Here is a 115,343-nt window from a genome sequence, read left to right on the forward strand (position 1 = left end):
GCTAGCCAGTAGTATGATTGAGATGGGGCTAGAAATCGGTGATCGCATCGGTATCTGGTCGCACAACAATGCTGAATGGTTGCTCATGCAATTAGCGACGGCAAAAGTCGGTGTTATCCTCGTCAATATCAATCCCGCTTATCGTACTTTTGAGCTGCAATATGCCTTGAATAAATTGGGTTGCTCAGCGCTTGTGCTCATGCGTCATTTCAAAACCAGCGATTATGCCAGTCTCATCAGTGAACTGTGTCCTGAAATTTATCATAAAGACTACACTCAGCTTGATTTGGTCGAAATTCCGACGATTGAGCGTATCATTTGGATTGATGAGCCAGCATCTGAGGAAACCTTTGGCTTTATGCAGAAATTCTCTGCATGGATGGTGGAAGGCGATGCCAATGACCCACGGGTTGCAGAGCGTCAAGCCCAGCTAAACAATACCGATGCTATCAATGTGCAGTTCACCAGTGGTACGACTGGTACGCCAAAAGGGGCAACCTTAAGCCATCGCAATATTCTTAACAACGGCTATTTCATCGGTGAGGCCATGAACCTTACCGAAGAAGATAAGCTGTGCATTCCAGTGCCCTTGTATCATTGTTTTGGTATGGTGCTTGGCAATTTAGCGATTCTCACGCATGGCGGCTGTATCGTTTATCCAAATGATGGCTTTGAGCCATTAACCGTATTGCAAGCGGTCGAAGAAGAAAAATGTACAGGTCTGCACGGTGTGCCAACAATGTTTATCGCTGAGCTTGACCATCCGGAGTTTAAAAACTTTGATCTATCGACTTTGCGTACTGGCATCATGGCAGGCTCTAGTTGTCCGATTGAAGTCATGCGCCGTGTCATCGATGAAATGCACATGAGTGAGGTCACCATTGCGTATGGTATGACAGAGACCAGTCCAGTCTCTTGCCAGACCAATGAACATACGCCGCTTGATAAGCAAGTATCGACTGTTGGCCTAGTGCAGCCTGCGCTTGAGGTCAAAGTCGTCAATACGGAAACGGGTGAGACTGTCGCCTTGGGCGAGACCGGTGAGTTACTCACACGCGGTTATTCAGTGATGAAAGGCTATTGGGGCAGCCGTTTTAAAACCCGTGCGGCCATCCAAGATGGTTGGATGCATACGGGTGATTTGGCTACGATGGATGAGGACGGTTATGTCAAAATAGTTGGTCGTAGTAAAGACATGGTGATTCGCGGTGGCGAAAATATTTATCCTGTCGAAATCGAAAACTACCTTTATCGTCATCCAAAGATTCGTGATGTGCAAATCGTCGGTATTCCTGATAAAAAGTATGGTGAAGTACTCGCGGCTTGGATTATTCCTAAAGAAGCAGACAGCTTGACGGAAGAGGAAGTGCGTGAGTTCTGTAGCGAGCATATTGCCCATTATAAGGTGCCGACTTATTATCGCTTTGTCACTGAATATCCGATGACTATCACTGGAAAAATTCAGAAATATAAAATCATTGAACAAATGAAAGAAGAGTTAGGTTTGTAGAAATTTAACCACTCTTATCTGCTATTTTATGAATAAGATATATGAGTAAAAGCTAAAATAAAGCATAAAATAAAAAAGCCACTTGCATTTACGCACTAAAGAAAAGGGATGTCATGAGCGCTATCATAACCAGTAAACTGAGTCCAAACGCCGCTGAATTTCAGCAAAACAGTGCCGCAATGCAAGCGGTGGTCGATGACTTATATGGTCACCTGCGTAAAGTCGTGCAAGGCGGTTCAGAGCGTGCACGTGCCAAGCATTTAGCCCGTGGCAAACTCTTGCCCCGTGAGCGTGTTGAGCGTTTGCTCGATGTGGGTACGCCATTTTTAGAAGTGGCACCGATGGCAGCGCATGATATGTATGGCGAAGAGATTCCAGCCGCTGGCGTGATTGCGGGTATCGGTCGTATCAATGGTACCGAATGTATGATCGTTTGTAATGATGCCACGGTAAAGGGCGGTACTTACTATCCAATGACGGTCAAAAAACATCTGCGTGCGCAAGAAATCGCGCAAGAAAATAACTTGCCTTGTGTTTACTTAGTTGATTCAGGCGGTGCTAATTTACCCAATCAAGATGACGTATTCCCCGATAAAGAGCACTTTGGTCGCATCTTCTTTAATCAGGCAAATATGAGTGCGACGGGTATTCCGCAGATTGCTGTGGTCATGGGCAGCTGTACGGCTGGCGGGGCTTATGTGCCAGCGATGAGTGACGAGTCGATTATCGTCAAAGAACAAGGCACCATCTTTTTGGGTGGTCCACCGCTGGTAAAAGCAGCAACGGGTGAAGAGGTCACCGCAGAAGACTTGGGCGGCGGCGATGTGCATACCCGTCTGTCAGGGGTCGTCGATCACTTAGCACAGAGCGATACTCATGCGTTATCGATTGCACGCAACATCGTTAGCCATCTAAATCGTCCTGCGAAGCAAGTGCCCAATCAAATCAAACCACGTCCACCACGTTATGATGCCAAAGAACTATATGGCGTCATTCCAACCGATAAACGTAAGCCATTTGATATCAAAGAAATCATTGCTCGTATCGTCGATGATAGTGCTTTTGATGAATTTAAATCACGATTTGGCACGACGCTGGTTTGCGGATTCGCTCATATCGAAGGGATGCCAGTCGGTATCATCGCCAACAACGGTATTCTGTTCAGTGAGTCAGCGCAGAAAGGCACACACTTCATTGAGCTGTGTTGTAAGCGCAAAATTCCATTGATATTCCTCCAGAACATCACTGGTTTTATGGTCGGTCGCAAATATGAAAACGAAGGCATTGCCCGTCATGGTGCCAAAATGGTCATGGCAGTCGCCAATGCAAAAGTGCCAAAATTCACGGTCATTGTCGGTGGCTCATTCGGTGCTGGCAACTACGGTATGTGTGGCCGCGCTTATAGCCCGCGCTTCTTATGGATGTGGCCAAATGCGCGCATCTCGGTGATGGGTGGCGAGCAAGCAGCATCGGTCTTGGCAACGGTCAAGCGTGACAATTTTGATCGTAAAGGCGAGGCATGGAGCGATGATGATGAAGCCGCATTTAAAGCGCCGATTCTCGATATGTATGAAAAGCAAGGTCACCCATATTATGCCACCGCACGTCTATGGGATGACGGCGTGATTGACCCTGCTGATACGCGACATGTATTGGCATTAGGACTAAGCGCTGCCTATAACGCACCTATTGAAGAGACAACGTTTGGTGTTTTTAGAATGTAGTCAACAACCAGTTCTTAGTATTTAATGGTACTCAATAAATATATCCATTAGTAAAGATAGTGGATAGTGACTAAAAAAAGAGAAGACAATGCAACAAAATATAAATAACTATAAAAGCTTATTGGTCAAAGTCGAACAGCATGTGGCAACAGTGATGTTGAATCGTCCTGAAATACGTAATGCCTTTAACGATGAAATGATTGCTGAGCTAACCGATGCATTCAATACGCTTGGCGCTGATGATGAGGTACGTGTCATCGTACTAGCGGCTGCTGGCAAGGCATTCTGCGCAGGTGCCGATTTGAATTGGATGCGTGCCATGGCGGATTATAGCTATGAGGAAAACCTAGCAGATGCTGATAAATTAGCACAGATGCTCAAGACTATTTATGAGTGCCCGAAACCAACAGTTGCTGCTATTCAAGGTGATGTTTATGCCGGTGGCATGGGTCTAGTCGCTGTCTGTGATGTGGCCATCGCTGTTAAAATTGCAAACTTCTGCCTCAGTGAAGTACGTTTGGGCTTAGCCCCTGCAACGATTAGCCCTTATGTTATACGAGCATTGGGTGCTAGAGCATCGCAGCGTTATTTCTTAAGTGCTGAAGTGTTTGATGCCAAAAAAGCACGTCAGCTTGGCTTTATCCATGAGCGTGTTAGCGAAGAATGGCTGGCTGATGAGGTCGCTATATTTTGTAGAAAAGTCGTCAAAAATAGCCCTGATGCAGTCAAAACCTGCAAGCAGCTATTACACGACGTCGCTGGTGCGCCCATCACTGATAAGCTGATTGCGGACACGGTAAAAGGCATCGCTGATATTCGTTCATCAGAGCAAGGTAAAGAGGGCGTACAAGCCTTTTTACAAAAGCGTAAGCCCAATTGGTTGACGGCAGATTAATAATGCACAAAAGATAAATGAGTAAATAGACAAGACGTCAAATAAAAACGATAACACACAGGGATAGTTATGTTTTCTAAAATTCTAATTGCCAACCGTGGTGAAATTGCCTGCCGAGTAGCCGCGACTGCCAAGCGTCTGGGGGTCAGCACCGTCGCTGTTTATTCTGATGCGGATCGTGAAGCTAAGCATGTGGCTGTTTGTGATGAGGCTATTTATTTGGGTGGTTCGGCTCCTAAAGACAGCTATCTAAAAGGTGATGCGATTATCGCGATAGCGCTTGAGACTGGCGCACAAGCGATTCATCCGGGTTATGGGTTTTTGAGCGAAAATGCTGATTTTGCGCAAGCTTGTCAGGATGCAGGATTGGTCTTTATCGGTCCATCTGCTGATGCTATCCGTGCAATGGGCGGCAAATCTGAGTCCAAGCGATTGATGGAGATAGCGGGCGTGCCACTGATACCGGGCTATCATGGTGACAATCAAGATGCAGAATTTTTGCAGCAGCAAGCCGACGCTATTGGCTATCCTGTCTTGATTAAAGCCAGTGCGGGTGGCGGTGGTAAAGGTATGCGTATCGTTGAAAAAAGCAGCGATTTTGTGGATTTATTAGACTCATGTCGCCGTGAAGCCATTACCAGCTTTGGTGATGATAAAGTGTTGGTTGAAAAATACGCCTTAAAACCGCGCCATATCGAAATCCAAGTATTTGGTGATACGCAAGGCAACTATGTGCATTTGTTTGAGCGTGATTGTTCCGTACAGCGCCGTCACCAAAAAGTATTAGAAGAAGCGCCTGCACCGGGTGTTGATATTGCGATGCGTGAAGCGATGGGAACCGCTGCCATTGAAGCGGCTCGTGCGGTCGATTATGTCGGCGCAGGCACGGTCGAGTTTATCGTTGAGCAGCGTGAAGACGCTATGAATTTTTATTTCATGGAGATGAATACGCGGTTGCAGGTTGAGCATCCAGTCAGTGAAGCCATTACTGGTGTCGATTTGGTCGAGTGGCAGCTTTTAGTTGCGGCAGGTCAGCCATTGCCAAAAACCCAAGATGATCTGACTATCAACGGTCATGCAATTGAGGCACGTATCTGTGCCGAAAATCCTGACAATAGCTTCTTGCCAGCGACGGGTACGTTATTTACGTATCAAAAACCTGAACACAGCACCTTTATGATTGATAAAGACGGTACTGGCGTGCGTATCGATGATGGCGTGCGCGAAGGCGATGTGATTAGCCCGTTCTATGACTCTATGATTGCCAAGCTGATCGTTCATGCACCGACGCGAGAGCAAGCGTTAGCCAAGCTCGATCGAGCACTTGCCCAAACGCGTATCGTGGGTTTGCCGAATAACGCGGCATTTTTGCGCTATATTTTGAATACGGCGTCTTTTAGCAAAGCCAATCTCGATACGGCATTGATTGAGCACGAGCGTGATGCGATTTTTAATCAGCAGCCTTTAGCTTTATCGACGCTGGTTGTGACCGCCATTACTCGTCAGCTTGCGAGTGAGATGGCGACGCAAGAGTCAGATATCGATCCATTTAGCAAACCTACTGGCTTCCGTGCTTATAACGATTACACTCGCTCATTCAGCTTGGTTTATGATGAGAGTGCTTATACTGCCCGCCTGAGCAATTGGCATAATGCGAATTGTTCTGATAGTAAAAAGGGCGGCGATAATCTCAGCAGCTTTACGCTTGTTATTGAAAAAGAAGTCGCGAATACGCAGGATAATGGCAATGTTAACGTAGCTGCTCAGACCGAAACAGTTTATGAAGGTCAAGTGAGCTATGTTAGCAGTGACGAAAATAATCATACGTTATGGTTGGATGGTGCACGTACTAGTGCGCAAAGCTGGGTGCATAATGAGACCGTTTATGTGTTCACAGACAGTGGCCGTGACGAAATTACGCTTGTTGATATCATGGCGCACGTAGGCGAAGAGTCCGCAGCGGTCGGTAGTTTAAAGTCACCGATGCCAGGTCAAGTAGTGGCCTTTAAAGTGGCGGTTGGCGATACTGTGAAAAAAGGCGAGCCGTTAGCAGTCATCGAAGCGATGAAGATTGAGCATACTATTACTGCGCCGACGGATGGGGTTGTGGCAGAATTGCTATTTGCAGCAGGTGATTTGGTCGCTGATGGTGACGAGTTATTACGCATTGATACTGGTGAAAATACTGAGAGCGAATAGCTGACCAAGCCTAATAAAAAAGCCTCACAGAAAGGCGAGCATTAAAAAGGATGATAAGTATGAAAAATGCATACCCAAAACACGTCACCATCGTTGATGTCAGCCCGCGTGATGGACTTCAAAACGAGTCAACGACGGTACCGACTGAGGTTAAGCAAACGCTTATCAATGATCTGATTGCGGCAGGTGTCAAAAAGCTAGAAGCAACAAGCTTTGTCTCGCCAAAGTGGGTGCCACAAATGGGCGATAATAGCGAGCTACTTGACGCGCTAGCGCCGACACGGCAGAAAGATATTTGCTACTCAGTCCTAGTGCCCAATATGCGCGGTTTTGAAAATGCCATTTTGCACCGTCCTGACGAAATCGTTATTTTCGGCTCAGCCAGCGAAACCTTTAGTCAAAAAAATATCAATTGTAGTATCGATGAGAGTATCGAGCGTTTTGCACCAGTGGCAGCGGCTGCAAAAGCGCAAGGCATCAAAGTACGCGGCGTTATCTCTTGTACAGTCGGCTGTCCGTATGAAGGCGAGATTGATCCTAGCCAAGTGGCTTACGTCACCAAACGATTGGTTGAGATTGGTGCTGAGCAAATTGGCATTGCTGATACTATTGGTGTTGGTACGCCGATCAAAGTACAACGAGCCCTGCAGGCAGCTCTTGAATATGCTGATATCTCTATGCTATCGGGTCATTTTCATGACACTTATGGTCAAGCATTGAGCAATACGCTAGCCGCACTACAAATGGGTGTTAGTGAGTTTGATACCTCAGTGGCTGGTCTTGGCGGCTGTCCTTATGCTAAAGGCGCAACGGGTAATGTGGCAACCGAAGATGTGGTGTATATGCTGCATGGTATGGGTATCAGCACAGGTATTGATTTGGATAAATTGGTCGTGGCAGGTGAGCGTATCAGTGAGTTTTTAAAGCGTCCAAATGGCTCAAATGTGGCACGTGCCATTATCAATAAACGCCAGTCTTAATTAGTATCGTCAATCCACTATAAAAGCCTGATAGCGTTAACCTCGCTTGAAGTATTCAATATACATCGACACTCGGTTGCCTTGTCATACTTTCACATTGAATTGACTACGACTTCAAAAATGACATTATAAATACAGTTACAGTGGTTTTAAAAAACAGATTGAAATTCGAAATTTAAAAATATCAAAACACAAGGAATGGTTATGAGTTTACCTGGATTGAATTTTCAGCTTGGCGAAGATATTGATGCCCTACGCGATATGGTACAGCAGTTTGCAACCAATGAAATCGCCCCACGTGCTGCCGAGATTGATAGCAGCGATGAGTTCCCCATGGATCTGTGGCAGAAGATGGGTGATATTGGTCTACATGGTATTACCGTTCCTGAAGAGTACGGCGGCTCTAACATGGGCTACGTCGCACACATGGTCGCGATGGAAGAGATTAGCCGTGCTTCGGCATCGGTAGCATTGAGCTATGGTGCGCACTCTAATCTGTGCATCAACCAAATTAAACGTAATGGTAGTGAAGCACAAAAACAAAAGTACTTACCAAAGCTGGTCAGCGGGGAGTTCATCGGTGCACTGGCAATGAGTGAGACTGGTGCTGGCTCAGACGTTGTTAGCATGAAGCTCAGAGCCGAAGAGAAAGACGGCAGCTATGTGTTGAATGGCACTAAAATGTGGATTACCAATGGCCCAGATGCGGATGTGATGGTAGTCTACGCGAAGACCAATCCAGAGCTAGGCGGTAAAGGCATGACCGCTTTTATCGTTGAAAAAGGCATGGAAGGTTTCGGCACAGCGCAAAAACTCGATAAGCTCGGCATGCGTGGTAGTCATACGGGCGAGATGACCTTTAACAATGTGACCGTACCAAGTGAAAATATCTTGGGTGGTCTCAATGAAGGCGTTAAGGTATTGATGAGTGGCCTAGATTATGAGCGCGCCGTATTGGCTGCAGGTCCTATCGGTATCATGCAAGCCGTGATGGACAATGTCGTACCTTATATCCATGACCGTAAACAGTTTGGTCAAGCCATCGGTGAGTTCCAGCTTATCCAAGGTAAAGTGGCAGATATGTATACCATACTGCAAGCAGGTCGCAGCTTCTTATATACCGTCGGCAAAAACCTCGATATGTTGGACGCGCGTGGTGCCGGTCATAGTCGAGAAGTGCGTAAAGATTGCGCCAGTGTGATTCTATGGTGTGCCGAAAAAGCCACTTGGATGGCAGGCGAGGGCATTCAAATATTTGGCGGTAATGGCTACACCAACGAGTATCCACTTGGTCGCTACTGGCGCGATGCCAAGCTATACGAGATTGGCGCGGGTACCAGCGAAATTCGCCGTATGCTAGTCGGTCGTGAGTTGTTTAACGAGACCAAATAATCCTAATAGGTATAAATAATTAGTTAATTTTTATCGAATTATGTTCACTTTAAAACTAAAAATGTGCTACGTTATGTCTTTCATAGCGTGGCACTTTTTAATGACTGAAATAAAAGACTTTTATAATGATTCGTAAACGATATACCAAGTTCGCTCTTAATCACATAGCTTCCAACGATACAGCTTCTCTCTTTCTCAGTAATATAAAATCTATCGGTATTTATAGCCTATTAGTCACTATATTTGGATTGTTTACGATGACAGCAAGCATAACGACTGTACAGGCAGAGTTGGTTGATTTGTCTAGTCCTGAGCCTGTTATTAAGTTTGCTAATAGTGAAGCAAGTTGGCGAAGACCGCCGAAATTCGATCGTGCTATTCGTCATATTTCTATGGATAGATATTTAATTCATTGTTCCTATGACGAAAATGGGGCTGCTATAAAGCCTTGTGATAGAACGGATTTAAAAATGGTTTTGTCATTGCGCGTTGATAAGCAAGGCAGTATCAAAAATGTAAAAGTGATTGAGAGTAGTGGTGTAGAAAGGGTAGATAAAATGGCTATTAATGAACTGTACAAAGCTCGATTGAAGCCTTTTTTGAGAGAAGGAAAGGCTGTAGAAGGTAGGGTTGATATACCGATTGTATTTACAGCACCATAACCATTCTCTTTAAAGCAAAAAAAGCAGTACGCCTAAGACGTACTGCTTTTTCTATTCTAACTTTATAAAATACGACAACACACTTCAATTATTTACTATGATCAAAATATCGTGCCAGACCATTTAATAATAAATCATCACGCAGACGTACAGGGCGATTGACGTGCTGCGAGATAATGGCTGCATCACCACCCGTCATGATGACTTCAAAGTTGGGATGACGATGGCTAATCTCATTAATCGCACCGACGATTGATAATAGTATGCCGCGATGTACCGCATCTTGTGTGGTCACACCTTGGCCGACACTGTCGAAAGTACCATTAGAGATGGTGATTTGCTTGGTACCAGAAAACAATGACTCACGTTGCAGGTAGATACTGGGGAAAATATAACCACCCAAATGCTCAGCGTGATCGATCAAATCAATGGTCACTGCTGTACCGCAACCAATCACACATTGACGCTTTTTCTTATCGACTGCACCTAGCATTTGTAGCCAGCGATCACAGCCTAGCTGCTCATCGTTATAGTTACTTTTCATGAGTGTGTGAGCTGCGTCGACATGGACGAATTCAAACGGAATATTTAGACGGCTTAAGGTCTCTGATACCTTGGCATTCAGCTCGTTACCTAGTACAGATGAGATACCAATAAAGTCAGGAGCAAAACGCTCAAAGCGATCCGTCAGACCCATCAGCAATTCGGCTGGTGCTTGCAAATGTTGTTTGGCATCATGTGTGACTATCTGACCGATATCATCGGTGAGCCAGTATTTCAGGCGGGTATTTCCAAGATCAAGCCAGAGCATAAAATTCCCTTTATATACAGTGAAGCAATTATCAATATCCTATCCTGATAGTTACTGCACTTTAGTGCTCGTTGATTAAACGATTAAGTCGTTTGAATAACGTCAATGCGTCCGGTGAAAAGTGCAGAAATCTTACCGTTATCTTGGCGCAATTGCAAACATCCATGTGTATCGATACCACAAGCGTGGCCCGTGAGTATATTGGTTTGACCGTTATGCTCTTGGGTCACACGTAATCGCAGTTCGCTCAGTGCATCCATCGAATCAAACTGCTTCAAAAAGCTGTCCAGATAATAACGATGTCCCGTTGGTTTTTCTATACTTAGGTGCTCAAAGCGCGTCATCGCCGCCATCAATGCTTTACTCATTTGCTGATAAAGCACACGTAAGCTCGGTAGACTGGCAGCCTGCGCTTTTGGCTGTAGTGTCTCAGCAATATCTTGTAAGCTAATCGCTTGATAACTCATGCCTTCAGAGGTTTGCGCAGTTAGCGTGGGAGTGGCTTGGACATTGAGGCCGACACCTATGACCACGCCAACCAGTTTGCCTGCTTGCGATACGGGTTCAATCAGAATCCCAGCAAGTTTATTAAACGGCAGCGTCTGATGGTCTAATTCCGTATTATGCACATCAGTGCTATCTAAGGCAGATTGGTTTTGAGGCTGATTCTGGCTTTGATTTTGACTTTGGTAAAAGCCCAAATCATTTGCCCACTTCACGCCGATTGGCGTCAGTCCTTGCATTTGTAATTGCTCATTTAGCATTTGGATGACGGGCATTTTTGCCAGTTCAACACCGATGATTAGTGACAATAAGCCACTAACAGGTATGTGAACAGGATGATAGAGAGACAGGTAGACATTGCCACGCGGTGATTGCCATGAGCGCCCGTGTTGTCCGCGACCAGCGCTTTGGGTTTCAGCCGTTAGCAGGTGCATCTCGGCCGCATTCAATGTGCCGTTCTGTACATCCGCTATTAGTTCGCTATTCGTAGACGCGCTACTGGTAAGATGGCGATGATTCAGCTCAGGTAAATGCTCAAGTGTTAATGACTCAGGCGCAGAGTGAGATGATTGATTAAGTATCGGCATAAGTTTATTCTACTTGAGTAATGTCGCTGGGATAATCTTTGATATACTGGACGGTTTTCGCGAACAGACAGCATAAAGATTGGGGTGTGATTTGGCAAATGCAATTAAGAAGATGCCACTAAGTGCATAAACAGGCAAATCAGTAAGATAAAAATACCGTTCAAAATACAAGCAAGATAAAAGGCTAATTCGATGATGCTATATGTGTGGTTTGTGATTGCAGGGGCGTTCGCAGGTGTCAGCGCTGGATTGTTTGGCGTTGGCGGCGGCATGATTATCGTACCCGCATTGGTATGGATTTTTACCGCATATGATTTTTCGCCAGAAGTAGTGACACATTTGGCCATTGGTACGTCACTGGCGACCATCGTTGTGACCTCGATTAGCTCGCTTACTGCACATAATAAGCGCGGCGGTGTGCGCTGGGAAGTATGGCGAAAAATGGCATTGGGTTTGGTCGTCGGTAGTCTTGTGGGCGCGGGTGTTGCGGACATGATTGACGGCAAGGTACTACAAGCCATTATCGGTATCGGCGCGCTCTTAGTAGCGATAAAAATGCTATTTTTCTCTAACAAAGAACAGTTAGGCAAGCCATTACCCTCTGCTGGCATACAATTTGGTGCTGGTACAGGTATTGGTATGGCATCGTCTATCTTTGGAATTGGCGGTGGTAGTTTGACCGTGCCGTTTTTAAACTGGGCGGGGCTACCGATGAAACAATCGGTCGGCACCTCAGCGGCTTGCGGTCTACCGATTGCATTGGCTGGCGCGGCAGGATTTGCATGGTTCGGTCAAGATGTGGTCAACCTACCTGAGGGCACGATAGGGTTTGTCCATATCACGGGATTTTTATGCATCTCAGTCGCTAGCTTTGCGATGGCAAAAGTCGGTGCCAAGCTCGCTCATGTATTGCCTGCGTTGATGCTTAAACGTGCGTTTGGCGTGTTGTTAGTGTTTGCTGGCGGGCAGTTGTTGTTGAGTGGGATTGGGGTGTTGTAAGAAACCAATCGTTTTTAATTTTTATTATCATATAAGGAGTTAAAAATGTTTACAGTAATAGCTAGTCTCTTAGGTGTTCTTATTGGTGGATTACTTCCTTATATAACGAATAAACAAATACATAAGCATGATATTGATAAATTAAAGTTAGAGCATAATAAGGAAGTGAAAGTCTTCACACGTGAAAAGTATGAGCAATTAATTATTAAGCTGTATCGCCTAGCTTATATGGCTTATGAAGGCGTATATTATCGTTCAAGAAATGAAAGCCTAAATTTTACGATGGAGACATTCATGATGTTAATGGCTGAAGTTGATACTTTAGTCATGCTTCATTTTCCTTTGTTAGAAGAGGACTACGAAAAATTTTCTAAACAACTCGTTAAATTATATATCGAATTATTTTCTGGTAGTTCCGGACAGTGTGAGGTTATTAAAGAAGCATTTGATAGAGAAGCTGAAAACCTATTAAAAGTTGTTAAACGATATGCTGATGAATATACGCAAATAGTCACTTCTTAGAAATAGCCTTATTTCCTTTGCTATTCTCCATTGATTACTTTCGGAAGATTATGATCTTAGAGAGTTTCGGTATCGTCTATGATAGCCACAAATACCCCAATTTCAGGTAGAATAGCCGCCTATTTTTGCTACATTTATTGATCCTTTATACGCCTAAAACCCCTAAAGCTGACAGGCTTTAAATATCTTAGATAAACGTGACATGTTGTATAGTCGATTCAATTTAAAAGTAGTACAAGGCAACCGAGTGTAGACTTATATGTGATACTTCAAGCGAGGTTAACGCTGTCATACTTTATAGTGGAATGACTATAGCAATGACAAACCTTTATAAAGCTAGTATGTAAACCATGAGACATGATTAGTATGAAAGCTGCAGAAAAATACCGCCGTGTTTTCGGCTCAATGAGTCATCTAAAAGACCAGATATCATGGACGAATAGCCTCTCTAATATGGTAGAGTTTTTGGCGTGGGAGCCACAGCGCATTCTTGGGGTTAGTAAAAAGCAATATGTGCGCCAAATCATTGAATGGGCAACCCATCCTGAGCTTGCAGGTAAAAATGTAGAAGAAATTGAACAATCGGTTATCAAAAATCTCAATCTAAAAATGAGTGAATCTGAGCAGCTAGAGACTTACTCAACACAAACGACAGGCATCTGTAATGCGAGAGAGGCCGTTCGCCGAGTAACGTTTTTTTCTGAAGATTATCTAAACAAAGAATTCGATATCTTTTTAAGTTTATGTAGTGATGTTTATCTCGATTTATTTTATCAGCAGTTTATGAGCTTTGAGCCCAATAGATCATGGTCGACACACGGCAACAGCGGCATGTTTGAAAACAGTACAGAGCTAAAAGCGATGTATATGGATAACTTAGCCTATAACCATCAAGCGAACGTGCTGGTAGCAAATGAGTTAAAGCTCGCTGGTCAGAAAAACCCAGACCAAATCCTAAAGTACTGCCTAATGTATGAGCATTTATTAGAAAAAGGCTTTATTGAGCAGGGTACAAAGTTTCTACTATTATTTATCGGTGGTGACGCGCTAAAGCAAAACAAGCAAACGCTCGTAGACCGAGAGCTGGCGTTGTGTCATAAAAGACCGAGGAAGTATCAGCATCTACTAAGAACAGAGCTGTTAGAGATAGTCGAGCATTTAGAAGTGGCAAGTATCTCTTGGTCCGCTCTTATTGAGTTTAACAATCGATATTTAGCAGAAAATGACACCTGCCAAGTGGAGCAAAAACTGCTGCAGGGGTTCCACAAGAGCCTTGAATCAAAATCGTTTATGCAGTTAGCTGTTTAACCCTAAAAACCCACCACAATTTCAGGTAGAATAGCCGCCTGTTTTTGCTAAGTTTGCTGATTCTTCATGCGTCTAAAATCCCTAAAACTGGCAGGCTTCAAATCCTTTGCCAATCCAACGACTTTTACCTTCCGTCATGGTATCACTGCCATTGTCGGGCCGAACGGCTGTGGCAAATCCAATGTGATTGATGCCATTCGCTGGGTGCTGGGTGAGACCTCTGCCAAGCAGTTACGCGGCGGCGCGATGAGCGATGTCATTTTTGCTGGTACGCAAGACAAGGCTGCCAAAAGTGTCGCCAGTGTCGAACTGACATTTGAGCATACGCAAGATGCGCATACCGGCATTCGCCATGAGTTTAACCTGTACCAAGAGCTGTCCGTTCGTCGTCAGGTAAATAAGGATGGACGCTCGGATTACTTTATCAATGGTACACGTTGTCGTCGTCGTGATGTGGTCGATGTGTTTTTGGGCACAGGACTGGGAGCGCGTAGTTATGCGGTGATTGAGCAAGGTATGATTGGGCGTATTGTCGAATCTAGCCCCATGCAGCTGCGTGAGTTTATTGAAGAGGCCGCAGGGGTGTCTCGTTATCAAGCACGCCGCGAAGAAACGCAAAAGAAACTAGAGAAAACACAAGAAAATCTAGCACGTCTGCATGACATGCAAAGTGAGCTAGTCAGCCAACAAAAGCGCTTGTCGAAGCAAGCTGCCAGTGCGCAGCGTTATGAAGAGCTGGCCTTGACCCTTGCTGATATCAAGCAGCAACTGGCTATTCAGCAGTTGTATCAAGCCAAGCATACTCAGCAACAGCAAAAAATCGCCCATGAGCGCAGCACTGCCGAAGTTGCTACATTGCAAGCCGACTATGAGACGCTAAAAGCCCAACAAGATAAGCTCGCCACGCATATTAACCAAGAGCAATGGCTCAAGGATGATGCTCAAAGTGCTCATTATCAGCAGCAGCTCGGCTATCAACAAGCTGAGCACGCGCTGAGCGATGCCAAGTCACAATTGACTGTGATAGAGCAGCAACTCGCAAGCTTGGATCAGCAGCGCGCGCAAGCAGTGGGTGAGATTGATCGATTGAAAGCCGAGCAAGCCGAACAGCAGGCTATCTTGGCAGATTTGCGTCCACAGCTCAGTGAGTTGACGGGTAAACGTGACGCGCATAAACGCAATGAGCAACCGTTACAACGTGCATGGCATGACGCGCAGAACCAGCTATCACGCTTGCAAGATAATTCGCGAATGCTTGAACAGCAGCAAGCCATTAATAGCCAAGCGCATAAACGCCATCAACAGAACCATGACAAATGGCAGCGCCGCCAGCAAAACTGGCAAAATCTATGGCAGCAATTACAGCAGTCATTATCAGCCTCTAGCAATAATAAGGGTTTTGATAAAGAATTTGATAAACGCTCTGATGAACAAGCGCCAACGGATGCACAAAACCTACAGCAGACGTTAGAGACACAAGTTGCAGAGCTGAATAAACAGTTGCAGCAGATAGAGCGCCAACAAGACAGCGTCGATGAGCGTCTGTCGGAACTACAACCGCAAGCGCATGATTTACAGCAGCGCTTGAATACGCAGCAGCGTGAGTTGAGTGAGCATGAGAAGCGACACGCGGTATTGGCCAGTGAGTATGATACCCTGCATCAGATATTGCATCCAAAACCTACGCTGCAAAATCAACAGCAAGCCTCTGTCTCTACAGTGGGTAATCTAGAAGCTAGTTCGGAAAGCAATGTCGTCAATCGCTATAACGAATTGGCTATTACCACCTTACGTGAGCAGATTGAGCTGAGTGAAAAAGGGCAACAGCACGCCGCGCTACTCGATAGTGTCTTGGCATTATGGCTAGATAGTCATGTACTGTTCTCTAACCAATCTAATCAGCAAAACGTTGATGATGTGAGCAGTGATATTGAGAAAGCGAACAGCTTATGGCAAGTACTTGAGCATGACCTATCGGATATCATTACTTATCAAACAGCACAAAATGAGCAATCTAATACAGAAGCTCAGTCTTCAGTAGAGAACGGTCATAGCTTGTGGTTACCTGCTAAGAATCAAGGAACTACAAAGCCATTTATCAACCATTTTCCAGACAGCTTAATTGATAAAGTCTTGCCATTATCACAGCTGATTAAGCAGCCAGTATTGGCGCTTTGGCAGCAGTGCTACTTGTATATTGCTCAAACAGAAGCAACCAGTCAGCAGACTCTTGAAGACTTTGCTAGTATCTTAAAAGCGTTGCCATCGTCAGCTATTTTGTTAACAACTGACGGTTGGCTCATCAGTCGTCAGGGTACGATTAATCTGAGTAAGTTTACAGGTGAGCAAGATGGTCATGGTGAGAGTAATAGTCAGTTTTTAACACAGCGATTGCAGCAGCGTAGTCGTTTGCAAGCCCTAGAAGATTTGCTAGATGAGTTTGAAACCAAAATACAAGAAACGCAAAAGACCATTGCAAAGAATCAACGCGACTATGATGCGTTAACAGTCAATCTAGAAGAAACGCGTGCACAAGCGGATCAGCTCACCCGTGATAAACATAAATATCAGCAGCAGTTAACGACTCAGCGTGCCAATGCTGAGCGCTTACAAGCAGACAGCCAGCGTCTTATGGCGGACAAATCTGCCCTTGAGCGAGAGCAACAAGAGTTAGAACAAGAGGGACAAGCGCTCAGTGATGAGCAGCAAGATATTCAAAGTCAGATAGTAGCGCTAACGCCGAAAATATCTGATGCTCGTGCGACCAGTCAGCAGTTACAGGCTGAGCGCAGTGAGCTAAATCGCGCGCGTCAAGCCGATGATGATGCATGGCAAGCATTGCAGCTGCGTATCCAACAGAGCGAGATGCGTTTGGAACATAGTGTCAGTAGCCTTGCACGAGCAACTGCGCAATATGACCAATCGCTACAGAGCGAGCAGCAGCTAAAAGCGAGTCATCAGAAGCAGCAGGATAAGCTACCAAGCTTGCAAGCAGCATTACAGACGGCGCAAACAGCACGAGACAAGCAGCAGGTACTATTGACCGAGCGTGATACGGCATTGGCTGCGCTAAAGCAAGACTATGCTCAGCAGCAGACAGCGTTGGATAGCGTGCAAAATACGCTACAAGTTCAGCAGGGTAAGCTTGCAAATCATGCTACTGAGTTGGCACTAAGCATGGCACGTTTGGACGATGCGAGCACTCATACTCATGACGCTTTAGAAGCGTACTATAAGGTGAGCCATAAATATAAATCGGAGTCGCATTCAACACAGCACCCGCAGCATCAGCAACAAGTGATGAGCGTCTCAAACTTGCTCGCGGATTTTATCGCTCATGATCGCCGTGTGCGTCCAGATAAAATCGCTGAATTAGAGTCTGAACGCGCCACGCTTGAGCAGCAGCTTAGCAAAATCGGTCCAGTTAATCTCGCCGCAGTGGCAGAGTTGGCTGAGGTCAATGAACGTCTAGAGCCATTGGCGAAGCAGACAGCAGATATTGCGGCGAGTATGCAGACATTGACGGCAGCGATTGAGTCTATTGATGAGACCACCAAGACCCTGTTTATGCAGACGCTAGATGCCGTTAATACTGAGCTTGCCAATTTATTTGCCAAAGTATTCGGCGGTGGTCAAGCCAGTTTAACGCTCAATACTGACGATATGCCCGTTAATGCGCCAAAATCAGAGCAGTGGCGAGCAGGGCTTACCTTAATGGCACAGCCAAAGGGCAAGCGTAATAGTCGCCTAGCTGTACTGTCAGGTGGTGAAAAAACGCTCACCGCGCTGAGCTTGATTTTTGCGATATTTAAGCAGCATCCCGCACCGTTCTGTGTGCTCGATGAAGTGGATGCACCGCTTGATGATGCCAACGTCGAACGTTTTACCAGTTTGATTCATGAGCTCGCGGATGACTTACAGTTTATCTTTATCAGTCATAATAAACTGACGATGCAGATTGCCGATGAGTTAAAGGGCATTACGATGCCAAGTGCAGGGGTCTCTACATTAGTCAGTGTCTCGTTAGATGAAGCTGAGCGTTATATTACCGAGTAGCTCAAATTATTTAAATTCAACTATAACTGGCATGCCTCTGCTAGTGGTATAGTTGAAGTTGAGGTGGTAACGTTACGCAAGTATGTCGGGCTGACGGTAAACGATGACTATATGGTGACGAGCTTAATTAGCCATGCTAGACTATTGCCATTTGTCGCCTCTTGTGTATTCCCTTTTGTCATATATTAGGATGTATTTCTCATGACCGCTATTCAGTTTATATTGATCGCCATTGCCGCATTTATCATGCTTGCAGGGCTGTTTATGGTCATTCGTAGTTTTAAGCGCCGCAACAGCGCTGAAGCGATGGCGGTCAACTATGATAAAAACGGTATTCCCATCATACCGCGACATGAGCGTAATCTCGTGGATCAGCCAGATTTTGATGACACCGTCGCAGGTGAGACCAGTATTGCGCCGGATCGCAGCTATCTCAATGCGGTCGTCGAAGAAGAGACGTTGACTCAACCGCATGCCCATTTCGATGTGAATGTCGATGCACAGCTGACGGCTGGACACAACGATATCATCAGTGAGTTAAATGACGATCACAGAGACATGGTTGAAGATGACAGTTATGAACGCTGGCAGGATGAGCAGCAGAATACTGAATTTGCAGCAGCATCTGAGCAGATAAATGCCGAGCAAGAGCCTGATGCATTTTCTAGCTTGATGTCGGCGACAGACAGTCTGATGCCATCGATTGATACGGTAGAAGAGCCAAGTTTTGATAATAACAGCCCGATTCTCGATCAGCATTTATCAGAGCCTGTTGACGAAGCGCAAAATGGTCCATTGATTAATGCTAAAGACAATATCAACATCACCATCCTGCCGCACCAATATCGTGATCGTCCAACCGCGATTATCCGTGGTCGTGATTTATTGAAGCTAATTGATAAATACGGTCTACGCTATGGCGCGATGAATATGTTCCATCGCTATGAGAAAAAAGACGGCACAGGCATGCTCTGGTTTAGCATGATGGGCATCACCGATAGTGGTATCGCGCCTTTTGATCCGCATAGTGTGGCGACCAATACCTATCATGGCGTGGTGGTATTCTTATCTTTACCGCATCCGCAAGCCCTGCGTAGCTTCGATAGCATGATGAGCATTGCCTATATGATGGCCAGTGATTTGGACGCGATTATGCTGGATGAAGAGAACGAACCAATCACCTCTGAATACAAGCAGCAGCTACGTAATCAAGTACGCGATTATGAAGGTTAGAAGCTTGAAGGCTAAAGGTTACGGAAAGTAAGAGCTGGTTAATATTAGAAGTCATATAAAAGGCAAATAGCGATTGACGTTATTTGCCTTTTTTAATGTGCGTTCATTTCTGCAAAATGCTAGAGTCGGTTCAAGATATAGTTGATTCCAAATATTTTCGATACAAGGAAGCCGAGTGAAAGTACTACACCTAGTAGACTGAGCGAGCCTGACACAGTATCTGATTTATATGGGATTGACTATACCGAGTATCCTGCAAACTTGTTATCATATCGGCATCTTGAATGACAAAAAAAAGACACCGACTATGACTGATCCTATCTTATCGACCGCTGCTCAATCAGCAACCAATCAAAAAACAACTGCGCAAATCGTTGCCCAAATGCGCACACTTATCGACGCCATTAAAACACACAACTATGTTTATTATGTACTCGACAATCCTATCTTAGAAGACAGTGAATACGATCAGTTGCGTCGCTCATTAGTCGCGTTAGAAGAGTCACATCCAGAGCTGATACAGCCAGACAGCCCCATCAATCAAGTCGGTGATATGCCGTTATCTGCCTTTACCCAAGTCACGCATGATATTCCGATGCTGTCACTGGGCAACGTCTTTGACTATGACGAATTACATACGTTTATGCGCCGCGTCAACGACCGTCTAAATGATGCGCAAAAAAACCCTGAGTATGAGATGGAGTTAAAACTCGATGGATTGGCCGTGTCGCTAAAATATGAGCATGGCAAGTTTGTACAAGCTGTCACGCGCGGTGATGGGCAGACGGGTGAAGATATTACCCAAAATACCAAGACTATTCGCAACTTGCCACTTTGGCTTGCGGATGCTGCTGACATCGAGTTGCTAGAAGTGCGCGGTGAAGTACTGATGCCCAAGGCAGGTTTTGATCGTCTCAACCGCCTAGCAGAAGAGAGCGAAAACAAAACCTTTGCCAATCCACGTAACGCCGCTGCTGGTAGCCTGCGTCAGCTCGATCCCAGTGTGGCAGCCAGTCGTCCACTCGCATTCTATGCTTACTCTATCAATCAAGGACTGCCTGAGACCATCGAAACGCAGTCAGCAGGCTTGGCATGGCTAAAAACCATTGGCTTTACCGTCAGTGCGGTAGAAGTGGTCGCAAACCCACGCGCGGCACAGACTTACTATGAGTCTGTGATTGAAGCTCGTGCCGATTTGCCATTTGAAATCGATGGCATGGTAATTAAGGTAAATAATCTGTCATTGCAGCAGCAGCTAGGATTTTTATCACGTGAACCGCGCTGGGCGACTGCTTATAAATTCCCTGCCGAAACGGTCATGACACGTCTAAACGATATCGAATGGCAAGTTGGACGTACTGGACAAATCACACCAGTCGGTAAGCTCGAACCTGTCAAAGTCGGCGGCGTCACCGTCAGTAATGTCACTCTACATAACTTTGGTGAGATTCAGCGTTTAGATGTGCGTGCAGGCGACATGGTCAGCGTCCATCGTGCTGGCGATGTCATCCCCAAAGTCACACGCGTTTGGCACGACCAGCGCTCAGCAGATTCAACACCAGTGACGCTACCGTCTACCTGTCCTGTCTGCGACTCTCCTGTGGTGCTGCCGGAAGACGAAGCATTGGCACGCTGTACTGGTGGCCTATTTTGTCCCGCGCAGCAGCAAGAAGCGTTGATTCATTTTGTGTCGCGTCGTGCCATGGATATCGATGGGCTTGGTGCGAGTTGGCTCATTAGCTTCTTTGAGCATGGTTTAGTCAAAACTGTCGCTGATATCTATCAATTGCACAATCATACGGACGAGCTTGTCACGCTAGAAAAATTGGGTGAAAAGTCAGTACAAAACATCATTAGCGCTATCGAAGCCAGCAAACATACTACGCTCGCACGCTTTATTTATGCGCTTGGCATTCGCGGTGTGGGTGAGGGCACGGCGCAAAACTTTGCTCAGCAATTTAAGGATCTCGATAGCCTAATGGCAGCCAGTATCGAAACTCTAATTAAAACCCCTGACGTTGGCACTATTACTGCCGAACTGGCTTACGAGTTCTTCCGTGCGCCGCATAATATTGAAGTGATTAATTCATTGCTTGAAGCAGGTGTCTATTGGGATAAGGTCGAGCAAAAAGCGGCTGGAGACTTGCCACTTGATGGGCAGACGTGGGTGATTACGGGTGCGCTTGAAAAAATGGCACGTGATGAGGCCAAGGCCAAACTGCAAGCGTTAGGCGCAAAAGTCTCAGGAAGCATCTCAGCCAAAACGACTGCGCTACTAGCAGGGGATAAAGCTGGCTCTAAACTGGCCAAAGCGGAAAAGCTGGGCGTGAAAGTAGTGGGTGAGGACGAGTTTTTGGTGTTGGTTGGGGATGAGAACCGTTAAAAAATTGCACTGCTAACTGCGAGCATAGCTCTTGTCTTGCGTCGGGCAAAACAGTGTTTTGCTTATGCCTCCTCAGGTTCGCAAGTGAAAATCCCTTAGAGGGGATTTTCTGGTTAGGTTATACTTTAATAACATGCTCGTCCCTAGCGCAAGAACAAAAGATAAAGATTTAAAAGCATGGCCTCAGCATTGAGTTCTTTCAAAATGGGCAAATATGCGGGTCATGAGCCGTTATCCTTTAATGGTTCACTCGGCGCTCGTCCCTCGCGTACAGTTTTCGTCTTCAGCTTTAGTGGAGAGTTACGGTTGCTTTACTCATTCGCGCAAGAATAAGCATTTTGAACATTTTTGAGTAGGGTGCGCCCAGCGCACCCTACCACTAATTGAAATGGTGAAATAGATGAAAATTATAACCGTGTATATCAAAAACGAAAATTTTAATGCAGAGATAATTCAAGCATCAGGTGAATATGTACACGAATGTATTTATATTCCCAGTTCATACAAAGCTAATTTAATGATAAATGCATACGACGACTGGAACATCGAACTTGATGAAGATGAAATTGAATTCATAATTAACAAAATAGGAGATTTTCAAGCCTATTCTATAACTTGGAAATTAGATATAAATTTATATGAATATGTTATTGATTTAAGTGAAAAATTAGACTTTGTCATTGATAATGACAAAGGGTGGAAAAGTAGTAATACGGACATAGCAGAAATGGATTTCAACAAATTCTCAAATTGGATAAGCTAATTAAAAATCAGCTAAAATTTATTAGAATGGAAAACATTTTTCTTTCTACAGTAGCGTTGGTGCGCCCAGCGCACCCTACTGCGTGAAATGTAAAAAAATATACCATACGATAATTGCACTTTATTCGCAAAGCCTATTAATTATTTAAGGAAGCAATTATGTCCAATACTAAGACAGTATGGCTATGTAATTATAATAATTATGATGTGACAGAGACCTATGGTATCAAAGCGGCGTTGCCAGATACCATTAATATTATGGAGCTTTATAAGCTACAAAAGAAAAAAAGATCTGGAATGATAACCGAAGTGGAAGACAAAAAATATATAAGAAGTCTTAATGAAATTTTAGAGTTTCAAAACAAATGGAATAAGGGCGAATATATCAGTGAAGATAATATGCCCAGTAAAGTATTTATCAAGCCAAATGAGAAACTACCTAAAGCTGATGAATTAATGTTCAAAATTATAGATGGCTATTTATTATTTAACCAAAGTTGCTATGACGTTATCAGTCAGTTCACGCTAGGCGCTACGCATTTTAGTCAAGTATATATTTATGACATTGAGACAGAGGCGCTGATATCAGAGACACCTTATTACTTTATCAATATCGCAGAGACGCGTAACTATCTCAATATTGAAGACAGCAAAGGAATCAAAGCCTATGCTGGTGCTACAAAGCTACCTACGCATTTAATACGAGAACCAACTGATGATGATATCCAACTGAATATTACTGCACAAGAGTGCGACGTAGACCTATGGCATGACCCTGTCCTAGATAACTCTCTATTTTTCTCAGACGAGTTGGTCAGCGCCTTATTAGCCTCAGGAATCAAGCAACAAGCGCTAGCTTTGATTCGTTGCGTCGTCAAATAATTAGTTTTCATATTTAATTTACTATGAAGTACACTGGTCAGTTGGCATAAATTTTTAGGTAATTACCGCAATGCAAAAGATAGCTTTTTTGATAAAAAAAGTGGGCAATATGATTAAAAACCTGCTGCTTTATGCTGGAAGTATCATCACAATAGTTATGACTTGTGCTCTCTTATATTCTGCTTTTGCCTTTACGTATTATCCTAAAAAAATGCAGAATTTTTGTGATTCCATTAATAAAGGCGATTTAATACAACATATCAAACAACAAGCTGACGACAATAATTTTGAATATTCAGAAAACATTCAATCCAAAGTCTTAATATCTGATACTAAAACCATGGGGAAGTCGACCTGTTTTGTTAATTATGAAGAGAATGGACAAGTATCTGATACATCATATATGAATGATTAGTATCAATTTTAATCTCTACTCCGCCATCTCACTATGCGCCTTCACATCACCTTTCTTACCATCTGGCACAATCACGATAGGTAGCACCAGCCCTTTCGCAAAATCATCAGAAAATACATAATCATAGCTACTGGCAGCGATGTTGGGCGTGGTATGAATGATAAGCGTCATGTCTTCGCTATCAGTTAGCTCATGCGAAACATAGGTCTCACTCAGCTGATCCAAGGCTTTTGATAATGCTTCATTACTTGCCATGCTCACCGTCAGATTATGCTGCGCCGTGGCATTATCTACTTTAAAATAATCCGCATAGTCCTGCACATTTTGGCTATCGAGCGCAAACGGATATTGATAATTGGTGATATCAGCAGGTGCTTCACCGCTCGCGACTAGAGACCAGTCGACAGTATTTTCCGCTACTTCTGAACTTTCTGCGGTCGTGACAGCAGCTTCAGAGGTTTGGTCAGGCGTCTCAGTATTGTTGCCACAACCTGCTAACGCCCACACACTGGCCGTCGTAATTATCAATGTACTCATTAAGCGCTTAACCATCGACGTATCCTCTTGATTGATCATCATCATATTGTGTATATGCGCTATTTTGACAGCTTTCGTTATGGTTCTCTAGAGAAATGCAGTAAACAAACGATTGTTATACCAACATCCATGAGACAGGCAGGTTGTATAAAAATGCGCACAAAAAAACAGCCACCTTATGATGACTGTTTAATGTGTACTAGGGCGTGTCCTCATTTTAAAAATGGTAATAAAAATGAGATAAATTGCAGTCAAATAAGGAAAATAGTGCAGATAATATCGAGATATTAGTCAGCTATTTGACACCGTTTGGCAAGATTTAGCCATTTTTAACCCATTTAGATGACTATCGATTGAATTGAGAACACGCCCTAGCACTTTCTGCTTATGATTATTTTACTAGATTTGGCAGCTGACGTTATATTCTGTACCATCTGCCCATTTGATAGCGAAGATGCCTTTGTCTTCTTTCATATGCCATGCGTAGACCGCGTCTGGGCTTGAATCATTGACATAGCTTGCGACATGATCTTGCGCATCACCATTTAAGATAACTGGCTGTGATGCCCATTTTACTTTAGGTAATGTCACGTTTAGCATGACTTGTTTTTTATTAATAGATTGTTTTGCCGTGATGATGCTGTCATCCGTACAAGTATAAGGTGCGGGTGCCATACGATCGTACGCAGCACTAGGCATGGTCTCTGATGCCGATGTGTCTGACTCAGGCACGTCTGATGCATTTGGAGTAGTCGGAGCAGTGGTCGCACAAGCGCTTAATAAGGCGAGGGCAGGTAGAGCTGCGACAATTTTGGTAAGGGTGTTCATGGTTTTCTCCAAAGATATAGACGTTATCATGTAATTATATTTAAGTATGCGTTAAGCTTATAGTACCCAAAACGAACTCAGGTAAATGTTAGAAATTGTTTGTTACATGTTTGCTTTGTCACACAATTGCTGACTAATGTAATGCCTCATTGTGAGTGTTTTGGAAGACAATTAAAGTAGTGAATGATACTAGCTAAAACCAATCTCACACGCATAAAAAAGCGCCTATCAACAAGTGGTTGATAGACGCTTTTTTGTTTTACTTAACATGCTCTGAATTGAGCATGCATTTCTATATCATGAACGCTACTTGGTTTTGCGCGGTGGCAGACCCGTATGCTGGGTTTGGAAGTTACCCTTGCTGACACGCTTTTTGGTATTTTTGCTGGCTGTGTTTTTACCCGCAGCGCCTTGAGCTGATGAACCATTGGTCGAGGCGTTACTATTTGACGAGTTAGTGCTGCGCTTGACCGAATCATTACCAAGGCGGCTGTTCTTTTTACGCGCTGATTGATAGCTGTCTTGCGCGGCATCGCGACCTTCTAAACTGGCGTTAAACGGTGGAATCAAGCAACCACGATTTTTACCAATCAAGTCACTGCGTCCCATGTCTTGCAGGGCTTTACGCAACATTACCCAGTTTTTTGGATCATGATAGCGCAAGAACGCTTTATGCAATTTACGCTGCTTGCCAGATTTGACGATATCCATGTCACCTTCATCACGACTGACCTTATGTAGCGGATCTTTATGCGTGTGATACATGGTGGTCGCCGTCGCCATCGGGCTAGGGTAAAACGCCTGTACTTGGTCAGCACGGTAGCCATGACTCTTAAGCCAAATAGCAAGATTCATCATGTCTTCATCTTTGGTGCCTGGATGCGCCGCGATGAAATAAGGAATCAGATATTGCTCTTTGCCTGCTTCTTGGCTGTACTGTTCAAACATGGCTTTAAATTTATCGTAGCTGCCCATGCCCGGTTTCATCATTTTTGATAAGACGCCTTCTTCAGAATGCTCTGGCGCAATTTTCAGATAGCCACCGACATGATGACTGACCAATTCTTTGACGTATTCAGGGTCTTTAACGGCCAAGTCATAACGTAAACCAGATGCGATCAGAATCTTTTTAACGCCTTTAATGTCACGCGCTTTACGGTACAGTTTGGTCAGATTGCTGTGATCGGTGATTAGGTTTTCGCAGACGTCAGGGTATACACAAGACGGCTTACGGCAGTTCTTCTCAATCGTCTCATCTTTACAGCTAAGGCGGTACATGTTTGCCGTTGGGCCACCAAGATCCGATATCACACCCGTAAAGTTAGGCGCAGTATCACGAATAGCTTCTACTTCGCGCAAGATTGAATCTTCTGAACGGCTTTGAATAATGCGGCCTTCGTGCTCAGTGATCGAGCAGAACGTACAACCACCGAAACAGCCGCGCATGATATTGACCGAAAACTTAATCATGTCATAAGCAGGAATACGCGCATCGCCATAGCTTGGGTGTGGCAAGCGGGCATATGGCAAGTCAAAGACGTAATCCATTTCTTCGGTTGAAAGTGGCACTGGTGGCGGATTCAACCACACGTCGATAGAAGTATGCGAATTACCTGCACCGCTGCTGTGACGCTGTACTAGCGCACGGGCATTACCCGGATTGGTCTCAAGATGCAAGATACGGCTAGCATGCGCATAAAGCACTGGGTCAGATTTGACGTGCTCATAATCAGGCAGACGAATGACGGTCTTTTCACGTGGCGGCATTTTTAGCTTATGCTTGCGCGCCGTCATCGGCTTATTGTTTCTTCCCTCAGCAGTATCAAAGCCACGCATTTGTACCACTTGCGTCTCTTCATCCACTTGGTCAGCATTGATGATTTTATTGGTGACCGGTTCAGCGACGAAACCCTGATACTGCGATGACATTGAAGACATAGCTTGGCCAACCGGCGAGTCGCTCGGCTTTTCTTGCTCGATAGAGCATTGATCGACGTCTTCAGTCATGACGTAAGGGTTGATAATCGGATCAACACGGCCGACGGTATCGACATCGTTACTGGCGACTTCGGTCATATCGTCTTGCCAATGGCGGCGCGTTGGCGTCAATAGATATGACGTACCGCGCAGCTTGCTCATTTGCTCAAAGCTATAGCCTTTAGACAAACCATGTACTACATCGACGATGGCGCGCTCAGCATTACCGTACAATAAAACATCGGCACGGGCATCCATCAAGATACTACGACGGACTTTATCCGACCAGTAATCATAATGCGCGATGCGGCGTAGACTGCCTTCGATACCGCCCAAGATGATTGGCACGTCAGGATATGCTTCGCGGCAGCGCTGGCTGTAAACGATAGCGGCACGGTCAGGGCGCTTATTGGCCACGTTGCCTGGTGAGTAAGCGTCATCGCTACGGATTTTACGGTCAGCGGTATAGCGGTTAATCATGCTATCCATGTTGCCTGCGGTCACGCCATAAGCATAAACAGGTTTGCCCAGTTCCATAAAGGCGTCTTTGCTCTTCCAATCTGGCTGAGCAATGATACCCACGCGAAACCCTTGCGACTCTAATAGACGACCGATGATCGCCATACCAAAGCTTGGGTGATCGACATAAGCGTCACCTGAAATGATAATGACATCACAGGCATCCCAGCCCAAATCATCCATCTCTTTGCGACTCATAGGCAGATAGGGCGCAGGCTCGTAGCAGCTCGCCCAGTGTTTGTCGTAATCGAAAAGAGGTTTTGTGCCTTGTTTAAAGGCGGTGCGGGCGATGGTATCGGCAGACATGGGCGGACCTGTTGAATAGAAAAATGGCACTAAAAAAAGCCGTTATTTATTAAAAATATTAACGGCTCATTTAAAAGCGCTCATTTTAACATGAATCCAACTCACTATGCGACCTATTCTACGATGGGCGATTAATGATAAGTTATTGATAGTGTGGAATAATCTATAAGTAAAAAGGTTCCTAAATTGTTAGAAACCTTTTTGATTTAACCCTGTCATAAGTACAGAGAACTGACTACTCTAATAGTTGAAACGGAAAGGTAACCACGTCGAATGCTAGGGCAAAGGGCAGCAATACAAGCTTCTGCGCCGTATTCGCACCACTACTAGATACGTGGCTCTGCGTGGTTTTTGAATAAAAACTCACCATATAAGGCTTAGATAAAGGACGGTAATTTGACTGAATCATGCTTAGATTACTGACCTGCGGATAGATAGCGCCTTTAACCGGAACGCTAAAACAAAAGCGCTGGGCATTGATGCGCTGATCACTGGCTGAGGTACATTCTTTACCACTGTTTTGCAAAAAGAACTGATAGTCAGAGCGCTTAAATTCGTCTTTTAACTTGGCATAAGAAAGCTTCATATCTCCCTGAAAATAACCATCATTATTTGGCACATAAAAATTCATGTCGTTATCGACTTGGATATTTTTGGGCGTCAAGCTACCCAGCAAGCTGATCATCTCTGTCCCACCTTGGGTCAGCACGTAGCTGTTTTTTTCACCGACGATAACCATGGACGCGTTTGGCATTTTTGGCAATGCTTGAGCGGGACGACCAAAAGCAATGATTTGATCTTCAGACAACACATTCTTGGTAGTACTGGTGCTGGTATGACTGTCATTGTCTAGCAATGAGCTGGTAGCACAGCCTGAGGTCGCTAGCAACGCCGCCAGTGAGGCACCCATAATCACTGCTTTTGAGTTGAATTTGGCTGGTAGTGCAGTAGTACGCTTATGGTTATTACTGGTGCTTTCTAGTTTGTCTGCAGGTGTGCCTTTAAGCTGAGTCATGCTCTATTTCCTTGTCTATGATGATTGACTATCGACTATTGATATTGATTCTCTGTTTGATGATTATTATCAAACTTTCGTTGATATGGTACATGGTTTAGACATGCCTTATCTACTCATTATTCATATTCTATTGAACAAAATACTTTGGCTACTGCTAATGAAGTAGAACAGAAGCTAAGTATCAATTTCGTACTAGGCATCTTATTTTTATCAGTCCACATCTCGGCGTTTATTTGATGCTAGATGAACAATTACAGGTCTGTTTCGATTAAAGGGTGCTCTTTTTTTAGAGTAGCTATTTTATTTTCCCAATGCCTAAAGTACGTTTTGGCATGCGCTTTGCTTTCTCTTTCGTAGAGTCTATTGATTTAGATAGGCTCATAAAAACAATACATATATAAATACCATAAAATCGATAATTGTTTGGAGAAGTAAAGTGAAAGCATCCTATTTTAGCTTGGGCAAGGTATCTGTCTTATGTACCTCCTTCTGCTCTAAAGTACTGTTGATGAGTGCGGTACTGTTTGGGATTATGTCTAGCGCAATGGCTGCTGAAGAAGCGGCTCTGACAGTGGCACAGCTACTTGAGTATCAGAATATTGCATGGATTATTTGGGGCGGGGTGCTAGTGTTCTTTATGCAGGCAGGATTTGCATTGTTAGAGAGCGGATCGGTACGTGCGAAGAACACGGTCAATGTCATGATGAAAAACTATACCGATATGTGTATCGGTGGTTTGGCTTTTTATCTCGTTGGTTTTGGGTTGATGATGGGCACCAATGATTCGGGGTTCTTCGGTACGGATCACTTTATGCCAGTGAATTTGTCCAATATGGACTGGGCATTGATGTTTTTCCAAATGATGTTTGCTGCCACAGCTGTTACGGTAGCGAGTGGGGCGATGGCGGAGCGGGTATCCTTTGTAGGTTACGCGGTAGCGGCATGTCTCATTTGCTTGTTCATTTATCCTGTATTCGCCAGCTGGGTCTGGGGTGGTTATTTCGGTGGTACGGGCTGGCTAGCTGAGCTTGGGTTCATTGATTTTGCTGGCTCTACGGTTGTGCACTCTATCGGTGGGTGGCTAGCACTCGCGGGTATATTGGTCATTGGCCCAAGGTTGGGTCGTTTCGCACCTGATGGTACGCCAAGATTGATAGCGGGCCACAATATGACATTGGTTGCACTTGGTGGTTTTATCTTGTGGTTTGGCTGGTTTGGGTTCAATGCTGGTTCCACATTATCGATCACTGGCAATATCGGCCTAATTGCCGTCAATACATTCGTAGCAGCAATCAGTGCAGTAGTGAGTTATATGCTCATCTCAAAAGCGTTGAACAAAGCTATTTTGCTCAGTGACAGTGTCAATGCCAGTTTGATTGGTTTGGTGTCTATTACCGCAGGCTGTGCGACAACGACGCCTATCTTTGCCGTTATCATCGGTGCAGCTGCTTCCGTGATCTATATCTTATCAACACAAGCATTGTTGAAACTAAAAATCGATGATGTGGTATCAGCCGTTGCAGTTCATGGTTTTGGCGGTGCATGGGGCACGCTTGCGGCTGGATTGTTTTATTCAGGCGACTTATTTAATTTATCACGTGTGGGTGTGCAAGCGCTTGGTGTGGGCGTAGCGCTAGTCTGGGGATTGGGATTGGGACTCGTCATGTATAAGTTGATTGATGTCAGCTTTGGATTAAAAGCCAGTCGCTTGCATGAGCAGCGCGGTCTAGATTATACCGAGCATGCAGAGATTGGCTATCCAGAGTTTCAAAAGCAAATGTTCGATGCCAAAAACTTAACAGAGCGACATTTATAGGAGAAAACTGATGAATATCGACACTCAATCAGTAAATCAAACCGTGTCCGCGATGGCAGTTGTACTGGCAAAATACTTAAATCCTGAAGAGGTGCGACTGCTCACCACGCATTGGCAGCGGCATTCGACGGTATCTGTAAAAATGATGCAGCAGTGCGTTTTAGATGCGACGCGACGCTATCCTGAGCTACAAGAACACAAGTCTGATATTCGTAAAGGTTTTTGGAATACGATGCAGACAGACCATCAGCAGGTGGCCGAAGAGAGCGGTAGTAGTGTAGAAATTGATGAACAAAAATCTGTTTCTGAAATACTTCAAGCTTTTTATACGGTGATGGAAGCCATTGGTAGTCAGCTAACAGAATCAGACAAACGCAGTTTTTTTCATATCATGCACCAAACTGTCGCGAAAGAACGCACCTTTAAAGGGCATTCTATCGACATTAATCAGTTCTTGGAAGGTGCGCGGCCAATCGTACCTGACAATGAGTATCTCTTGAATAATTTGATTCAGCTTGCTTATATTTGCTTGTGCGATATTGCTGGCCCTGTAGAAGCAGATGAAATATTTTTTCGGGTTGCAGAGACTGCCAAGCAGAGCCATCCGAGGGCAGTGGTTGAAAAGCTTTTTTAATGTCTTTTTAATATGAATTTAATGCTTTTTCAATATGAGATTGGGGCGTGTCTTTAGTCACTTGATGTGATCTAAAATAATGACATCTATTTATTAATTATGACTGATTAACCATAATTAATAAGTCATGAGCAATCAGTGACACGCCTTGAAATTAATCTAACGTAATCTTCGTGCCACTCTTAGTGAAGTTCATCACAAACTGACTTTTAAAGTGGCGGACGTTATTTTCATAAGTTAGCAAGCCTGTGGTGAAACGATGATATTCGCTCATATTTTTAGCGTTGACCATCAACATAAAATCCGCATCACCTGATACCTCATAGCAGCTCATGACCTGTGGCTGCGAATGCATTAAGCGCTCAAATCGATGCTGCATCGACGTGTTGGAGCGCGCCATCTCAATCATTACGACCGCTGTCAGTCCATAGCCGACCTTATTAGGATCGACAATAGCGACCTGCTTGGTAATCACGCCATTGTTTGTTAACGCTTGGATACGGCGCTGCGCTGTAGCGATAGATACATGGACACGTTCTGCGACTATTTTTAAAGGCAACGTAGCATCCTCTTGTAGCAAATTCAAAATGGCTTTATCAATATCATCCAAAACGTGGCTCACGGTATTTACCTCCAAAAATGCTGCTAAGAACACTGCAAAGAACGCTGCTAAAAATTCTGTTATTAAACCTGTTATCACTATAATTCAAAAACTGATAAATAATTGAATTATTAATAAACTTTTAGATAATATTACTCACATAAAGATGGTTATAGAAATAATATCTCGTAAGGTATAAGTAAAATAGAACCTATCAACCAATCAGTAGTTAGCCACGAACCATCACCGTGCTGACCATTGATTTGTTTAACGACTACTATTTTACGGTGCTGCTCATGTCTATTTCTATATTATCTAATGCGTTCGCCAGTACATTGGCATCCACAGTGTCGCGCATACCTTTACCTGCGATTTGGACAGCGGGCAGCACGCAGCAACGTACGTTAATATTGGGTGTGGTGTTGGCCGTATTGTCCAATGTGTTATTCGGTATTCTTTACGCCTATAGTAGCTTTTTAGCGCCGTTATCAGGGACGCAAGTTTTTATCTGGCGGATGCTTGCGATGTGGGTGGCACTGGTTGGTTATTTGGTTATCAGTGGTCGTTTAGGGTTACACATTGATAAGTTAAAAGCATTACGTACGGCAAAGCAGTGGGCTTGGCTGTTATTACCGACGCCTATATTTCTGAGTCAATTTTGGCTATTTATGTGGGCACCAGTTAATGGTCAAGGCGTACAAACGGCCATGGGTTACTTCTTATTTCCGCTTACCATGGTACTGTTTGGTTGCCTATTATTTGGCGAAAAGTTAAGTCGTCTACAGTGGTTAGCAGTTGGCTTTGCAGCATTAGGAGTGGGTAGTGAGATTGTCCGTACCCAGAGTGTTTCTTGGGCGACGCTATGGGTTTGCGGGACTTATCCTGTGTATTACATTTTGCGACGGTTACAGGGTATCGGTGCGGTGACTGGATTGTTGGTAGATTTAAGCATTTGTGCGCCATTTGCGTTGGCTTACTTATTGCTTTTTGCACCGAGTAGTTTGGGGTTGGTGAGTGGTTCTGCCTTCTTTATAATGATGATTGCTGGACTAGGTGTACTGAGCGTGTGGGCGATGAAAACCAACGTTGATGCCAGTCAAATGCTACCTGTAAATGTTTATGGCATGATGAGTTATCTGGAGCCTGCGCTATTGTTTGTCTTAGCGATTACCGTATTGGGCAATCCATTTGAGTCAGCGATGATTTATAGCTATGGTTTGATTTGGGTCGGCATTGCTTGTTTGATTACACATGGCATTCGTCAATTGCGCCAAGCTCGTAGAAATATGCAATCTTTGGCAAAAGAGCCGATCCCGTAAGCAAGCGAGTCATTTGCTGACTAAATAAAGGTTAAATAAAAGATAAATAAAAAATGGACGATTCAACATAATGCTGAATCGTCCATTTTTGTATTAGATTAAACTGGCTTCGTTTAAGAGGCTATCGTTAGTTCAATGTAGAGGTGGTACAAGGCAACTGAGCGCAGATGTATATAACATACTTCAAGCGAAGTTAATGCTGTAACACCTCTATAGTGGATTTGACTGTATTAATCCAAATGTTGTTTAAAGCCACGTTGCTTATCACGTTCCCAATCACGATCTTTCAATGTTTTACGTTTGTCATGTTGCTTCTTACCGATGGCAAGACCAATCTGGCATTTCACCAGTGAGTTTTTCCAGTAGCAAGACAACGGTACGCAAGCATAACCTTTTTGGTTGATTGCCCCAGCTAGTTTTTCGATTTCACGACGATTGAGTAGCAGCTTACGAGTACGAATGCTATCTGGGCTAACGTGCGTTGAGCTCGATAGTAGCGGCTGAATGTGCGCACCAAACAAGAAAGCTTCGTTATTGCGAAATATCACATACGCTTCAGTAATGGTCATCTTACCTGCGCGAATGGCTTTGACTTCCCACCCTTGTAGGGCAAGACCCGCCTCAAACGATTCTTCAATAAAGTATTCATGGCGTGCCTTTTTATTGGCACAAATCTGATTCTCAGGTTTTTTTGATTTCTTTGACATGGTTTCCTCGTAAGGATTTCTAAGAACAACATCGTTGTCCTCACCTATAATTCCTCATCCTAATCCGCTTGTTTAGCGTGTTTTTTATTTAAAAAATAAGCAGGATGAGTCGAACCAACCATTGTAGCAAAGCCTCCGATAAAAATGTAAGTCAGCTGTTAGGACAAATGTAGCAGATAAGTATTAAGTTTGAGCAAAATTTGCTAGCATATAGTCCAATATTACCGACTATGTTAGCCATGCTATGAGCCTTCCTGATTCCCCCAATTCCTCAAAGTTACACACCAAAATTTTATATCCAGGTACTTTTGATCCTATTACTAATGGTCATGTGGATTTGGTCACACGTGCCACTAAGCTGTTTGACGAAGTCGTTATTGCAGTTGCTTCAGGACATCATAAAAAGCCATTATTCAACTTTGAAGAACGTGTCGCTTTGGTTGAGACCGTATTTGCTGACTTGCCACAAGTATCCGTGGTTGGCTTTGAGGGTTTGCTCGTCGACTTTATGCGTGTTCAAGGAGCTGCTGCTGTCTTGCGTGGTTTACGTGCCATGTCAGATTTTGAATACGAATTCCAGTTAGCCAATATGAACCGTGAGCTTGATGAAAATTTTGAAGCGGTATTTTTGACGCCAGCACCGAATTATTCCTTTATCTCATCGACCATGATTCGTGAAATTGCCAAACTTGGTGGCGACGTCACTAAATTCGTACCCACTTGTGTGTCTGATGCTTTTACAAAAAAACTGGTGATTCAAGACAGCTAGCCTTTTAATAGGCCGACAGCTGCAGCATATAGGCTAAAAACCAACCGTAAGGAGCCGTTCATGGCACTACTGATTACTGATGAGTGCATCAACTGTGATGTGTGCGAGCCTGCGTGCCCCAATGAGGCGATATCAGAAGGGGACGATATTTATGTTATCGACCCTGATCTATGTACCGAGTGCGTCGGGCATTTTGATGAACCACAGTGTGTGGTTATTTGTCCGGTTGACTGCATCCCTCATGATCCCAATCATGTCGAGACAGAAAGCGATTTATTGTCTAAATACAAACGTATTACTGGTCAATAAATAGCCCATACATTATTAATGATATTTGGGTTCGAAGCGCTTTAGGAACAATGTAATGACGATAAATGCAAACCAGATAACGAGCGATTTTGATCAACAACATCTCTGGCATCCATATGCTAGCCTGCCACCTACTTATCCAAATATTGTTATCGATCGTGCCGAAGGTATTTATATCGTTACCGAAGACGGCACGCGCCTTATCGATGGCATGTCGTCATGGTGGGCGAGCGTTCATGGCTATAATCATCCAAAATTGAACGCCGCTATTATCGAGCAATTGGGTAAAATGGCGCATGTGATGTTTGGCGGCTTGACCCATCAGCCAGCGATAGATTTGGGTCAGAAATTGCTCGACATTGTGCCTGCTGGACTTGATGCGATTTTCTATGCGGACAGTGGCAGTATCGCGGTAGAGGTGGCTTTAAAAATGGCGTTGCAATATCAAGTCGCCGTTAAGCGTCCGAACAAGCAACAGTTTGCCTCGACACATTCCGGCTACTATGGAGATACGTGGCATGCCATGAGTGTTTGTGACCCTATTAACGGCATGCATAGCCTATATGGCAAGCAATTACCAACGCAGCATTTTGTCGCAGCACCACCGTTGGGATTTGAGCGGGCTTTAACAGAATCTGATCGTGTTGCCCTTACAGCATTTTTTGATGAGCACAGCGATAAGCTAGCAGGTTTTATTATTGAGCCGATTATTCAGGGCGCAGGCGGAATGCGTTTTTATAGTCCTGAATATCTGCAATTGCTTCGTCAACTTTGTGACGAACATGATGTGCTATTGATTGCGGATGAAATTGCCACTGGTTTTGGTCGTAGTGGTAAGTTGTTTGCGTGTGAACATGCTGATATCAACCCTGATATCATGACCATTGGCAAGGCATTGACGGGCGGCTATATGACCTTTGCCGCGACATTATGTACCCGAAAAATTGCCGATACCATTCATAATAGCGACTATCCAGCCCTTATGCATGGTCCAACATTTATGGGCAACCCACTTGCTTGTGCGGTTGCGTGTGCATCGATTGATTTGATTATGTCTTATGATATTGAAGCACGTACCGCAAACATGCAGACTATTATGGAACAGCAGCTAGCACCAGCCGCGTTATTAGAAGGCGTGGCAGAAGTACGTTGTTTGGGTGCAGTCGCCGTCATTGAATTACATAACGCTGTTGATATGCCCATTTTTCAGGCTTTGTTGATTGAGAACGGTATCTGGGTCAGACCGTTTGGTAAATTGGTGTATATCATGCCGCCTTATGTGATTACTGATAATGAGCTTGTGACCTTATGCCAATCGTTACTACAGGTAGTGACAGTTTATCTGGCACAAGTTTCGAGTTCAGCTTCAAATATTGAAGTTTAGCAAAAACTCCCTGCATTATATGCCAGTCAATTTTTTATAAGGTGAGCTATGAGTGTTCTATTTGTTTCAGGTATCGATACCGATATCGGTAAAACTTATGCCACTGGCATCATTGCCAAATCGTTGATGCAGCAGGACGTCAACGTCATCACTCAGAAGCTGGTGCAAACTGGCGTGACAATGAATGCCAATACTGGCGAGATGGGCGTTGCTGACGATATCATTACCCATCGTCAACTAATGGATATTCCTCTACAGCCATGTGACCTTGATTTTACCACTTGCGCTCATCGCTATGAAAAGCCTGCATCACCGCACTTAGCCACTCGATTATCAGGGGAAGTGCTAGATCCTGAACTGATTACTAATGCCACCAAACGATTGCAAGCTGAGTACGACTTGGTATTACTAGAAGGCGCGGGTGGATTACTCGTACCAATAACGGAGCATTTATTAATTTTAGATTATATTGCTACTCAAGGTTATCCAATTATTTTGGTCACTTCAGGTCGTTTGGGCAGTATCAATCACACATTACTGAGTTTGGAAGCGATAAAAGCCCGTGGGTTATCTGTACATAGCGTTATTTATAATCATATCCATGACAATGCTGATAATACGGATACCGAGATTGCGAATAGCACGGTGGATTTTTTGCAAAATTATTTAGCTGCGAATTACCCCAAGGCTCATTGGCTACAGATACCAGCTCTAAAAAACCAAATGTCTGTTAATACAGAGATGCTTAATACTGAAATGCTTAATGCCGAAACGCTGTCAGAAAATTACTGTTTATCTTTGCCCGAAGGTTTTATTTGAGCTATTTATGCTGCTACTAAAAATAAATCCAAAAGACGTTCGCACTTTGCCATAAGTTTGTTATACTAGCGCGCTTGGTAGACTAGGCAATCGCCGCTGCACACTGGCAACAGACATGCAGGGGAGGAAAGTCCGGGCTACATAGGGCAGCGTGCCAGCTAACGGCTGGGCAGGGTAACTTGACGACCAGTGCAGCAGAGAGTAGACCGCCTTTGGCTTATATGAGTATCGCAAGATGTTCATGTCATCGGTAAGGGTGAAAGGGTGCGGTAAGAGCGCACCGCGTGGCTGGCAACAGTTCACGGCATGGTAAACTCCACGCGTAGCAAGACCAAATAGGCATCGGCATGGCGCGGCCCGCGTTCGATGCGGGTAGGTTGCTTGAGCGTACGAGCGATTGTACGCCTAGAGGAATGATTGTCCACGACAGAACCCGGCTTATCGGTTTACCAAACCTTTTTAATGGCCCAAATATTATTGAAAAGCTCGCTATTGATTGTTAATGATGGTTTCTCAATATTAGGTCAATTTTTTTGGAAAAAATGTTCATTAGGGGTTGACGACAGTCATCTGCTTAGGCATAATAGCCAACCTAAAATGGCGATGTAGCTCAGCTGGTTAGAGCGCATGACTCATAATCGTGAGGTCAAGAGTTCAAGTCTCTTCATCGCCACCATTTATAGATACTTTAATTAGTATCAACTAAAAAACCAATCTATCGAGATTGGTTTTTTTTTGCCTAAAATAAATGGTGGAAGTGTGTCGATAGTGAGGTGAATCGAGCATCTGGTTATTATTACTTACCCATTTCTTACTAAATCATAGGCTTATCTGTTTAGACACAGATTAATTGTTGTAACTTATGTCGCGCTTACTTATCATAGGGGCTGTTTTCGGTAAAGTCCTGTAACGCTATGTCTGTACAACTGCCCCCTTATCGTCCTATTAAGCATCGTAGTGGCCTCAAAGTCATGGGTGCTGCGTTTCATGCATTGCTCATGCGTGAGCTACAAACGCGCTTTGGTGGCTATCGCTTGGGATACCTTTGGGCACCGCTTGAAGTACTGTTTCAGGTGCTTATATTTTTAGTTATTTTTGGTGCTATTCGTGAGCGCTTAGTGCCAGGAATGGATTTCTCCCTGTTTTTAGTAGCGGGTATGGTTCCTTTCCGTATGTTCCAAAAAATAGCAACAAGAGCACTAGGGGCTGTTGATGCGAACAAAGGCTTATTGATGTACCGATCAATTAAGCATATTGATGTCATTATTGCCCGTTCATTTTTAGAGTTAGTCATTTATTTTTTTACTTCTATATTACTACTCGCAGGCCTAGCTTTCTTTGATATATATGCCAATTTAGAAAATTTGCACATTGTTTTGTTCTGTTGGATAACACTTTTTATATTTAGCTTTGGTGTTGCTCTAATCATGATGGTGATTGGTTACTATGGTGGTGAAATTAGTAAAGTGATTACAATATTCTTTACAATACTGTATTTCACCTCAGGGATTATTTATCCGATTCATATCATTCCCGAACCTTACTTTAGTTATTTGCTTTATAACCCCTTTATACATAATATTGAACTGATAAGACATGCGCTTGCGCCTAACTATCCAGTATCGCATATTGATATTGGCTACTTCTTGAAATGGATGTTTGCGGTTAATTTTTTAGGATTATTACTTTATAAGTATGCTGAACGCGATATGATTCGCTCTCGTTAGAAACAAGTATGCAAGCTATATAAAAAGGTAAGTAAATGATTGAAATTAGAAATGTTTCTAAGTCATTTATGACCAAGAAAGGTCGGCATTATCTGTTTAAAGATTTAAATCTGACCATTGGTGATAAACAGAGCGTTGGTTTGCTAGGTCGCAACGGTGCTGGTAAGTCAACCTTGCTCCGTATTATCTGTGGTCTTGATGAGCCAGATCACGGAGAGATTATTACTGACTCAACGATTTCATGGCCAGTCGGAGTGGCAGGTGGTTTCCAAGGTAGTTTGACAGGTCGTCAAAACGTACGATTTGTTTGTCGTCTATATTCAAGTGGTCCTTACATCGACGAAAAAATTCGGTTTGTCGAAGAGTTTGCAGACATTGGTAGTTATTTTGACATGCCAGTGAAAAGCTATTCGTCAGGGATGAAAGCACGCTTAACGTTTGGCTTAAGCTTGGCTTTTGATTTTGATTATTACATGCTTGATGAAGCAGGTGCCGTGGGTGACGCTGCTTTTCGAAAGCGTAGTGAAGAGATATTGGCTGCACGTCGTGAGCAAGCAGGATTTTTGATAGTGTCGCATAATATCGGTGATATTAAGCGAAACTGTGATATTGGTATTGTGTTAATGGACCAAACAGCACACGTCTTTGATGATACAACAGAAGCGATAGAAGTTTATGAAAAGCATATCCACAAAGCAAAAAAGTAAGATCGTTAGCTTCTCGCTGTTTATTGGCTTAGTGATTCTTCCTTGGGTGTTAGTGATCTTTTATGTCATGACGTTTGCCCATCCACGATTTACGTCGACGGCTAATGTAGTGGTCAAACAGGTCAGTGACACCAGTACGGCATCAGGTGGCGGCTTATCTGCGTTACTGGGTGTGAATAGTACGAGTAAAGAAGATGCGACTTATTTGACAGAGTACATTCTGTCCAATGATATGGTGAAGCGACTTGATAAAAAATTCAAGTTCCGTGAGGCTTATCATGTTGATGGTTCAGACCCGATCAATGAGCTTAAACCTGATGCCACGCAAGAAGAGTTGCTTGAGTACTTCAAACAACGGGTTCATATCAACCTGGATGAACAAAGCTCTATACTTTCAGTATCGACAGAAGCGTTTGATGCAAAGTATGCTTTTGAGCTCAACAAAACGATCTTGAGTGAGTCTGAGCAGTTTGTAAACCGTATTTCACAAGAAGTTGCTCGTGATCAATTGGTATTTGCAGAAACACAATTAAACGAGTCGCAAGATCGTTTAAATGAAACGAAAGAGCAGCTATTAAACTATCAAAATGACAATGAAATTTACGACCCACAAGCTAATGCACAAATTGTTAACCAGCTGATTGGTAGTCTACAAGGGCAGTTGAGTTCATTACGTACGGAAGAGCGTCAATTGCTTAGTTATTTGAACCCAGATGCACCGCAGGTCGTTTCATTAAGAAGTCAGATAAAAGCTGTCACAGAGCAGATTACTCAAGAGCAAACCAAATTAACGTCACCAAATACCACCAAGTTGAACCGCCAAGCCATACAGTTTGAAACTATCAAAGCTGATGTTGAGTTTGCGACTGAGCTATATAAATTATCGTTATCATCACTTGAAAAAGCGCGTTTAGAAGCCTTCAAAAAGATGAAAAATCTGATTGTGATTTCAACGCCATATGAAGCTGAAGAAGCATTGTATCCACGCCGTGGCTACATTATTTGGACATCACTAGCATTGCTATTGATATTCTATGGTTTCGTGCGCTTGGTAATGGCAGTTGTCCGTGACCATCGTAGCTAGATTTGTTCAAGGCAACTTTGACAAACCAGATATCAATAATGATCGATAGATCAGCAAAGGAATACAACGCATGAATACAAAACCACGTTCTATCGTGATGATGATTAGTTTGGCGATGGCCGCGACGAGCTTGCCAGCCATGGCAGCAGATAGCGCTGCTAATCAGATGGCTGGATCTAGCTTTGGTACAAGTAACAATACTAGCAACGCCTCAACGCAAGCATTCTCTGGTAGTGTTCCGGCTCAGGCAACGATGCAAGAAGCAGTGAATGCAGCGAGTTTGCCCAGTCAGTCGGTTATCAATACCACACGTCCGTATCAAGATATCAACACTCAAGATATGATGTTTGGTGAGCAGTTGTTTCGCGGTGCATTCTCGACCACTTCTGGCTCTACTTTTAATGACAGCTATGTGATAAACCCTGGTGACAACGTCCAAGTAAGGATGTGGGGTGCCTATCAATATGCAGCCACTACTACAGTTGATCCACAAGGTAATATATTCTTGCCCAATGTTGGTCCAGTACGCATCTCTGGTGTACAAAATGGTAATTTGCAAAACGTGGTCAAAAGCGCTGTCAGTCGTATTTACCGCTCTAATGTTGGTGTTTATGCTTCACTAGAGCAAGCACAACCAGTGAAAGTATTCGTTACTGGTTTTGTCAAACAACCTGGTTATTATGGTGGTTTGGCAGCAGATTCAGTATTGTCTTACTTAGACAGAGCAGGCGGTGTTGATCCAACTCGTGGTAGCTATATTGATATTCAAATAAAGCGTAATGGTCAGATGTTACAGCAAGTCAATTTATATGATTTCCTATTGGCCGGTAAACTACAGTCATTCTCATTTCGAGATGGTGATGTGATAACTGTCTCTCCGCAAAAGAAAACCTTTGCAGTTAGTGGCCAAGTTCAGAACGAATACACTTTTGAGTTTGATGTAAACGATTTGACCGTAGGTGATGTATTACAAGTGGCCAGTCCAGCAGCGAATGCGACCAATGTTAGTATTACCCGCAGTGCAGGCCGTGCGCAGACAGCAGAATATTACTCATTAGCTGATGCTCAAAACGTGCCTGTTTATAATGGGGATCAGATGGTAGTCACGTCAGATCGCTATGCGGGTACCATTGCTGTTCAAGTTAAGGGCGCGCATACGGGTAACGGTGCGATGATTGTACCTTACGGGGCTCGCCTGAAAGATATTATCCCGCAATTGCAACCGAGTCCACTTGCAAAGCTAACCAACTTGACCATTTATCGCGAATCTGTTGCTGAGCAACAAAAGCGTATGATTAATGAGTCGCTTGATCGCTTAGAAGAATTAACACTTGCGACGCAGTCGACGACCCGTGAAGAAGCAGCCCTGCGTCAAGATGATGCTACTTTAGTTAAAGAGTTTGTAGCTAAAGCTCGTAAAGTACAAACGGATGGTCGAATTGTTGTCGTACCGAACTCATGGCAGGACATCATTCTACAGCAAGGTGATATCATTGAGATACCTGCGCAAACCTCTATCATTACGGTAAATGGTCAAGTGCGTGCGCAAGGGGCACTGACATTTAATGCTGATTATACAGTTGGCGACTATATCGCTAGCTCCGGTGGTTTTGGTGATAATGCTGATACTAAAGAGATTCTTGTGATTCATCAAAACGGTACAAATGAAGTGGTTAACACTGCGTACCGTATTCAGCAAGGCGATGAAATTATGGTATTGCCAAAAATCAAAACTAAAAACGTAGAAATTGCCCGTGGTATATCACAAATCCTCTATCAATTGGCAATCGCTGCAAACGTCATATTTTGATCCTTGATTTGAAAGCTCAATGCATTGTTGAAGTTTGATAAATAACGCTCAATTAGTAAGGTATGAAATATGGCAGTAAGACAGGCAAATACTGATAACGACAAAGCTATGTCTTTGATGTCTGAGTCTGTCATTGCAGCACAGCCGTCATTACTATTTACTCAATTGGCCGTTGTGGGAAAAGGTATACGTCATAACAATGTGTTGTTGCCGCACATGCTACAAGCCGATATTCAGCGATGGTACCCGTGGTCAGGATTGGCCTATCGCTTGGTTGATGATAGTTCGTCCTTTTTACCGTTACCACATACTATAAAACAGAAAATTATGCATTCATCAAAACAGCAACCTGATGCATTTATTGGATGGGGTCACAAGAAAAGCTATCAACGAGCCAACAAGGTGGCTACACGGCAGCAGCTTTCAACCCTCAGTATTGAAGATGGCTTTTTACGCTCATTGGATTCGGGTATTAGTAGCCGTCATGGTTTGAGTGTGGTTGTTGATGATGTTGGTATCTACTTTGATCTGACACAGTGTTCACGCCTCGAGCAGCTGATAATTGAGCGTACTAAAAATGCTATTATCGATAAGAGTGGAACAGAGCAAGCACGTGCTCAGCAATTGATGGCACGTATCTGTGATGAACAGATTAGCAAGTATAACGCAGTCATCGACTGCCCTTCATTAAACGACTTGGTTAGTCAAGACAATATAAACACGCTCAAAATACCTCTAAAATCTCATGTTCTATTAATTGATCAAGTAGCTGGTGACTCTTCTGTTAGAGGTGCTGGTGCTAACAAACGTCAATTTAAGCGAATGCTGAAAGCCGCTTGCAGTAATCATCCAGACTCTCATATTTGGATAAAGGCTCATCCTGCATCAAAATCAGGATACCTGACCAGTCTTAGACCACCTAAAAATGTTCGACTATTAACGCAAGCGCTTAACCCAATTGCATTGCTTTCTCAAGTGGAGCATGTATATACAGTCAGCTCACATATGGGCTTTGAGGCATTGATGTTGGGTAAAAAGGTGCATTGTTTTGGTGTCAGCTGGTATAGCGGGTGGGGGCTCACCGACGATAGTGGCGCACCAAAACGTTTGCTTAAAGAAGTTCAGCATCGTCGTGAATTGTCTGCCAGAGCATCAGTGATTACTAAGAAAACATCAGGCTTGTCACTATTCTCTACAGCGTCTAGTAAGACAATAAATACCACGCTAGAAACACTGTTTTATAGCGCTTATATTGACTATAGCCATTACGTAGATCCCGCAACCAAAAAGGCTTGCGACATAGATACGGCTATTGAGTGGTTGGTGACCAATCGTCATTGGCAATCACGTTTGGAAGGCGATTTGACAGTATATGAGTTCAGCCGTTGGAAGTTGCCTTTTGTGAGAGATTTTATCAATCTGCCACGTACAACATTATTCGTTAAACCTAAGCCACGCTTAAAGAATCTACTGCATCCAGATCATTTTCGAGTCAACTATCAGCGGCCTTTACTTGTATGGGGCTTAGCCAAACGACAGCAAGTACAACAGAAGCGCCAGAAAAAACTAGTAATGCAGTTTTCTGAAAAGCCTTCTATTTACTGTATGGAAGATGGATTTATCCGCTCAAATGGTTTAGGTGCCACACTACTCGCACCATTGTCGGTGGTAATAGATAAGCAGGGCATCTATTATGATGCGACTCAGCCCTCAGATTTAGAAACATTGTTGTGCAACTGCGAAGCGCTAAATCCACACCAAAGTACACGAGTAAAACTGCTGCAAGAAAAGCTACTTACTCAGCGCGTGAGTAAATACAATGTGGGTGCTGATGTTAATAGTTCTGATAGCCAGCATAGCTCATGGATGCAGGAAGCAAAATTATCTGGCAAACGCCGAATTCTCATTATCGGTCAAGTAGAAGATGATTTGTCAGTTCAGTATTGTGGTTCGACCATCAAGACTAATCGTGGCTTGATTGATCGTGTATGCCAAGACAGCCCTGATGCTTACCTAATTTATAAGCCGCACCCTGACGTTGAGGCAGGGTTGCGAGCAGGCAAAGTAACGGCAGCAGGTTTACGTCAAGTAAATGCGGTCGCCTATGATACGGCCATGCCTGACTGCTTAGAATGTATCGATGAAGTGCACACTATTAGCTCGTTGACGGGTTTTGAGGCATTGCTGCGTGGTTTAAAGGTTACCTGTTATGGTTTGCCATTTTATGCAGGATGGGGGTTAACGACTGATATTGACGCAGAGTTATCACCCAAGTCTAAATATTTAGAAAGACGCAAAAGAGACACAGCGTTGACGCTCGAGCAATTACTGTATTGCGTGCTCATTCGCTATCCACTCTATCGTTTACCAAATGGCTATGGGCTTGCGCAAGTAGAACAGGTTATTGATTATCTGTATCCATCTATAAACGAATATATGCTTGAAGGTAATGGTAAAAAAGAATCTCAAACTAAAATGTTTAACAATACGCATCACTCGATGCAGACCTCTAAGTCAGCAGTATCGACTTTGACTACACAAATTAAGCGTCATGCCGCCACACGTTTTATGCAGCAGCGTCATCAATTTCAGCAGTTTTTGCGTAAAGTATCCCGTTGATGGGCTTCGGACTCGTGGCATAATTCCGCTGCGACAAGCAGATTGTTTTTCGGTATAATATTTTTTATTCTACGTGCCTTCACACGGTTTACCGACCACTCTCGTTTTTATTTATGACCCTTTCACTTAATGGTAGTCCAATACTATGGCAGCATCGATGTCTCACTTGCTTACTCATCGACACGTCTTGCTGTTACAAGGAAAGATGGGCGGATTCTTCAATCGCTTTTCGACATTTTTGCAAACCCAAGATATCAAAGTTAGCAAAATTAACTTTAATGCAGGTGATGCTTTTTTCTATCATCATGATAATACCTATGAATATACGGGAACATTAGCGCATTTTTCTTCTTGGTTGCAGGCATTCATTAAAGAAAATGCCATTGATGCGATTGTTTGTTTCGGCGATTGTCGCCCACATCATACGCAAGCTTCCTGTATCAGCGAGCAGTTAGAGACGTCATTTTTCGTATTTGAAGAAGGGTATTTGCGTCCTGACTATATCACCTTGCAAGAACATGGGATTAATGGCTATTCACGCTTAAATATAGAAGACATCAAAGCACTCAAAAAGGCCAATGATCAGCCGCTATATACACACAATCGTTTTTATCGGTTGAGTATTGCTGCTATTGTTTATTATATTATTGCTTGGATGTATAAAGGTCGCTATCCACACTATTCGCATTACCGTGGCATGACAGCATGGCAAGAAGCGATTGCTTGGCTGAGAGCACCATGGCGAAAATTGCGAGATTACATACCTGATAAACAACTGCAGAATAGACTGACTAAGAACGAAAGTAATAATTACTTCTTGATTAGTTTGCAAGTGCATAATGACTCACAGATTACCCATCACAGTGATTATCGAGATGTTGTACAGTTCATTGATGAGTCTATTGCAAGTTTTGCAACTTATGCTGATAAGCAGCAGTTGCTGGTACTGAAGCATCATCCGTTAGATCGTGGTCATCGAGACTATCGTGAGTTGGTATCTAGCTTGGCCGTGCGCTATGAAGTGGTTGACCGTGTTTTTTACGGTTGCGATATGCACTTGCCAACCTTGATGAAACATAGTATTGGTATGCTGACTATCAACAGTACCACGGGTCTGCAATCGGTATATCATAAAAAACCAACCAAGATCATGGGTCGTGCGATTTATAATACGCCTAAGCTGACCGATCAAAAACCACTTAGTGATTTTTGGCAACGGCCTAAAAGTCCCGATAATGAGTTTTATCTAAGATTTCGTGAATATTTGATAGAACAGACTCAGATAAACGGTGCTTTTTATGGTAAATCACCATGGATGTATAAATATTTGGGTCAAGCAGGAAGTAAGTCTGTAGAGAAGGGCATCTCTAAATCCAATATACCCCAGTAGCTTTTTCTACTGATTTATTGTGAGTCATTTTGATGGATTATTAGCACCACAGAAGACAATAAAGCCCTAATAAGCATCATACTTTCTCTCTGTATGGTTATCAGCTCGTAACTTCACTTGTAAATCATCTCTCTGCTCACAAAATCGCCTTACTTTGTAGTGGAAAACTGCTAGAATACTCTTTTACATCTGCACGTAAGTAATAGCCTATTCGGCGATTGATTTGAGATAGCAGTTTTAGTGTATAAGCTGATTTGAGCTATTTTCAGTAATACGCAATTATGATATCGCTTGCGTGTGACAGCATTTATTCTTTTAGTTTCACTATTCTATCACCCTTAATTTAGTAGGCGCTTTGTGACTGCATTAGCCAATATTCGTAACTTTTCAATCATTGCCCACATTGATCATGGCAAGTCGACACTTGCTGATCGTTTTATTCAGATGTGCGGTGCCTTGCAAGATCGCGAGATGCAGGCTCAAGTACTTGACTCCATGGATATTGAGCGTGAGCGCGGTATCACTATTAAGGCGCAGTCCGTAACCTTGTTCTACGATCATCCTAATGGTGAGCGTTATCAGCTCAACTTTATCGATACACCAGGACACGTCGACTTTTCTTATGAAGTGTCGCGTTCATTAGCCGCTTGTGAAGGTGCGCTTTTAGTCGTTGATGCCGCGCAAGGTGTCGAAGCGCAATCAGTAGCCAACTGCTATACCGCAGTTGATCAAGGCCTAGAAGTCATGGCTGTACTGAATAAAATTGATTTGCCACAAGTTGAGCCTGAACGCGTTATTCAAGAGATTGAAGACATCATTGGTATTGATGCAGTTGATGCACCGCGTGTATCAGCCAAGTCAGGTTTAGGCGTCGATAAACTGCTCGAAGCATTGGTTGCATTTATTCCAGCACCGACTGGTGACCGTGAAGCACCGCTACAAGCCTTAATCATTGATTCGTGGTTTGATAACTATTTGGGTGTGGTGTCATTGGTTCGTGTGCGCGAAGGAACTATACGCAAAGGTGATAAGCTCTATATTAAATCAACTCAAGAGGCGCATTTAGTGGGTTCTATTGGTGTGTTTACACCAAAGCCTGTAGATACGGGTATTTTAGAGGCGGGTGAAGTTGGTTTTATTATTGCTGGTATTAAAGACATTGCCGGCGCGCCTGTTGGTGATACGATTACTCACGCCAAAACGCCTGATGTCGATCGTATTCCGGGTTTTAAGCAAGTAACACCGCAAGTTTATGCAGGCATGTTCCCTGTAGAGTCTACTGACTTCGAAAAATTCCGTGAAGCCTTGCAAAAACTGCAGATCAATGATGCCTCACTATTTTTTGAGCCAGATACTTCAGATGCGCTTGGTTTTGGTTTCCGCTGTGGCTTCTTGGGTATGCTGCACATGGAGATTATCCAAGAGCGTCTAGAGCGTGAATACGATTTGGATTTGATTACGACAGCGCCCTCAGTTATCTATGAAATTGAGAAAAAGAATGGTGATGTTATCTATGTAGATAACCCTTCACATTTGCCTGAGCCAAACAACATTGAAGAGTTTCGTGAGCCAATTGCTCGCTGTCAGATCTTAGTACCGCAAGAGTACTTAGGTAATGTGATGACTTTGTGTATTGAACGTCGTGGCGTTCAGGTTGATATGCGCTTTATGGGTCGACAGGTACAGCTGATATTTGACATTCCAATGGGCGAAGTCGTCATGGATTTCTTTGATCGCCTGAAGTCGGTCTCACGCGGTTTTGCCTCGCTCGATTATAACTTTGAACGTTATCAAGCCGATAAACTGGTGAGAGTCGATGTGCTAATCAATGGCGATAAAGTCGATGCCTTAGCGATGATTGTGCACGAAACGCAATCACGTTATCGTGGTAACGCATTGGTTACTAAGATGAAAGAGTTGATTCCACGTCAGATGTTTGATGTGGCCATTCAAGCCGCTATTGGTAGCCAAATCATCGGGCGTAGTACTGTGAAAGCCATGCGTAAAGATGTACTAGCCAAATGTTATGGTGGCGATGTTTCGCGTAAGAAAAAGCTATTGTCTAAACAGAAAGCTGGTAAAAAACGCATGAAGCAAGTAGGTAATGTGGAAATTCCACAAGAAGCTTTCTTAGCTGTACTACAAGTAGAGTAAGTATTGAATATTCATTGTTAGTGTAAAACTGACAGTGATTAGTACAATTAATTGATAAATAGCAACCGTTAAAGCAGCAGCTCGTTAATAGGCAAACTAGTATGGATTTTGATTTTAATTTAATTTTAGTGCCATTAACCGTCGTTTTGGGTATTGTTTGGCTATTAGACAAATTGGCACTCAAACAACGTAAAACTCGTGGGCGTGGTCAAGAAGGCTTACTAGTACGCTGGGCTTATGATTTTTTCCCTGTATTGGCAGTGGTCTTGATTGTGCGCTCATTCTTGATTGAGCCTTTCAATATTCCATCATCTTCTATGGTACCGACGCTTTATACGGGCGATTTTATTGCTGTAAACAAGTATTCTTATGGCGTAAGACTACCGCTAACTTATAATAAAATATTGGATACCGGCTCGCCTGAACATGGTGATGTGGCTGTATTTCGCTACCCTGAAAATCCTAGTATTTATTATATTAAGCGTGTGATTGGCTTGCCTGGTGATACTGTCAGCTACGATCAAGGTGTACTTGCGATTAACGATGTTCCGATTGATACTCAGCCAGTAGATTTTTCGGCAAGTGCTGAATTGACTTCACAGCTTTATCTGCCGGGACAAATTGCTCCAGGGCAAGAGCTGACCGAAGAAAGTGCAGCTGCGATGGGTCAGCAAGAGGAAGGTGAGGCGCAGTACTTTGAAGAAACACCGGGTGAGAACAAGCATCTTGTTCGCTACTTGACTGGTATGAATAGTGCTCAGTACGCACCCTTCCTACAGCAGCAGTCACCAGAAGTGGTTAGCTCAGAAGGGACAGAATGGCGTATTAATGTTCCAGAAGGTCATTATTTTGTTATGGGTGATAACCGTGACCGTAGTGCTGATGGTCGGTTTTGGGGGTTTGTACCTGATGAGAACTTAGCGGGCAAAGCAGTTTATATTTGGATGCATAAGCCACCAGGACTTAATTTACCAACTTTCCAACGCAATGGAGCTATTAATTAAGATGGTAAGAATCTCTATTGGTTGATTTTTCGATAATAGTTTTGTGCTAATATTGTTGCTACCTAATTAACGGATACCTTATATTTAGGTATCTACCAAAAATAGCAACTTATCAGTAGAGGAATACCATAATGCAGCAACTATCTGGATTGGCCACTCAGCGCGGTGCTAGTGTGACAAGTATCGTATTCATCATTATGGTGTTGGGCATTGCTGCCAAGCTAGTAGTTGCTATCGTTCCAGCTCAGATTGGTGATTATCAATTGACTAAAACTTTGAGTACAGAACTTCTCGAGTCAAATAATAACAACGAAACGGCCAAGCAGTTTGTTGCACGTGTTAATAGGCAGTTATCTATCAATGCTGACTATAATACTACCGCAGAAGAAGTCTTTACTTTTACTAATAAGAAAACCGGCCAGTTGGCTATTTATAAGCAATATGCAGTAACCAATAATTTCTTTAGCAATATTGATATCGTCAATCGTTTTGAAGGTGATATTGATATGGCAGCAGCAGAGTAATTGAAAGAGGTGTCAATATCCTCTTAAATTTTCCTTATAACCTTAGTCGATAGATATTATGACTAAATCCGTAAAACAGAAGGGATAACCACAAGCCACGCATGAAACCAACTTCGCAGCATTCCCAAGCGGTTCCTACTCCTCAACAAAATGGCACGTCTGTCGACACGCTTGTTGTTAGCTCAGAATTTATTCAGCGGCTAGCGGTATTAACGCGTAAGTTGGGCTATGTGTTCAACGACTTGAGCCTTCCAAAACTTGCATTGACCCATCGCTCATTTGATAGCAAGAAAAACTATGAGCGTTTAGAGTTTTTAGGCGATGCCTTACTAGGTATGATTGTCGGTGAGGCTTTATATCATCGCTATCCTAGCCAAAATGAAGGTCGATTAACTCGTATGCGTGCAACGTTGGTACGCCAAGAGTCACTGGTCATCATTGCGCAAAACTTAGAGCTCTCTAATCACCTTATACTAGGAGTGGGCGAGAGGAAGGGCGGTGGTCGCAATCGTGCTTCTATACTGGCCGATGCAGTAGAGTCTCTGATAGGGGCTATATATTTAGACAGTCAAGATATGGGTATTACGCGAGATTGCGTGCTCTCTTGGTACGGAGATTTGATTGATAACGTCAATGATCGTAAAGCATTAAAAGATGCAAAAAGTCGTTTACAAGAGTGGCTTCAATCTAAGCAGTTTGACCTGCCACATTATGAGCTAATGGAAACACGTGGTAATGCACCGTATCAAATATTTGTTGTACGTTGCCATGTTAATATCATTAACTGCCCTGATATTACTGAATCTGGTGAGAGCCGCCGTATCGCTGAACAAAAAGCAGCAGAGCTTATGATCAACCAGTTGCATAAACTTCCAGGCTCAGCTAAAAAGCGTACATAACTAACATTTAGCGATTTACTACCAACGCAATTTTAAACTGACGACCCATATTAAGTGACGTTTTAAAAATTGCTTATTTGCTTTTTTTTAAACGTCACATACTTTCAAACCTCAAATATTTCCCAACCGACAACGGTTTCACTTTTTAGTGCTGATAAAACCAATTCATCATTAAATACCGTTTGACTGGTTATAAAACCTACAGGATTACCCTATGAGCAATCATACTGATTTGCCCTCAAATAATGAAGATAACGCCGAAAATATGACTGAAAAAAAAGATATCAACTTAAGCCAAGATAATACTGATATAACGAATGATGGTATCTCTCACTCAGAAGATGTGGCGTCAGAAAACGATATGGCGATTGAAGAGTTCTTTTCGCCTAGTCGTCATGAAGGCATAGCTGATAACTTTAAGACAGGTTATGTTGCTATTGTTGGACGTCCAAATGTCGGTAAATCGACACTAATGAATCACTTGTTGGGTCAAAAGCTGTCTATTACGTCACGTAAACCGCAAACGACTCGTCATCGTATTCACGGCATTCTGTCAAATCATGAGATGCAGGCCGTATTTGTAGATACACCAGGTATTCATCGTAATGAAGTGCGTGCTATCAATGAGCGTATGAACAAAGCCGCCGTATCTGCATTAGTAGATGTTGATTTGGTACTATTCGTTGTTGATTCAGACCAGTGGCGTGACGATGACTTGTTGACCTTGCAGAAGCTCGGTGAGACTGATTTAACTGTGGTATTGGTCATTAATAAATCAGATACCTTAAAAGATAAAGGCAGTGTATTGCCACTTATCGAGACTTTTAATGCCAGTTTTGATTTTGCTGACATCGTGCCTGTATCTGCTTTAAAAAATCAGAATCTAGACCGCTTAGAAGAAGTGATTGCGTCACATCTACCAGTTGCGGCACCTATTTATGATACTGAACAAATTACCGATCGATCAGAGCGTTTTTTAGCCAGTGAGATTATCCGCGAAAAAATCATGCGTAGTTCGGGCGACGAAGTACCATATGATTTAACGGTACAGATTGATGCATTTAAAGATGAGCCTGCACATACTGATCCAAAGACAGGTCGCCCACGTAAAGCTTGTACTTTTATCGATGCGACTATTTATGTTGAGCGTACTGGTCAAAAAGCGATTGTCATTGGTGACAAAGGACAACGTATCAAGCAAGTGGGTATGGATGCTCGCAAAGATATGGAACAGCTTTTCGACAAAAAAATTATGCTCACATTATGGGTGAAAGTGAAACGTGGTTGGTCTGATGATGAACGTGCATTAACCAGTTTGGGATATTGATTGAATACTAGCACTGTAAACATTTCTTTATGTGCTAGATGCTGAGGTAATAAAAAATGCGTAACGAAGCACTAGTTGGTTACTTATTACATCAGCGTCCCTATCAAGAAAAGCGCGCTTTATACTATTTGTTTTCTCAGCAGCATGGTGTGATACATGGTATTGGGAAAAAAGGCGCGCCATTATTTATGCCGCTACAACTTTTTGCTACCGGCAAACGTGACTTAAAGACTTTCAGTCAAATCAATATCACGTCACAAATTGCCATTCCAAAAAGTATAGAAGATAAGGCTAATATCGCTGCTACTCTAGAGTCAGTGCCTTATGGAAATATCACTGGCCAGCAGCAATACTCTGCATTGTACTTAAATGAAATATTGTGGCGGTTGTTACCCACTGAAGATCCTATGCCTATATTGTGGCAGCATTATCAAGACAGTTTACATCAGCTTAGACAGCCTTTAAGTACCGATGAATTACGATTGTGTCTGCGCCAATTTGAGTCTCACTTATTTAATGAGTTGGGTTTTAGCTTAATTTTGACCCACGATAGTGTCCAAGATATTATCGAACCGAATTGCTCTTATTGCTTTTTACCTGATGTGGGATTTATGCCTGTCTTACAGAATGAATCACAGTCTGAACATTTAGAAAGTACCTTAGAAAGCACCACGATGAAAACTGTATTCATAGGTGCTGAATTGATAAAAATGGCAGAGTTGGGTATTACTAAAACGACTTTGAATCATTGGTCGAAGTTATATCGACACCTCATCGATCACTTGCTCGATTATCAACCGTTGCAGAGTCGTTTGTTGTGGCAGCAGCAGCGACGTTATCAATAGTTAAGATGCTCGTTGCGTTATATTATCTATAAAAGTTGTTTCCCTCAAAACACAGGCTATCTCATATATTGTTTTAGAAATGTGATTAGGGAACGACTTACCCCTTGTTCTAAGTATATCTCTGTTGTCGATAGTATACTCTTTCTTTAAAAGTCTCTATTCAAGTCAATCATCCAATATCAAATTGTTGTAGGTGAACTATACGTCAAAATCACTAAAAGGCGTCGTATGCCAAGCTGACTAGCTATCGCATTTGGTAGGGTGATTTTCATTAAATTTTTGTCTAATGCGGCCTGCTTGACTAAACGATATGAGATACGTGGTCTTATTATAATCAACAGTGGGACAGTATTTTATATGGCCAAAGTGTCCTCGGGGCTTACCACTATCACCCCAAAATTTGGTGTAATGGCGTCTAGCGCCCACTCTTAAACTTAGCTTACTGTATTTAAGGTTTAAGGACTGCTGAGAGAGTAGGGAATCTATTTGAGTATCAAAATGCTTGTTATCATTTTTGTCTATAAAGAGCAACAGTGTCGTGTCGCTATCTCTATGGCAGCGACCTCCACTATCAGATAGACAAACGATTATATTCTGTCTTCTGATATAACTCTCAGCCTTCGCTAAGATCAGCGAGCTTTCTAACTGACTTTTGATACGCTTGGCTTCCATATTTGCTAATTGTGTTTGTATGAACGGCATTGCAATTGACACTATAATTGCTAAAACTGAAACGGTAACAATAAGCTCGACTAGGGTAAAACCTTGTCTACCTTTAGATATATTTGTCTTTATTGAAACTTTATTAAAAGTGGATTTGTCAGAAAGTGACATGCAGAAACGCATTATAAGAAAGATAAATCTCTTACGAACGTGTTTATAGTCAATTGATATCAGTAAGCGTGATAGAAACGTAGATAGCTTTCCATAACTTGATAATATTCTATAGAGCAGTGTCATAAGGTCTTATTACCTATGGTGAGTAACTTATTTCAATAAAAGAGTCTCGCTTTTTATCATTGGATTTTCAAATGTTATGGAAAGACTTCATAAAAGCACATGGCCTGAGTATCTTGATCGTATAAAGACTTGAAGATAGGGTGAAAGTTCAGATATGTATAATAATATTGGCTATCCTAATATATACAGAATATATAACTACTGTCAAAATTTGTTTCAATTAGTGAATGAAGCACTTTAATTATGGAGAAATATTATTCGTCATATTAAAATACGTTTAAACAATGGGTGCTATTGGGTTTATTATCTATGGGGAATCAACACACAAAAGATAGAAAGCGTAAGGCGTGTTAGTTATAGGTAATTACAGCAGGCTATTGTGTTTTAGTTACAACATTATCGTGTAATAATGTGTAGCTCCTTAACGAAAAAAGTTGTAAACTGAATCGATAATCGCTAAGCTACTCCTTAATTGGTTTTGCTTTGTCACTTGAAATTTGTAAAAGATGTCTATTTGAAGCGTCTTGAAGAACGGTTTTGCTTAATGCATCACTAAAATTATCCTTTGGAGGAAGTCCATGAAATTGAATAAAATAGCTCTAGCTTTGATTGCTGTAGCCGCTGCACCTATGGCTGCTAACGCTGGTGTTACCATTAGCCCGTTGTTACTTGGTTATCACATGACTGAAGAATTCAGTGATACTTCCGACAAACAGCGTGAAGTATTGACTACTGGTAAGCAGCTTAATGAGAACAGTACCTTAAATGGTGGTGTTGCTAAAGAAAGCAGCCTATATACTGGTGCTGCTCTAGGTATCGAACTTACTCCTTCTACTCAGTTCCAAGTTGAGTATGGTGTATCAAACGCAAATGGCGAAGCTTCTGAAGATTCAGCTAAATCTGGTGCTAACCGTTTCGACGTAGAACAAACCATGTTAACTGGTAACTTCTTGATCGGTACTGAAGAGTTTACTGGTTATACTGATAGCGCATTGAAACCATATGTATTGGTTGGTGCTGGTCAATCTAAGATTAAAGTAGAAAACCAAGAAACTTATGTTTCTGATGTAACTGGCGAAACAGTTACTGCTGGTACTGAAGTATCAAGCTCTAAAGATACTATCGGTAATCTAGGTCTAGGTGCTATGTACCGTATCAACGACGCTTTAAGCCTACGTGGTGAAGCTCGTGCGATTCATAACTTTGATAACAACTGGTGGGAAGGGATGGCCTTGGCCGGTCTAGAAGTTGTACTTGGTGGCCATCTAGCACCTACAGTAGCAGTACCGCCAATGCAAGAGCCATTAGTTGACAACACTCCAGTAGTAGTTGTTGAATCTGATCTTGATTCTGACGGTGATGGCGTACCTGATAGCATCGATGCATGCCCAGGCACTCCAATGAACGTTGTAGTAGATGAGCGCGGTTGCCCAGTACCAGTAGATATTACTGATGAACTGAAAATGGAACTACGTGTATTCTTTGATAACGACAAATCAGCTATCAAAACTCAGTATCAGCCAGAAATCGCTAAAGTAGCAGAGAAGATGCGTGAGTATCCTAACTCTACAGCACGTGTAGAAGGTCATGCTTCTAAAACTGGTCCTTCAGCACGTTACAACCAACGTCTGTCTGAAGCTCGTGCCGTTGCGGTTAAATCTATGCTAACTAACGAATTCGGTATCGCTCCAAACCGTCTATCAACTGTTGGTTATGGTTATGACAACCCAATCGCTCCAAACGATACTGAAGAAGGTCGCGCTATGAACCGTCGTGTTTATGCCATCATCACTGGCGACAAAACAATGACTGTTGAACAAACTAAAGATATGGTTGTTCAATAAATAATAGCCAATTGGTTATGTGATTAAATATATAGTTACAAAAAAAGCTGCCCACTGGGTGGCTTTTTTTTGTTTATGTATTGAGAAAAGTGAGTTATTACATAAATTTATGAATCAATAATGTTATACTAGCTGCCCAAACATTCTGTAAATTGACAGAATGTACATTAGCATAGCTATCTGTATGATGAATTTATCAGTGTAGATTCTTGATTATATTGAAATTATTTGACTAACAGCGCTTATGGCGCAGTCGTCTAAAAGTAAGTATTCAATATCTATCTGGTTGATGATAAAGGTTTATCCGGCGGCGCTTACTGCTACTGCATTTTTTAAGACGAAACGAGCATTTTATATGGCGAACGATATCAAACACCTGCGTAACATTGCAATTATTGCCCACGTTGACCACGGTAAAACAACTTTGGTTGATAAGTTATTACATCAGTCTGGTACTTTTGGCGACCGTGCAAACGTTGCTGAACGTGCAATGGATTCAGGCGATATTGAGCAAGAACGTGGTATTACTATTTTGGCTAAGAACACAGCTATCCGCTGGACAGATCAAACTGTAGATACAGAATACCGTATCAACATCGTTGACACCCCAGGTCACGCCGATTTCGGTGGTGAAGTTGAGCGTGTTATGTCAATGGTTGACTGCGTATTACTAGTTGTTGACGCTGTTGATGGTCCAATGCCTCAGACTCGTTTTGTAACGCAAAAAGCATTTGAACAAGGTCTAAAGCCTATTGTTGTTATCAACAAAATTGACCGTCCTGGTTCGCGTCCTGATTGGGTAATGGATCAAATTTTTGATTTGTTCGACAACTTAGGCGCAACTGACGAACAGCTTGATTTCCCAGTTGTTTACGCATCAGCATTGAATGGTGTTGCAGGTTTAGAAGCTGATAATTTAGCTGATGATATGACGCCACTATTCAAAACTATCGTTGATGTTGTACAGGCTCCACAAGTTGATGCAGATGCACCATTCCGCATGCAAATCTCAAGCCTTGACTACAACAGCTTTGTTGGTGTTATCGGTATTGGTCGTATCCAGCGTGGTAAAGTTAAATTGAACACGCAAGTAACTGTCATTGACAAGCATGGCAACACGCGTAATGGCCGTATTCTAAAAATCATGGGCTATCATGGTCTTGATCGTATTGATGTTGAAGATGCACAGGCTGGTGATATCGTTTGTATCACTGGTATTGACGCACTTAATATCTCAGATACGATTTGTGATCCAGCTAATGTTGAAGCATTACCAGCGTTAACAGTTGATGAGCCTACCGTATCAATGAACTTCCAAGTAAACAACTCACCGTTCGCTGGTCGTGATGGTAAGTTTGTGACGTCACGTAATATTCGTGAGCGTCTAGAGCGTGAATTGATTCATAACGTAGCACTACGTGTAGAAGACACAGAGTCTCCTGATAAATTTAAAGTATCAGGTCGCGGTGAGCTTCACTTATCTGTACTTATTGAAAACATGCGTCGTGAAGGTTTTGAGATGGGTGTTTCAGGCCCAGAAGTTATCGTCAAAGAAGTTGATGGTAAGTTACAAGAGCCGTATGAAAACGTTGTGTTCGATATTGAAGACGGGCATCAAGGTTCTATCATGGAGCAAGTTGGTCTACGCAAAGGCGAGATGACTAACATGGAACTTGATGGTAAAGGCCGTATGCGTATTGAAGCGACTATTCCTGCTCGTGGTCTGATTGGTTTCCGTTCTGAGTTCTTAACTCTGACTTCAGGCAGCGGTATCATGACTTCTAGCTTCTCACATTACGGTCCGCAAAAGATCGGTGATGTTGGTGGTCGCTCTAATGGTGTATTGGTTTCTATGGCTAAAGGTGTTTGCCTAGGCTTTGCACTGTTTAACCTTCAAAAACGTGGTAAGTTATTTGCTGAACCACAGCTTGAAGTTTACGAAGGTATGATTGTCGGTCTGAACTCTCGTAACGATGACATGACTGTTAACCCAACGACAGCTAAACAGCTAACCAACGTACGTGCTAGTGGTACTGATGAAGCATTGACGTTGACGCCAGCGGTTAAGTTCACTCTTGAACAAGCACTTGAATTTATCCAAGATGACGAATTGGTTGAAGTAACCCCTAAAGCGATTCGTCTACGTAAGCGTTACTTGACTGAAAGTGAGCGTAAGCGTCACGGCCGTGGTAAAAAAGGTGCTTAATATCAATAAGTGAGTTACTTAGTAATTCATATCATTGATGTTTGACACTGAAAATCAATATCAGTAAAAATTTTCTGACATTGAAGCAGTTAAAAAATTAGCAGTATAAGGTGAGCGATTAGTGCTTCACTTTATACTGCTTTTTTTTGTGTGTAATCTGGGAAAAACAAAAATAAAGTGAATAGTAGGATCAGTACATTTAGTATTATTATCAAAAATGATTGTTGCGCTAACTAAATAGGTGTCTATTTGTTTATAGATTAATTTTAAAGCTATGTTCTTAATTTTGGGCGATTTACCTGAAGGTATTGCTATGACCTATGATGCACTTAAGAATCGGGTGTTCCAGTATTAGCGTACAGTAGCTTCATTACGATGCTTATTAACTTCCTGATTTTAGCTTTCATTATCTTTATGATGGTTAGAACAGTAAATAAAATGTGCCGTGCTCAAGAAGTAGAAGAAGTAGTAGAGGCCATTGTGGAGCCTTCAAAAGAAGTGCTATTACTTCGTGAAATTAGTGCCAAGTTAAGTAATACTGATATCTCAAAATAGCGTCATTTAAGATGGCGAGCAAAACAATAAAAAAGGCTAACGTTATGTTAGCCTTTTTTATTGTCAATTTACAAATACATTAGATTTAGCATCTATATATTATGATGCAAGATGTTTGAAAATAACTGCTTATGGATTAACGATTACATAGTCGTTTGTGTTGATCAAAATTTCTGATGGTTGATCGACGACGATACGCACGAGGTTATTATCATTTACTTGTGATTTATAATAGTTGTCTTCAGCAACAGAGCAACCTAAGCAACGGCCCATCGCATCCCAAGGCTCGACGAATAGCTTCTGCTGTGCTTGATCTGCGTTACCACCGATTAGTGAGAAAGGTAAGCTAACGAGATAGAGTGCAGTACCAGTAACTGCACCTATTAGTTGTAGAGGCTTACCTACAGTAGCATCGGCAACCATGGTTCCGTAAGAAGGCCCAAAGTCAGTTTCATCAATCTCTATTGCGGCCAAGGCTGGCTGCATACTAGCGACCAACAGACTTAAGCTGGTAGCAACAGTAAAAGCTTTTTGCTTAACTGTGCGTTGTTTCTTGGCTTTAACAGTCATAACGATATCCTAAAATTCACAATTGGTATGATTAGTGGCTGCTGATATTTCGATAAGAAAACATCTTGGCAGCGATAGGTAAGCTAAATATTACAGATAAATAAACCGTATGCACTATTTATGTAAGTGTTATTACTATTAAAGCAAGATGTACGCTAATAAGCAACAGAAATGCGCATGATATAACGGCTTGAATGAAAAAATATGAGATGTCTAATTGAAATTACTGCGCTATTGAATATAGAGCGCAACAGGTAGGTAAAATTACTGAAAATTATGGTCAGTCTAGTAGCTGACAACTAGGGCAAAAGACACTGGCTCGACCATTTAGCTTGATATTCTCAAGTATTGTCTGACAATGTGGACATGCTTCGCCTTGTCTGCCATAAACGTTTAATGTCTGCTGAAAGTAACCTGTTTGACCGCTAGCAACAGTGAAGTCTCGTAGTGTCGAGCCACCCAGTGCTATCGCTTTTTTTAAAATAACTTTAATGTGATCAACTAAAATGACAATCTGATCATACGATAGTTGATGAGAAGGTGTGGCCGGGTGAATACCTGATAAATATAAGCTTTCTGTAGCATAGATATTCCCTACACCTACCACCACCTGTTGTTCCATGATAACTGACTTGATAGGGCGGGAGATAGGTTGCTTTTTTGATTTAGCTTTATTTGTGACTGTGGACTCGGCGCTTTCACCAGATACGCTTGTACGTTGAATCAAGTGGTATAGATAGTCTGCAGTAAAGGCATCTGAAAGTGGCTCAGGGCCTAGGTGGTCCAGTAGCTTGGCGCTATAATCTTGATACCACAATACCGAGCCAAATCGTCTTGGGTCATAATAGTGTAGCTGAGATTTGGTATTATCAACATTATTAAATACTATTATTAAATGATCGTGTTTGCGTTTATCCGTGCCATAACTATGCTGCTGTAAGCTGCCGGACATGCCTAAATGAATCAAAAGCTGACGTGGTGCTAACTTATCAGATTGTGCCACTGCGCTACTATTATTAGATGACGCAGGTAAAAAATTCAGTATTAAATACTTTGCTCGGCGCTCAATACTATCTAATGTGAAATCAACCAAGATATCTAAGTCATCTGGCATCGCCCAGCGTAACTTCGGCTGGAATATTTTTACATCGATAACCTGTTGCCCTAGTAATGGCGCTAAGCTAGTTTTGGTCGTTTCTACTTCAGGTAATTCAGGCATGATATTTCTATGGCAACTTTATGATTAAGTGAATATGTATAGCTAGGCTTGTATTTAAACGACGGCGCGGCGAGCATGTAAGATGCCATGCTGTTGCTCTAATTTAGCCAAGAGCTTAGATAAATGAGCCAGTCCCGAAACTTCAACATGAAATTTCAAAAAGGCAATATTATCGTCGTTGCTAAGTGTCTGAACCTGACGAATATTGACGTTTTCTTTATCAATAATTTGTGTCAAGTCACGCAATAGCCCTCGTCTATCATAAGCCTCTACATGGATGTCAACGGGTTGATAACGACCAGATTGTACTCGCCAAGCGGCGTCTATCGCACGCTCAGGGTCTCGCTCGATGAGACGCGAATACTCAGGGCAGCCACGATTATGAACACTGACCCCTCGTGACAAAGTAATGTAACCAGCAATTGGCTCACCGTGTACAGGGTGACAGCAACCTGCTAGGTTCACTTCGATATTATCTAGACCGTCAATGTGAATCTTATAGGCATCAAGTTTGCCAGTGTCTCTATTATCTACACTAGGTATAAAGTCTTCAGGAGGCCTTTCAGGCTCTAGATGTAGCTGTCGCGAGATGTGACTGGTTAACTGATTTAGACCGATATCACCGGTGACCAGTCCGACGATAATATCGTCAGTAGTATGAGCATTGAAATGCTGAAGATAATCGTTCAAATCGATACTATTTGGATGTACCGATAGTCGTTCCAGCTCTTTGCTAAGCATTTGACGACCAATCTCAATATTCTTATCACGGTCTTGTTTGTTAAACCATTGTCTTAGTTTTGAGCGTGCACGGTTGGTGTGAATATAACCGAGCGAGGCAACCAGCCAATCGCGATTAGGTTCACGTGATGCCTTAGTGATGATTTCAACTTGCTCACCCGTTTTGAGCTGATAGGTGAGCGGCACATAACGCTGATTGACTCGAGCAGCTTGCGCACGATTACCAACCTGCGTATGTACGTAATAAGCAAAATCAAGAACAGTCGCACCTTTTGGCAATTCAGTAATATCACCATCACGGCTGAAGATATAAATACGTTCTAGCTCATCAAAATCAACGAGTTGCTCTTCTTCGTCGAGCTCTATCTCATCGAGATCCTCACCTGTTAATGACGATGACCGTAGCTGATTGCGTGTTTCATTATTAATAGATAAAAGCTGACGCAGAGAGCTGATTCTTTGATTAAGGTAATTATCCTTTTTATTCTTCAGACCTTCTTTGTAGTTGACGTGCGCACACATGCCAAGCTCTGCTTCAAAATGCATCTCATGTGTGCGAATCTGTACTTCGAGAGATTTATTTTTCGCAATCACGGCAGTATGTAGCGAGCGATACCCGTTAGATTTTGGATTGGTAATATAGTCATCAAACTGTTCAGGGATATAGCGCCATAACCCATGGACCAAACCTAAGACGTGGTAGCAGTCTGAAGGGTTGGTAACCAGTACTCGCAATGCACGAATATCATAAAGTTGATCAAATGATAAGCCTTTGAGCTTCATTTTTCGGTAAATCGAATAGATATGTTTGACACGTCCAGAAACCTCAGCTTCGATATTGGCCTCTGCTAACGCTTCATTAAGCTTGTCCTGCACGCGCTGAATATAGGATTCACGCTCACTGCGTTTTTCGGATAGTAGCTTCGCAATCTCCTTGTAGCGATCAGGCGCAAGATAACGAAAGGCTAGATCCTCAAGTTCCCATTTCAGTTGTGCGATACCCAGTCGATGCGCTAATGGAGCATAGATGGTCATAACTTCACGTGCTACACGGCTTTGTCTATCTACACTAGAAAAAGTCAGCTCACGCATGGCAAAGGTACGCTCAGATAGCTTAATCAGTACGACACGTACATCGTTAGTGACAGAGATGAGCATGCTATAAATATTGGATAGCTGGTCACGCTGATTGTTCACGAAGTGATCTTCTAAGCGCTTATTGCTCTCGATAATCTCAGACAGCTTACCCATTGCCAAGGCATCTTTGACTAAGGTAGATATATCAGACCCAAAGTTTTTTTCTATCTCAGCGAGGCTAATAATGGATTTACGCGCACTGCGATAGAGCATGGCAGCAACAAGCGCATCTTCATCTTGATAAAGATAGGTCAGTATGTCTGTCATACCAATCCCAGTGACATAGGCGCCTGAGCGTTCAGACTCACTGGTATTCATATGATTGCGAATGAATTCACAAGCAGCATGCAGGTTAGGGACAGAGTCTTGCCCAATACGTTTGGCTACATTGTCTAGCCAAGTGGGAACGTCAATATTTACCTGATCTAAATCAATGGCTTCAAGCTTTTCTGCAGAGAGTGTATTATTTTCATCTAAAAGCGGATTATCAGAATATTCGTTTTCAAGCTTTGGATCATGACTGTGAAAAGCATGTAAGGCTGAGCGATCAAAAGTGGTGTGTAGCTTATGAGTTGCTAGCTGGTATTTGATATCGAGTGGGATTTGGGCATAGCTATTGGCAGACTGATGAGAGCGTTGACTCGCAACCAGCTGGGCTGCAAGTGTTGCACTATCGGCTTGTGTGGTCTGTCCATCCACTAGCGGTAATCCTTCACGAATTTTTACCATAGCCGACTCCTCTTAGCTATTTTGAATTGAGTATAACCCCATCTACTGTACACACATTTCAAATTCGTACTTTCATAAAGTATTAGATATAAACCAATACGACTGCTAAAAAGCGATTTTTAGCAGCTATAAAATGCGTGTAAAATATATAAAGCTATGAGTATGAACGTTCACTAAGTTCTGATTTTCTAAACATAGAAAAGTTGTTTACTATTATCCCATTTTAAGATGACAAATCAAGCCAGGCTATGTAATGTCTGCTGTTAATCAAGGCAAATAGCTGTTATTTATTAACGCTGCTGCATCCAAGTTTTGGATGAGCATAAATTATTATAGTCATTCCACTATAAAAGTATTACTGCGTTGATCTCGCTTGAAGTATTTAATCTATAGTTAATTCTCTATAAACTGGATACGGTGTCAGTCTTGCTTAGTCTACTATTTGTAGTACTTTCACTCGACTTCCTTGTATCCAAATTATATTGAATCTACTATACACCGACACTCGATTGCCTTGTAATACTCTTAAATTGAATCGATTATATAAACACAGCTATTTTGCACACTCAATAGTTCACTTAAGAAGCAAGAGATTAAACGGCTACTTTTTCGAAGCGAGCGATAGATTCAACATGGCCAGTATGGCAGAACATATCCATCACGCCAGCATGCGTCAGACGATATCCTTGTTCTAATAACGCTTTTGTATCACGTGCAAGAGTCGCAGGATTACAAGAAACGTAAACGATTCGCTCAGCATTAAATTTAGGTAGATACTGCATAATCTCCCAAGCACCAGAGCGTGGTGGATCGATCAGTAGCGCATCAAACCCTTGGTTGGCCCAAGGCTTATCAGTGCAATCATGTGTCAAATCTTGGCTATAAAACTCAGTATTATTGATACCATTGCGACGTGCGTTATCTGCTGCGCGTGCGGTCATGGCTTCGCTTCCTTCCACGCCGACCACTGAACCTGTTTCACCGACGAGTCGCGCAAGTGGTAAGCTAAAGTTACCCAAGCCGCTAAATAAGTCTAGCACGCGTTCACCTGTTTTTAGGTCTAATAAATCGCAAGCGAGCTTGGTCATTTGACGATTCACAGATAGGTTAACTTGAGTGAAGTCAGTCGGGATAAATTCAAACGTCAGATCGTACTCTGGCAATTGGTAATACAGGCGTCCAAACTGCTGGCTCATGTCATCCGCATCCGTCAATGCAATGCGTTGGATGCTATCAGCACCTTTAGACTGTAGGTATAACTGCCAATTACGTGCCGCAAAAAATACTTTTAGCTTTTCTACATCATCGTCTGATAATGGCTCTAAGTTACGCACAATAAGGGCAACGGGCTGATTGCCATCTGGCAACTCAGGTATCTGCTCACCCATGGCCAATTCAAGCTGAGCAATCTTATTACGGCTCTCTAACGTGCTGATCAACGCTTTTAAGTTTTCAATCTCAAACCCAATGCGTGGGTCTAAGATATGACATTCATTCAACTCAGCTAAAAAGTTACTTGAGCGCTCACGGAAACCAACCAAAGCCGTTTCTTTTTTGGTGACATAACGTACACCCAATCTTGCTTTGGTACGATAACCAAGGCGATCACCAACGACTGGTGCAAGCCAATTGTCAGGCTCTACATTGGCTTGGTGTATAAGCATCTCGGCTAGTACAGATTGCTTAAAGCTAATTTGACTTTCTGGCTGCCAATGTTGCAAGTTACAGCCACCGCAAACGCCAAAATGAGGGCAGGGCGGTACAGTACGTTCAGGATTTGGGTTGGCAGTGATGCTGACTGCATCGCCTTCCTCAAAACTGGCACGACTATTGGTTATTTTGACCAATGCGCTTTCACCTGGCAGCGCAAAACTGACAAAGGTTGTTTTGCCATGCTTGTCTTCAGCATGACCATCGTCAACCCCAAAACCATTGCCATAGATAGCAACACCGCGACCATCATGCGACAATCTATCGATGGTAAAAGGAATCGGTTCTGCATCTTTTAGGCGACGACGTGTTTTTGATGATGGCTTAGATTTTTTCTTATTTGGTGGAACGACGATGGATTGTCTATCGTTAGTTTGTGGCGCTGCGTCAGATGCTATAGACGTTTTTGAATCGGTGGGTTGCATAAACCTGCCTTAATAATAAATGATAAATAACGAAGAAATAAAAGTAAAAGCGACTGCTTAAAATGCGGTGTTTTTATGAGTTGGGTGCAGATGACCAGTCAGCTATGAAGGCTTGATGACGTATACTGCCATCTGCTTGGGTATATTGTGCTAAATAGTCATAGCTTTGCTGCTGCCAACTATCAAAGTCTTGTGAGGACAGTTGCCCTATTAAACGCAACCAGCGCAAATAGATGAGCCACGTATTCATGACGTCAGACTCGCAATAGGTAGATAGCGCTTGCCAGTCTCCATTAGTAACCAAGTCACCAACCATGCTGCCATCGATATCAGTTTTGCCGGGTAGGCCGTACAGGCTTGCGACGATATCCATGGCTTCACGTCGGCTAGCACCGTACTGACTGAATCTGTCCATCAAATCCAGGTGGCGCGTGTGGAAGCGGTTAGTGTAATTATCAAAGCGCATGTTTTTGATACGATCGCCTTCTTCAAATAACCATGGCGCTGACAAGTCATACTGCATGGCGCGATATATCAGCACAGGAATATCAAAACCTGAGCCATTCCAACTGATCAGTTGCGGCAGTTTTTTAAGGTCACTAAATGCTCGAAAGAATTTAGTGAGAATCTCTTCTTCGCTGAATTTATCTGCGGTCAACGAAAACAATGAAAAATTGCCATCTTTAATATATAAAGCAGAGATACAGACAATACGCTGTAGCGGCAAGCGCATAAAGTCGTGCCCAGCTTCTTGCATACGAAGCGCTGTCAAAGCACTTAGCGTATCCGCATCATTGAGTTCAGCCAATTGTGGGTAGATACGGCGCGCCGCATCCGTATCGGCGACAGTCTCGATATTAAAGACCAATATAGGGTCGGAAGGTCGGGCTTGTGACATAGATAATCCTGACTATTTATCAACGTATCGTCAATCCACTATAAAAGAGTAATAGCGTTAATCTCTCTTAAATTGAATCAACGATATTGAGCAGTGCTGTCTGTTCGTTACTTAACTTCTAGGCTGTTATCTATATTACTGTTATCGACATCGCTGTCATCAACATTGTACAAACCCGTCGATAAGTAACGATCACCACGATCGCACACGATAAAGGCAATAACAGCATTAGGATTTTGTTTAGCGACTTGTACTGCTGCCCATGCTGCTGCACCTGAAGAAACCCCTGCAAAAATGCCTTCGGTTTTGGCCAGTTTGCGCATGTAAATCTCGGCGACATGCTGATTAATATCCATGACTTCGTCGACTAAGTCGGCATCAAAGATACCCGGCATGTAAGCGGCAGGCCAACGGCGAATTCCCGCAATCGAAGCCTCTTCATCAGGTTGCAAGCCAATGATTCTAATATCGGGATTTTGTTCTTTTAGATATCGTGAGACACCTGTAATAGTGCCAGTGGTACCCATTGAGCTAATAAAATGCGTGATTTTACCCCCAGTTTGCGCCCAGAGCTCAGGTCCTGTGGTGAGGTAATGTGCCTGACTATTATCAGGGTTATTGAACTGATCTAATACAATGCCTTCACCCGCTGTCTGCATTTGTAGTGCCAAATCACGCGCCGCTTCTATCCCTTCATCAACCTCGATTAACGTTGCACCATAGGCAATCATGGCATCTTTACGTTCTTGAGTTGAGTTGGTTGGCATTAATAGTGTTATTGGATAGCCACGCATCGCAGCGACCATGGCTAAGGCAATGCCCGTATTACCGCTAGTGGCTTCAATCAACATGTCGCCAGGCTTGATATCACCACGCTGTTCTGCTTGATAAATCATGTTAAAAGCAGGGCGGTCTTTGACAGAGCCAGCAGGATTATTACCCTCAAGCTTGGCCAGTAACGTGGCACCATTGGTTAATTGTTCTGTCTCAGGTAGACGTTGCAATTTAACCAATGGCGTTTGGCCAACGCAATCAGCAAGCGTTGTGACTTGAGTAATATAGTTACCCTTTAATATAGCCTGTGCGGACATAAAGTATCCTTATTAATTTTAAAATTGATTTTTGAATAACAGTATATTTCTTACATATAATTTTAGTTTTTGAGTCAAGATATTAATACGGTTGCTATCAAGGTAAGCTAATGATTTCGTAGTTGATTGTATTGTGACAATCACAAAAAAATGGCAACTGATAAAAAGTTGCGTCATTATATCATTTTGTTTTTGGCTACGCTGATAGCATCAACAGATTTTGGTAAATGAGTGGTGTCTAAAAATGACTAGACAGCTAAAAGACGGTTGCGGCATCGATCATTAGCTATATTATCGATGATAATATGTGCCGTTATAAATACTGTTAAAATAGCCGAAATATTTATAAAGTGTATTCTTAGGCAAAATAGCTTGCCGCTGCTATTGATATCGTTGGTTCAATATAATTTAGATACTAAGAAGCTGAGTGACAGTACTACAAGTCGTAGACTAAGCGAGACTGACACCGTATCTAATTTATAGAGGGTTAACGATACATAGCAAAACCCCCAGTAGAGAGTGACGATAGCATGGCATACAAAAAACGTTTTGATACTAGCAGTGCGTATGGCCAATTAATCATCTTGGTGTTTTTACCAATTTGTGTGTTGGCTGCCGTCGGCGGTATCTTGGTGTTTTATGAAACCATGCGTGCCAGTAATTCAGAGCAGGGTGTCTTGGCTGAGGCTGTGCTTATTCGCTATACACCAGTGATTGCAGACTTGATTCCTGAACTATTAGAGCAAGAGCGCAATCAAGACATCAGCGAAATTTATGTAGGTGAAACGCCGCAAACTGTGATGACAAAGCTTGAGGGTATCCAAGATAAATTGGGTCGTATGCAGTCTGAGCAGCACGTACAGCGCATTGCCATTATCGATGAAAACAATCAAGTGCTCACCGCAGTCGGTTATGGATTAAATGAAGCATGGCCTGCAATAGATACCAACGCAAAGTTTTTGTCGCAAGAGCTAACGCCTATTGGTACCGCTTACGGCAGTGTATTGGGTGAGTTTGAAGGGCAACAACTGTGGTTGCTCGTCGATATGGACAATGAGCCGCTGTATATCGCGCGTTATCGTATCGCCATGGCGTTAGTGATTACAGGTTTGTTCACGATTCTAATTCTATTGCTCAGCTTAAATATTTATTCAAAGCGTTGGATAGCACCCATCTACGAGCTGCGGTTACAGCTACAGCGTACCCATGTCGACAACCTGTATTATCCCATTCCAGTGGAATCAGATGGGGAGCTAAATCTACTACAGCAAGATTTGGTCAGGACATTGCGCCGCTTGCATATGAGTTTTCAGGAGCTCAAAGATCATGCTGAGCAAACCGAAGACGATTTGCGTTTGGCATTTGATGAGATGGAGATGCAAAACATCTCTATTCGTAATGCGCGTGATGCCGCCATCTCAACCAGTCAAGCCAAGTCGGCGTTTTTGGCCAATATCAGTCATGAGTTGCGCACACCCCTGAACAGTATTGATGGTTTTATTAATCTGCTGGCACGTCATGGTGAGTTAAATCCTGAGCAAGATCTATATGTGCAGACCATCCGGAAATCTTCCGCACATTTGCTTGCATTGGTCAATGATGTCTTGGATTTCTCCAAAATTGAAGCGGGTAAACTGGTACTCGATCGCCATGAGTTCGATCTCTATGACACCATCTATGATGTGGTCGATATGCTCTCGCCAGTCTCGGCAGAGAAAGGCTTACGCATGGCTGTGCTGTTTTATAATGATGTGCCGATGCGTATCAATGGCGATGCCCTGCGTCTCAAGCAAGTATTGACCAATATCGTGGGCAATGCGATTAAGTTCACCGACAGCGGCGATGTAGTGGTGCGCGTCAGCTTGGATGATCATCGCGACAACTACTTGATGATTAGCGTACAGGACAGTGGAAAGGGTATTTCTTTAGAGGATCAAAAGATGCTGTTCCAGAGCTTTAGCCAAGGTGACCCATCTATCACTCGTCAATATGGCGGTACAGGATTGGGACTGGTCATATCTAAGCAGCTGACACGATTGATGGGCGGTGATATTGGTTTTCATGACAATGCACAAGAAAATATTGCCAATCAAGGTGCAACGTTTTGGTTTCGTATGCCAGCACATGTCGATGTGTTAGAAGCTGCTACTGGTCAGACGATTGAGCTACCAGTATTGGCACCGCTGGCAAGTGAGACCGATGAATTTAATGTGTTGGTATGGATCAATCATACGGCATCTATTCAAGTTCTCAAGGCCAGCTTACAGTATTTGCCGATTACCCTTACGCAAGCCAACTCATTACCGGGCGTGCTCGAGTCCTTAAAAGAACGCGGCAATTATTGGGATTGGGTCATCGTTGATGATGATACGCAAGACGATATGATGGCGCTGCTAAAACAGATTCGTCTACATTATCAGGGCAAGCTTGCCGTGTTTGGCTATCAAGTGGCGGCTGACCAAGCACTATTAAATCGCTATCATGCCAACATACTGTATGAGCCATTAGACAAAAGACAGCTCTATGCCATGCTAGATACGCAGAAACGCAGTGTTCCAAAAAGCCTGCAAGAGCCACGTTGGAAAGGGGTGACGGTACTGGCAGTAGATGACCATCTGCCCAACTTATTGGTATTAGATGCGTTGCTAAGTGAGCTTGGTATACAGGTAGTGACGGCAAGTAGTGGTTTTGATGCCATAGAAATTATCAGTAAGCAACAGGCTAAGCACGCCAAATCATCGAAAAATGATAAGCAGAGCCTATCTAATAAAACTCAGATATCTAAAGCAGAAGCGCGCGATGAGGTAAATAAAAAATCAAACAGTGCGCTTTATGAAGAGGCGAATACTGAAGATAAAGCAGCTACTCAGGATAAAGGCAGTATTGATTTAATCTTTATGGATATTCAAATGCCACGCATGTCAGGTCATGAGGCCGCCCGCCAAATTCGTAATATTGAAAATGATGATAATCGAATTCCTATCATCGCCTTGACAGCACATGGACTGGCTGATGAGCGTGACAAGCTTATTGCCAGTGGCATTAATGATTATGTTGGTAAACCTATTAGCCAGCCGCAGTTACTGCAAGTGCTACAGAAATGGCTTGGACGTACCACAACATCAGAATCAATGCTGCTGCCTGATTCCGATTTACAAAGTATTGGTTTGAATGAAAGCGACTTGTCAAAACAGGGTGCATTAGAAAGAGGCTTATTAGAAAATAAGTTGGCCGTCATTGATCCGGTAGATCCGGTAATGGGTCGCGCGGCAAACAATAACGCCCAATCCAGCAATTGGCAAAATAGTGATGTTGACAGTTATTCAATTTGGCCTGCTGATTCGACTGTTAAGACAGATTCCATATCAAAAAGTAATGAGAGTAATAGGAATGGTGTATCTGATAGCGTAAATCCGAAAAAGATTACCCGTCCTTTATCATTGAAAAAAATTCGTGATGATTACCTGCGTGATAGTCAGCCTCGTGAGGACTACAGACGAGAGCCACAGCGAGAAAATCAACCACGTTATGAGGGTCTACACCTAAATAAACATGGACAAGTACCGCTATTGTCAGCACCAAAAAAACCGACAGACAGTTCTCACGATGAGAATATGACCAGTACAGAATCAGAGGTGTATAAGCAGGGAATAAAAGATTTAGATATTTTAGATTGGCAAGATGCCCTTCATCGTTCGGCGAATAAACCTGATTTGGCTGCCAAGCTTATTATTATGATGCTTGATACCATCAACGATGAAAAACAGGCATTGGCTCAGGCTTGGGATAAAGGAGATCGTAACGCGCTGGCGCAAATTGCGCATCGTATTTTGGGGGGTAGTCGTTATACGGGTGTGCCGCAGCTACGTCAGGCCAGTCAGGACTTAGAGGATAAATGCTTATTAAATGTGCAGCATACGACCCCTGCACAGTTCGCTATGCTGGCGCCATATTATGAGGCGTTAATGCTAGCGCTAAATAATCTACAAGTACTAGATTTATCTGGTTATCCTCAGCTTAATTATCACCGTTTAAGTGAAAATGATATGACGTGGAAAATGATCTAACTGAATTAATAATCTAACCGAACTAATGATCTAACCGAACTATAGTATAGGACGTCAGCTATAAGATAGGTGGTCTTAATTATTTGATAGATTTCTCTGACTATGTTGTACCGTTACAGTCAGTTATTGCTGAGGTAGGATAAAGGTAAGCCTGCTAATATTGGGGTCTGTTGAACATTAAAATATCAGCGCTATACTTTATTCATTAATAAGGATTGTTATGAGCCCAATTGCCACTGACCAGTATGAGACCCTAAAAGTTAGTATCACTGATAATATAGTAACAGTGACGCTGAATCGCCCACACAAAAAAAATGCCATGAGCTTCAAAGTGGTGAGTGAACTGATCACTTTGGCAGGTCGTATTAACAAAGACAAAATGATACGAGCGGTTATTTTAAATGGTGCAGAAGGCACGTTCTGTGCAGGTATCGATTTGGGTGATTTAAACCATCCAAAAAACAAAGCATTTGCATTTTGGGAACTCATAAAACCATGGCAAAGCTCTTTCCAACGCGTTTGTCTTGCTTGGCGCGATCTGCCTGTACCAGTGATTGCTGTATTAGAAGGTTATTGTATTGGTGCAGGGCTACAATTGGCACTTGCTTGCGATGTGCGTATCAGTCATCCCGATTGTAAGCTGGCTATTATGGAAGCCAAGTGGGGGCTGGTGCCAGATATGGGCTTGACCCAATCAGCGTTTGGCGTGGTGCGAGAAGATGTACTCAAAGAATTGGCCATGAGTGCACGTATCATCGATGCTAGTGAAGGCAAAACATTAGGGCTTGTCAGTCATTGTAGCGAGACGCCACTTGAGCAAGCTCAGCAGCTTGCCGCTGAATTTGCAGAGCGCTCTCCTGACGCTGTACTAGCCAGTAAGCGAATCATCAATGCCATGCATCATCAGCCAGCGAAAACCTTATATAAAGAAAAAGTATGGCAGCTTAAAATGATGCTTGGTCAAAACCGCAAACTTGCGCTAAGAAAAGCCAAGCAAGCGAGTACTGTATTTGGCAAACGTCAATTCCGCTAAACGATTTTCTATCAAATAAATCATCGTTTATATTTTAGGTATTCATTGTATAGTTGATTCAATTTAAAAGTTGAACAAGGCAACCAAGTGTAGAGGTATATTAAATACTTTAAGCGAGGTTAACGCAGCAATACTTTTATAGTGAACTGACTATAGTGATTCGCGATTGTTTTATTAACGTTATACTTCCATTGAAATACAAGCGGATAGTGCGATATAGCATTGTCTGCTTGTACAGATGTGTGTAACTATACACTATTGTTGTTAATCGCCTTTGCTATCGGTATTAAGTAAAAGCGAAAACAGTGAAAGCATGAATAATAAAATAAAAATTACTATGGGCGTGTTGAACATTCAAATGTGGTGCTGGCAGTCACTATTTTTGAGACAATATGCAGTGAAATTGTTGAAGCCTAGTCATTCTAGGTGAAACAATTTCGCCATATATTGGCAAAAAAGAGTACTGCCCTGAAAGGCTGATGCTAAAATCACCCCAAACGTTGTTACAAACCTAGCTAAGGTCTCGACATTATCGTCGGTTTGCGCCTAGTTTGGTGCAATTTTAGCGATCAGCAGCCCTAATATTTGAATGTTCAACACGCCCTATATAAAATGGCCTAAATATGTCTGCTCAAAAATCCTCCCTGCCGAACAAACCTATCGCTTCTGAGCGCGTGCGCTCTGCTGATTTGCCCGTTGCATGGATTATGATGCTCGGACTTATCGTCGCGGTAGGGCCGTTGTCTATTGATATGTATCTGCCGGCACTACCATCGATGGCAGATGACTTTAGTGTCTCCACTGCCTTTATGGCCAACTCTGTCCCAGCGTATTTTTTGGGTTTGGTGTTTGGTCAGCTGTTTTATGGGCCGTTTAGTGATCGTGTTGGTCGAGTAAAGCCGTTATATATCGGTATGACGTTATATGTCATTGCCTCCATTGTCTGTGCGACCACTGATAATGAGTATGTATTATTTGTTGGGCGAACGATGCAAGCACTTGGCGCTTGTGTTGGATCAGTGGTCACTCGTGCAGCGATTCGTGACCGTTTGACTGCCAAACAAACAGCCAAAGCATTTTCTATTATGATTTTAGTGATGGGGTTGGCACCAATATTAGCACCATCGCTGGGTGCACTGTTTTTACGGTTTTTTAGCTGGCATTCTATCTTTTGGTTTTTGGCGGCTTTTGGCACTCTTAATTTGTTGCTTACAAAGTTTTTCTTTTTTGAAACACTGACTGAAGAAAACCGAAATGTACGCCCTGCAAAAGAAGTACTTAGCCAGTACTGGGACTTATTAAAGGACAAAACATTTAACTATCCGGCAATTGGTGGTGGTTTGTTGATGGGTGCCATGTTTGTCTATATCAGTTCGGCTTCTGAATTGATTATGGATACTTATGGCGTATCAGCGACACATTTTGGTTGGTTGTTTGGTATGAACGCAGCAGGCTTTGTGGGTCTGACGCAGCTAAATCAATGGTTGACCAACCGCTTTCGTATTCTAAGTATTTTACGCTTTGGTGCGATGATGCAGGTTATTTCTGCAGGCGTGCTTTTCGTGATAGGACTGTTTTTGGGTACTGATGCTTGGTTGCCATTAGTACTCGCCTGTATTTTCTTCTGTATTTCAGGCTTAGGTCTGACTCAGCCAAATGCCTCTGCTATTGCACTTGCTTTCCAAAAGCGCCGCGCTGGTATGGCGAGTGCGTTACAAGGCTCACTGATGTTCTCAGTTGGTATTTTCGGTGGATTATTATTAAATCTATTTCCGGTCAATCCAGTGCTCAAAATCGGCATTGCCATGTTTTCATTAATGGGCCTAGGTTGTTTCTTGATCTGGCAAATTGATCGTAACTTAAATTTGGATGATGCTGAGTAAGTTAAAAGTTTAAATATTCCTGCGTTATATCTCAAAAAGCATTGATATAGATATCCTATATCAATGCTTTTTTTTGTCTATTTTATAATTAGACAATGAGAAAGTTTAATTGGTTTATCTAGAGTATATTTAATTTTTGTTATATATAACAAATTATTAACAATTTCTAAACATAGTTATTGCAATCATAAATTTAGATAAGTATTATCAATACGTAACTTTCTGTAAGGAAATATTACGAACATATTGTATAACCTTGCTAAATTATTTTTCACTGAAATGTATAACAACGTTAAGCGTAAAGGGTAGATTATGATGCAGTTATATCGAGTGTTACCAATTGTATTGAGTGTCGGCCTATTTGGCTGTGGTAACTCTTCCACTCAAGAAGATACTAATTCGGCTGATGCGCCAGTAACGGAAAGTAAGAATGACTTTGTTAGTAATCTGCCTGATACAGCACCAGTTATTAAGGTTGGTACTGAAGCCAATTATGCTCCCTATGAGTTTAAAGATGAATACGGAAATGTAACGGGCTTCGATATAGAGCTCATGCAATATATTGGTGAAAACCAAGGTTTTAAAGTTGAAGTTTATAATGATCCTTGGGAAGGGTTATTTGACAACTTGGATAATAAAAGTCGAGATATGGTAGCAGCAGGTCTCACTTATAGCAGCGAGCGTGCTAGCAAATACCTACTTTCGGATGCTTATGCACCGCTTCCTACTAGCCTTGTATATTTAGACGACTCATTAAATATTAAGTCATTAAATGACTTGAGTACTTTAAGAGTGGGTGTGTTGACCAGTTCAGAACCTTATGAATACTTCGCACAAGGTACGTATAAGCTAGGTTCTTTAGAGCAGTATCCGACTACGTTTGCAGCAGTAGAAGCGATGGCACAAGACAAAGTTGATGCTGTAGTTGATGATTCTGGTGTACTGCGCTATACGTTAAATGATTTGCCAAGTTTGCAACCACGATATTTTGATTATGAAAGTATCAGAGCAGATGGTGCTCGCAAAGTCTTTTTAGTTGATAAGAGCCAACCTGATTTACTCAAAAAAGTAAATACAGGATTAAAAGGCCTAAAAGAAGATGGTACGTACGCAAAGTTAACCACCAAATGGTTCGGTACAGATTTGACCAAAGCCTCTTTGGAGCAACAAGAAATGTTGCAGTAGCCTCAAGCGTAGTCGTTATGGAACGTATTATTTTTAAATAAACCATAAATATAAATTTATCTATAGTCAATTCAATATAGTTTGGATACAAGAAAGCCGAGCGAAAGTACTACAAGTAGTAGACTCAGCGAGACTGACACCGTATCCAATTTATAGAGAATGGACTATATACATTGAAAGGATTCTGCTATGACTATATCAACTCACAACGGTAACTCCCGTTATCGGGGTTTGATCTTGTCGATTGCTGCCTTCTTGGCATTGATTGGGATACTGCTCGCCTTTACGTTTTATACCTCAAGTGTTCTTGAGCGCAATACCACATTAGTAAATATATCGAATAAAACAGCTAATAATGCTCAGGCTATTATTAAAGATTTGTTCGATTTACAAGGTAGTGTGGGTGAGCATATCAACTCTCCTCACCAAAAACGTGTAAGAGAAAGATTAGAAAATAATACACAAGGTATTGATCAACTACTTGCGAGTATGCGTGAAGGTTCTGAATATATTGATGCTTCTGGTAATGCTCATCAGATCCCTAGTATCAAAACGGCAACGGAATTGGCCGCATTGGAAGGGGCACAGCAAGATTGGAGTGAACTAAAACCACTGATTGCAAAATATCTCGAAGGCGCTGGTGATATCCGAGTGGATTCTTCAGATGAGTTAGCATTAGCTTATGAGCAAGCAAAAACTTCTAGCTTGAGTATGAACGATGCGCTAGAGCAGTTGACTAATGAAGTTTATGAAGAAACAGAACGTCAAGCGACGACCATTCGTCTTATTCAGGTACTTGGTGTTGCCGCTATCTTCACATACTTTCTAATCTTCGTATTCTTCTTTGTACGTCGTCTGCGTGAGACGGATGCGGAAGCCTTTGCCGCTCGCCAAGAAACGCAAGAAATTATGCAAACGGTAAGTACTGGTCTATTCTTGCTTGATAAAGACCTAAATATTGGTCAGCAGCATTCTAAAGCACTAAACGGTATTATCGGTTCTGATAAGTTGTCGGGAGAGAACTTTGCCAATGTTTTACGTGGTCGTATTTCTGATAAAGATTTGAAGACAACAGAGCAATTTATTGAGCAGCTCTACAATCCACGAGTCAAAGAAAAACTGGTGAATTCTCTTAACCCTTTGCACAAAGTGATGTTGCACAATGTGTCTGGAAGTAAAGCAGCAGATAATCGCTTCTTAGACTTTAAGTTTTCACGGGTTTATGACGATAAAGACATTGCCCGTATTTTGGTCAACGTCAATGACGTATCAGATGCTGTCTACTTGGAGCAGCGTTTAGAGAAAGAGCGCTCACAGAATGATATGCAAATTGAGATGTTAACCACTATCTTGAATGTAAATCCGAAGATTATTAATGAGTTCATTGTTAATACTCAGATGCATATCGAAAAAATGAATAATATCCTGAAAAACCCTGGTAGCTCACAGTACGAGCTTGAAGGGAAATTAAAAGCCATTTATCGCGAGATGCACAGTTTAAAAGGTGAGGCCTCTGCGTTAAAACTACACAGCTTTACGAAGATTGCTTCTGATGCGGAAGATAAATTGCACGCATTACAGAACCAAGGTCAGCTTTCTGGTAATGACTTTTTGCCATTGGCAGTACATTTAGATGACTTATTAAGCTTATCGAATACCATCGCGACGTTAGGTGAGCGCATTAACCGCTCAGCACCAACGACGTCAAAACCTGTAGTAGCAGAAAAAGCACTGACAACAAAAGATGATGTTGCAAGAAATAGCGCGCCAGAAACTATCATGGTCGAGATGCCAGTATCAAACGATTCAGTCGGTAATATAGATACCGATGGCGGTCAGGATATTGATCTAGATAGTGACGAGGATGATGGTCTTTTATCTTTTTATGAAGCGTTCGTAAAAGATATTGCCGAAAGACAGGGTAAGCAAGTGCAGGTAAAGAGTAGTACGCTGGCACAAGTGCATATACCAGAACATATAGCAAAGCCATTTAAAGAAATCAGTATTCAACTACTACGTAATGCTGTGGTACATGGTATCGAAGCGCCCAGTGTTCGTCACTCAGCTGGTAAGGCTGAGGTAGGAGTCATTGATATAGAAGTACAAAATACTGATTCGAATTTCATGCTGATTGTACAAGATGATGGTCAAGGTATTGATTATAATGGCATTCGTACTAAATTAAGCACAGAAGGTCGTTTTAGCACTGAAGACGCTAATAAGTTGACCAAAGGTCAGTTGCTCAAGCAATTGTTTTCTTCAGGATTTTCTACCAAAGATGATGCAGACGAAGATGGTGGACGCGGTGTCGGTCTTGACGTCGTCAAAGCGAAAGTAAAAGACTACGATGGTAAGCTTAATGTGAATAGTGAGCTGGGTCAGATGACACGGTTTGTTATTACATTGCCTAACGTTTAATTAAATATAGCAAGTTATATTGTCAGGGACGACAAGCACTTCATTAAAGGTAATAGATCAGTTATGTATAAGTTAATGATTGTTGATGATTCAAATATTATTAGAAATCGTATTCAGCGCGCGTACGATTCAGGGCAGTTTATGTTGGTGGCTACGGCCACCAGTGGCGTTCAAGCCATCGAGAAATTTAATATTCATCGTCCTGATGTGGTCACAATGGATTTGACCATGCCGGAAATGGATGGTCTCGAATGTATCGAAAAAATCATTGAGATTGATCCTGATGTACGTATTTTAGTGGTGTCAGCATTGTCTGACAAAGCCACTGGCATTGAAGCATTGTCATTGGGTGCTAGCGGATTTTTGTGCAAGCCTTTTTCGGAAGAAGAGCTTGTCGAGTCTTTGTATGAATTGATGCAAGACTAAACCCTTTAACGACTTAAGTAGATGTTATTATGAAAGAACAAAAGCTACAGATTTTTCTAAGTATTATTACTAACTACTTTAATCAGTTTGGTGGAGAGGAGCTCGTCGCTGACACTCCTTATTTGTTAGAAAACAAACAACCAAAAGTTCATGATTATACAGGTGTCATTGGTATATCCGGTGGGCAAAAAGGCGTGGTGTATTTCTCGGCAACGCAGCAGTTATTGTCTGCTATATTGGATAGTATGGGTGAAACGGACAAAAGTGATGAAAATTATATAGATTTGGCTGGTGAAGTCGCTAATACTATCGCAGGCAATGCGCGTAAAGAGTTTGGTCCAGAGTTTCACATCTCTGTGCCACTTGTGTTTAAAGGCTCTCCGCAAAGTATTGTGTTGCCGAACAATGAGCGTTCTTTTATTATCCCCATCACTTGGCATTCACAAGTTGGCGAGATCGTGGTTTGTTTGCAAGATTAACGACACTGCCGCGTAATAAAGACGGATATTAATATATTATGGTCAAAGTAGAAAAACTAGGTGTGTTTCTTAGCTCAATCAATGCATTTTTTGCACAGATTGATGGCTCAGAAGTATCTATTGATACCCCTTATCTGAATCATAACAGAAGTGCTATTGGTTATGATTATAGTGGTGTGATTGAAATATCTGGCCCTCTCGAAGGCTGCGTGTACGTGAGTGCACCAAGCGTGATGTTGCGAGAGGTGTTAAAAGTCATGGGAGAGCCTGACTCATCAATCATAATGATGAAGGATTTGCTAGGTGAAATGGCCAATACTATCTCTGGTAATGCTCGTACAGAGTTTGGTTCGGAGTTTATTATTTCTCCACCGCATATTGTAGAAAGTGCGCCTAGCGTGTCTTATTTGCCTAAAGACCGTCAAAGCTATGTCACGCCATTTACTTGGCATGGTCATAAAGCTGTGATAGGTATTTGCATTGCATAACCTAAGATAGCGCAAATGATATGCAGCCAAAGTAATTCCCGAAAAAGCGACGCATCTGTGTCGCTTTTTTTGTCTGTTAATATGGTGATATCTCACTTTTACTTTGCTGCGTTATACTGATAAATTACTGGCGATTACAGTAAGTTATATGATAAAATACGGCGCAGCTATTTTATAATTTGCTTTATAGTTTAGGTTTGAGAGTATTTCTGAAATCTGAGCATAGCTTCTTTTTTAAACCAACCAATGACACACACATCATGGCAAAGAATTGCTGGGTGTTTGGCGACTTGATTAATTTGCAAAAAGGTTAGTGCTGTCTCAATAAACATTAACCGTTAGCAGATGCGTGTCGCTAGATAGGCAGTTTTTGTGATGTGGAGGCATAACCCAACCAATAGGAATATTTCACATGGCTACAAAGAATCCAACCAAAATCGAAATGCGCGACTTACTACAAGCCGGCGCTCACTTTGGTCACCAAACACGTTTTTGGAACCCAAAAATGGGACCATACATCTTTGGTGCACGTAACAAGATTCACATCATCAACCTAGAGCATACAGTAAAAGCGTTTAACGAAGCATTGACTTACGTAAATGGCCTAGCTGCTAAGAAAAACAAAGTATTGTTTGTTGGTACTAAACGCGCTGCAAGCGGCATCATCCGTGAGCAAGCTGCTCGCGCTGGCATGCCATACGTTGACCATCGCTGGTTAGGTGGTATGTTGACTAACTGGAAAACACTACGCCAGTCAATCAATCGTCTAAAAGAGCTTGAGAAGCAAGCAGAAGACGGTACTTTCGCTAAGCTAACTAAGCGTGAAGCGTTAGAGCGTACTCGCGATATGGAAAAACTTGAGCGTTCACTAGGCGGTATTAAAGACATGGGCGGCCTACCTGACGCTATCTTCGTAGTAGACGTAGATCACGAAGCGATCGCTATCAAAGAAGCCAAGAATTTGGGTATCCCAGTTATCGGTATCGTTGATACTAACTCTAGCCCAGATAACGTTGATTACATCATTCCAGCTAACGATGATGCTATCCGTGCTGTGACTTTGTATGTTACTTCTATGGCTGATTCTATCATTGCCGGTAAAGAATACGCACAAACTCAAGCTGGTGGTAAAGCTGAGCAAGAAGCACCTGCTGCTACTGAAGAAGCTCCAGCTGCAGAAGAAGCTGCTACTCCAGCAGAATAAATAGCTGACCTGAAAGGTTTAACGTTGTAAGGATAACTTGATAGTACCTTTATCAGTATCCATATAATGTTATTAACAGCGTACAAGCTTACAATAGGCATGATGTAGTTTTACTCGTCATGCCTTGTTGTTGATGGATAGCTCGTTAATAGGCGAGTATTATCGCCTATACCTTCTGTCGCTATATACAGTTCCTGTGATAGCGACATAACGAACGCTTTCCTCACAACAAGAGCAACATCGTACAACTTGATTGTATAGCTAGACAGTAAAGCAACATCAGCAAAAGTTAAGCACGACAGTTGAATTCAAATAATTCTGATACAACGATGTAGCGGATTTATATGGACTTGACTGTACCTCACATAACAATACTAAGGTGACTCTTATGTCAGAAGTAAAAGTATCTGCCAAAATGGTAAAAGAATTGCGTGACCGTACTGGTCTTGGCATGATGGAATGTAAAAAAGCGTTAGAAGAATCAAACGGCGATGTTGAAACTGCCATTGATAACTTGCGTAAGTCTGGTCAAGCCAAAGCAGCTAAAAAAGCGGGTAACATCGCAGCTGACGGCGCAATCATCATCGCTCAAGGCGAAAACAAAGCATTTTTGTTAGAAGTTAACTGTCAGACTGACTTCGTTGCAAAAGACGAAAACTTCAATGCGTTTGCAGAGCAAGTAGCTAGCATCGCTCTAGAAAACAACGAAACTAATGTTGCTGCGATCGCTGAATTACCATATGGTAATGGCCAAAGCGTTGAAGAAGCACGTGTATCACTAGTACAAAAAATCGGTGAGAACATTCAGATCCGCCGTGTTGAAGTACTTGAAGGTGCAAACATCGCTGCATACCGTCATGGTCTACGTATCGGTGTAGTGGTTTCTTTCGAAGGCGGCGCTGCAGACACTGGTAAGAACCTTGCCATGCATATCGCTGCATTCAACCCTGTTGCGATTGATGACGAAGACGTTGCTGCTGATTTGTTAGCGCGCGAAAAAGACATCATCGAAGCAAAAGCTCGTGAGTCTGGCAAGCCTGACAACATCGTTGAAAAAATGATCGAAGGTGGCCTGCGTAAGTACCTAGAAGAAGTTACTTTATTGCGTCAGCCGTACGTTATGGACAACGACAAAAAAGTTGGTGACGTACTAAAAGCTGAAGGCGTAAAAGTACTAGGTTTCAAACGTCTAGAAGTTGGCGAAGGCATCGAGAAGAAGCAAGAAGATTTTGCTGCTGAAGTTGCGGCTACTCAAGCAGCTAACAAGTAAGCTTTTACATTGGGAATGGCTATGCGTGTGGAGTAAAATTTTATTCAGCATTCGTAGTCTGACTTTATCACCTGCATTATAAGAGGTATAGTCAAATCCATATAAATCCGCTACATCGTCATTCTCGCTAAGCATACTAATGTATAGCTTGCACTCGATTTCCTTGTATCGAAATTATTTGAATTCAACTATAAAATAGAGTCTCCAAGCATAAAAAAGCCCGTTAATTTATTAACGGGCTTTTTTATGTCTGATTGTTTGTATATGATTTCTATAGTTTAACGTAAGGCCGCATAAGCAGAATTGGTATAACTGGCATTATTACTACTGGTGCCATAACTGACATTTTTTAGACCACCGCTCGTATTACTAGTTTGGTTACTGGCGCTCATGCTCGCACCAGACAGCCCTGAGTCATTTTTATATAAGCTATGGTAGCGGCTCATGACTTTTTTAACATAGTTCTGTGTTTCTTTAAAAGGAGGGATGCCACCGTATTTATCGACGTTTCCTTCACCCGCATTATAGCCTGCGACTGCATACTCAATTCTATTGTCAAAACGGCGCATAAGCCAAGCGATATATTTGGCTGAGCCTTCAATATTATCAGCAGGGTTCCAAGGGTTGCTCACTTTGAAACGGCGAGCTGTCGCTGGCATAAGCTGCATCAGACCTTGTGCACCGACTGGTGAACGCGCGTTTGGATTAAAAGCTGATTCTGTATGCATCATTGCTTTCATGAGGGCAGGGTCTACGCCATGACGTTGGGCAGAGTCACGAATATAGCTATCATAAGCGTTGCGGGTGCCACTGTTACTAGCAGCGCTGCTACCGTAATCATTATTGCTGCTATAACCGTTATTACTGCCATCATACAACTTAGAGCTTTTGTAGTAATTCACCTGCACTTTTTTAGTAAATTGATCAAAATTACCACTGGGATTGACGTTAGTCATTAATACTTTCCCACTTTTATCCTTATAAATTGTTATGTTCTCAGCTTGAGCATAAACGGATAAAGTTGATAGAACAACAGTGGTCAAAAAAATAGGAGACAAGCAGCGAGTCACTAAGGTTGCAACGTTTATCATAGGGTTATCACTTTTTATCGAGTAATAGCAAATTACTTTGCCTATAGGCGCTTCGTTTTTCGCATTTAAGCGGTTATTGGGCTTGTCGGATTTTATAGCTATAAGGAATATAGCAACCTAGAAAAACCACGTTTAACTAGAAACCACTCGTAATAGATACAAAAAATAATAGTTGCTTACTATAACATATAATAAATTTTTAACGCATATGATTATCGACAAAAAATCGGAAAGCCAGTTTTAAATTGTAAAAAAATCAACACTCTAACAGTTTTAATTATGGTGACTGAGTGTCAGTACTAATGCATGTTTACTCATACAGCCCTATCATTAATTCAAAGCCGATAAAAGCTATTCGATAAGAATCAAAAGTTATTTGACATGATTAAGTGGTTTTTACCCAAAATTAACTGACAACGGCACTGATAAAAATAGGTACCCAGATGGCTGTTACCAGACCGTTTACTGCCAACCCAAATGCAGCGTAACGTCCGGCAGTATGACTGATTTGCCAAGCTTCCACGGTACCAAAAGCATGAGCAGCTAAGCCAAGCGCTAGGCCTTTAGCACGGTCATCATCGATACCACGAAACAAAAAGCGCGCTAAAGCTCCACCGATAAGCCCTGAGACAATGATAATTAAGTTCGCCATGGCAAGTGGTGCTTTAATCAAATCGGCGACGCTCAGACCAATCGGCGTGGTCACTGACCGTGTTGCAAAAGCGAGTATGGTGTCGTGACTTAGCGAAAACAGATATGCCAATGACATGGGTAATAATGCACCTACAAGACTCGCAATAGTGACGATTAACATGAGCTTTTTGACTGGTAACCCTTTAAAGCTCATCGCGGCCAAAGGCATTGCCAATAATACAGTGACATACCCTAACAGACGATCAAATACGGGCTTTGCAGCACTGTAGTAATCATTGTAATCCCATTGCAAAAGGAACAAGAATAAAAGAACAAGCGCTAACGCGGTAATCACCATTGGCAACCATGAAATCTTACGTGCCAGCAATCGAGCAATGACATGTGCCGCCAAGGTTAGTACGATGGCTGCTAGGGTCGTCACAAATACACTGTCAAAACTCATACCTTTTCCTTGTTCATATTGCTCACAGCTATTATTTGTGCTCTTCAACAGAGGTAGTGTTTGTACTAACATTGTCATTTAGCCAGCGATTGGAAAGAATCGCCAAGCCCCACAGTGGAATCAGCACACTGATAATCATCGTAGCCATTACGCCCCATAGCTCATCACCTAAGGCAAAGAGTAGCAATCCTGCACCAGCAGAGACGGGCAAAAAAGCAAAGCCACTATCGACCAATAGGGTATTACTGGCTTGCGTTAGCCAACTTGGCAAACCTTTGAGCAATCGCCAGGACATCAAGATACAAAACATAGCGACCAGCCCGACAATATTGGCGGCTTTTTCGATACCTGCCCATTGGCAGAGGATAACGGCTGATTCACGGACAAGAATAACTAGCGCCAAAGTCAAGATTACGGCGAGCCATAGAGGCATGCTAGATAAGTGAGTAGATTTCATAAGAAATGCTGGCCAAGTCAGAGATAAATAGAATAAGCGCAAAGTCAGTATAGGTAATAATGCCTTATTAAGCGTGTCCTATGTCTCAATGTTTGTTGAATGTATAACAGGCGATTATATACAGAGTAGACAAACTAATAAAGTCTATAAGGTAATAAGGCGCTTTGTTGTTTGGACTGAATATAGTCTGCCCACTATAAAATTGCTAGGGCATCAACCTTTATTAGTCTACAAACTGCCTCAGCCGTATATGAAATTTAAATATATAGGCCATAAAAAAGGATGATACCAATGGATATCATCCTCTTATTGTCTATAACTTAAATGCTTAAAACATTGTTTTAGAATTTAGCTATTTCGATAGATTTTCTGCTTCAGTATTCAGCGCATCAAACTCGTCAAACGCTTTTTCTTCTGCTTCAGTCATTGTCTGCTCTTCAACCTCATCAGGCTGCTCAAATTCTTCAAGTACAGGCATCAGTAGCGTGGCTTGGGCAAGCGGCAGGACATCTACTGGATCTAGATCTGCTTGACCAAGTAGCTGTCTCAACCTATCACTTGGGAGGCGAATCGTTAAGCACTCATGACCACTGTCATCATAGCTTTCTTGTTGGATAACACCGAGCTCGTACAAAGCGTTTTTTAATTGCCCTGCATGATAAGGAAGCGTCAAATCAAAAGTGGTTAATGTACCCGTGAGTAACTGCTGCACGGCTAATGATAGTTCTTCCATGCCCAAGTTTTCTCTAGAAGACACATAGACACGGTTAGGTTCACCTTCGCTGGCATAGCCGATACGTGCAGGCTCATCGGTTAAATCGATTTTGTTGTAGACATTGAGCACAGGCACATCGTTGTCGATTTCAGCCAGTACATCTTTGACCGCCTGAATTTGCTCATGCATGTCTTCACTAGAAGAATCGATGACATGTAATAATAAGTCTGCCTCTAGCGTTTCTTCTAGTGTCGCATGGAACGACTCGACCAATTCATGTGGCAAATGACGGACAAAACCTACTGTATCGACCAATACCACACGGCCCACACCTTGCCAATCTAAACGGCGTAGCGTCGGGTCGAGTGTTGCAAACAATTTATCAGCAGCATAGATGTTTTCATCGACCAAACGATTAAACAAAGTGGACTTGCCAGCATTGGTATAACCAACGAGTGAAATAGTCGGTACGTCTGATTTTTGACGGCGGGCTCGACCTTGCGCACGTGTCTGTCTGACTTTCTCAATTCTACTCTTGAGCTGCATGACGCGCACTTGTAGCAAGCGACGATCGGTCTCAAGCTGAGTCTCACCTGGCCCACGCAGACCGATACCACCTTTTTGACGTTCCAAATGCGTCCAACCACGGACCAAACGCGTTGATAAATGATTCAGCTGTGCCAATTCAACCTGAAGCTTACCTTCATAAGTACGGGCACGCTGAGCAAAAATATCCAAAATCAGACCAGTACGGTCTAACACGCGGCACTTCACCAATGCTTCGATATTACGCTCTTGTGAGGGTGATAAACTGTGGTTAAAAAGCACGATATCTGCATCATGCTCGCGTACCATTTCTGCTATCTCTTCTGCTTTACCGCTACCAACGAAATATCTGGCATCGGGACGTGCACGTGAGCCGGTGACCAGTGCCAAGCGATCTGCACCAGCTGAATCTGCCAATAGCTCAAATTCACCCAGATCGTCAGGATCCTGAATTTGGCGGATGTCTAAATGTACTATAATGGCGCGTTCGCCACCTTCATGTCTTTCAAAATAATCCAAAGAGTGTCACCTATTTAATAAAGTAGATATATCGCTATTATCAATTTAATAAACGTTTTAACAAACGTCGAAATAGCTTTTGTATGACCTTCTATATGTGGTCTTATCACTTGATGTTAAAGCGTATTAGCCTAAATATCGATGCTTTTATGTTACAAGGTTGGTAATTAGGCCTCTTTTATTGAATATATGCGTACTATAGCCAATCCTTTATAAACTGGACTCAGTGTCAGTCTTGCTGAGTCTACTATTTGTAGCACTTTCGCTCGGCTTGCTTGTATCCAAATTATATTGAATCGACTATACCATCAATTCGTTTAGTAGACTTTTAATCATGCTAAGATATTTAATGTGGGTAGCATCAAGGTGAGGGAAAGATGATGAGTGTCCAATGCTAACAAAAGGCATCCATAACTCAGTGAACAAATCATCACTGAGTTCATAAATTTTGTTATACTCACTGCGTTTATTTAAGATATACAATCATACGTTTTTAACCACGAGGGATACAGATGAGCCAATCAAAGTCAGGCTTTTCACTCAGACAGCAATTCGGTCGCGGTAAACAAATCGCTGGCATGACCACCACTATTGCTGGTGGACTACGCGCCGCTCAACGTATCGGTGCTTTCAAACAGCCACCACGCGAAACACTACCACGCTATATTCAGGCCTTTTGCCGAAAAATGGCAGGCTCTTTTGGTGTAAAAGTCATTGCAGTCGAGCGAGTAGAGCAGCACCATGGTCTGTGGGTATCTAACCATGTGTCATGGATGGATATTCCTGTGGTAGGCACTTTGAGCCCAGCCTTTTTCTTATCCAAAGCAGAAATCGGCGATTGGCCGGTATTTGGTAAATTGGCTCATGCGGCAGGTACGGTGTTTATCGAGCGTGGATCCGGTGATGCAGGCACGGTCGCGATGCAGATTGCCAATTTCCTAAGTAAGGGGTTTTCGGTTATCTTTTTTCCAGAGGCAACCACTACCGATGGCAAAAAAATCAAGCGTATCCATGGCACACTGCTGCAAGCAGCGATAGATGCTGATGTTCCTGTGCGTCCTCTCGTAATTGCTTATGTCAATAGAGATGGCACGTTGAGTGAAGAGCTGCCTTATTATGGCAAGCTGACGATGAAAGATAGCCTGAAAAAAGTACTGGATAGTAAGGATGTGACGGCTTATGTATTGCCACTTGAGCCAATAGATCCTAAAGGCTTAAATAAGAGTGAGATTACCAATATTTTGCAAGCACGTATGCAAGAAGGATTGGCTGAATTGCATTCGAGAGTACTGACAAAAGCATCTCAAGAAAAACTGGCTCAAGAAAAAACATCTAAAGCATAAGTTTTCTTAAGTATCAGGCTTGCTTGAATTGATAAGTAAGCAGAAATAAAAAAGGCGCAAATCGCAGTGATAATTCTCGCGATTTGCGCCTTTTTCTTTTCAATAGCTATAAGTCAGATTAAGTTAAGGTGACGGATTAGGATGCTGAGTATGTACCGCCTCAATCGCCTCTAATACATCTGCGCTTAGGGTCAAATTAACACTATCGATGTTAGATTTAAGCTGCTCTAGCGTGGTTGCCCCAATGATATTACTGGTGACAAACGAGCGTGAGTTAACGAAAGCCAATGCCATTTGTGCCATATCCAATCCTGCATCAGCGGCAATCTTGGCGTATTGAACGGTTGCTGATATTGCTTCTTCATTGGTATAGCGGGCAAAGCGGTCATACATAGTAAGGCGCGCACCTGTTGGGCGTTTACCATCAAGATATTTACCTGACAATACACCGAAGCCGAGGGGAGAATAGGCGAGTAAGCCAACATTCTCACGATGAGCAATCTCCGCCATGTTTATTTCATATAAGCGGTTTAATAAACTATAAGGGTTTTGCACAGTAAGAGGTGGTATTAAACCATTTTTATCCGCTTCCCAGAGATAACGCATGAGTCCCCATGCAGTATCGTTCGATAGACCATACGCACGAATGCGACCTTTTTTAATCTCATCGTTCAATGCTTGAATGGTCTCTAGAAAAGGTGTCAAATCATCTAGCGGTTGCGATGCCATCTCTTCAGTATAACCAAGCTGACTAAAAAAGTTCGTTTGACGTTCAGGCCAATGCAGTTGGTAAATATCGATATAGTCTGTTTGCAAGCGGGCCAGATTGTCATCGATAGCACTGCTGATATGCTTAGCGTTAAAACGTGTCTGCCCATCACGCAAAAACCCCATCGGTGATATTTTGCTGGCAAGAATGACTTTGTCACGTTGTTTGGTTTTATTAAACCAAGTACCCATGAAGCGTTCTGTGTCACCTTGCTTGTCTTTATCCGGTGGCGATGGATACATCTCCGCCGTGTCCCAAAAGTTTACACCTTCGCTCAACGCCATGTCCATTTGCTCATGCGCTTCGGACTCAGTATTTTGCTGTCCCCATGTCATCGTACCTAGACAAATTTTAGAAACATCTTCATCGATTTGTGGCAGTTTTTGATATTGCATGTTGTGTCCTTATTATTGTATTAGATGAGCTTTATGCCAGTCACACCAGGTGGTGTCACTTTAAATATTTTTACTTTAAACAGCAGCGATTGCCCGGCAAGTGGGTGATTGAAGTCCACTTCGACTTGGTCATCATCGATGGCGCTAATCGTACCAGGCAAGGTGTTTTTACCTTTGTCTTCAAACTCAACCATCATGCCAATCTCAGGATTGTCAGCGATCAGTGCAAATTGAGTACGGCTGAAATGCTGAATATTATCAGGATTCCAATCGCTAAACGCTTGCTCTGGCTCAAGATGAGCGGAGCGTGTATCACCCGCACGTAAATTCATCAGTACTTGTTCAAAGCCTGGTAATAAACTCTCATCACCAATGGTCAAAGTCACAGGGGCATCGCGGCTAAAAGTAGAGTCAATCACCGTGCCATTTTCTAGTGATACTTCAAAATGTAGCTTTACAAGACTGCCGTGAGTGATACGGGTGTCTTCATTGGGATTGATAAATTGTGAGTCGGTCATAGTCAGAGGCCATTCGTTGCGAAATTGGGATATTAAATCAAAAAATAATATGAGAAATGATAAGTCATCTGACAGTGTATGTAAGCGTAAAAAGTGTAACGCAAATAGCGTGTAGTCAAGTCCATATAAGTCCGCTACACCGTCATCCTCGCTAACCATACTAATGTATAGCTTGCACTCGGTTTCCTTGTATCAGAATTATCTGAACTCAACTATACTATATTTAGCGAATTTAAGAGAGAGCGGGCATATCGATGGCTAGTAAACAGCAGGGGCAAGTTAAAAAGTGGCAAGACGATAAAGGCTTTGGTTTTATCGAAACGGAGAATGGCGACTCTGTATTCTTTCATATCAATGAGTTTAAAGCGCGTCGTCGTCCGGATGTCGGTGAGCAAGTGGTTTTTACACTCGGTCAAGACAATCAAGGACGCATGCAGGCAAAAGATGTGCAAGAGCTCGAATTTGTACAACAGAAAATGTCGCAAAAAAATAAGCAAATCCGTCAGCGCAATCATAAGCGCAGTACCCAAGCTGATTTTGAAGCAGGACAGCAAAAGCGTCTGTTTTTAGGTGTCGGGTTTTACGGTGTCTTAATATTACTGGCAGCTATGAGTAAGTTGAGCTGGCTAGTCGTTGGTTGGTATGCCGCATTGGGCATTATCACTTATATTACGTATGCCAAAGATAAAGCCGCTGCCCAAAGTGGTGACTGGCGTACACCTGAGTCGACGTTGCATCTACTCAGTGTGCTTGGCGGTTGGGTGGGAGCCCTGGTTGCGCAGACTTATCTTCGTCATAAGTCACAAAAGGCTGAATTCCGTGCCGTGTATTATTTGACTGTCGTCATTAATATGGCAGGGTTCTTATTTATATTGGCTGGTGGAGATATATCATTCTTAAAAGGTTTGCTAGATTCTTTAATATAAAGGGACAGCAGCTTGCTAAGAAAGAGTAAGAAAAAAAAGGTGGCTTACGAATGCGTAAACCACCTTTTTTATTTATAAGTTAAACCATTTTATTTAACTGCTTTCAACTATGCTCGTGGCATTTCACGCTTCTTTTCCAAGAACAGCATATCAATGACAATCATCGCCACACCGATACTGATGCCCATATCCGCAATATTAAAGATAGGATAATGCCAGACATCGGCATTATGCACATGAATAAAGTCGATGACGTGGCCATGTAGCAGGCGATCGATTAGATTACCAATTGCACCACCGAGTACGAGTGCTAAGCCTGTAGATAGCAGTTTGGCTGTGCGCGGCGCTTTAATCAAATAGCCGATTAAGAACAGTGACATCAATAATGCCAATCCTGAAAAAAACCACTTCTGCCAACCACCAGCATCTGCTAAAAAGCTAAAAGCGGCGCCATAGTTGTATGCCAACGTCCAATTAAGGAACGGCTCAATTACAGGCACTGGCTCATGAAAAGTCAGCTTGGTTTCAGCCAGCCATTTCGTCCACTGATCGATGATAACCACGACCAATGATAGTAAGTACCAGGTAAAGGCGCGACTGCCATTAGCGAGAACTTTTGGTGTTTTCGTCAGGCGACCTTTCGGCGTTGATGAATTCCCTATCGTCGCATGAGCAGGCTCAGGTGAGCCATCGCTCTGAGTATGCACCTGCTTTTGCTCTAATGGGTCTGTTGAGTTAGGCATAATGACGCACCTCGCCATCACCGCTGACGTTAGTCACACAGCGTGCGCATAGCTCAGGGTGTGCGCTATCTGTGCCGATGTCATCACGGATATGCCAGCAGCGTACGCATTTGGTGCCAGTAGCAGCACTGATATCTACCACTAAATCTGTAGATTCTTCTGCATTGCCTTCGGTTTGACCCTCTAGATTTACTTTTCCAGCAGGTGCATCGCTCATTGGCTTTAAGGTTGCACTACTGGTAATGAGTACAAAGCGCAGCTCTTCGCCAAGCTTGGCTAAGCTCTCATGCATCGCACCATCAGCATATAAGTTCACATCAGCAGATAGATTGGCATTGATGATTTTCTCACCACGTGCAGTTTCGATATTTTTATTCACCATATCTTTAGCGCGCATGATACGTTGCCAGTCGTCATTACTAATAGCACTTAGCTCAAGAGCTGGGAACTCATACCAGCCTTCGGTGAAGACATAGCCAGCTTCATTTCCATTTTTACCTTCCAATACTTCCCATGCTTCTTGGGCAGTAAATGACAAGATTGGCGTAATCCAGCGAATAAGCGCTTGAACGATATGGTAGATAGCCGTTTGCGCAGAGCGGCGCGGCTGACCATCAGTCTGTGTCGTATATTGACGGTCTTTAATAATGTCTAAGTAGAAGCTACCCAAATCTTGCGAGCAAAACGCGGTGATATGTTGAGTGACTTGGTGAAAGTCCATCGCATCATAAGCGCTGATGATTTGTGCTTGTACTGTCTGTGCACGCTCGATGATGAATTTATCAAGGCTTACTAGCTCATTGATATCAATACTGTTGGTCGCCGGATCAAAGTCATCGGTATTGGCAAGCAAGAAACGTAGGGTATTACGGATACGGCGATACATATCGATCGCACCTTTAAAGACCGTTTTACCTGCGCTCATCTCATAACGATAGTCGCTAGAAGCAATCCACAAACGCAGCATATCAGCGCCTGTTTTATTGATCTCTTCTTGCGGGGTGATGATGTTGCCGAGTGACTTACTCATCTTGCGACCGTTTTCATCGACCACAAAACCATGGGTTAATACTTGCTTGAACGGTGGACGCTCGTACATGGCTTCTGAGGTTAGTAATGATGTCTGGAACCAACCGCGATGTTGATCAGAGCCTTCTAAGTACATGTCCGCTGGATTGGTCAATTCATCACGCTGATCAAGTACGGCAAAATGCGTCGTGCCTGAGTCAAACCAAACGTCTAAGGTATCAGTCGCTTTGTCATAGTCAGCCGCTTCTGCGCCTAAGAAGTCTTCACAGCTGGCATCAAACCAAGCTTCAACGCCGCCTTCATTAATTTTTTGTGCCGCGACTTCCATCAGCTCAAGCGTGTTTGGATGCAACTCGCCTGTTTCTTTGTGAGTAAAGAAAGTAATTGGCACGCCCCATGTACGCTGACGTGAGATACACCAATCTGGACGACCATTCATCATAGATTCGATGCGGTTCTGACCCCATGCTGGCGTCCAGTTGACTGAAGCGATGTCAGCAAGCGCACGATCACGTAGGCCTTTGGCTTCCATGCTGATAAACCATTGAGGCGTTGCACGGAAGATAATCGGTGACTTATGACGCCAGCAATGTGGATAGCTATGTTCAATTTTGGTATGGCTGATTAAGTGACCATTGTCTTGTAAGGCGGCGATGATTTGTGGATTAGCTTTATAGATATGCTCGCCAGCGAAGACGGCTGCGCTTTCTAAATAAACACCAGTACCACTCACTGGATTTTCAACTGGCAAATTATATTTAAGACCAACGATATAATCGTCTAGACCATGACCAGGAGCCGTATGGACTAAGCCAGTACCACTATCAGTGGTCACGTGATCACCTAAGATAAGCGGTACTTGGCGGTCTTCAATCAATGGATGCTGGGCACGTAGGACTTCAAGATCACTGCCTGATACCGTCGCTAGGATGCCTTTATTTTCTAGCTTAAGTTCTGTTACTGCCGTTTCGACCAGATCGGTCGCCAATAAAAAGTTGCCTTTTTCAGTCGCGACGACACTATAGTCGCTGTCAGGGCTGACGGCGATGGCTTGGTTAGCAGGCAACGTCCAAGGGGTCGTTGTCCAAATGATGGCGGCAATATTGCCTAAGTTGGCCAATGCAGCCACTTTATCAGTATCGAGCACATCAAAGCTTACATAAATAGCGTCTGATACCTTGTCTTGGTATTCGACTTCTGCTTCTGCAAGCGCAGAGCTACAGTCCAAGCACCAGTTGACGGGTTTCATACCGCGAGTGACGTGACCGTTGTCATAGATTTTGGCAAGCGCACGTACGATATTGGCTTCTTGATGAAAGTTCATAGTCAAATAAGGATTGTCCCAATCACCAAAGATACCCAAACGTTTGAAGTCAGTTTTTTGGAGCTCGATTTGGGTGCTCGCGTACTCACGGCACAGGCCACGGAATTCTGTTGCTGAGACCTTTTTGCCGACTTTACCGACTTTGGCTTCGACCTTTTGTTCGATTGGCAGACCATGACAGTCCCAACCAGGTACATAAGGCGCATCAAAGCCCGATAACGTTTTTGACTTTACGATAATGTCTTTTAGTACTTTGTTAACCGCATGACCTAAGTGAATCTGACCGTTAGCGTATGGAGGACCATCGTGCAAAATATACTTAGGAGCACCGATACGCGCTTGACGAATTTTGCCATACACATCATCTGCTTCCCAAGCTGCCAGCCAATCTGGCTCACGTTTGGCAAGGTTTGCGCGCATCGCAAATGGCGTGTCTGCGAGGTTTAGTGTATCTTTGTAGTCTTGGCTTGGTGTGTCGGTACTTTTATCAGTCATAGAAGGTATCTTTTTAAAGGGTAGGTTTGTGTGTCGGTTCAAAACCGGATACAAGGCTCAACGTTCAATATAATACTGGGATTTATGCTGAGTTATTACTGCTTAATTGCTAATATAATAATAGGTATATTGCTCATCATAGTCGGTTTATCAACCATCATGTCAATAAATAACCATTGTCGCTCATTATTGCGCAAATAGTGACGTCAATAATAAATGGTAATGAGACGATTGCAACATAAAATGTGCTGGTAAAAATAATGAGAAAAAATATTTGGATCGGCAGCTATTATATGACAAAAAGGGTAGGGTAAAAAGAGCTGGTCCATTTCACTCTAACTTTAGCAAAAATCAATCATGCCTATCAGTCATATGTCTTCTATTAAATCATACGTATTAGAATATTGATTATCTATTTGTTAAGGTTACAAGAACTGTTTCCGTACTAATTAAGCACTAAAAAATAGATGATAACCACAGCCGTAACTTCAATGACCAGAGTGGCTGAATGCCCGTTAGCCCTTGCGTCATCTCACCATCTTTTAGAATGACATAGGATGGTGTGACTTGTCCTTGCCAATCATCAAAGATATAACCTTCTTGGTCGTTTACCGTTGTAAAGTTAAAGTCTTTTTCAGTCAGGTAATTCTGCAACTCTTGGTTAGAACCTGATTGAACAGCGATAGTAACAACAGGATAATTATTTGTGGCGGCCAGCTTGTTTATCGTTGGAGAGGTGAAGCTACAGACTGAACACCACGTACCCCAAAAGTATACCAGTGTCGGCTGCTCATTACTCAGCGCGGCTAAATCAACCGCTTGTCCTTGATAGTCAATCAATTGCAACTGTGGATTGGCTGGCATGACAGGTTGTCGCCACCAGTTGATCGCGGTATAAATCACAATAAACATCAGACCGTATAACAGCACCGTCTTAAATACAGATATTACTTTTTGTCTGGATGTTTTTGTAGGAAGGTGCTCTTTATTATCAATATCAGTCGTCATAGTGGCTGCTTGGCTATCCTACATGTTTTTAGTAGATAAAATAAACGGCTGAAATATCAGCCGTGTTATTCACAAATTTGATTATATGATTGTTAGTAGGTGGTTTCTCTTACCCACTTGATTAAGGCTTTTGCGCGCGGTCCTGTAAAGGGTTGCCTATAAGTACGCTGCCTGAGTTTTCACGGCGTTCTTCATCAGTCAGTTTACTGGCTGGAATTTTGGCTTTCTTTTTCCATTTTAGACTGAATAAGTCATCACGGCGGTCAATCAGGTTATGAACTGAGCCTTCGTTACGCACATGGGTCAGTTTGTCTAGGTTCAAATCAGAGAAAAACACCATTTCGGTATTGGCTGTGGTTTCTGCCATGATCGCATCATGTGGGAATGCAAAATCTGATGGTGAAAAAATAGATGACTGAGCATACTGAATATCTAGGCTTTCTACCTGCGGTAAGTTACCAACTGAGCCACAAATCATCACATAGCATTCGTTTTCAATAGCGCGTGCCTGGGCACAATGACGTACACGTAAATAACCGTTTTTCGTGTCTGTCCAAAAAGGCACAAACAAGATATCCATGTCATCAAGTGCTAAGAGACGAGCAAGTTCGGGGAACTCAACATCATAACAAACCAAGATACCAATGCGCCCAGCATCTGTATCGAACACCTTAACTTCATCACCGCCTTCGATGACCCAAGCGCTGCGCTCATGTGGGGTAATATGGATTTTGCGCTGTTCTTCAACCGTACCATCGCGGCGACACAGGTAGCTGACGTTATACAAGGTGTCGTCTTCATCTAGTAATGGCATAGAGCCACAGATGACGTTTACGTTGTAGCTGACCGCTAGATGCGATATCTCATTTTTGAACCACTCGGTATATTCTGCCAAAAATCGAATGGCAATGTTTTGATCCGTTGACTCACATAGACCCATTAATGGCGCGTTGAAAAACTCTGGCAAGCAGGCAAAATCTGAGTTGTAATCAGCCATGATATCGACAAAGAATTCGACTTGTTGTAATAACTCTTCAGGTGACTCTACTTCACGCATCTGCCACTGAATACCACCAATACGCACTTCAGACTTACGCGTGTTTGGCTTGTAGTCTTTTGGCTCATAATAAATATTAGCCCATTCAAGCAGGGTGGCAAAACCTTTAGACTGAGCATCATCTGGTAAATAAGCAGTCAAGATACGCTTGACGATAAAGCCATTCGATAATTGGAATGACAGCGCAGAGTCATGGATTTCACGAGCAGCAACCGCATCGATATAGTCGCCAGGGGTGAGGTCTTGATGATTATGGTAGTTAGGAATACGACCACCGGCTAAAATCGCACGGAAGTTCAGCTGACGACACAGCTCTTTGCGCGCATCATATAATCTACGTCCTAAGCGATAGCCACGATATTCTGGATCAATCAAGGCATCTAAACCATAAATCGCGTCCCCTTCTGGGTTATCTCTAATAATCTCTTTTTGACCAATCAAATCGTCATAAGTATGTGGGTTAGAGAACTTGGCATAGTCCACGCGCATAGAGAGAACGATACCGATCAGCTGATCATGATCAAACATTGCAATCTGCCCTTCAGGAAAGGCATCAATCAACGTATGGATAGTGGTTTTTGACCATGCGCCGCCTAAGTTGACATAAACACGGTCCATCAATTCTTTTAATTGAGGGTAATCTTTTTTCTTGATCTCAGCAATCGTTAGGTGAAGGTCATCTAGTTTTTCTATCTTGCTCATAATGTTCCTGTTTTGAATATTTATGGTTGTTAATCATAGCTAATAGGGTAGCGTGAATTCTGTATTGACCTGATACGTGGTCAGTCTGGCCGAGTTTACTACTTGTAGTATTTTAACTCGCCTTCCTTGTATATGGATTATCTTAATCGAGTTTAGCAGTCACGTTGGCAAGTTTTTATATAAAAAAGTGATAAAAACATTCCAATCGCAAAACATTACCGTTACAATAATTTATCATTGTATTTACAATAAGTTATGCGTGTATTTTATCTTATTTTGCCTGTTAAATTCAGCGTTACCACAATGGTTTTTAAAGGTAATATCGCTTAAAAATGATTGTTTGAAAATGACGATAGGAAGTCACAAAATTTGTATGTGACGATCTTCACTATCGTTTATGACTATTTTCAGGTAGTGCGTATGAAGAAAACCTCATATTAATTCGATAGCATTTTTATATAGCATTTCTTACTTGGCAGTTTAGTCGCTTTATGTCGCTCGTTATCATAGCAAGCTACACCAGCAATGACAGTCTAACGTGGTAACTATTTGCTACGTTTTTGTGAGTCAGTATCTTTTTTATTCGGGCATCGTTTTCCTTTGCTTGTTTTGTTTAGCCGTATTCAAACGGCTTTTTAGGATTGTTTTATTATGCCCTTAAGTCACACCGATAGACTCAGTACGTGGGACGAGATAGAAGACTCAACTCTGGTCCAATTGGTTTATGTCAGTAGTCTGACGATTGCCTCACGCTTAAGCGCCTCTATATTTGACGAAGTAGAAAGCCATGCACGTGACTATAATCAGCAGCATGGCATCACCGGTACGCTATGTTATGGTAGTGGCCACTTTTTGCAATGCATCGAAGGTGAGAAGGCTCACGTATATGCACTAAAGCAACGCATTTTTGCAGATAGTCGCCATAAAGATGTTGAGGTGCTGCTCTTGCAGACCATAGAACATCGTAGTTTTGCTGACTGGCGTATGCGTTTGCTGTTTTTGGAACGTTGGTTATGGTCACCAGCGACCAAAAATCAAGCCACGCAACTGTCACCGTACTTGCCATTTGCACCGCATGGCTGGTCTCCTGATCGTACTGAGCAATTTCTGCATGTCATAAAAACCTTCGACAGTCCGCCGCATGTGAAAGCCGCAGGTATTACGTATAATGCACTGGGTAATATGTTTCGCCATATCGCGGCCCCGCATCAAGCCTTTTTGATTATTCAAGGGTTTTTAAGCGTATTGCTCGTGGTGGCGCTGATACTACTATATCTATAAATTATCGCTTTTATAAGCCAAAAAAAGACGCTAACCTTCATGGGTTAGCGTCTTTTTTATTGAGGGTAGGTTAAACGTTTAAGATACCTTCAATCTTGTGAGTAATCAGCCCATCACATATCAAAAATCTTACCGCGGTTCATGATATTGTTAGGATCAAAGACTTTTTTGACCTCTCGTAAATAATCAATCTCCGTCTCGCTGCGGCTATAGCTCAGATACGGCTTCTTCGTCATGCCCACACCATGCTCAGCAGACACCGAACCGCCATATTTTTGTACTGTTTCGAACACATATTTATTGACCACCTGACACTCTGCAAAGAAATCGTCTTTGCTCATGTTTTCAGGCTTTAAGATGTTTAGATGTAAGTTGCCATCACCGATATGACCGAACCAGCACACTTCAAAGTCAGGATAGTTACTGCTGACAATATGATCAATCTCAGTGATAAACTCTGGCACATGACTGATAAGAACAGAGACGTCATTCTTATAAGGCGTAAATACTGAAATAGTCTCAGAGATGTATTCGCGAAGCTTCCACAGCTCTTCAGCCTGTGCCAAGCTCTGACTCATGACACCATCAACGACCCAGCCTTGTTCCATGCAGTGCTCAAATATGGCCATGGCCTTGTCCATAATTGGCTCATAAGGCGCTTCGAATTCTAGCAACGTATAAAACTTGGTACGTGATTCAAATGGCTCTTGTACTTGACCATGTGCCATCAGTTTATCAATCGCCACATCGTCAAAGAACTCAAACGCGGTCAAATCAATTTTAGCTTGAAATGCTGCCAGTACATTCATGACATCGTTAAAGCTATCCATGCCAAGTACCATAACGTTTAAGTCTTGTGGCTGACGCTCAAGCTTGATTTGCGCGTGGGTGACTAAACCTAGCGTGCCTTCACTACCGATGAACAATTGACGCAAGTCATAACCTGTGGCGTTCTTGACCATACCGCGGTTGAGGTGCAAGATATCGCCTTTACCCGTGACGACAGTCAGCCCCATGATCCATTGACGGGTCATGCCATAACGGATGACTTTAATACCACCTGCGTTAGTACCGATATTGCCACCGATTTGACTTGATCCTGCTGAGGCAAAGTCGACAGGATAGTACAAGTCTTTAGACTCTGCGAACTGCTGCAACTGCTGAGTGATGACACCGGCTTCGACTTCAACTATTCGATCGGCTGGATAGAACTGTCCGATACGGTTCATCTTATCCATACTGACGACAATCTCACCATTAGCGGCGACTGCGCCAGCTGATAGACCAGTACGACCACCACTTGGTGTCAGGACGACATTGTGCTCATTGGCAAGTAGGACAATAGATTGCACTTGCTCGGTGGTCTTTGGAAAGACGATGGCGGCAGCGGCAGGCGCAAAATGCTTGGTCCAGTCTTTACCCCAATGCTCTAAGCTCTCAGCATCGGTTTTGATTTGGCTGGCGTCAAACTGATGAGTCTCAAGCAGAGTGCTTAAAATAGTTTGGACAGCTGCGGTATGGGTTTCAGATGTGCTTTGGCTAGATAAAGAAGTCATGGTCAGATCTCGGTATAAACAAGCGCTATGTATAAAGGGGATTATTGTATCGCTAAATTGATAGAAATATACTTATCATAATTGTAGTGACATCCGCATTGTTGTGACAGCTGCACTTTTAGGTAAGTGTGTTCAACTCAGTAGGCGTTGGTGATTGTGGTAATTATAGAGCGATATGATGGCATGTGCATGCACAAGCGTAAATAGTATAGTAAAGAAACTATTCGCTAATGTTCAATACACACTAATAAACACTGAAGGATATAATTCACTATAGCATAAAAAAAATTCAGGATAGATAATCAATAATTCATCTAATCTGCTAACATCGGCGTTGAATTTTGTGTAAGATATCTAGACTGTTTTCGTTTCATCCATCATAGATTATCGCGCAGATAATTTTATAAGACAATTATAGGACAGTTCCCACATGGCGTTATCACTACAAAAAGACAAAATCCGGTTTTTATTGCTTGAAGGTCTACATGCCAATGCTCTAAAAGTATTGGAAGGCGCTGGCTATCACAACATCGAAAATATCAGCCAAGCTTTAGATCAAGATGAGCTCATTGAAAAAATTAAAGATGCCCACTTCATTGGTATCCGCTCGCGCACTCAATTGACACGTGAAGTACTTGAGCATGCACACAAGCTGATCGGTATTGGCTGCTTCTGTATCGGTACCAACCAAGTAGATTTGGAAGCAGCTCGCGACCTAGGTATCCCTGTCTTTAACGCGCCATACTCAAACACCCGCTCGGTGGCTGAACTGGTATTGGCTGAAGCTATTATGCTGTATCGTGGTATCCCTGAAAAGAACGCCACCGTACATCGTGGCGGCTGGGGCAAGTCTGCGACGAACTCACATGAAGTACGTGGTAAAACCATCGGTATCGTTGGTTACGGCTCTATCGGCTCACAACTGTCAGTATTGGCAGAAAGTTTCGGCATGAAAGTCATTTATCATGATGCTGTGACCAAATTGCCACTAGGTAATGCCGTGCAAGTAAGTAACTTAGAAGAGTTATTATCAACTGCCGACATCGTGACATTGCATGTACCTGATGTACCAAGCACGCGCTATATGATGAAAGCTGAGCAGTTCGCCCAAATGAAAGAAGGCAGCTACTTCATCAATGCCGCACGCGGTACTTGCGTAGAGATTGATGACTTAGCCGCTGTGCTAGAGTCTGGTAAAGTATTGGGCGCGGCGATTGACGTGTTCCCGAAAGAGCCAAAATCTGCTGACGAAGAGTTCGAATCACCACTGCGTAAGTTTGACAATGTTATATTGACGCCGCACATCGGTGGCTCAACGCAAGAAGCACAGGCTAATATTGGTTTAGAAGTAGCGGATAAGTTTGTTCGATATTCTGATCAAGGTGATACGGCGACTGCTGTTAACTTCCCAGAAGTATCTGTTCCGTTCAAAGAAAACTCGCATCGTCTGCTGCACATTCACAAAAACGTACCGGGCGTATTATCACAAATCAACCGTCTGTTCGCTGAAGCGCATATCAACATTTTAGCGCAAAGCTTAATGACTGAAGGTGATGTTGGTTATCTGGTGATGGATGTGGATTATAACGATTCAAGTGCCGCTTTAGATCAGCTAAAAGACGTAGAAGAAACGATCCGCGTACGTATCTTATTTTAGTATAGTCAATCCACTATAAAAGAATTACAGCGTTAACCTCGCTTGAAGTATTGCATATACATCTACACTCGGTTGCCTTGTACCACTTTTAAATTGGAGCAACTATATCAGCGTTGATGGTTTCGATAAGCACTGATAATTTGTTATAAAAAAAGAGAGTGCTCAATTAAATGAGCACTCTCTTTTTTGTTTAGCCTAAAGTAAGACGGTTTATTTTTTTTTAGCTTGATTTGCTGCATCGGCTAAACGTTGTGCTTCAACCTTAGCGGCTTTGCGTTTCTCTATCACATCTATCACGTCGCTGCCGATATGCGCTTCACCACGTTTTTTCGCTAGCTGCATTTGATGCTCGCGTTCACGAAAGCGTGCCTTTTGTTCGTCAGTTGCTTTGTCGATACAATGCGGGCATGACTCGCCTTTAATGTAAGCACTGCTTTGCATCTCTTCTTGAGTAATGGGCATGCGGCATGCGAAACATTGCTCGTAGCTGCCTTTTTCTAAGTTGTGATTGACCGATACACGGTTGTCAAAGACAAAGCAATCACCTTCCCACATAGAGTCGCTAGCTGGCACTTCTTCTAGATATTTTAGGATGCCACCTTCTAGATGATAAACCTCTTCAAACCCTTGCTCACGCATATAGGCAGTAGATTTTTCGCAGCGGATACCACCTGTGCAAAACATCGCAACTTTTTTATGCTTAGCCGGATCCATTTCTTTTGCCACGTATTCTGGGAACTCACGGAAGGTCTCCGTATTTGGGTTGACAGCATTTTTAAAGGTGCCGATTTGCACTTCATAATCGTTACGAGTATCGATCAGAATGACATCAGGATCAGAGATTAGCGCATTCCAATCGCTTGGTTTTACATAGCGACCGACCGATTGCAAAGGATCAATGTTTTCGACGCCCATGGTAACGATTTCTTTTTTGAGCTTCACTTTGGTGCGATAGAATGGCTGCTCATTGGTATACGATTCTTTAAAGGTAAACGTGCCAATCGCTTCGATACTACGCAGATATTCAAGAGCAGTATCGATACCTTGGCGTGTACCAGAAATTGTACCGTTAATGCCTTCAGCGGCAATCAATAAAGTACCTTTTACATCGTTATCGAGCATGGTATTCAAGATTGGCTCACGGTATTGCTCAAAGTCTGCAAAGCGCGTGAATTTATAGAGTGCCGCAACGACAATGTTATTAGTCACGCTATCGTAAGCGGGTGCTGATTTGTTGTCAGTTGTAGTAGGGCTATGAGAGGTGCTATCTTGGGTATTGCTACTTTGAGTGGTACTCATGTTTTTCTCCTGCTGGCTAGGTCGCAAACCTAGTGCGTTGGGTTAGCAGTCTGGTGCAAATAAATACGCTATTGTGTCATCCTCGCTTGATGTACTTTGGGTACAATCTGCGCTCGGATTCCTTATATCGCATTCATTTGAAATAGACTTTGTCAGTTAAAATGGGTTATAACACTAGTCTAATTGTGGAATTGGCTAATGCGCGCGTAGTGTAGCAAATTTTAGATGTGTTTTGAATATTTTAAAAGTTAATAGCATCGTTAAGCGTATACATAACTCATTAAGTGATCTGCTCTAAGCTGTAATAGATTTTAGGCGTTTATCCTATGAGTAGAGCTTGCTATAGTAGACATTTCTCATTATCTGTTCTGTTTATTTCATGGTAAAAGCAACTAATTATATTTATTTTAGCCATCACCATCGAAAATATATTAACAAGATCCATAGTTCCTTATAGAGCTATAAATCGTGCAAAATTTGTGACGAGTAGAAAATAAGAGACTGCATGCCAAAAACAAAACCTAATAAAGTTTTAAACCTAACTTGTCCTCATGAAAGTTGTCATGAGTCGTTTGCTGTCCCTTTAATCGAAAAAGGAATACTATTTTGTCCACATTGTAATCACAGTCTTTTGACAGAGAAACCAGTTGATGTATCTCAAATCAACAAAGTAAGTATCGTTGAAAATAAAAAATCTAAATCATTGTTACATCACTGGCCCTATTTCGTGTGGCTGTCGCTATCCGTAATTCTTTTAATTATGGCACAAATATATAGTTGGACAGATATCATGGACTTATATCTGATTACGATATTTGTTATAGGTTCCATAATATTTGAGAGGTATAAATCTCACTATAATAGTGTGTTATACGGATTGAAGCATAATAAAGTGAGTTTTGAGGCTGGTGTTGATACCTTATCTAACATTAACAAGTTTTCTGAAATTAATACTGACTATGCAAATGATGATGGTGTACTCAAGCATAGCAAGTGTCGCTTCAATAAAGTAGAAATGCCAGTTCTAAAAAACTGTCCTCACTGTAAATCGCAAATGGTTGTAAAGTTGCAGCAGATGGTTGATTGGCAGAAAAACCTTTACTCTAAATACGGTATTTCTCGTCCAGAGGGAGTTCCAGATAGTGAGTATTGCAGGGTCACAAATCGTTATGTGTCGAGCGATACTACACTGGCTAATATATTCCTGTGTTTGAATTGTCACACGCATTATAGTTGGTTATATATTGCAAATAAGCATTCAATTATAGATGAGGAAGGTGCACGACAATTATGCAAAATGTAGGCGTAAAATCCAAGATTTAAAGGTGGCTATCAAATAGACGTTATCGTTCCTCATTATTGTGGAATGTAGAATAATAAGTCTTGTCCTAATCTACCTTCCGATCGGTATGAGCATGGCGGTAGAATATATCGATAAAACCAAAGCTAGCACACCGGTGAGACTAATAATGAGTATTAAAGCTGACAAAATCTTTGATGGGCGTTGTAGTGTAATGATCGCAAGTATTAAACACACAACAGGAACTATCGACCACCATTCAATAGTACTAAAAACAAACTTAGTATAGGCTGTTTGTTCGACACCAAAGCTTATCCAAAGTGAGATAAAACGTTCAATGAATTGCGGTTGTGCGATGAAATAGATAAAAAATGACTGTATTGTGATACAAGTCATAATGAAAATCCAAAAAATCATTTTTTTCATAATATGGTTCAGTGCTGTTGAGAAATAATATTAAAGGGTGTAATACCTTAAGTACAAAAAATCCAGCTCAAAGGCTGGATTTTTATTTTCAAACTAAAACTGTATATTGCTAGATTTACTTACTCTGAAACCACGTATCTGCTTGGCTACGAGCGCTAGCGATGTCTGAGCTTGATAAGTTCAATGCCAACTGACCAATTTTACCGCGAGCTTTGTTGCGTACTTTTTCATCTAGCATGCCATCACGGGCAGCCAAATCGTACCATTTATAAGCATCGACCAAATTCTTTTGCTTTTCATCTAACAAAGCAAGCGTATAGCTGGCACGGTTATCACCACGCATGGCGGCTTTTTCTAACCAACCACGGGCTTGTTGTAGGTTAGGCTGTACACCTTCACCGCGCAAATACATGATAGCAAGGTTCAACTGAGCAGGAGCAACACCTTGCTGAGCTGCTTTGGTATACCACTGAATGGCCTGTTGGGTGTTTTGTGCAACACCTTCACCTTTCTGTAAGCGCTTGGCTAAATAGAACTGAGCATGGTCATTGCCTTGGGCAGCACGACTGGATAGCTCGCTGATTGGCATTAGCTCAAAACGTGACGTATCAAGTGGTACGTTTGATATTAACTCAGCGTTGGCAAGACCTGCACAAGAGAACAATGCAGTAAACAACGCAGCTTTTAATAATTTCATAGCAGCTCCAAAATTAGGCAGTTAATAAGCAAAAGAGTTGCACCGCTAAAGAGGTTTAGACGGCGATAACAATTAGATGACATCCAGCGAGACTAACTGACCTAATTATTAGCAATATATTTAATGTTTGAGGGTTGGTTAACCTTAATCGACACGATAAACGGTCGGAATTAGGGCGTGGCCAACATTATTTTGCTAGCTTAACACCCAAGTTTACGAAACTCAAATACTAATTACCTAAGTTAACGGTAATTTACCCAATATTGTTTGTAACAAAATCATACAGTTACTCAGATATCAATATTTTTAGGCTAAGAATCAAACATCTGCATCGATAATATTAATCTGATGTACGTTTAGTTACTCTATAAATAGCGACGTCTGCTAACAGGTTGGGAGCTTGTCGAATCAATGCTTTCATCAGTGGCGTATGGCCTTTTTCAGAATCACTGACGGCAAAGCGATTGACGATATGAATGTCATGCTTGGCACAGAGCTGCTCAAAATCTTTAAACGTACACAGATGAATGTTTGGGGTGTTATACCACTCGTAAGGTAGCGCTTCTGATACAGGCATCATTCCCTTTAAGCTGAGATGCAGGCGGTTTTGCCAGTGGGCAAAGTTAGGGAAGGTGATAACGGCTTCGCGGGCGACACGTAGCATATCAAGTAATAGCACATCAGGCGATTTCACTGCTTGCAGCGCACGGGCCATGACGACGGTATCGAAACTGTTATCAGCGAAGCGTGCCAGACCATCATTGAGGTCTTGCTCGATAATAGACAAGCCTTTTGCGATGCCATCGTTGATTTTTTCTTCGTCAATCTCAAGTCCATAGCCAGTCACACCGCGATTTTGTTGTAGGTGAGCGAGTAGTTCGCCATTACCACAGCCCAAATCTAACACATGCGAATGCGGGGCAATCCAACGCTCAGCCAGTTGATGATCCATTCTCATGAGCGGTCTCCTGTAGCAGTACTTTTGCCAGAAATAAACGGCGCAGTTAAAAATCCTCTGACCGCACCCATATAACGTGGAATATCAAATAAGAAAGAATCATGGCCATGCGGCGCATCAACATTGATATAGTTGACAGGTTTGCCAGTGGCCATCAGTGCATCGACAATCTCTTGTGAGCGCTCCGGTGCAAAGCGCCAATCAGTGGTAAATGAGACCACTAGGTATTGGCATTGAGTATGAGCAAAGGCCGCTTTGAGTGCAGACAGTTCTTGCTGACGATCATTTTCGATGTCATCTAGCGTTGCGACAGCATCTTCTAGCTCAACTTGCGTACTGTTTTTACTAGATTCAACGGAAGCCGCGATTGAGTCTTCAAGTTGTGCTGCTGGCTCTGTAAGGTCTTTTGCTACGGCTGATGGGTAGTCGCGTATTGGATAGTCACGTGTTGGGTCGAAATAGTCTAAGGCTTTAGTCATGAGCAGATAAGTATTGGCATCGAAGTTTTCACTAAAGCGCTCACCTTGATAGCGTAAATAGCTTTCGACTTGGAACTCGACATCGTAGCCATACATAAACTTGCCAGATTTTAGATCACGACCAAACTTGGCCTTCATTGCATCATCGGTCAAATAGGTAATATGACCAACCATACGCGCCAATATCAGCCCGCGACGAGGATAGGTGCCTGCTTGTAAGTAGCGACCATCTTTGAAGTCAGGGTCAGACAATATAGACTGACGTGCTACTTCATTAAAGGCGATATTCTGTGCAGAGAGCTTTGGTGTACTAGCAATCACCACACAGCGTTTTAGCCGCTCTGGATAGTCGACTGACCATTGCAGTGCTTGCATGCCGCCCATAGATCCGCCAACGATGGCGTGCCATACGTCAATGCCGAGACGATCTGAGAGCATGGCTTGCGTTTTCACCCAGTCTTTAATCGTAACGAGTGGAAAGTCAGGGCCATAAACAGGTGGTTCAGTGCTAGTGCTTTCGTCATCTGCGCTGATGCTATCAGGATTAAGCGTCGTAGGACCTGTCGAGCCGAAACAGCTGCCGATGTTATTCACGCAGACCACATAAAATCGATTGGTATCGATGGCTTTATTAGGGCCAATCATATTGTCCCACCAGCCCGCCTTTTTATCATCGGCACTATGCAGTCCTGCCGCATGATGGCTACCAGATAAGGCATGGCAGATAAGTATGGCGTTTGATTTATCGCTATTGAGCGTGCCATAAGTTTCGATTATTAAATCGAATGAGGGCAAGGTGCGATTACACTCTAAGGTCAATGGCTCAGCGAAATGAAAAATCTGGGGCGTCACGATTCCGACTGAGCCCACCGTGCCAGCTGCACTGGTTGAGTCAATTGAATCGGACGTATCTGTGGGGAACTGGTCACTGGTATTATCAGGGCGTGCGTTCAAAGCTACCTCGCAAGACAACAATCATCAATAAAATAAAAATGGCAACACATCGACAAGCTATTGTGCCGATATCGTCTTACCTACACTGTGTTTATAATGCGCCTGCCTATTGTATGGCGATGCGCATATGAGTACAACCTTCGATCTAGGTCTTTCGTGCTTGGTTGTTATAGCAGATGCATAATGGGTAGATAATAAACAAATAGCAATTGAGTATCAAATTGTATAGGTACGCTTTTACCCTGCGTTATTAATAGATAAAATGCTACACTGATAACGCATTTATTTAATAATGACTTAATAATCTTTTGCCTAATACTTTTTCAATTAACCTAATAAAATAGTGCTGCTATGAAACCTAAACTGCCACCACGTATTGCCGTCCTATTAGTGAACCTAGGTACACCAGATGAGCCAACAGCACCTGCTGTACGTCGTTACCTAAAACAGTTTTTGTCAGACCCGCGTGTGATTGAGATTCCTAGATTTTTATGGGCGATTATTCTCAACTTGTTTGTATTACCCAGTCGTCCTAAACGTGTAGCAAAAGCATACGCCAGTATCTGGGAAGGTGACTCGCCGATTCGTAAGATATTAAAAAGCCAAGTTGGGATGTTAGAACCACGGCTAGCCAATACTGCAGCGCCGTTTCGCGTGTCTGTGCATCCTGCGATGAGTTATGGCAATCCTGGTTTGCCTGACGTGATGGATAATCTACGCAGTGAGGGTGTTGATCATTTTGTTATCTTGCCATTGTTTCCGCAGTATTCAGCCTCTTCAGGTGGTGCGGTCTATGATGCATTGACGAAATGGACACTGAAGCAACGTAATTTGCCGAACTATACGATTGTCAAAGATTACTTCGCGCATCCACTTTATATCCAAGCATTGGCAGATTCGATTCGTCGCTTTCAAGCGGTACATGGCAAGCCTGAAAAGCTAATGTTTAGCTTTCATGGTATTCCACAGCCCTATGCTGATAAGGGTGATCCGTATCCTAAGCGTTGTAAATGTACTGCAGCACAAGTTGCTCACGCGCTTGGTCTAACAGAAGATGAATGGATTATCAGTTTCCAGTCGCGTTTTGGTAAGCAAGAGTGGGTCAAGCCGTATACTGATGTCGTATTAGAAGATTGGGGCAAGTCTGGCGTGCGCTCGGTACAAGTGATTAGTCCGGCATTTTCAGCGGATTGCTTAGAGACGCTAGAAGAGCTGGCCATCGAGAACCGTGAAAACTTCCTCCATGCGGGCGGGCAAGAGTATCATTATATTCCAGCCTTGAATCTTGACGATGCGCATATTGATTTGCTTGAAGCACTTAGCGCGCAATTGGTTAAAGGTTGGGCGGGCACGTTGGATGGTTGGGCCTAATCACTGAGTTTGACTGCTAGATGTCATTGATGTAATGGTTATAATGAATAAATGATAAAAAATACCGGACATAATGTTCGGTATTTTTTTGTATGTATCATATCAATAGAATAAAGTTGAGATTTTTTGTTACTGGTATGTAACAATGTGCCAAGTAGATTTTTGTTTTGTGCTCTTTGCTATTTTTACATATTTGCTTAATTTTATATTTGTACCACTTTATTTTTGAGGATAAGCATGTCTAGCTTGAACGATTCACTGAACCCTATATCATTGCAAAAACCTAACGGCCAACCACCGAACTTACCGCCAATGGACGAATATGGTAATTTGTTGCCACAGTTATTAGCAGAACCGCGAGTTTGCCAAGCAGGATGGGGTGTAAACTGGATTACCAAGGCATTTGCAATATTTAAGGATCAATTCTTATTGTGGTTAGCGATTGGTGTTGCTTACCTAATCATCGCTGTCATTGGTAGTAGTGTCCCTGTGATAAACTTTATTTTCCCTTTCATATCTTTTGTATTTGTTGGTGGAATCATAAAGGGCTGTGCCGACCAAGCTACGGGCAGAGAGTTGAAATTTGATCATCTCTTTTCGGCCTTCAATACGCATCTTATGCCATTAATTATTTTATTTGTACTGTATCTAGTGGCTATGATTGTCATGATGATACCGATGCTGATCGTATTCGGTAGTATGTTTGCATCCTTAGCTCAAGAGTCAAGTAATGTTGCGATTGTAGGCATAGTGATAGGGACTTTGTTGGTTTTTTTACTGTTATTCCCTGTATTAATGGCCATTTGGTTTGCACCTGCTTTAATTGTACTTCACGACATTGAACCTGTTCGAGCGATGAAAATGAGCTTTAAAGGCTGCTTAAAAAACATTCTACCGTTTTTAGTTTTTTGGATAGTTGCTCCCATAATTATGATATTAGCTGTCATCTTTACATTGGGACTGGGTCTTTTGATACTGCTGCCAATAGGTATGATTACTTATTACACCAGTTATCGTGATGTGTGGACCGATCAGCCGTTATCAGCGGCGTAAGTCATGTTTAGTAAAACTAGTTTTAGCAAAATCTAATCTATTTTATGATCGATAAAAAAGCACGCTTAATATAATTAAGCGTGCTTTTTTTTGACCAAAGTGTTGTATTAACAGCCGTATTAATTGCTAAAAATCATCATCGTTGCTACGTTCAGCCGCTTCTCTATCAGCGATATCCATCGCATCTGGATAATCGCTGTCATCAAGGTTGTCCTGAACCAAAATCTCATCGACACGCGACTCATCAATATTTTGACGATGCACAGGTGTCAGTCCTTGGGTCGCACCACTGCCTGCTTCGGAGTTATTAAAACCTACACTGTTATCAATCGCATCATCGTTGTCGGTGGTATGCAACATCGGATTGTCTAAATCAATTTCTTGGCTGTTATCATTGATACTTGTATCGCCTTCTATGTGATCCATTTCTTCTGGTAATGGGCTTTTAACGTTATCCATAATGCTTTCCTTATTATTATTGATCATTGTGATTTGTCTTATTTATCATGGTTAGTGTGACGCGTTATGGATATCACTGATAGTATTAAGGTGTCACAGGATGTTCAGAAAATGTAAGGCATAACTTTTAAGATGAAGACATACCAGAGTATAAAAAAAGGCCACCGATATTCGGTAGCCATTTTTTATATTTTAATGAGCGTAGTGTTGCTTGCTTAATGAGCTACTATGCACCCACTTTAGTATTTACCCAACGTATCAATGAATCAGGTGTGACTTGTGCCAGTGTCTGAAACAACTTAGCTGGCAGGCCGACAGAGTAGTGCGTGCTTCTCAGCTTACGATTAGGGCTTGTGGTGAGTTTGCACAGGGTTTTTGCGACATCATTGACGTCTAAGTTGATGCCCAAGCGATCAATACTGGTTACTTCGATGTCTGCTGTCATGTCAGATTTGACCCATAGCGGCATGACGTCGATAACTTTGATGCCCAACTTTTCATACTCAATATTAAGCCCTTCAGTGAGACCTCGTACAAAGAACTTACTGGCAGCGTAATTCGCAACTTCAGGCTGACCATAAATAGCAGACGCAGACGATACATTAATGATTTTGCCGTTTTTATTATCGGCTAAATAAGGTGCCAGCTTATGACAGCCAATGAGTACGCCTTTACAGTTGACGTCAATGAGAGCCAGTTGGTCATCTAGGTTAGTCGTCGGTAATGCGCCAGTGACCAGTACGCCAGCGTTATTAACCAACGCATCGATACTACCAAAATTATCGATCATCTGAGTAATAGCATCGTCCCATGAATCAGGCTGAGTAACATCAAGCTGGCCCGTTATCACACGCTTTTGTTTCAGCGATTTTTTAAATGCTTTATCGGTAATCGCCTGTTTAAGCGTAGTGGTATTAGTAGCAAATAGCCCGACATTATGGCCTTTTGCTGCCAGTTTTTTTGCTGTTGCCAGACCAATGCCTCGTGATGCGCCTGTAATCAATATATTCATAGTCATTCACTCAATAGTTATTCAGATGCTGTAAATTAAAGGTTAATGCCAGACGTCAATACTGAGCGACAACACTAACAGGATGGCCACAATTGTCATTGTTTTTGGTGTTTGCATTTCAGTATAGCAAACTATGGCTCAAACACTACAGCAGTACTGATTTGATACTTTGCGATGAACATACGGCAATACTCATATGATGATAACTATATTGTGATGACTTCTAGTAGAGTTTAATTGCATCACAAACTCCACAATCATCGTCTGTACTACTGTCGATTCAGCACGGTGAATTTTTGCTGATTGCTTGATATGCTGTCAAACGTCGATAATTTGAATCGCCACAAGTAAATCAGCGCAATCATATAGATGACGTTCTCTGACAGCTCTTCGACGACCTCGCCAAACTCATGTGGGAACATAATCGCGTTTTCACCCATGTACTGCAGCACCGCTAATACAGCAACACCCAGATATAACGATTTTGGGACATTTTTCAGAACACTCCAAAAATAATGGCGCGCACGAACTAGTAATATAAGCGTCGCCACAATGATGACCAGCAATACCCTGTCTTCCCACCAGTCGTAAGAATAGCCGAGCAGCATAAAGTCTTCTGGTACCAATAAATCAGACAAATAACTCAGCTCTCTGCGAATAACACTGAAGAAAACTAAAACGGAGGCAAGCCAAAAATGGCGACCTTGTAGGACGCGGCTTTGCACTGAATATTGTAAGCAGCGTAGCAAGCATAAAGTTAAGATAATGGCTTCACCAATTTCGATAATACTATTTTCAGTGATAATGGTGGTCTCCTGATTCATAAAATACAAAAAGTGAGCCCAAGGGCTCACTTCAGAATGAAAATTATTTGGCTATATATAACTCAATAGGCCGCTACTATAACGCCAAATCCAACCTCATGTTGTTAATTAATATAACTAATCGGTCATAATTCATTGTTAATGTAGGCAGCCTAATACTCTTTAATGTAAATATAACTATCAATGGTTGCTATTGATTTTGGTTCAGAAAACTTGACTGGTAGTGGGGTTAGAACAAAGCTTCCATACGTAGCAAGGCAGAAGGGTAATGGTCTTTATCTTCTGTTTTGTCATTATAGTAATTTAGCTCTGTCTGCATATATAGCCATTCGCGCCAAATGGGTTGGCGATAACTAATGGCAGGACCATAACTGTTTAAAGTTGACTTATCACTTTCAAAATAACCACTGGCAGAGAGTCCGTAGGCTAGCTGTTTCTCATTACCTAAATAATGCACCTGTCTCAGGTCGTTATCCCAGTCTTTGCGCTCTTCTTCATCTTGATGGCGATAGCGAACAGTGGTGTTATTATTGATAAATCGATTGGTATCTGCGCCATATTGTAGATTTAATCCACCTTTGACATAGTGCTCACTATCAAGCCCATAGCGATAAAAACTGTCGCTAGTGACTTCTAGTTTTTTACTTTTATACCAGTCTTTGTCAATACTTACTTTTAGATAAGGATCATCCAGTGAACGAATCCCGATATCGACATCTGTGTTCACCCCCAATTGATCTTCGAGCTCGTCATTAAAACGCGTCCAACGTAGTGCAATAGAGGCGTTGTCTTCTCGCGTTTTTTTAGTATTAATAAGTCTATCTTGGTTGTTGGAGGTTGCTTGATAAGTATTGCCTGTCGTGCTTTGTTTTAAAAAAGTATCTTCATCCAGCTCTTCATCACCAATAATCAGACTTAGTTGTCTCTCTAGCACAGGCAAGCGTAAGCGACCACGAACTCTCGGCTCAACGGTGACATCGCTACCTGTTTTGGGGTCATTAGCCCAACGTGTATCTAGCACGACTCGTAAGCTGGCTTTGGCAGGCTTTTTGGGATCAGGTTCTCCGAACCAGCCGTCCATTTTATGTGCCCATTCATGCAATTGGTCTTGAACATCTTCACGGCGTTCATCTGTCCAGCCTTGCTCTACTTGTACGGATGGAAAAGGTTGCTCGGCAGACTTTTCAGTAGGTTGATAGCCAAGTTGATCAAGAGTTTCATCGCGATTGGGATCGTTATCATTAGATGACGAAGCCGTTTCTGTATTTACAGATTCTAGCAACTCTGAATCTGTAATGGGCGTAGCATCAGCCCATACTGGCGTGCATAAACCTAAACTGGCAATTATATAAACGGTACAGGTGTTAAAGTTTGCTGGTGTCGTCATGAAGGGTTTCAATTGTTTTGGTCTCTGAAAAGGGTAAACAAAAGTATTATGCCATAGGTCGTTAATTATAGGGAGGTTGTGGCTAGGAATGTTCTACTTCTGATGAGCGAGGGATGACTTTTACTTATAGCTGCATAGCAAGGGAGTTTATATTTCGTGATGAAGAAAGGAGCTATTGCTGATATCAAGGCATTACTCAATAGGTCTTCGAATGTAAAAAAGGCTAAGCAAAATGCCTAACCTTTTTTATTAAAGAGTACGTAGAATAAATTCTATGCTGCAATTATTAATGCGCCTCATCCCAGTTCTGACCACTATCCGTCTCAACCAATAGTGGTACTGCAAAGTCCACATTCCAGCCTTTTTCGACCGCAGTAACTGTCAATACATCTTGCATCGCATCGGTAATCAACTGGCTAATCTCATCAACCTTATCAGCATCAATTTCGAACACCAATTCATCGTGAACCTGTAGCAGCATTTTAGCTTGCTCTTTTGGCAATACTTTATCGACGGCAATCATAGCAAGCTTGATTAGATCAGCGGCAGATCCCTGTAATGGTGCGTTAATCGCAGCACGTTCAGCACCTTGCTTGACCATTCGGTTGCTGTGAGTGATATCAGGGGTATAAAGCTTGCGGCCCAATATTGTCTCGACATAGCCTTGTTCGTGAGCGCTGGCACGCGTATTGATCATATAGTTTTTGACACCCGGATAGCGATCAAAGTACATATCGATATAGTCTTGCGCCTCATTGCGGCTCATTTGCAATTGCTTGGCCAGACCAAATGCACTCATGCCATACAGTAGTCCAAAGTTAATGGCTTTGGCATTACGGCGCTCGGTCGAGGTAACGTCTGCGACATCCTTACCCAGTACTTCAGCGGCAGTCGCAGCGTGAATATCCAAACCTTCATTAAAGGCGTGCGTTAAGTTATTATCGCCTGAAAAATGCGCCATGAGACGCAATTCAATTTGTGAATAATCCGCTGCGAGAATCACACGACCTTCTGGAGCGATAAAGGCTTGGCGAATTAAGCGCCCAGTTGCGGTACGAATAGGAATGTTTTGCAAATTGGGATCAGTCGAAGATAAACGTCCAGTGCTGGTCAGTGCCTGATGATAACTGGTATGCACACGATCAGTTTCGCTATCTGCCACATTATCAAGCGCATCGGTATAAGTGCTTTTTAGCTTAGATAGGCTGCGATATTCCAACGTGATATCGACTAGTGGGTGGTCAATTTTTGACAATACCGCTTCACCAGTAGAGTATTGGCCTGACTTGGTTTTTTTACCACCAGCAACGCCGAGCTTTTCAAACAGCATCTCACCAAGCTGCTTTGGTGAACCAAGATTGAACTCTTCGCCAGCGATTTCATAGGCCTGTTTTTCCAGCGCGATAATTTCTTCATCAAAGCGTTTTGATAGTTCGTTTAAGAATGGACGCTTGATAAGAATGCCGTTCGCTTCCATTTGGCACAGTATTTCTGCCGTTGGAATCTCTAACTCATGTAGCAATTTGGCGTTATTGGCATCGTTCGCCAGCTCAACGCTGAACACCTCAAATAACTGATAAGTAATGTCGGCATCTTCACAGGCATAGTCACTGGCTATATCAATAGCCACTTGATCAAAGGTGACTTGTTTAGCGCCTTTACCAGCGACATCTTCATAGCTGATGGTTTGGGTTTGTAGATAATGACGTGCCAAGTCATCCATACCGTGACGAGTGGCGGCAGCATTAATTACATAGCTGGCAAGCATGGTATCCATGGCCCAATTATTGGGTTGTTCATGAATGACACCGACCAAGTCGATATCATAATGACTGAGAATGTGAGCATCGTATTTTAGATGTTGACCGATTTTGCCAATGTTTGGATTTTCCAAAATTGGCT

General features: G+C 42.6%; 89 protein-coding genes, 1 tRNA gene, 1 other RNA gene and 1 pseudogene (2 of these 92 cut by a window edge). 57 read left to right on the forward strand and 35 right to left on the reverse strand.

The window, feature by feature from the left end:
* The 7 genes from ACZW67_RS00455 to ACZW67_RS00485 form a co-directional block, all read left to right on the forward strand.
* On the forward strand, nucleotides 1-1,510 hold the 3' portion of the coding sequence (locus ACZW67_RS00455) for an AMP-binding protein (RefSeq protein WP_465181740.1). The gene continues 266 nt to the left of window position 1, outside the view; the window shows 1,510 of its 1,776 coding nt (coding positions 267-1,776); the start codon falls outside the window, past its left edge; it ends in the stop codon at nucleotides 1,508-1,510.
* A gap of 113 nt (nucleotides 1,511-1,623) precedes the next feature.
* Complete coding sequence (locus ACZW67_RS00460; protein ID WP_465181741.1) at nucleotides 1,624-3,234, forward strand: carboxyl transferase domain-containing protein; 1,611 nt, start codon at nucleotides 1,624-1,626, stop codon at nucleotides 3,232-3,234.
* 88 nt (nucleotides 3,235-3,322) lie between these two features.
* Nucleotides 3,323-4,129: an enoyl-CoA hydratase/isomerase family protein gene (locus ACZW67_RS00465; RefSeq protein ID WP_465181742.1), complete on the forward strand. Its 807-nt coding sequence runs from the start codon at nucleotides 3,323-3,325 to the stop codon at nucleotides 4,127-4,129.
* A 69-nt stretch (nucleotides 4,130-4,198) separates the two neighbouring features.
* The gene (locus ACZW67_RS00470; RefSeq protein ID WP_465181743.1) at nucleotides 4,199-6,328 is read left to right on the forward strand and encodes an acetyl/propionyl/methylcrotonyl-CoA carboxylase subunit alpha; all 2,130 of its coding nucleotides are present in this window, start codon (nucleotides 4,199-4,201) and stop codon (nucleotides 6,326-6,328) included.
* Between the two features lie 59 nt (nucleotides 6,329-6,387).
* Nucleotides 6,388-7,308, forward strand: a complete 921-nt coding sequence (locus ACZW67_RS00475; protein WP_465181744.1) for a hydroxymethylglutaryl-CoA lyase — start codon at nucleotides 6,388-6,390, stop codon at nucleotides 7,306-7,308.
* Nucleotides 7,309-7,512: 204 nt separating this feature from the next.
* The gene (locus ACZW67_RS00480) at nucleotides 7,513-8,700 is read left to right on the forward strand and encodes an isovaleryl-CoA dehydrogenase (RefSeq protein WP_194363649.1); all 1,188 of its coding nucleotides are present in this window, start codon (nucleotides 7,513-7,515) and stop codon (nucleotides 8,698-8,700) included.
* Between the two features lie 125 nt (nucleotides 8,701-8,825).
* Nucleotides 8,826-9,362, forward strand: coding sequence for an energy transducer TonB (locus ACZW67_RS00485; protein WP_465181745.1), 537 nt, complete (start codon nucleotides 8,826-8,828; stop codon nucleotides 9,360-9,362).
* 88 nt (nucleotides 9,363-9,450) lie between these two features.
* Here ACZW67_RS00485 and ACZW67_RS00490 read toward each other — a convergent pair whose 3' ends face one another.
* Together ACZW67_RS00490 and ACZW67_RS00495 are read right to left on the reverse strand one after the other, a co-directional pair.
* On the reverse strand, nucleotides 9,451-10,173 hold the full coding sequence (locus tag ACZW67_RS00490; protein ID WP_465181746.1) for a pantothenate kinase: 723 nt from the start codon (nucleotides 10,171-10,173) through the stop codon (nucleotides 9,451-9,453).
* Between the two features lie 83 nt (nucleotides 10,174-10,256).
* Nucleotides 10,257-11,264 carry a biotin--[acetyl-CoA-carboxylase] ligase gene (locus ACZW67_RS00495; protein WP_465181747.1) on the reverse strand — a complete coding sequence of 336 codons (1,008 nt, stop codon included), beginning with the start codon at nucleotides 11,262-11,264 and terminating at the stop codon, nucleotides 10,257-10,259.
* A gap of 195 nt (nucleotides 11,265-11,459) precedes the next feature.
* Between ACZW67_RS00495 and ACZW67_RS00500 the strand changes: the two genes are divergently transcribed.
* From ACZW67_RS00500 to ACZW67_RS00540, 9 genes are all read left to right on the forward strand, one after another.
* Nucleotides 11,460-12,263 (forward strand): sulfite exporter TauE/SafE family protein, encoded by an 804-nt coding sequence (locus ACZW67_RS00500; protein WP_197099899.1) that lies wholly within the window; start codon nucleotides 11,460-11,462, stop codon nucleotides 12,261-12,263.
* A 45-nt stretch (nucleotides 12,264-12,308) separates the two neighbouring features.
* On the forward strand, nucleotides 12,309-12,785 hold the full coding sequence (locus ACZW67_RS00505; RefSeq protein WP_465181748.1) for a hypothetical protein: 477 nt from the start codon (nucleotides 12,309-12,311) through the stop codon (nucleotides 12,783-12,785).
* 366 nt (nucleotides 12,786-13,151) lie between these two features.
* On the forward strand, nucleotides 13,152-14,093 hold the full coding sequence (locus ACZW67_RS00510) for a hypothetical protein (RefSeq protein ID WP_465181749.1): 942 nt from the start codon (nucleotides 13,152-13,154) through the stop codon (nucleotides 14,091-14,093).
* Between the two features lie 66 nt (nucleotides 14,094-14,159).
* The gene (locus ACZW67_RS00515; protein WP_465181750.1) at nucleotides 14,160-18,149 is read left to right on the forward strand and encodes an AAA family ATPase; all 3,990 of its coding nucleotides are present in this window, start codon (nucleotides 14,160-14,162) and stop codon (nucleotides 18,147-18,149) included.
* A 201-nt stretch (nucleotides 18,150-18,350) separates the two neighbouring features.
* Nucleotides 18,351-19,382, forward strand: a complete 1,032-nt coding sequence (locus tag ACZW67_RS00520; RefSeq protein ID WP_465181751.1) for a cell division protein ZipA — start codon at nucleotides 18,351-18,353, stop codon at nucleotides 19,380-19,382.
* Between the two features lie 307 nt (nucleotides 19,383-19,689).
* Nucleotides 19,690-21,765, forward strand: a complete 2,076-nt coding sequence (gene ligA, locus ACZW67_RS00525) for an NAD-dependent DNA ligase LigA (protein WP_465181752.1) — start codon at nucleotides 19,690-19,692, stop codon at nucleotides 21,763-21,765.
* A 400-nt stretch (nucleotides 21,766-22,165) separates the two neighbouring features.
* Nucleotides 22,166-22,528 carry a hypothetical protein gene (locus tag ACZW67_RS00530; protein WP_465181753.1) on the forward strand — a complete coding sequence of 121 codons (363 nt, stop codon included), beginning with the start codon at nucleotides 22,166-22,168 and terminating at the stop codon, nucleotides 22,526-22,528.
* 158 nt (nucleotides 22,529-22,686) lie between these two features.
* Nucleotides 22,687-23,409 (forward strand): hypothetical protein, encoded by a 723-nt coding sequence (locus ACZW67_RS00535; protein WP_465181754.1) that lies wholly within the window; start codon nucleotides 22,687-22,689, stop codon nucleotides 23,407-23,409.
* Between the two features lie 70 nt (nucleotides 23,410-23,479).
* The gene (locus ACZW67_RS00540; protein ID WP_465181755.1) at nucleotides 23,480-23,824 is read left to right on the forward strand and encodes a hypothetical protein; all 345 of its coding nucleotides are present in this window, start codon (nucleotides 23,480-23,482) and stop codon (nucleotides 23,822-23,824) included.
* A 15-nt stretch (nucleotides 23,825-23,839) separates the two neighbouring features.
* On the opposite strand, the gene ACZW67_RS00545 is transcribed toward ACZW67_RS00540, so the two are convergent.
* The 4 genes from ACZW67_RS00545 to ACZW67_RS00560 form a co-directional block, all read right to left on the reverse strand.
* On the reverse strand, nucleotides 23,840-24,376 hold the full coding sequence (locus ACZW67_RS00545) for a hypothetical protein (RefSeq protein WP_465181756.1): 537 nt from the start codon (nucleotides 24,374-24,376) through the stop codon (nucleotides 23,840-23,842).
* A 384-nt stretch (nucleotides 24,377-24,760) separates the two neighbouring features.
* The gene (locus tag ACZW67_RS00550) at nucleotides 24,761-25,189 is read right to left on the reverse strand and encodes a hypothetical protein (RefSeq protein WP_465181757.1); all 429 of its coding nucleotides are present in this window, start codon (nucleotides 25,187-25,189) and stop codon (nucleotides 24,761-24,763) included.
* A gap of 306 nt (nucleotides 25,190-25,495) precedes the next feature.
* Nucleotides 25,496-27,991, reverse strand: coding sequence for a YgiQ family radical SAM protein (locus ACZW67_RS00555; protein ID WP_201588500.1), 2,496 nt, complete (start codon nucleotides 27,989-27,991; stop codon nucleotides 25,496-25,498).
* Between the two features lie 235 nt (nucleotides 27,992-28,226).
* Entirely contained in the window at nucleotides 28,227-28,901 is a 675-nt protein-coding gene (locus tag ACZW67_RS00560) for a YidX family protein (RefSeq protein WP_465181813.1), read from the reverse strand.
* 616 nt (nucleotides 28,902-29,517) lie between these two features.
* On the opposite strand from ACZW67_RS00560, the gene ACZW67_RS00565 reads away from it, so the two are divergent.
* Together ACZW67_RS00565 and ACZW67_RS00570 are read left to right on the forward strand one after the other, a co-directional pair.
* A complete protein-coding gene (locus tag ACZW67_RS00565) occupies nucleotides 29,518-30,825 on the forward strand; it encodes an ammonium transporter (protein WP_465181814.1) in 1,308 nt (435 codons plus the stop codon).
* 10 nt (nucleotides 30,826-30,835) lie between these two features.
* Nucleotides 30,836-31,459, forward strand: coding sequence for a hypothetical protein (locus ACZW67_RS00570; RefSeq protein WP_465181758.1), 624 nt, complete (start codon nucleotides 30,836-30,838; stop codon nucleotides 31,457-31,459).
* A gap of 154 nt (nucleotides 31,460-31,613) precedes the next feature.
* Here ACZW67_RS00570 and ACZW67_RS00575 read toward each other — a convergent pair whose 3' ends face one another.
* Nucleotides 31,614-32,081, reverse strand: coding sequence for an Lrp/AsnC family transcriptional regulator (locus ACZW67_RS00575; RefSeq protein ID WP_465181759.1), 468 nt, complete (start codon nucleotides 32,079-32,081; stop codon nucleotides 31,614-31,616).
* Nucleotides 32,082-32,356: 275 nt separating this feature from the next.
* On the opposite strand from ACZW67_RS00575, the gene ACZW67_RS00580 reads away from it, so the two are divergent.
* The gene (locus ACZW67_RS00580; RefSeq protein ID WP_465181760.1) at nucleotides 32,357-33,379 is read left to right on the forward strand and encodes an EamA family transporter; all 1,023 of its coding nucleotides are present in this window, start codon (nucleotides 32,357-32,359) and stop codon (nucleotides 33,377-33,379) included.
* Between the two features lie 230 nt (nucleotides 33,380-33,609).
* Here ACZW67_RS00580 and smpB read toward each other — a convergent pair whose 3' ends face one another.
* A complete protein-coding gene (gene smpB / locus ACZW67_RS00585; protein ID WP_197099834.1) occupies nucleotides 33,610-34,086 on the reverse strand; it encodes an SsrA-binding protein SmpB in 477 nt (158 codons plus the stop codon).
* Between the two features lie 244 nt (nucleotides 34,087-34,330).
* Between smpB and coaD the strand changes: the two genes are divergently transcribed.
* The 18 genes from coaD to recO all read left to right on the forward strand — a co-directional run bounded on the left by coaD (nucleotide 34,331) and on the right by recO (nucleotide 53,457).
* Nucleotides 34,331-34,855: a pantetheine-phosphate adenylyltransferase gene (coaD, locus tag ACZW67_RS00590; RefSeq protein WP_197099835.1), complete on the forward strand. Its 525-nt coding sequence runs from the start codon at nucleotides 34,331-34,333 to the stop codon at nucleotides 34,853-34,855.
* 60 nt (nucleotides 34,856-34,915) lie between these two features.
* Nucleotides 34,916-35,164: a YfhL family 4Fe-4S dicluster ferredoxin gene (locus ACZW67_RS00595; RefSeq protein ID WP_021814308.1), complete on the forward strand. Its 249-nt coding sequence runs from the start codon at nucleotides 34,916-34,918 to the stop codon at nucleotides 35,162-35,164.
* A 55-nt stretch (nucleotides 35,165-35,219) separates the two neighbouring features.
* Nucleotides 35,220-36,548 carry an adenosylmethionine--8-amino-7-oxononanoate transaminase gene (bioA, locus tag ACZW67_RS00600; protein ID WP_465181761.1) on the forward strand — a complete coding sequence of 443 codons (1,329 nt, stop codon included), beginning with the start codon at nucleotides 35,220-35,222 and terminating at the stop codon, nucleotides 36,546-36,548.
* Nucleotides 36,549-36,596: 48 nt separating this feature from the next.
* Entirely contained in the window at nucleotides 36,597-37,367 is a 771-nt protein-coding gene (bioD, locus tag ACZW67_RS00605; protein ID WP_465181762.1) for a dethiobiotin synthase, read from the forward strand.
* A 74-nt stretch (nucleotides 37,368-37,441) separates the two neighbouring features.
* Nucleotides 37,442-37,824, forward strand: an RNA gene (gene rnpB / locus ACZW67_RS00610) — RNase P RNA component class A.
* 142 nt (nucleotides 37,825-37,966) lie between these two features.
* Nucleotides 37,967-38,043, forward strand: a tRNA-Met gene (locus tag ACZW67_RS00615).
* A 238-nt stretch (nucleotides 38,044-38,281) separates the two neighbouring features.
* Complete coding sequence (locus ACZW67_RS00620; RefSeq protein WP_194195922.1) at nucleotides 38,282-39,094, forward strand: ABC transporter permease; 813 nt, start codon at nucleotides 38,282-38,284, stop codon at nucleotides 39,092-39,094.
* Between the two features lie 35 nt (nucleotides 39,095-39,129).
* Nucleotides 39,130-39,801 carry an ABC transporter ATP-binding protein gene (locus ACZW67_RS00625; RefSeq protein ID WP_465181763.1) on the forward strand — a complete coding sequence of 224 codons (672 nt, stop codon included), beginning with the start codon at nucleotides 39,130-39,132 and terminating at the stop codon, nucleotides 39,799-39,801.
* Entirely contained in the window at nucleotides 39,770-40,885 is a 1,116-nt protein-coding gene (locus tag ACZW67_RS00630; RefSeq protein WP_465181764.1) for a KpsE/RkpR family capsule polysaccharide export protein, read from the forward strand. Before ACZW67_RS00625 ends, ACZW67_RS00630 begins: the two co-directional genes overlap by 32 nt.
* A gap of 70 nt (nucleotides 40,886-40,955) precedes the next feature.
* Nucleotides 40,956-42,695, forward strand: a complete 1,740-nt coding sequence (locus ACZW67_RS00635; protein ID WP_465181765.1) for a polysaccharide biosynthesis/export family protein — start codon at nucleotides 40,956-40,958, stop codon at nucleotides 42,693-42,695.
* A 69-nt stretch (nucleotides 42,696-42,764) separates the two neighbouring features.
* Nucleotides 42,765-45,314, forward strand: coding sequence for a capsular polysaccharide biosynthesis protein (locus ACZW67_RS00640; RefSeq protein ID WP_465181766.1), 2,550 nt, complete (start codon nucleotides 42,765-42,767; stop codon nucleotides 45,312-45,314).
* Between the two features lie 145 nt (nucleotides 45,315-45,459).
* Nucleotides 45,460-46,704 carry a capsule biosynthesis protein gene (locus ACZW67_RS00645; RefSeq protein WP_465181767.1) on the forward strand — a complete coding sequence of 415 codons (1,245 nt, stop codon included), beginning with the start codon at nucleotides 45,460-45,462 and terminating at the stop codon, nucleotides 46,702-46,704.
* A 357-nt stretch (nucleotides 46,705-47,061) separates the two neighbouring features.
* The gene (gene lepA, locus ACZW67_RS00650) at nucleotides 47,062-48,858 is read left to right on the forward strand and encodes a translation elongation factor 4 (protein WP_110921745.1); all 1,797 of its coding nucleotides are present in this window, start codon (nucleotides 47,062-47,064) and stop codon (nucleotides 48,856-48,858) included.
* Nucleotides 48,859-48,959: 101 nt separating this feature from the next.
* Entirely contained in the window at nucleotides 48,960-49,862 is a 903-nt protein-coding gene (gene lepB, locus ACZW67_RS00655; RefSeq protein WP_197099844.1) for a signal peptidase I, read from the forward strand.
* A gap of 131 nt (nucleotides 49,863-49,993) precedes the next feature.
* Entirely contained in the window at nucleotides 49,994-50,386 is a 393-nt protein-coding gene (locus ACZW67_RS00660) for a DUF4845 domain-containing protein (RefSeq protein WP_465181768.1), read from the forward strand.
* Nucleotides 50,387-50,487: 101 nt separating this feature from the next.
* Nucleotides 50,488-51,285, forward strand: a complete 798-nt coding sequence (gene rnc / locus ACZW67_RS00665) for a ribonuclease III (RefSeq protein WP_465181769.1) — start codon at nucleotides 50,488-50,490, stop codon at nucleotides 51,283-51,285.
* A 361-nt stretch (nucleotides 51,286-51,646) separates the two neighbouring features.
* The gene (era, locus tag ACZW67_RS00670; RefSeq protein WP_465181815.1) at nucleotides 51,647-52,612 is read left to right on the forward strand and encodes a GTPase Era; all 966 of its coding nucleotides are present in this window, start codon (nucleotides 51,647-51,649) and stop codon (nucleotides 52,610-52,612) included.
* A 56-nt stretch (nucleotides 52,613-52,668) separates the two neighbouring features.
* Nucleotides 52,669-53,457, forward strand: a complete 789-nt coding sequence (gene recO, locus ACZW67_RS00675) for a DNA repair protein RecO (RefSeq protein WP_465181770.1) — start codon at nucleotides 52,669-52,671, stop codon at nucleotides 53,455-53,457.
* Nucleotides 53,458-53,697: 240 nt separating this feature from the next.
* Here recO and ACZW67_RS00680 read toward each other — a convergent pair whose 3' ends face one another.
* The gene (locus ACZW67_RS00680) at nucleotides 53,698-54,291 is read right to left on the reverse strand and encodes a pilus assembly FimT family protein (RefSeq protein ID WP_465181771.1); all 594 of its coding nucleotides are present in this window, start codon (nucleotides 54,289-54,291) and stop codon (nucleotides 53,698-53,700) included.
* Between the two features lie 704 nt (nucleotides 54,292-54,995).
* Here ACZW67_RS00680 and ACZW67_RS00685 point away from each other — a divergent pair.
* The 3 genes and pseudogenes from ACZW67_RS00685 to ACZW67_RS00695 form a co-directional block, all read left to right on the forward strand.
* On the forward strand, nucleotides 54,996-56,261 hold the full coding sequence (locus ACZW67_RS00685) for an OmpA family protein (RefSeq protein WP_465181772.1): 1,266 nt from the start codon (nucleotides 54,996-54,998) through the stop codon (nucleotides 56,259-56,261).
* Nucleotides 56,262-56,616: 355 nt separating this feature from the next.
* Complete coding sequence (typA, locus tag ACZW67_RS00690; protein WP_110921739.1) at nucleotides 56,617-58,467, forward strand: translational GTPase TypA; 1,851 nt, start codon at nucleotides 56,617-56,619, stop codon at nucleotides 58,465-58,467.
* A 259-nt stretch (nucleotides 58,468-58,726) separates the two neighbouring features.
* A pseudogene (locus ACZW67_RS00695) lies at nucleotides 58,727-59,022 on the forward strand (MscL family protein); the annotation flags it as partial.
* A 129-nt stretch (nucleotides 59,023-59,151) separates the two neighbouring features.
* Here the strand turns inward: ACZW67_RS00695 and ACZW67_RS00700 are convergent.
* The 6 genes from ACZW67_RS00700 to cysM all read right to left on the reverse strand — a co-directional run bounded on the left by ACZW67_RS00700 (nucleotide 59,152) and on the right by cysM (nucleotide 67,542).
* The gene (locus ACZW67_RS00700) at nucleotides 59,152-59,592 is read right to left on the reverse strand and encodes a hypothetical protein (protein ID WP_465181773.1); all 441 of its coding nucleotides are present in this window, start codon (nucleotides 59,590-59,592) and stop codon (nucleotides 59,152-59,154) included.
* Nucleotides 59,593-59,872: 280 nt separating this feature from the next.
* Nucleotides 59,873-60,811 (reverse strand): bifunctional DNA-formamidopyrimidine glycosylase/DNA-(apurinic or apyrimidinic site) lyase, encoded by a 939-nt coding sequence (gene mutM / locus ACZW67_RS00705; protein WP_465181774.1) that lies wholly within the window; start codon nucleotides 60,809-60,811, stop codon nucleotides 59,873-59,875.
* A 54-nt stretch (nucleotides 60,812-60,865) separates the two neighbouring features.
* Nucleotides 60,866-63,418 (reverse strand): RelA/SpoT family protein, encoded by a 2,553-nt coding sequence (locus ACZW67_RS00710; protein WP_465181775.1) that lies wholly within the window; start codon nucleotides 63,416-63,418, stop codon nucleotides 60,866-60,868.
* Nucleotides 63,419-64,011: 593 nt separating this feature from the next.
* Nucleotides 64,012-65,553, reverse strand: a complete 1,542-nt coding sequence (gene rlmD, locus ACZW67_RS00715) for a 23S rRNA (uracil(1939)-C(5))-methyltransferase RlmD (RefSeq protein ID WP_465181776.1) — start codon at nucleotides 65,551-65,553, stop codon at nucleotides 64,012-64,014.
* Nucleotides 65,554-65,626: 73 nt separating this feature from the next.
* Complete coding sequence (locus tag ACZW67_RS00720) at nucleotides 65,627-66,451, reverse strand: 3'-5' exonuclease (RefSeq protein ID WP_465181777.1); 825 nt, start codon at nucleotides 66,449-66,451, stop codon at nucleotides 65,627-65,629.
* Nucleotides 66,452-66,558: 107 nt separating this feature from the next.
* Nucleotides 66,559-67,542 carry a cysteine synthase CysM gene (cysM, locus tag ACZW67_RS00725; RefSeq protein ID WP_465181778.1) on the reverse strand — a complete coding sequence of 328 codons (984 nt, stop codon included), beginning with the start codon at nucleotides 67,540-67,542 and terminating at the stop codon, nucleotides 66,559-66,561.
* Between the two features lie 530 nt (nucleotides 67,543-68,072).
* Between cysM and ACZW67_RS00730 the strand changes: the two genes are divergently transcribed.
* The 10 genes from ACZW67_RS00730 (at nucleotide 68,073) to tsf (ending at nucleotide 81,995) form a co-directional block, all read left to right on the forward strand.
* Nucleotides 68,073-71,609 carry a hybrid sensor histidine kinase/response regulator gene (locus ACZW67_RS00730; RefSeq protein ID WP_465181779.1) on the forward strand — a complete coding sequence of 1,179 codons (3,537 nt, stop codon included), beginning with the start codon at nucleotides 68,073-68,075 and terminating at the stop codon, nucleotides 71,607-71,609.
* Nucleotides 71,610-71,829: 220 nt separating this feature from the next.
* Nucleotides 71,830-72,642 carry a crotonase/enoyl-CoA hydratase family protein gene (locus ACZW67_RS00735; protein ID WP_465181780.1) on the forward strand — a complete coding sequence of 271 codons (813 nt, stop codon included), beginning with the start codon at nucleotides 71,830-71,832 and terminating at the stop codon, nucleotides 72,640-72,642.
* A gap of 623 nt (nucleotides 72,643-73,265) precedes the next feature.
* Complete coding sequence (locus ACZW67_RS00740) at nucleotides 73,266-74,525, forward strand: multidrug effflux MFS transporter (RefSeq protein ID WP_465181781.1); 1,260 nt, start codon at nucleotides 73,266-73,268, stop codon at nucleotides 74,523-74,525.
* Between the two features lie 312 nt (nucleotides 74,526-74,837).
* On the forward strand, nucleotides 74,838-75,710 hold the full coding sequence (locus ACZW67_RS00745) for a substrate-binding periplasmic protein (protein WP_465181782.1): 873 nt from the start codon (nucleotides 74,838-74,840) through the stop codon (nucleotides 75,708-75,710).
* Between the two features lie 189 nt (nucleotides 75,711-75,899).
* Nucleotides 75,900-78,128 (forward strand): ATP-binding protein, encoded by a 2,229-nt coding sequence (locus ACZW67_RS00750; RefSeq protein ID WP_465181783.1) that lies wholly within the window; start codon nucleotides 75,900-75,902, stop codon nucleotides 78,126-78,128.
* 63 nt (nucleotides 78,129-78,191) lie between these two features.
* Nucleotides 78,192-78,554 carry a response regulator gene (locus ACZW67_RS00755; protein WP_465181784.1) on the forward strand — a complete coding sequence of 121 codons (363 nt, stop codon included), beginning with the start codon at nucleotides 78,192-78,194 and terminating at the stop codon, nucleotides 78,552-78,554.
* Between the two features lie 29 nt (nucleotides 78,555-78,583).
* The gene (locus tag ACZW67_RS00760) at nucleotides 78,584-79,033 is read left to right on the forward strand and encodes a chemotaxis protein CheX (protein WP_465181785.1); all 450 of its coding nucleotides are present in this window, start codon (nucleotides 78,584-78,586) and stop codon (nucleotides 79,031-79,033) included.
* Nucleotides 79,034-79,071: 38 nt separating this feature from the next.
* Nucleotides 79,072-79,521 carry a chemotaxis protein CheX gene (locus tag ACZW67_RS00765; protein WP_197099855.1) on the forward strand — a complete coding sequence of 150 codons (450 nt, stop codon included), beginning with the start codon at nucleotides 79,072-79,074 and terminating at the stop codon, nucleotides 79,519-79,521.
* A gap of 412 nt (nucleotides 79,522-79,933) precedes the next feature.
* Nucleotides 79,934-80,725, forward strand: a complete 792-nt coding sequence (gene rpsB / locus ACZW67_RS00770) for a 30S ribosomal protein S2 (protein ID WP_110921724.1) — start codon at nucleotides 79,934-79,936, stop codon at nucleotides 80,723-80,725.
* A 388-nt stretch (nucleotides 80,726-81,113) separates the two neighbouring features.
* A complete protein-coding gene (tsf, locus tag ACZW67_RS00775; RefSeq protein ID WP_110921723.1) occupies nucleotides 81,114-81,995 on the forward strand; it encodes a translation elongation factor Ts in 882 nt (293 codons plus the stop codon).
* A gap of 278 nt (nucleotides 81,996-82,273) precedes the next feature.
* Here tsf and ACZW67_RS00780 read toward each other — a convergent pair whose 3' ends face one another.
* The 4 genes from ACZW67_RS00780 to hflX all read right to left on the reverse strand — a co-directional run bounded on the left by ACZW67_RS00780 (nucleotide 82,274) and on the right by hflX (nucleotide 86,419).
* Nucleotides 82,274-83,086 (reverse strand): lytic transglycosylase domain-containing protein, encoded by an 813-nt coding sequence (locus tag ACZW67_RS00780; RefSeq protein WP_465181786.1) that lies wholly within the window; start codon nucleotides 83,084-83,086, stop codon nucleotides 82,274-82,276.
* A gap of 406 nt (nucleotides 83,087-83,492) precedes the next feature.
* Nucleotides 83,493-84,182 (reverse strand): LrgB family protein, encoded by a 690-nt coding sequence (locus tag ACZW67_RS00785; protein WP_465181787.1) that lies wholly within the window; start codon nucleotides 84,180-84,182, stop codon nucleotides 83,493-83,495.
* 31 nt (nucleotides 84,183-84,213) lie between these two features.
* Nucleotides 84,214-84,639, reverse strand: coding sequence for a CidA/LrgA family protein (locus tag ACZW67_RS00790; RefSeq protein ID WP_197099858.1), 426 nt, complete (start codon nucleotides 84,637-84,639; stop codon nucleotides 84,214-84,216).
* Between the two features lie 352 nt (nucleotides 84,640-84,991).
* Nucleotides 84,992-86,419 carry a ribosome rescue GTPase HflX gene (hflX, locus tag ACZW67_RS00795; protein ID WP_465181788.1) on the reverse strand — a complete coding sequence of 476 codons (1,428 nt, stop codon included), beginning with the start codon at nucleotides 86,417-86,419 and terminating at the stop codon, nucleotides 84,992-84,994.
* 512 nt (nucleotides 86,420-86,931) lie between these two features.
* On the opposite strand from hflX, the gene ACZW67_RS00800 reads away from it, so the two are divergent.
* Complete coding sequence (locus ACZW67_RS00800) at nucleotides 86,932-87,762, forward strand: lysophospholipid acyltransferase family protein (RefSeq protein WP_465181789.1); 831 nt, start codon at nucleotides 86,932-86,934, stop codon at nucleotides 87,760-87,762.
* A 123-nt stretch (nucleotides 87,763-87,885) separates the two neighbouring features.
* On the opposite strand, the gene ACZW67_RS00805 is transcribed toward ACZW67_RS00800, so the two are convergent.
* Nucleotides 87,886-88,926: an aldo/keto reductase gene (locus tag ACZW67_RS00805; RefSeq protein ID WP_465181790.1), complete on the reverse strand. Its 1,041-nt coding sequence runs from the start codon at nucleotides 88,924-88,926 to the stop codon at nucleotides 87,886-87,888.
* Between the two features lie 20 nt (nucleotides 88,927-88,946).
* A complete protein-coding gene (locus tag ACZW67_RS00810; RefSeq protein ID WP_110921717.1) occupies nucleotides 88,947-89,444 on the reverse strand; it encodes an FKBP-type peptidyl-prolyl cis-trans isomerase in 498 nt (165 codons plus the stop codon).
* A 254-nt stretch (nucleotides 89,445-89,698) separates the two neighbouring features.
* Here ACZW67_RS00810 and ACZW67_RS00815 point away from each other — a divergent pair, with 254 nt between their 5' ends.
* Nucleotides 89,699-90,370, forward strand: coding sequence for a DUF1294 domain-containing protein (locus tag ACZW67_RS00815; RefSeq protein WP_465181791.1), 672 nt, complete (start codon nucleotides 89,699-89,701; stop codon nucleotides 90,368-90,370).
* A gap of 107 nt (nucleotides 90,371-90,477) precedes the next feature.
* On the opposite strand, the gene lspA is transcribed toward ACZW67_RS00815, so the two are convergent.
* From lspA to ACZW67_RS00835, 4 genes are all read right to left on the reverse strand, one after another.
* Complete coding sequence (gene lspA / locus ACZW67_RS00820) at nucleotides 90,478-91,113, reverse strand: signal peptidase II (protein WP_465181792.1); 636 nt, start codon at nucleotides 91,111-91,113, stop codon at nucleotides 90,478-90,480.
* Complete coding sequence (gene ileS / locus ACZW67_RS00825; protein WP_465181793.1) at nucleotides 91,106-93,961, reverse strand: isoleucine--tRNA ligase; 2,856 nt, start codon at nucleotides 93,959-93,961, stop codon at nucleotides 91,106-91,108. The genes lspA and ileS overlap by 8 nt, the downstream gene beginning before the upstream one ends.
* Nucleotides 93,962-94,417: 456 nt before the next feature.
* Nucleotides 94,418-94,969 carry a protein disulfide oxidoreductase gene (locus tag ACZW67_RS00830; protein ID WP_465181794.1) on the reverse strand — a complete coding sequence of 184 codons (552 nt, stop codon included), beginning with the start codon at nucleotides 94,967-94,969 and terminating at the stop codon, nucleotides 94,418-94,420.
* 121 nt (nucleotides 94,970-95,090) lie between these two features.
* A complete protein-coding gene (locus tag ACZW67_RS00835; RefSeq protein ID WP_110921712.1) occupies nucleotides 95,091-96,728 on the reverse strand; it encodes a carbon-nitrogen hydrolase family protein in 1,638 nt (545 codons plus the stop codon).
* A 651-nt stretch (nucleotides 96,729-97,379) separates the two neighbouring features.
* Here ACZW67_RS00835 and ACZW67_RS00840 point away from each other — a divergent pair.
* Nucleotides 97,380-98,009, forward strand: a complete 630-nt coding sequence (locus tag ACZW67_RS00840; RefSeq protein WP_465181795.1) for a BLUF domain-containing protein — start codon at nucleotides 97,380-97,382, stop codon at nucleotides 98,007-98,009.
* A gap of 113 nt (nucleotides 98,010-98,122) precedes the next feature.
* On the opposite strand, the gene ACZW67_RS00845 is transcribed toward ACZW67_RS00840, so the two are convergent.
* The gene (locus ACZW67_RS00845; protein WP_465181796.1) at nucleotides 98,123-99,565 is read right to left on the reverse strand and encodes an FAD-binding oxidoreductase; all 1,443 of its coding nucleotides are present in this window, start codon (nucleotides 99,563-99,565) and stop codon (nucleotides 98,123-98,125) included.
* A 430-nt stretch (nucleotides 99,566-99,995) separates the two neighbouring features.
* On the opposite strand from ACZW67_RS00845, the gene serA reads away from it, so the two are divergent.
* Nucleotides 99,996-101,222, forward strand: a complete 1,227-nt coding sequence (gene serA / locus ACZW67_RS00850; protein ID WP_197215919.1) for a phosphoglycerate dehydrogenase — start codon at nucleotides 99,996-99,998, stop codon at nucleotides 101,220-101,222.
* Between the two features lie 210 nt (nucleotides 101,223-101,432).
* Here serA and trhO read toward each other — a convergent pair whose 3' ends face one another.
* Nucleotides 101,433-102,521: an oxygen-dependent tRNA uridine(34) hydroxylase TrhO gene (gene trhO, locus ACZW67_RS00855; RefSeq protein ID WP_465181797.1), complete on the reverse strand. Its 1,089-nt coding sequence runs from the start codon at nucleotides 102,519-102,521 to the stop codon at nucleotides 101,433-101,435.
* 505 nt (nucleotides 102,522-103,026) lie between these two features.
* Between trhO and ACZW67_RS00860 the strand changes: the two genes are divergently transcribed.
* The gene (locus ACZW67_RS00860) at nucleotides 103,027-103,824 is read left to right on the forward strand and encodes a hypothetical protein (RefSeq protein WP_465181798.1); all 798 of its coding nucleotides are present in this window, start codon (nucleotides 103,027-103,029) and stop codon (nucleotides 103,822-103,824) included.
* 538 nt (nucleotides 103,825-104,362) lie between these two features.
* Here ACZW67_RS00860 and ACZW67_RS00865 read toward each other — a convergent pair.
* From ACZW67_RS00865 to metX, 3 genes are all read right to left on the reverse strand, one after another.
* A complete protein-coding gene (locus tag ACZW67_RS00865; protein ID WP_201548955.1) occupies nucleotides 104,363-104,944 on the reverse strand; it encodes a tetratricopeptide repeat protein in 582 nt (193 codons plus the stop codon).
* A gap of 340 nt (nucleotides 104,945-105,284) precedes the next feature.
* Nucleotides 105,285-105,902: a methionine biosynthesis protein MetW gene (gene metW / locus ACZW67_RS00870; RefSeq protein ID WP_465181799.1), complete on the reverse strand. Its 618-nt coding sequence runs from the start codon at nucleotides 105,900-105,902 to the stop codon at nucleotides 105,285-105,287.
* Nucleotides 105,899-107,251 (reverse strand): homoserine O-acetyltransferase MetX, encoded by a 1,353-nt coding sequence (gene metX / locus ACZW67_RS00875; RefSeq protein WP_465181816.1) that lies wholly within the window; start codon nucleotides 107,249-107,251, stop codon nucleotides 105,899-105,901. The genes metW and metX overlap by 4 nt, the downstream gene beginning before the upstream one ends.
* Before the next feature lie 435 nt (nucleotides 107,252-107,686).
* Between metX and hemH the strand changes: the two genes are divergently transcribed.
* Together hemH and ACZW67_RS00885 are read left to right on the forward strand one after the other, a co-directional pair.
* On the forward strand, nucleotides 107,687-108,706 hold the full coding sequence (gene hemH, locus ACZW67_RS00880) for a ferrochelatase (RefSeq protein WP_465181800.1): 1,020 nt from the start codon (nucleotides 107,687-107,689) through the stop codon (nucleotides 108,704-108,706).
* Between the two features lie 237 nt (nucleotides 108,707-108,943).
* Entirely contained in the window at nucleotides 108,944-109,759 is an 816-nt protein-coding gene (locus ACZW67_RS00885) for a BPSS1780 family membrane protein (RefSeq protein ID WP_465181801.1), read from the forward strand.
* A gap of 126 nt (nucleotides 109,760-109,885) precedes the next feature.
* On the opposite strand, the gene ACZW67_RS00890 is transcribed toward ACZW67_RS00885, so the two are convergent.
* The 5 genes from ACZW67_RS00890 to polA form a co-directional block, all read right to left on the reverse strand.
* Entirely contained in the window at nucleotides 109,886-110,218 is a 333-nt protein-coding gene (locus ACZW67_RS00890) for a hypothetical protein (RefSeq protein ID WP_465181802.1), read from the reverse strand.
* A 226-nt stretch (nucleotides 110,219-110,444) separates the two neighbouring features.
* Entirely contained in the window at nucleotides 110,445-111,230 is a 786-nt protein-coding gene (locus tag ACZW67_RS00895) for an SDR family NAD(P)-dependent oxidoreductase (RefSeq protein ID WP_465181803.1), read from the reverse strand.
* Between the two features lie 269 nt (nucleotides 111,231-111,499).
* Entirely contained in the window at nucleotides 111,500-112,054 is a 555-nt protein-coding gene (locus tag ACZW67_RS00900) for a hypothetical protein (protein ID WP_465181804.1), read from the reverse strand.
* A 229-nt stretch (nucleotides 112,055-112,283) separates the two neighbouring features.
* The gene (locus ACZW67_RS00905) at nucleotides 112,284-113,441 is read right to left on the reverse strand and encodes a hypothetical protein (protein WP_465181805.1); all 1,158 of its coding nucleotides are present in this window, start codon (nucleotides 113,439-113,441) and stop codon (nucleotides 112,284-112,286) included.
* Nucleotides 113,442-113,727: 286 nt separating this feature from the next.
* Nucleotides 113,728-115,343: the 3' portion of a DNA polymerase I gene (gene polA / locus ACZW67_RS00910; RefSeq protein ID WP_465181806.1), read on the reverse strand. The gene runs 1,375 nt beyond the window's last position; 1,616 of the gene's 2,991 nt are visible here — the last part of the coding sequence; its start codon lies off the right edge, out of view; it ends in the stop codon at nucleotides 113,728-113,730.

Source organism: Psychrobacter sp. TPE 89C, from assembly GCF_055522395.1.

Bases quoted from the DNA above. Each gene is read 5' to 3' on its own strand.
- ACZW67_RS00560 (WP_465181813.1), bottom strand. From the start codon at position 28,901: ATGGGTGCCTCACTGGCGGCGTTGCTAGCGACCTCAGGCTGTGCTACC.
- ACZW67_RS00470 (WP_465181743.1), top strand. From the start codon at position 4,199: ATGTTTTCTAAAATTCTAATTGCCAACCGTGGTGAAATTGCCTGCCGA.
- ACZW67_RS00580 (WP_465181760.1), top strand. From the start codon at position 32,357: ATGTCTATTTCTATATTATCTAATGCGTTCGCCAGTACATTGGCATCC.
- ACZW67_RS00565 (WP_465181814.1), top strand. From the start codon at position 29,518: ATGAGTGCGGTACTGTTTGGGATTATGTCTAGCGCAATGGCTGCTGAA.
- ACZW67_RS00510 (WP_465181749.1), top strand. From the start codon at position 13,152: ATGAAAGCTGCAGAAAAATACCGCCGTGTTTTCGGCTCAATGAGTCAT.
- ACZW67_RS00460 (WP_465181741.1), top strand. From the start codon at position 1,624: ATGAGCGCTATCATAACCAGTAAACTGAGTCCAAACGCCGCTGAATTT.
- rlmD (WP_465181776.1), bottom strand. From the start codon at position 65,553: ATGCAACCCACCGATTCAAAAACGTCTATAGCATCTGACGCAGCGCCA.
- ACZW67_RS00765 (WP_197099855.1), top strand. From the start codon at position 79,072: ATGGTCAAAGTAGAAAAACTAGGTGTGTTTCTTAGCTCAATCAATGCA.
- ACZW67_RS00785 (WP_465181787.1), bottom strand. From the start codon at position 84,182: ATGAGTTTTGACAGTGTATTTGTGACGACCCTAGCAGCCATCGTACTA.
- ACZW67_RS00735 (WP_465181780.1), top strand. From the start codon at position 71,830: ATGAGCCCAATTGCCACTGACCAGTATGAGACCCTAAAAGTTAGTATC.
- bioA (WP_465181761.1), top strand. From the start codon at position 35,220: ATGACGATAAATGCAAACCAGATAACGAGCGATTTTGATCAACAACAT.
- ACZW67_RS00895 (WP_465181803.1), bottom strand. From the start codon at position 111,230: ATGAATATATTGATTACAGGCGCATCACGAGGCATTGGTCTGGCAACA.
- recO (WP_465181770.1), top strand. From the start codon at position 52,669: ATGCGTAACGAAGCACTAGTTGGTTACTTATTACATCAGCGTCCCTAT.
- ACZW67_RS00710 (WP_465181775.1), bottom strand. From the start codon at position 63,418: ATGGTAAAAATTCGTGAAGGATTACCGCTAGTGGATGGACAGACCACA.
- ACZW67_RS00530 (WP_465181753.1), top strand. From the start codon at position 22,166: ATGAAAATTATAACCGTGTATATCAAAAACGAAAATTTTAATGCAGAG.
- metW (WP_465181799.1), bottom strand. From the start codon at position 105,902: ATGAGAATGGATCATCAACTGGCTGAGCGTTGGATTGCCCCGCATTCG.
- ACZW67_RS00640 (WP_465181766.1), top strand. From the start codon at position 42,765: ATGGCAGTAAGACAGGCAAATACTGATAACGACAAAGCTATGTCTTTG.
- ACZW67_RS00680 (WP_465181771.1), bottom strand. From the start codon at position 54,291: ATGTCACTTTCTGACAAATCCACTTTTAATAAAGTTTCAATAAAGACA.
- ACZW67_RS00810 (WP_110921717.1), bottom strand. From the start codon at position 89,444: ATGACCGACTCACAATTTATCAATCCCAATGAAGACACCCGTATCACT.
- ACZW67_RS00620 (WP_194195922.1), top strand. From the start codon at position 38,282: ATGTCTGTACAACTGCCCCCTTATCGTCCTATTAAGCATCGTAGTGGC.
- ACZW67_RS00555 (WP_201588500.1), bottom strand. From the start codon at position 27,991: ATGTCTGCCGATACCATCGCCCGCACCGCCTTTAAACAAGGCACAAAA.
- ACZW67_RS00815 (WP_465181791.1), top strand. From the start codon at position 89,699: ATGGCTAGTAAACAGCAGGGGCAAGTTAAAAAGTGGCAAGACGATAAA.
- ACZW67_RS00685 (WP_465181772.1), top strand. From the start codon at position 54,996: ATGAAATTGAATAAAATAGCTCTAGCTTTGATTGCTGTAGCCGCTGCA.
- ACZW67_RS00835 (WP_110921712.1), bottom strand. From the start codon at position 96,728: ATGAGCAAGATAGAAAAACTAGATGACCTTCACCTAACGATTGCTGAG.
- ACZW67_RS00550 (WP_465181757.1), bottom strand. From the start codon at position 25,189: ATGAACACCCTTACCAAAATTGTCGCAGCTCTACCTGCCCTCGCCTTA.
- ACZW67_RS00865 (WP_201548955.1), bottom strand. From the start codon at position 104,944: ATGAAATTATTAAAAGCTGCGTTGTTTACTGCATTGTTCTCTTGTGCA.
- ACZW67_RS00515 (WP_465181750.1), top strand. From the start codon at position 14,160: ATGCGTCTAAAATCCCTAAAACTGGCAGGCTTCAAATCCTTTGCCAAT.
- tsf (WP_110921723.1), top strand. From the start codon at position 81,114: ATGTCAGAAGTAAAAGTATCTGCCAAAATGGTAAAAGAATTGCGTGAC.
- rpsB (WP_110921724.1), top strand. From the start codon at position 79,934: ATGGCTACAAAGAATCCAACCAAAATCGAAATGCGCGACTTACTACAA.
- ACZW67_RS00545 (WP_465181756.1), bottom strand. From the start codon at position 24,376: ATGGTTAAGCGCTTAATGAGTACATTGATAATTACGACGGCCAGTGTG.
- coaD (WP_197099835.1), top strand. From the start codon at position 34,331: ATGAGCCTTCCTGATTCCCCCAATTCCTCAAAGTTACACACCAAAATT.
- ACZW67_RS00780 (WP_465181786.1), bottom strand. From the start codon at position 83,086: ATGATAAACGTTGCAACCTTAGTGACTCGCTGCTTGTCTCCTATTTTT.
- era (WP_465181815.1), top strand. From the start codon at position 51,647: ATGGCGATTGAAGAGTTCTTTTCGCCTAGTCGTCATGAAGGCATAGCT.
- ACZW67_RS00700 (WP_465181773.1), bottom strand. From the start codon at position 59,592: ATGACTGTTAAAGCCAAGAAACAACGCACAGTTAAGCAAAAAGCTTTT.
- bioD (WP_465181762.1), top strand. From the start codon at position 36,597: ATGAGTGTTCTATTTGTTTCAGGTATCGATACCGATATCGGTAAAACT.
- ACZW67_RS00755 (WP_465181784.1), top strand. From the start codon at position 78,192: ATGTATAAGTTAATGATTGTTGATGATTCAAATATTATTAGAAATCGT.
- ACZW67_RS00905 (WP_465181805.1), bottom strand. From the start codon at position 113,441: ATGACGACACCAGCAAACTTTAACACCTGTACCGTTTATATAATTGCC.
- ACZW67_RS00595 (WP_021814308.1), top strand. From the start codon at position 34,916: ATGGCACTACTGATTACTGATGAGTGCATCAACTGTGATGTGTGCGAG.
- ACZW67_RS00860 (WP_465181798.1), top strand. From the start codon at position 103,027: ATGCCAAAAACAAAACCTAATAAAGTTTTAAACCTAACTTGTCCTCAT.
- ACZW67_RS00535 (WP_465181754.1), top strand. From the start codon at position 22,687: ATGTCCAATACTAAGACAGTATGGCTATGTAATTATAATAATTATGAT.
- hemH (WP_465181800.1), top strand. From the start codon at position 107,687: ATGAAACCTAAACTGCCACCACGTATTGCCGTCCTATTAGTGAACCTA.
- ACZW67_RS00720 (WP_465181777.1), bottom strand. From the start codon at position 66,451: ATGTCACAAGCCCGACCTTCCGACCCTATATTGGTCTTTAATATCGAG.
- typA (WP_110921739.1), top strand. From the start codon at position 56,617: ATGGCGAACGATATCAAACACCTGCGTAACATTGCAATTATTGCCCAC.
- ACZW67_RS00885 (WP_465181801.1), top strand. From the start codon at position 108,944: ATGTCTAGCTTGAACGATTCACTGAACCCTATATCATTGCAAAAACCT.
- ACZW67_RS00475 (WP_465181744.1), top strand. From the start codon at position 6,388: ATGAAAAATGCATACCCAAAACACGTCACCATCGTTGATGTCAGCCCG.
- ACZW67_RS00505 (WP_465181748.1), top strand. From the start codon at position 12,309: ATGTTTACAGTAATAGCTAGTCTCTTAGGTGTTCTTATTGGTGGATTA.
- ileS (WP_465181793.1), bottom strand. From the start codon at position 93,961: ATGACTGATAAAAGTACCGACACACCAAGCCAAGACTACAAAGATACA.
- lspA (WP_465181792.1), bottom strand. From the start codon at position 91,113: ATGCCTAACTCAACAGACCCATTAGAGCAAAAGCAGGTGCATACTCAG.
- lepB (WP_197099844.1), top strand. From the start codon at position 48,960: ATGGATTTTGATTTTAATTTAATTTTAGTGCCATTAACCGTCGTTTTG.
- ACZW67_RS00830 (WP_465181794.1), bottom strand. From the start codon at position 94,969: ATGACGACTGATATTGATAATAAAGAGCACCTTCCTACAAAAACATCC.
- rnc (WP_465181769.1), top strand. From the start codon at position 50,488: ATGAAACCAACTTCGCAGCATTCCCAAGCGGTTCCTACTCCTCAACAA.
- trhO (WP_465181797.1), bottom strand. From the start codon at position 102,521: ATGAGTACCACTCAAAGTAGCAATACCCAAGATAGCACCTCTCATAGC.
- ACZW67_RS00570 (WP_465181758.1), top strand. From the start codon at position 30,836: ATGAATATCGACACTCAATCAGTAAATCAAACCGTGTCCGCGATGGCA.
- ACZW67_RS00540 (WP_465181755.1), top strand. From the start codon at position 23,480: ATGCAAAAGATAGCTTTTTTGATAAAAAAAGTGGGCAATATGATTAAA.
- ACZW67_RS00500 (WP_197099899.1), top strand. From the start codon at position 11,460: ATGCTATATGTGTGGTTTGTGATTGCAGGGGCGTTCGCAGGTGTCAGC.
- ACZW67_RS00840 (WP_465181795.1), top strand. From the start codon at position 97,380: ATGCCCTTAAGTCACACCGATAGACTCAGTACGTGGGACGAGATAGAA.
- ACZW67_RS00800 (WP_465181789.1), top strand. From the start codon at position 86,932: ATGAGCCAATCAAAGTCAGGCTTTTCACTCAGACAGCAATTCGGTCGC.
- ACZW67_RS00740 (WP_465181781.1), top strand. From the start codon at position 73,266: ATGTCTGCTCAAAAATCCTCCCTGCCGAACAAACCTATCGCTTCTGAG.
- ACZW67_RS00750 (WP_465181783.1), top strand. From the start codon at position 75,900: ATGACTATATCAACTCACAACGGTAACTCCCGTTATCGGGGTTTGATC.
- ligA (WP_465181752.1), top strand. From the start codon at position 19,690: ATGACTGATCCTATCTTATCGACCGCTGCTCAATCAGCAACCAATCAA.
- ACZW67_RS00845 (WP_465181796.1), bottom strand. From the start codon at position 99,565: ATGACTTCTTTATCTAGCCAAAGCACATCTGAAACCCATACCGCAGCT.
- ACZW67_RS00760 (WP_465181785.1), top strand. From the start codon at position 78,584: ATGAAAGAACAAAAGCTACAGATTTTTCTAAGTATTATTACTAACTAC.
- ACZW67_RS00625 (WP_465181763.1), top strand. From the start codon at position 39,130: ATGATTGAAATTAGAAATGTTTCTAAGTCATTTATGACCAAGAAAGGT.
- ACZW67_RS00495 (WP_465181747.1), bottom strand. From the start codon at position 11,264: ATGCCGATACTTAATCAATCATCTCACTCTGCGCCTGAGTCATTAACA.
- ACZW67_RS00660 (WP_465181768.1), top strand. From the start codon at position 49,994: ATGCAGCAACTATCTGGATTGGCCACTCAGCGCGGTGCTAGTGTGACA.
- mutM (WP_465181774.1), bottom strand. From the start codon at position 60,811: ATGCCTGAATTACCTGAAGTAGAAACGACCAAAACTAGCTTAGCGCCA.
- smpB (WP_197099834.1), bottom strand. From the start codon at position 34,086: ATGTCAAAGAAATCAAAAAAACCTGAGAATCAGATTTGTGCCAATAAA.
- ACZW67_RS00480 (WP_194363649.1), top strand. From the start codon at position 7,513: ATGAGTTTACCTGGATTGAATTTTCAGCTTGGCGAAGATATTGATGCC.
- ACZW67_RS00485 (WP_465181745.1), top strand. From the start codon at position 8,826: ATGATTCGTAAACGATATACCAAGTTCGCTCTTAATCACATAGCTTCC.
- ACZW67_RS00520 (WP_465181751.1), top strand. From the start codon at position 18,351: ATGACCGCTATTCAGTTTATATTGATCGCCATTGCCGCATTTATCATG.
- cysM (WP_465181778.1), bottom strand. From the start codon at position 67,542: ATGTCCGCACAGGCTATATTAAAGGGTAACTATATTACTCAAGTCACA.
- ACZW67_RS00730 (WP_465181779.1), top strand. From the start codon at position 68,073: ATGGCATACAAAAAACGTTTTGATACTAGCAGTGCGTATGGCCAATTA.
- ACZW67_RS00490 (WP_465181746.1), bottom strand. From the start codon at position 10,173: ATGCTCTGGCTTGATCTTGGAAATACCCGCCTGAAATACTGGCTCACC.
- serA (WP_197215919.1), top strand. From the start codon at position 99,996: ATGGCGTTATCACTACAAAAAGACAAAATCCGGTTTTTATTGCTTGAA.
- ACZW67_RS00630 (WP_465181764.1), top strand. From the start codon at position 39,770: ATGAAAAGCATATCCACAAAGCAAAAAAGTAAGATCGTTAGCTTCTCG.
- ACZW67_RS00645 (WP_465181767.1), top strand. From the start codon at position 45,460: ATGGCAGCATCGATGTCTCACTTGCTTACTCATCGACACGTCTTGCTG.
- ACZW67_RS00900 (WP_465181804.1), bottom strand. From the start codon at position 112,054: ATGAATCAGGAGACCACCATTATCACTGAAAATAGTATTATCGAAATT.
- ACZW67_RS00790 (WP_197099858.1), bottom strand. From the start codon at position 84,639: ATGAAATCTACTCACTTATCTAGCATGCCTCTATGGCTCGCCGTAATC.
- ACZW67_RS00745 (WP_465181782.1), top strand. From the start codon at position 74,838: ATGATGCAGTTATATCGAGTGTTACCAATTGTATTGAGTGTCGGCCTA.
- ACZW67_RS00890 (WP_465181802.1), bottom strand. From the start codon at position 110,218: ATGGATAACGTTAAAAGCCCATTACCAGAAGAAATGGATCACATAGAA.
- ACZW67_RS00465 (WP_465181742.1), top strand. From the start codon at position 3,323: ATGCAACAAAATATAAATAACTATAAAAGCTTATTGGTCAAAGTCGAA.
- ACZW67_RS00805 (WP_465181790.1), bottom strand. From the start codon at position 88,926: ATGCAATATCAAAAACTGCCACAAATCGATGAAGATGTTTCTAAAATT.
- ACZW67_RS00635 (WP_465181765.1), top strand. From the start codon at position 40,956: ATGAATACAAAACCACGTTCTATCGTGATGATGATTAGTTTGGCGATG.